Below are 114244 nucleotides of genomic sequence, written 5' to 3' on the forward strand. Positions count from 1 at the left end.
GGGATTGGGGGGTTTTTCGGCGGTTTGTTATGTAGCGCTTCTTGTTTCTTTGGGCGGGGGCGCCCGCCGGGGGGGGGGGGCGCGCGCCGGCACGGCATCAGCGGAAGCGATAGTTCAGGGTGGCGAGGAACGTGCGGCCCAGGCCCGGCACCGCGCGTCCGCCATCGGACGGAATCAGGGCGTCGTAGTACTTCTTGTCCGTCAGGTTCAGCACGTTGAACTGGATATCGTAGCGTTTCTGATGATACGCGGCCATCACGTCCCAGCGCACGTAGCCGCCCACTTCGACGAGATTGTTGTTCGCCGCATAACGCGACGACACATACGAAGGCCCGCCGCCGATCTGCCACACCGGCGTGAAGTCATAGGTCGTCCACAGCGTGAACATGTGATGCGGCGTGTTGGCCGGCGTCTTGCCCTGCGTGCCGTCGAAGGCCTTCAGGATCGTGCCGTCCATGTAGGTATAGCCGCCGAACATCTGCCATTGCTTCGTAATGTGGCCCGCCACGCCCAGCTGATAGCCGCGCACGCGGATGTCGCCGTCGAGCGAATAGGTGCCGTCCGAGGCCAGCGTGCGCGCGTTGGTCTTCTCGATGTTGAATAGCGACTGCGTGACCGACAAGCCGCCGTTCAGCAGATCCCACTTCGAGCCGACTTCGTACGACTTGTTGTGCTCGGGCGGCAGGTTCTGCTGGCCGTTGGTGAGCGTGAGCGCTTCGAGCGACGGATCGAACGACGTGCCGTACGACACGTAGTACGACTGCGTCTCCGTCGGCTGGAACACGAGGCCCGTGCGCACGCTCGTGAAGTAGTTGGTCTGGGTGGCGTAGGAGGGCGCGTTGATCGAGTTGTGAATTGCCGCTTCATAGCGGTCCCAGCGCACGCCGCCAATCCACTTCCAGTGCTCGCCGAGCGAGATCGTGTCGTTCAGGTACAGGCCGAGACCGTTCGCGCTCGACTCTGCCAGATTGGTCGCCACTTCCTTGTAGTTCGCCGGACGCGGCACATACGCCGGATCGACCAGCGGCACGATGGCGAGCGTGTTCGACGGCAGGCCCGGCGTCGTCGCGGTGAAGCTCTGGTTGCTGTAGGTCTCGTGGCTCAGATCGACGCCCACCAGCATGTCGTGCTTCAGGAAGCCCGTGGCGAACTTGCCTTCGAGGTCGGTCGTGTTGTAGACCGAGTGATCGTTGATGTTGCGGTCCTTGCCTTGCAGGCGCACGAACAGCGAACTCAGCGGCAGGGAGGTGTAGTTGCCGTTGGTGAGCGCCGTCGAGTTGCCGAGCGGTCCGGTCAGCACGGCCGCCGCGTTGGTCGCGCGTGCTTCGGTGCTGTAGTGGCTGAACTGCGTCTGGTTGCGCAGCGTGAACATGTCGTTGAAGCGATGCTGGATGCGCGCGCTGACCGTCTGCACGTCCTGGATCGTGCGGTCGTCGGTGAAGCCGTAGAAGGTCTTCGTGTCGACCGGCGCGGGATGGCCGTTCAGCGGCGGAATGCCGTAGTCGGGCTGGTCGCGGTTGTGCTGGATCAGCGCGCTCAACGTCACCTGCGTCGGCGTGCCGATGCCGAACTTCACTTCCGGCGCAATGCCGTAGTCCTTGTTGATCATCTCGTCGCGGCTCGAACCCAGCGACTGGCCGAATGCGTTGACACGGAACGCCGAGGTGTCCGTCAGCGGCTGGTTGATGTCGACCGTCGAGCGGAAGCGGTCGTGCGTGCCCGCCTGCAACGAGACATCGGCGCGCGGCTTCAGGTCCGGCTGCTTGCTGACCTGGTTGATTACGCCGCCGGTGGAGCCGCGTCCGAAGTAAAGCGACGACGGCCCGTACAGCACGTCGATCGATTCGAGGTTGAAGGTATCGCGATAGTACTGGCCGCGGTCGCGGAAGCCGTCGAGGTAGATGTCGGTGCGCGCGGAGAAGCCGCGCAGGTTGATGTTGTTGCCGATCTGGCCGCCTTCGGCCGCGCCGAGCGTGACGCCGGGCACGTTGCGCAGGGCATCGGAGAACGAGCTGATGGCCTGCGATTGCAGCACGGCCTTCGGTACCACAACGACGGCCTGCGGAATGTCGCGCAAAGCGGTGGGCACCTTGGCGCCGACGCTGGATACGTCGGCCTGGAAGTCGGGCGTGTCGGCCTGGCTGGTCACGCGGACGGCGGGCAGCGAAGCGGTATCGGGCGTGTCCGGAGCCGCCGACGCGGCCTGCGCGATGTTCGGCGCTGCGGTGGGCGTGGTTTGCGATGCAGTCTGGGCGTACAGCGGTGCCGCCATGGGCACGGCGGCAATCGTTACCCATGCCGCTGCCAGCGGCGTTTTCCTCAACATGTCGTTGTCCAGGTCGTTGTTGTTCAGGTCCGATGGCAGCGGATCGGGCGTCCTGCCGCCTCGGTTTTTCGAGGTGCGCGATGTCGTCGATCGACAGCTGCGGCGCCGTGCTGTTTGGTACGACTCATTGCGCCGGGCTATCGTGTCGATTGGGTAAATGCGAATCGCTATCATTACATGGTCGGAAATATTTCGAAAATATCCGTAATGACTGGCGGGATTTATTGCCGGTAAATGTGACTTGCGCGCAACACAAAGGCGCATGTCCGATGCAGCTTCAGAGAGGGCGAAAAAGACGCTCACGCCCGCCGGGCGTGGCTTGGAGACCGGAGCAGCATTGGACGCGGCTCGGTATCAGGCGAATACGAGGGAATCGCGGACAAAAAGTGGCGGATGAGATTTTCCGCCAGGTGGCCGCTGCGTAATGCGCTGAAATATTTGTAAGAAATTGGTGCTGGCTTGCATGAGGTATCTTTCGACGCCGCTGCAAGCCGAACCAACGTCAGTTAGACAACGACAGATACGGCGAGCTGAATGCCTGCGGCGGGAACACGGGCTGCACGCCGCCGCGATTCGAGAACGTATAGCGCACGTACACGGCCGCGAGCCACTCGCGATACTGATACGCGTTGCCGAACGATGCCGTCGCGCCAAACGCCAGTTGCGGCGCGAGCTGATATTCGCCCGTTGCGCTGAGCGAGTACGACACGCCCGTCTTGCTCTGACCGGGATAGACGGCATTCGCATCGGGCGTGGCGCCGGAGCCGGCAGCGCGTGCCTGGAACGTGCCGTTCGTCGGGAAATAATCCGACTCGTCCTGCCGGTAATGCTGCACGCCGATCGAGCCCTTCAGGTCGTAGGTGAAGAGCCCCGAACGCCCGGCGTATTCGACCGGGAAGTTGAGAATCACGTACTGCTGCGGGCTGAAGTAGCCGCCCTGACCATACGTGAAGTACGACAGGTTCTTGTCGTAGTGCATCAGCGTGGTGTTCGCGCCGATGGTCAACGTCTGGTCCGCATCCTTGATGAGGCGCGTATAGATGCCGCCGCCGCCCTTCACCGCGGTGTTGGTCGCGACCTGCTTGCCGTCGAGGAACTGGTACGCCGCGTTGGCGTAGACGCCGTTGGTGCCGTCATCCCAGCCGAAGTCGGCGCGGCCGCCCGTCGACGTCACGCCGCCCCATTCGAGGCCCGCGCCCTGGTCGCGGGCGCCGGCGTAGGACAGCAGGCTGTCCGTGACCGCGCGGCGCGCGACGGCCAGCGAGTAGGAGACCTTGTCGGTGATGGCGTTCTGATACTGGACGCCGCCCACCACATTGGTTTCGCGGAAGCCGAGCGGCGTGGTGCCCACGTCGCCCTTCCAGTTGCGGTTCTCATAACCGATCGACAAGCCGACGCCCGTCGCCGTCTGCGAGCCGTAGTTGTTGGTCGGCGGTGTGGCGACCGCGCCCAGTCCGGACCCGAAGCGCGCGAGCGTGTTCGCCTGGCTGCTCGCGGTGCCGGCGTCGAGCGTGACCGGCGTCGCGCGCACGATGACGTGACCGTTGCCCGCCTTGATGCGGCCTTCGATGGGCGCTTCGATGTCGGTCAGGTTGGACAGTCCGTCCTCGCCGTCGCGATTGCGGAAGATGATCCCGCCCGACACCGTGCTGGCCTGCTCGCGGTTGATCTGCGCGAGTTCATCGGCGACGCCCGTCGTCTGCGAATTGGCGACAGGCCCGGGCATGCCGCCGGTGGACATCGTCGCGGCCGCGGCGGCGCGCTGCTGCTGCGTCTGGGCCGGATAGTACGGCTGCGCGTAGCCCGCCGGCGGCTGCGGAATGTACGGCTGCTGCGCGTACTGCTGCGGCGGATAGTAGGGCTGCGGCGCGTACGGCTGCTGCTGTTGCGGATAGGGCTGCTGCTGCAGCGGCGCGCCATAGGCGTACGGATCCGCGGGACGCGCTGTCGCGGTCTTGTGGGTGGAGGTCGTCGCCGGGCGTTTCGTGTGCGTCGTGCTCGAGCGGCTGCTCGCGACAGGCGGCGGCGCGTAGGCATTCGACTGCGCTTCGCGCGCGCCGGGCGACATCGGCCACGGCGATGCATACGGATCCTGTTGCTGCGGATACGGCTGTTGCGCGTACGGTTGCTGTTGCGGATACGGCTGATACGCCGGCTGCTGCTGATACGGCTGCGCCTGATAAGCCGGCTGCGCATAACCGCCCGACGCGCCCCCATCCTGTCCCGGATAAGGCTGAAGCGGACCGCCCGACTGCCCGGAACCGGACATGTCGGGACCATAGCCGCCGCTCGTCACCTGACGCGGCGCGCCTTGCTGCATCGGCGCGGGCGCGGCGGAGGGCGCCAGATACGGCGTGGAATACGTGGCGGGCTGGGGAGGCGGCAGATAGGTCGGCACGGGCTGCGAGTAACTCTGAGGGATGACCTGGCGATACGACGCGCCGGACGCCAGCGCCGGACTCGACGCCGTATCGACCGCGGTCTTGCCTTCGAATGGATTGGTGCCGGGCAGCGGATTCGAGCCGATGCGACTCAGCGCGCTTTCCCAGCCCGGCGGAACATTGCCGCGCGCCTGGGCGGGCGCGGCGGCCTGCATCGGCGGCGTGTTGGCCGCGACGAGCGAGCGTTGCAGGAACTGCGCGGCCAGATCGAGCTTGCCCTGCGCGCGATACATCCGGCCGATCGACGCCAGCACGCCCGGGTCGTTCGGCGCGGCCTGGTACGCTTGGTTCGCGTAGGTCTCGGCCAGCCGGAAGTCGCGCACGTTGCTCGCGGCGGCCATCGCGGCGGTCTGCAGCGCGAGATCGTCGGGACGGCGCGTCAGCGCCTTCTGGAAGCACGCCAGCGCACTGCGGTCGTCGCCCGCCGACGTGTACATGCGGCCCAGCGCAGCCTGCAGATCGGCGTTGTCGGGCATCGCGGCGAGCCACGGCGAAATGACGTCGTAGGCGCTCGCGAGATTGCCCTGCCGGCGCACTTCGTCCGCACGCGCGACGACGATGCCCACATTCAGATTGTTGAAGTCGGTGCGTTGCTGCGTCGTGAGCGACATCGACTGGAGACGGCGCATCACGGAACCCAGTTCGGCGGTCTGCTGCGTCGCCGAGAGAATGCCCGCGTATTGCAGGAGCAGTCCGGTGTCGTTCGGCGCCTGCGCGATCGCGCCGCGCACCAGCGCCAGCGCGCGTGCCGGATCGCCCGCCTTCACATAGGCCGTGGCGATCGCGCCCGTCAGCTCGGCGTTGCCGCTCGCAACCGGCGCGGCGCGGCTCAGGATCGCGAAGGCCTGCTGACGCTGTCCGGCAGCGGCCGCCTGCGTCGCGAGTTCCGCCTGTTGCTGCACCCACAGACGATGCTGGAGCGCCGTCATCGCCGGCGTGCGCTGGGCCGCCGGAATCCGTTCGAGTTGTCCGAGGCCGGTCGCCCAGTCCTGCGTTTCGGCAGACAGCAGCGCGCTCGCATAAAGCGCGTCGGTCATGTCCGGATGCGTGGCGAGCAGCCCGTCCATCATGCTGCGCGCGTTGCCCACCGCGCCCTGACGCACGTAGATGCGCGCCAGGTCGAGACGCAGCCAAGGATCGTCGGGATTGTTGAGCAGCGCGTCTTCGAACAGGCTGCGCGCCGCGCCGAGATCGCCGCGTGCTTCGGCCGCGCGCGCCTGCGCGGCTTGCGCCTCGCCGCGCAGCTTGTTGATGCCGCCGGCCTTCGCTTGCTGTTCGGTGTTGAGGCGATTGGCGAATTCGAGCGCCTCGTCGCCGCGTCCCTGCGCAGCCAGCGCGCCGACGAGTCCGCGGATCGCATCGGGATTGTCGGCCTGACGGCGCAGCGCCATCCGATACGCCTGCTCCGCGCCTCGCGGATCGCTGTTCGCAAGCAGCATCTCGCCGAGCAGGACCTGGGCGGTGACATCGGACGGATTGACGGCGATCGCGCGTTCGAACAACGCCTTCGCCTGCGCGATCTGCCCGTTGCTGCGCGCGCCGATGGCGTCGCTCGTGTAGGACCAGTACGTGGCGCTGGTGAGCGCGTCCTTCCAGCGCGCCGGATTGCCGGCCCGCGACGCGCGTTCGAGATCGTTGCGCGCTTCGGTGAAGTGTTCCTGCTTGAGCGCCGCGATGCCCATGCCGCCGAGCGCGTCGGCGTCGTTCGGGTTGCTCGCGAGCACCGACGCGAAACGTGCACGCGCCGTCACGAGATCGCCGCGATCCAATGCCGCAAAACCTTCCCCGACCGTGCGTCCGCGCGTATCGACGGCCACGCCTGCCTGCGCCCGATCCTGCGCCGCACGGTCCTGCTGCACCATCGAATCGAAGCGCGCCTTCACGGCGGCGTCGTCGGGCGAGGTTTGCAGATAGGCCTGGTACAGCGGCGCATCCGATGCGCGCGCCCCGAGCCACAACAACGCCTGGCGCCAGCTCTTCTTCGCGTCTGCACCGACGGCGCTGTCGCTGGCAAGCTTCGCGAGCCGCGCGATGCCGTCGCGCCGCGTCGAGTCGCGGTAGGTCAGATGCTGCGCGTAGGCGAGCTGGTAACGCGGCTCGTCGGGATTGTCGCGCGCGAGCTGTTCGAGTCCGCGGCGCGCTTCGTCCCAGCCTTGCGGCGTGGCGGCGAGCGCCTGGTAATACTCGAGCTGCAACTGCGGCGTGGCGGGCTTGCCGTCGATCGCGCGCCGGTATTCCTGCACCGCCGACGCGCTTTGTCCGCTCTGTGCGAGACGGCGCGCGTCGTTGACGGTCTGGTCGCGCGAACTGGTTTCACCGAGCCGGCGGCCGAGTTCGTCGATGTTCGGATAGTTCGGCGCGACCTGACGCAATTGCGCGAGATACTGCTGCGCGCCGCTGCCGTCCTTGCGATCGGCGAGCACCATGCCCATGCCGAACAGCGCATCGGGCTGCTTCGGGTTGATGCGCAGCACCTTCTGCCACGCCTGCTCGGCGAGATCGCCGCGCTTGTGCGCCTGCCAGTATTTGCCCTGATCGACCAGCACGGTCAGCGGATCGGCGCTGGCCTGGGCGAGGGCGAACATCGGCGCGCCGGCCGTGATGGCCGCCGCGATGTGCATTGCGAGAGTCCGCTTCATTGCGTGTTTCCTGACCCGGATCAGCATGCGCTTCTCCAGTTCGGCACCAGACGGCCGTTTTCATCGAAGCGATAGCGCCCGTCGACGAAACCGCCGCCGAACAGGCCCAGCACGCGGTCGTAGTACGCAGGTTCGCGTCCTGCGACAGCCGGCGCCGTCAGCGCTTCGAGATGGGCGCGGGCGATGCCCAGGCCGTGCTCGTCGTTCAGTGCCTTGAAGTAGGGCGCCAGCGCGCCCCAGTAAGAGAGCGGGCCTTCGCCGCTCGCCGCGCCGTTCAAGGTCGAGACCTTCTCCGGCGGGAAGCCGTTTTGCGCGACACTCTGGCGCATGCCGCCGAGCGCATCGAGCCACGGGCGCGCGAGCGGATCGCGATTTGCCGTCATGCCGGCCCACAGATACACGCGAATGGCGTCATAGCTGCCGACATCGCCGTTCTTCGGATCGACGGCGAACTGGCCGTTCTGATACGCCGCCCAGTCCGGCGCGTAGCCGCGCGGCGCGGTCACGCGGATCATCGTCGCGGCGTTCTGCGCGAGCCGGGTCCACGGGCCGTCGGGCATTTCATGCGCCAGTGCACGCAGCAGCGGCAGCGGCAGATAGCTCGGATTCAGACGCGTCACGTCGCCGTTGCGAAAACCGTGCGGGCCGGGCAGGAGCATCGGCCCGAGGCCCGGCAGATCGGCGATTTCCTGCTTCACGATCTGCGTCGCCAGCGCGTAGCCGAGTTTCGTGTACGCCGGCTCCTTCCACAGCCGGCCGGCCTGGAACAGGTCGTAGGCGATCCACAGGTCCGAATCGGAGGCCGAGTTCGGGTCCAGCACGCCGAACGAGCCGTCCGGCTTCCTGCCCCATTGCCACGCGGGCAGGCGCAGGTTGGCGGCATCGAACTGGTTGCCCGAGAGATTCGTGCGGGTCCAGCCGAGCAGGCGCTCGAAGGTGGCGCGGTCGTTGGCCACGAGCGCGAAGAACATGCCGTAGGACTGCCCTTCGGAGGTGGTCTGCTGCACTTCGCTCGAGCGGTCGATCACGCGGCCATCGGCCTGCACCGCGCGCTCGACGAATTGCCGGTACGCCGGCCAGTCGCATTGCTGAGCGGCTTGCGGGGCTTGCGCGGACTGGGCGGACTGTGCGCGGGCGGCGCCGGCCGCTCCCGCGCTGGCGGCGGCGACGAACGCGCCGGCCACGACGCTTGCGGTGAATGGCCGCATGTCAGTCCCTCAGGCGCCGCGCGGCGAGCGAACGCAGCGCGCGATAGAACAGGGCGGCGATGATCAGCGCGGCCAGCACGCCGCCGAGCACCAGCAACACCGGATGCGACGAGAGCGCCCAGCGCATGTAATGCATCGGCGACAGATGACCGACGTAATACGCTTCGCCGTTCGACGTCACGGTCACGGTGCGTCCGTGGATGACGGCCATCGCGCCCTGGATGGACGGCAGCAAGTCATTGTCGAGCAAGGCGGCGGAGAGATCGGCATCCGACTGTCCCGCCGCGCTGATCAACGCCACCGCGCTGCGTCCGCTCTTCAGCGGCGATTCGAAACCGGTGAGCAGGGCGTCGCCGTTCGAGCTGACGAGCGAGAGATCCGCGCGCGCCGGCGAACGTTCCGGACCATGCTCGCCATGCCACCAGTCGACCAGCTTGAACGCGACATCGGTGAGCTGGAAGGTGTGCGAGTCGCCGTCGCTGGAGAACGGCATCTGCTTGGCCCAGCGCTGCAACAGCGGCTGGCGTCCCGGCGAGCCGAGGATCAGCAGATCCTTGTCGGCGAAGCGGTCGACGTCGTTCGCGCTGGTCACGGTGACGCCGGTCACCGGATAGCCCGTCGATGTGCCCATGCGGCCCATTTCGAGCAGGTACAGGCTGTAGTCGGCCGAGTTCGGGTCATTGGGCAGCACCACCGCCGTCTGCGACAGGTCGGCCATGCGCGTGAACGGGAAGCCGCCGTTGGCGAACGCGGCCAGATCGGGCAGCGCCATGTAGTGCGGGAAGCCCGACAGGTCGATGGTCGAGTTCGGGTCCACCGCGCCGACCACGTTGTCCAGCACGCGGCCCTGGCATTCGCCGGTCTTCGGGATGTCGTAGTAGAAGTGCAGGCGCAACTGCGCGCGCGGCGTGAGCAGCAGCGGCGGAATATAGACCTCGCGGCGCGCGGACACGGTCTTGTCCGGCAGCACGCGGCTGAAGTAATGCCCGAGGTCGAAGGTCGAGGCGGAGACGGCCGGGATGCGCAGCGACTGCACGAAGCCGTCGTTCACGCTGATGTTCAGCGAGGAACGGTCCGGCGCGGGCCGCACGGTGTAGCGATAGGCCAGATCGATCGGCACGCCCTTGGTCTGCCACATGAAGAGATCGGGCGGCACGCGCAGGTTGACGCGCACGGCATCGGCGTCGTAGCCGCGGGCGGTCAGGTCGCGCGCTTCCGCGAGCTCGCCGAAGCGCACCGGGCGATCCGTCGACAGCCAGTTCGGCGCGTCATAGGGACGGCGCGGCTGCAGGTCGCTGAATTGCGTGATCGTCGCGCTCGTGCCGGACAGCGTGTTCTGACCGATGCCCAGCGCCTTCGCGGCAGTCTTCAGCTCGTTCTCGTCGCGGCCCTGGATCAGCAGGATGCGGCCGCGCGCGTTGGCATCGCGTTCGACGACGGAAATCGTCGGGCCCGACACCGCCGGAATGTCGACGCCCGCCACCTTGGCGTCGCCGACGGCGAACACCACGGCATTGCCTGAGAGCGGCACGTTGTCGGTCTGGGCCGGGAACATCGCGCCGCGATAGCCCGCGAGCGAGCCGAAATACGACGCCACCATGCCGGCCGCTTCGAGCGTCGGCAGGCTCGGCTTGCCGGCGAACACGAACGGCAGTTCGAGACGGCGCACGTCGCGGCGGTCGAAGAACGGATTCGGCAGCGCGGCGAGGTCGGGCTTGTTGGCGATCGACGCGTAGGTGAGGTCCAGCGAACTCGAATTGCTGACGGTGGCCCACAGCGTCGAGTTCGACGGGTCCTCGCACTGCTGCGTGTAATGGCCGATCAGCTGGACGTTCAGATGGTTGAACTCGGTAATGAAGCGCGGATCGATGGCCACGTCGCGCGCCACCAGCACGCCCGCCTGGTCGCGCGGCACGGGCAGCGTCGCGGCCACTTCGCCGTTGATCAGCACCTTCAACTGCGAAATCGACGGCAGCAGCGACGGCGAATAGCTGTAGATCAGATGCAGGATCGCGCCCGTCACGACTTCGTCGCCGCGCACCGAGAAGGCAATGCCGTTCTGGCCATCGGTGCCGCGCAGCTGCAGCGGATCGAGCGCGCCGTAGTCGGCGAAGGTCAGCGTCTGGCGGCGGCCGCCGGGCACCAGCGTGCCGGGATCGGCGGTGGTCGGAAGGCGCGAGGTCAGCGGCTTCTCGGGCTTGCCCGAGAACGCGGGCACGGGCATCGCGAGCGCGGGCTGCTGGATCGAGGCCGGGTTGTAGACGGCCGCCGGGCTCGGCGCGGGCACGGCGCCGGCGCCGGTCGCCTGCGGTGCGGCGGTTGCCGGCGCGACGGCAGCCGAGGCCGGCGCAGCAACAGCGGTCGCGGCCGCCGCGAGGGACGCGAGCGGCCCGGCGAACGCCGTCTGCAAGGCCGCGAAGACGGCCAGCGCGCGCACCAGAGGTCTTTCGCAAAAACGCGGCGTGCGCCCGCCCGTTCCGGATTCAACGTGCAACTTCGACATACCCATGCCCATTATTGGTCTTTGGTTTTCAGCTTCTTCACGTCGACCGGGCGCTTGTTCATCCAGGTACGAAGGTCGCTGTACAAGTGCTCGAACAGTCCGGCGATACCGCGCGTGCCCACCAGCAGCACATGCGACAGGCCGCGCAGCGGCGTATCCGGGCGGCGGCCTTCGGACCAGCCGGTCCAGGCATCCGCGCGCGCGAAAGTGGTCTTCACGAAGTCATATTCCTGCTCGCGCGTGAGCTGCCCGAAACGCAGGCCGACGCGCCCCGGCTCGGTATAGCCGACGCTCGCCGGGAACGCGTATTCCTCATCGCCGCGGAACAGCGAGACGGTCACGCGCTCGTGCATCGGCACTTCGATCTTGCTCGGCAGCGCAACGCCGACGCCGCCTTCCGAGTAGTCGATCGTCTCGCAGGCGAGCGTGCGGCCGGTGGAGAACTTGAGCATCACGGGCATCTTCATGGTCACGCGATGCGTCGCGCGCACTTGCCGCCGCTCGCTCGCCGCCGCCACCGATGCGCCCAGGATCAGCATGTTGTAGACGGTCCAGCAGAGGTTGAGGATGGTCGTGTTGACCTCGCTGCGGATCTGCCAGTACATGACGATATGCACGATGCCCGCGATGAAGCCGAGCAGGTTCAGCAACAGCAGGAACAGATAGGGCCGCGAGATGGACCAGTCGAAGTAATCCTTGGCGATCTGGCCGCCTTTGGCCGTCACGTTGAACTTGCCGAGCTTCGGGTTGATGACGGCGAGCAGCGTGGGCGCGGTGATGTACGACGCCAGCACCGACTCGTACACCTCGGCCCAGAACGAATGGCGGAAGCTGCGCTGCATGCGCGAATTGGTGATGCTCGCGTGCATCATGTGCGGCAGCGCGAAGATCGCGATGGTGCTCGCCGCGGCTTCGATCACGTGCGCGCCGAAGAACAGGTACGACAGCGGCGCGGTGAGGAACACCAGACGCGGCACGCCGTAGAAGAAGTGCAGCATGCCGTTCAGATAGCAGAGCCGCTGGCCGAGCTTCAGACCCTTGCCGGTCAGCGGATTGTCGATCCGGAAGATCTGTGTCATGCCGCGCGCCCAGCGGATCCGCTGCCCGATATGGCCGGACAGGCTTTCCGTCGCGAGACCCGCGGCCTGCGGAATCGCGAGATAGGCGGTGGTGTAGCCGAGACGGTGCAGCTTCAGCGCCGTGTGCGCGTCCTCGGTCACGGTCTCGACCGCGATGCCGCCGATTTCCTCGACCATCGAACGGCGCAGCACCGCGCACGAACCGCAGAAGAACGTGGCGTTCCACAGGTCGTTGCCGTCCTGCACGAGGCCGTAGAACAGCTCGCCTTCGTTCGGCACCTTGCGGAACGTGCCGAGATTGCGTTCGAACGGATCGGGCGAGAAGAAATGGTGCGGCGTCTGCAACATCGACAGCAGCTTGTCGCGCAGGAACCAGCCGAGGCAGATCTGCAGGAAGGAGCGCGTGGGGATGTGGTCGCAGTCGAAGATCGCGAGGAATTCGCCCTTCGTGATCTTCAGCGCCTCGTTGATGTTGCCCGCCTTCGCGTGCCGATTGTGCGTGCGGATCGTCCAGTTGACGCCCACTTCCTCGCAGAAGGCCTTGAACTCGGGACGGCGGCCGTCGTCGAGGACGTGGATCGCGAGCTTGTCGCCCGGATAGTCGAGCGCGAGCGCCGCATAGATGGTCGGCTTCACCACCGAGAGCGGCTCGTTGTACGTGGGGATGAAGACGTCGACGGTCGGCCAGTCGGCGCGGTCGGCGGGCAGCGGCAAGGGCTTGCGCTTGAGCGGCCAGGCCGTCTGGAAGTAGCCGAGCAGCAGCACGAGCGTCGCGTAGACTTCGGCGGCTACGAGCAGCAGGCCCCAGGCTGCGTCGAGCGGACGCTCCCAGTAGGTGGTTTCGGTCAGGCGCCAGAACATGTAGCGGCCCGACGCGATGATCGACAGCATGATCATCACGAGCGTCGCGTACTGGCCTTGCAGACGGCGGAAACCGAGCGCGCAGACGAAGCAGACGCTCGCGAAGGCGAGCTGCTGGCCGAACACGAGCGGCACGGTGACCACGAAATACAGCGCGCACAACGCGAACGCCGTGAGCAGGACCACGAGAATGCGGCTGCCCCAGATGCGCGCATCGACGAAGCGTTCGAGCCGCGACGTCGCCACGCTCACTTCCGTTTCCGGCGACGGGATCTTGGCGGAGCTCATGCAAGTTTCCTCGACGAAGCGGGCAGCGCATCGATTGCGGCGAGCAGCCATTCGCCGCACGCGCGGAGATCGGCGGCGGCCTGCGACAGCGGATCGTAGTGGATCAGCGTGGTGTCGCACGCGAGCGACTCGGAGACGCCTTCGTCCAGATGGATGACGCCCGGGAACAGCTTCGTGCCGAGCATGTTGCGCAGCACCTTCAGCACGTCCTTGCTCAGCTGGCGCGACTGGTCGACCTGATTCACGACATAGCCCTGGCCCGCGAAGTTCTGGCGCGGCGCGGCGTAGGCATCGACCATGCGCTCCATGCCGGGAATCGCGGCGTACGACGCGGCATCCGCCAGCACGACGTTCAGCGCGAAGTGTGCCGCGGTCAGCGCCGTGCGCGTGTAGACGGACGAGCCCGGCGGGGTGTCGACGATCACGATGTCGTTGGCATCGAGCGCCAGTGCATCGAGCGCGTGCGCGAGCCAGGCGGGATCGGCGTCGACGAGCGCTTCGAAGCGCCGGCGGTCGTCCTCGAGCAGCGCGCCGTAGGGCAGCACCGTGACGCCGTCGATGCCGTCGAACATCACGGTCTGCCAGGGTTCGCCGGCGAGCGTGGCGCGCGAGATGCCGTCGATGCTGTCGAGCGGAATGCCGAAGTGCAGGCGCAGTGCGTTTTGCGGATCGAGATCGAGCACGATCACGCGGCGGTTGCGCGCAGCGAGTACCGAAGCGAGATTGGCGGCGAGCGTCGTCTTGCCGACTCCGCCTTTCGCGGAAACTACCGTGATGACTTTCATGACCGTGAGAGGCGGCTCGTGCGATGGGCGGCGGGTTGTGTGTTCGCGGATTCGCCGGTGTGGCGCAGGCGGTCGAACATCGATTGAAGCGAGTTTGCGGGCGCGCTCGGAGCGGGCGGCGTCTGCGGCTTGAACAGCTTGCCGAGAATGGAGGGCGCTTCGGCTTCGGCTTCGGCGGCCGGCTGGACGCGCGGGGGGGCTGCTGGCGTCAGCGCTGCGGCGGCCGGGGCACGGCGCGCGAGGACGCTTGAGCCGAAGGTGGCTGCGGCGGGGCGTGGTTCTGCCGGTGCCGGTGTCGGCGCTGCGGCCGGCGCCATGTCCGGTGCGGTTTCGGTTGCGGTTTCGATCGCAGCGGGATCGGCAAGCGCCGAGAAACGCAGCGCGCTCAGCGATTGAGCAGCGGGCGCATCGACCGGCGGAATCGTGCGGCGATGCGGCCGCGTGAACAACTGCGGCCGGCCGCGATGGATCGGTGTCGGCCGTGCGGCGGGTTCCGCGGCGGGTTCGCTGCCGGCCGTACCGAATGCGCTGGGCTGACTGTCGCGGCGCGGCGCGATTTCAGGAATGGCCGGCTGCGCGAAATCCAGTGTCGCGAGCAGCGGCCAGCGGGTACGGGCGGACTTGGCCTCGTTTTCCCGACCGATCTCCTGATAGTCGCCTGCATTGCCGCCGAAATGATCGAACAGTTTCTCGATGTCGCGCGATGTATTCATGGTGCCGCTTCCTCGTTCGTGCCTGCCCTGCCTGGCCGTTTCAACTTGTGTGCGCCGCCTGATCGACAGGCGGCAGGAGCCGCCGCTTCGAGGCGGCGGTCGATGCTTCCGGGAATCTCGTCAAACTACCGTGCGTGCGAGCCTGAACTCGATGGCAGTGTCGTCGCCGAATTCGCTTGCCTGGCGGACCGCCAGCCCTTGCGCGCCAAGCGCGGCGAGCCACTGCTGATACGCGCCTTCCAGGAACGCCGGCGTCCACGCAAGCGCGCTTTCACCGAAAGCCGGCAGCGGGGCGCAGTAATGAACGATGCTCAGGTGATCGCGCTCGTCGGCGAGTTCGACGAAGCCCCAGTCGGTATCGCGCCATTGCACGTTGAGCGCTTCTGCCAGTTCGGCTGTCGAATTGCAGGACGGCAACGGCCGTGCGTCGGCGAAGCGGCTGCCCACGCGATGCATCAGTTGACGCAGTTCTGTGCGCCCGATTTGAGCTTCGAATTCATCGGCGAGCGCGGACAGAAGACCGCGCCATTGGCGAGACGTGTGGCTGTCCAGCAGGTGTTCAAAGATAGCGGCCATGTGTAGTCGGCTGGGCGCACGCGCGCCACGTGATTAGTGGTGTTTACGTCCTTGGCGGACATCTCTTGACCGAGAGCATTGATCCGGACGGTTGTCCAGGCGCGAGTACACGTCTGAACTTATCTCAATGCTGATTTTTTCGCCAGTAGAGACACTAGCAGGAGATTTTTTTGGCGAATTGAGCAATTAAGAAGCAACTGGCCGTCCAGTTTGGACATTTGACCCGCGTTGACCTGAACGAAAATTCGACAATCATCACGCACTTTTTGACGTGCACCCGCAAAGGCGGCGGCAGTGTACCACTCCGTTAATTCAGCGCCGGAGGGCATTGCAGTGTTTCATACGGATTGACTTTTGCCTGCACCGCCTGGCGCGGAGGTTGGCTGGCTGACGACGGAGATTTCGCCCGATCTTTCCCGTGCCGATCTGCAACAGAATGATTTGTATGAGAAAAATGGAAGACGCTCTGAACGGGGCGCTCGAGTAGGACGCAAAAAAAAAGCGCCCCGACAGGGACGCTTCAGATGGATTTCGTGACGCTTACAGGTTCGCGCGGACGGCGTCCCTGACGGCGTCCATCACAATGCCGTAATTGAGCGGGATGTCCAGGGAGTCGGAGTAGCCGGATTCTTCGGCGGACTCCTTGGGGACGGCGCGAGCAGGGATCGGCTCGTAGCCGGTTTCGCCTGCCGGATTTTCGCGTCCTTCGATGGCACCCTGCAATTGCGGATTCTTCACGATTAACTCCTTCCGGTAATGGAGCGGCGAGGAACTGCAATATAAACCAACGCGATGACAATTTGGCGACTGCCGTATTGGAAACTCGATCTGAAACCGCTGCGTGAAGCGCGCCGGTATCGCCACAAGGCGCATTTCAGACGGAGCACGGGGCTTTCCAGTTTAACGGCGTGGCAGGCCGCAAATGGCGCTCATGCATTATGAAGAACGCGCGGCGGTATCGCTTGAACGGGAGAAATTCGGCCCGGAATTTGCATGAAAACGGCTCGCCATGTAAATGCTGAAAACGTGATACGAATGCGTTGATTCACGTATTTCAGCATCAGGCACAACAAACGCTAACCCGGACGGCTTGGGCGTCATGGTTTATGTCGCCTTATCATGAAGCGAACACTTGTACGTGTTCGGGGCGAATGCCCGCGAAAAAAGGAGTCGATGGCAATGAGCACAATCGCGATCATCGGAGCAACGGGGAACGTGGGCAGCCGTCTGCTCGACGAAACGTTGCGGCGTGGGCACACGGTCACCGCGCTCGCCCGCGATACGTCGGGCGTCGAGGCACGATCCGGCGTGACCGCCCGAAACGTCGACGCGCTCGATGCCGACGCACTCTCCAGCGCAATCGCCGGGCACGATGCGGTCTTCAGCGCGATGCCCTTCAGCGGCGTTCCGGCGGAGGCGATCGTGGAGCCGGTGAAGCGCGCGGGCGTGCGCCGCCTGCTCGTCGTGGGCGGCGCGGGAAGCCTGTATGCCGCGCCCGGTCAACGCGTGCTGGACGGGCCGGATTTTCCCGCCGACTGGAAACCGGAGGCAACAGCCGGCGCCACGTTCCTCGACGCCCTGCGCGGCCAGCGCGACATCGACTGGACCTTCATCTCGCCGTCGGCGGAGTTCGTTCCGGGCGCGCGCACGCAACGCTACCGGCTCGGCGTCGACGAGCTGCTGGTCGACAGCACTGGCCGCAGCTGGATCACGTTCGACGACTACGCCATCGCCTTTCTCGACGAGTTCGAATCGCACGCGCACATCAAGCAGCGCATCACGGTCGGTTACTGAGTCGCACGTCAGGCGGCCACGGCAGGGTCCGCCTAGCCGTGCATGTCGACTTCGACTTCCTCGCTGTTCTTCGGCATCGCGGCCGCGAGGATCATCGCGGCGGCGTTCTGCGGCTTCGGATCGCGCTGCGAAGGCCGATACACCTGATCCCCGCGATGAATCGGCATTCCCGACAGCGAGCACACGCCTTCACTCGTCGCGGTCGTCGCGCGCCAGCCCTGATAGCCGTAGTGGCAGGTGCCGGGATCGGACCAGTAGACGAGCGCTGTCGCGCTGCTCGGGCGTTCGATCACCCGAACGATCGCTTGCGGATACGGCAGACCGTGATCCACGTGCTGCGGATGCGTACGGTTCCAGTCGCGAGTGAGACGCTCGAGAAACGAACTCTCGATGCGTGCGGATTTCTGAGATGGCGCGGTGCGGGCGACGTCTTGGGGCGCCGCCTCGAGCAGGTGAACCGTCTGTGACCACGGGTCCGCTCTTTTCGAAAAAGCTGTCATGGCAATGTTCCAGGCTTTGACTCGACCTAGAACGTACGTCATTAAGCATATTCCGATAAAGGCCGCATCAGTGAATACACTATCCCGTCGATGCGAATAATCGAACGGTAGTGTCAAAAAGCCTTGTGCGACAGGACCTTACGCCATTTTCAAGCGTCCTTCCTCTGCATCAACGATGCCAGGAAAAGCCTTCTGTAAGCTTAAAAAGAGCGAATGTCGGACGAGACAGCGTGCCATGCCTGTGTCAGGCAACGGCCCGTGCCGCAGCACGGCCGCGCAACCATTCCAGCGCGAGCAGCAGACTGGTCGAGAAGACGATCAGGATCGTGGCGAGCGCCGCAATGGTCGGGCTGATGTTCTCGCGGATGCCGGTGAACATCTGTCGCGGCAAGGTGGTCTGGTCGGCGCCGGCGAGAAAGAGCGTGACGACGACTTCATCGAACGAGGTCGCGAAGGCGAACAGCGCGCCGGAGATCACGCCCGGCGCAATGACCGGCAGCGTCACCTTGAAGAAGGTGCGCAGCGGGCTGGCGCCCAGCGACTGACTCGCGCGCACGAGGTTGTGGTTGAAGTTCTGCAGCGTCGCGCCGACGGTCGTCACGACGAACGGCACACCCAGGGCCGCATGCGCGAGGATCAGCCCGAAGTACGTGTTCGCGATGCCGAGCGGCGCGAAGAACAGATACATGCCGACGCCCACGACGATCACCGGCACGATCATCGGCGAGATCAGGACGGCCATCAGCAGGCTCTTGCCGATGAAGTTCGCCTTCGTCAGCCCCACGGCGGCAAGCGTGCCGAGAATGGTCGCCACCAGCGTCGCCGAAGGCGCCACGATGAAGCTGTTCTTCGCCGCCATGCGCCACTCGTCGGACATGACGAGGTTGTGATACCAGCGCATCGACCAGCCGGGAATCGGGTAGACGAGGAAGGTGCTCGACGAGAATGACAGCGGCACGATGGCGAGCACCGGCAGGATCAGATACAGCAGCGTCAGCACGCAGAGGATCCGCAACGCAAAGTACCAGACGCGTTCGATGGCGGACGTGTGCGGCGCGAACATCGGTTTGGCGAGTTTCATGTGGCGTTCCCAGTCAGCCCAGGCTCACGTTCGAGCGCGTGAAGCGGCCGTAGACGACATACAGCAGCAGCGTCGCGGCGAGCAGCAGGGCGCCGAGCGCGCACGCCATGCCCCAGTTGATCGTCACGTTGGTGAAGTAGGCGATGTAGTAGCTGACCATCTGGTCGTTCGGTCCGCCGAGCAGGGCCGGCGTGATGTAGTAGCCGATCGCCAGAATGAACGTGAGCAGCACGCCCGCGCCGATGCCTGGATACGTCTGCGGCACGTACACGCGCCAGAAGGCCGCGAACGGATGACTGCCCAGCGACACCGCCGCGCGCTGGTAGCTCGGGGGCACCGATTTCATCACGCTGTAGAGCGGCAGGATCATGAACGGCAGCAGGATGTGCGTCATCGAGATATAGACGCCGACACGGTTGAACAGCAGCGCGAGCGGCGAGCCGATCAGACCGCTGCCGATCAACGCCTTGTTCACTAGTCCCTCGCTCTGCAACAGCACGATCCACGCGGCCACGCGCACCAGCACGGAGGTCCAGAACGGGATCAGCACGAGCACCATGACGAGGTTCGCGCGGCGCGCGGGGAGCGTCGAGATCCAGTAGGCGAGCGGATAGCCGAGCAACAGCGCGAACACCGTCACGCCCACGCCGATCACGAAGGTCCGCGCGAAGACGTTCAGATAGATGGACTGGTCGGGATCGGCATGGACGAGGTTGCCGAAGCCGTCCTGCTTGTGATCGAGCGATGCGAGCACGTAGAACGGCGAATAGCGCCCGGAGTTCTTCGCGATGGCCTGCCAGTACGCGGGATCGTTCCAGCGCTCGTCGAGCTCGACGATCTTCGCCTTGATCTGCGGCGCGGCGAGCGGCTTGCCGTCGCCGCCGGAGAGCGGCATCGCCCGCGCGGTCTTGGCGACGAGCGAGCGATAGCCGGGAATCTCGGTGTTGAGGCGGCGCGCGAGAGCGCCCATCGAATCGCCTTCCTGGATCGCCGTCAGGTCTTGCGCGAGCGCGGCGTAGGCTTCGTCCGGCGGCGTCGTCTTGCGGTCCCACTTCTTGAGCACGGCGCCCGTGTGCGGCAGCGCATTCGCGACTTCCGGATTCTCGATCGCGCGCGTGAGCAGCGCGGCGATCGGCACCACGAAAATCAGGAACAGGAAGATTGCGAGGGGCGCAATGAGCGCGAGGGCCATCGCGCGCTTCTTCGCGTCGGCGATCTTCAGTTCGCGTTTCAGACGCGCGCTCGATTCATGCGCGTCTTCCGCCGGGATCGTCATGGTATGCACGGGATGTCTCCTTCACGGCCGCGCTTCGTCCCGCCAGCGCGGCCGTCGGTTTCACGGTTGCGCGCTTACTTCGTCGCCCACGCGGTGAAACGCTGCTCGAGTTCGTCGCCATGGTCGGTCCAGAACGCCATGTCCTGCAGCACCGCGTTTTTCGCGTTCTCCGGCGAGTTCGGCATGTCCGCCTTGGTCTTCGCATCGAGCGCGGAGATCGCCGCCTTGTTCACCGGACCGTAGGCAATGTTCTTCGCATACGTTTCCTGCGGCTTCTGCGAGACCGAATACGCGATGAACTGCGTCGCCACGTCCTTGTTCGGCGAGCCTTTCGGAATCGCCCAGTAGTCGAGGTCGTAGATGCTGCCGTTCCACACGACCTTGAGGTTCTTGCCTTCCTTGCGCGCGGCGTCGATGCGGCCGTTATAGGCCGTCGACATCACCACGTCCCCGGCGACCAGGAACTGCGGCGGCTGCGCGCCGGCCTCCCACCACTGGATGCTTGGCTTCAGTTCGTCGAGCTTCTTGAACGCGCGATCCGCGCCGGCCTTCGTGCCCAGCACCTTGTACACGTCCTTTGGCGCGACGCCGTCGGCCATCAGCGCGAACTCGAGGTTGTAGCGCGCGCCCTTGCGCATGGCCCGCTTGCCGGGGAATTTCTTCGTGTCCCAGAAATCGGCCCAGCCGGTGGGCGCGGTCTTGAGCTTGTCGGCGTTATAGGCGAGCGCCGTCGACCACACGAAGAAGCCGACGCCGCAGGTGGCCGGCGACTCGGGTACGAGGTCCGATTTCTTCGCGATCTTCGACCAGTCGAGCTTCTCATACAGGCCTTCGTCGCAGCCGCGTCCGAGGTCGCCCGATTCGACTTCCACCACGTCCCAGTTCACGTGCTTGGCTTCGACCATCGCCTTGACCTTGGCCTGTTCGCCGTTGTACTCGACCGCCGTGACCTTGTTCTTGCTCGACTGCTCGAAGGGCTGGTTGAACGCGACCTTCTGGGCGTCGCCATTGGCGCCGCCGAAGTTGACGACGGTGATTTCCGCCGCGCCCGACGCTGCCGACGCGCACGCGAGCGCGGCCGTCATGGAACACAGTGCGAACTTCTTCATGATGGTTTCCTCTGTCTGCCTGGTTTTATCGATGGACTTGCGGTTGGACGGCACAACGTGTGGCTGGAAAGCTCAGGCGAACACGCGCAGATGCTCGGGCGCGAATTCGAGCGCGACGGGTGCGCCGGGCGTGAATGCGTCGAGCGCGGCGGTGCCGAGCGGCACCTTGACGAAGCATTCGTCCTGCTCGCGCACGCCGCAGCGCATGCGCACGTGGTCGCCGAAATAGATCAGGCTGCGTGCCTCGCCGGACAGCGCGTTGCTGTTGCCGTTCGCGTGGCCATTGCCATTGCCGGTGCCTTTGCCGTGCGTGAGCGTCATGCGCTCGGGCCGGATGCACGCGACGGCCGGCGCGCCCGGCTTGGCGTTCGCGATGTTCAGGCCGGAGAGGCGGGTGCCGTCGGCGAGGCGGATGGCGCAGTAGTCGCCCTGCGCCTGTTCGATGGTGCCGCGCAGCCGGTTGCTGTCGCCGATGAAGTTGGCGACGAACTCGTTGCACGGCGCTTCATAGAGGTGATCGACAGTGTCGAGCTGCTGGACGATGCCTTTGTCGAACACCGCGACGCGGTCCGACATCGTGAGCGCCTCGCCCTGGTCGTGCGTGACATAGACGAAGGTGACGCCGAGCTTCTCGTGCAGCGCCTTCAGTTCGATCTGCATGTGCTCGCGCAATTGCTTGTCGAGCGCGCCGAGCGGCTCGTCCATCAGCACGAGCTTCGGTTCGAACACGAGCGCGCGCGCCAGTGCGATGCGCTGCTGCTGGCCGCCGGACAACTGCGCCGGATAACGCTTCGCGAAGCTCTCCATGCGCACCATCTTCAGTGCATTGTCGACGCGATGCGCGCGCTCTTCGGCGGACATCCTGCGCACCGACAGCGGATAGTCGACGTTCTGCTGGACCGAGAGATGAGGAAACAGCGCGTAGTTCTGAAACACCATGCCGATGTCGCGCTTGTGCGGGGGCACTTTATTGAGCAGCTTGCCGTCGAGCCAGATCTCGCCGCCGGTCGGAAACTCGAAGCCCGCGAGCATCATGAGACAGGTGGTCTTGCCGGAGCCGGACGGACCGAGCAGCGTGAGGAATTCGCCTTGGTAGATGTCGAGATCGAGCGACTTGACGACGAGCGTCTCGCCGTCGTAAGTCTTCCTCACCCCGCGAAAGCTGACGATCACCTGATCGGATTTCATCGTCGTGTCTCCCTTCGGAAATTCTGGTGGCTTCCTTATCCGCCGGGCATACGGACATACCCGGAAATTTTTTCTCTTGCTTCGAATAACTATAGCCCGGCACGGTTCTACAATGGGGAGCCATTTCAATATTCAGAATGGAACCACTTGAGACGGCGTGCGTGTCGGCAGTGAAGCCAAGAAAAAAGAGGAGACAGGCGCATGGACACCATCATCCTGGCCGACTGGCTGAGCGCGCGGCTCGACCGCTCGGCCGCCGAGCCGACGTACCGCCAGATGCTCGAGCTGATGCAGCAGGCCATCCTGACGAGCCAGCTCGCGCCCGGCACCAAGCTGCCGAGTTCGCGCACGCTGGCGATCGATCTCGGCATCGCGCGCAATACCGTGCTGCACGTCTATGACCAGCTGACGGCCGAAGGCTACGTGAGCTCGGCGACCGGCAGCGGCACTTATGTCGCCGACACCGCGCCACGCGACGGCGCCGCCATCCCGCCGCGTCCGGACGAGGCCAAGCCGCCCAGCGCCATCTCGCGTCGTGGCGAGCGGCTGATCGCGCAGGCGGGCGTGTCGCCGAAGCAGTGGGGCGCGTTCATGCCGGGCGTGCCGGATGTCGCGGAGTTTCCGGCGCGCACCTGGAGCCGCCTGCAGGCGAAGCTCTGGAAGCGCCCGAGTCCCGATCTGCTCACCTATGCGCCCGGCGGCGGCTACCGGCCGCTGCGCCGCGCGTTGTCGGATTACTTGCGGGTTGCGCGCTCGGTGAAGTGTCAGCCCGACCAGATCATCATCACGACGGGCATTCATCAGTCGATCGACCTCGCCGTGCGCCTGCTCACCGATTTCGGCGATCGCGCGTGGGTCGAGGAGCCGTGCTACTGGGGCGTGCGCAGCGTGCTGCAGTCGTCGGGGCTGACGCTCGCGCCGGTTCCCGTCGACGCCGAAGGGCTCAATCCGGGCGCGCGCGACATGGCCAATCCGCCGAGGGTCGCGCTGGTGACGCCTTCGCATCAATATCCGCTCGGCATGGTGATGACGCTGGCGCGGCGTCGCGCGCTGCTGGAGTTCGCGCGTCAGCACAAGGTGTGGATCATCGAGGACGACTACGACAGCGAGTTCCGCTACGGCAGCCGGCCGTTGTCCTCGCTACAGGGACTCGACGAGTCCGGCCAGGTGATCTACGTCGGCAGCCTGGGGAAGATGCTGTATCCCGGCTTGCGGATGGGCTATATGGTCGTGCCGGACGATCTCGTCGATTCCTTCCGCACCGGCGTGGCCGAGTTGTATCGCGAAGGGCAGCTGATGCAGCAGGCGGTGCTGACGGAATTCATCCTGGACGGCCATCTCACTTCGCACGTGCGGCGCATGCGCGGGCTGTACGGCGAACGGCGCGAGTTGCTGATCAATGCGATTCGCGCCCGCTTCGGCGATGCACTGCCGGTGCGCGGCGACGAAGCCGGACTGCATTTCGTGCTCGAACTGCCCGGCCATGCCGATGACCGGGTCATCGCCGCCGAGGCGCTTGCCGCCGGCGTGGTGACGCGGCCGCTCGTCAACTACTACCTGAAGCAGGACGAAGCGCTGCGCGGCCTGATGCTGGGCTATGCGTGCGTGCCGAATGACGACATCGCGCCTAACTTCGCGCGTCTCGCCGATGTGATCGAGCGCGCACTGGCGCCGGCGTCGCTTGCTTTTGGTCGCTGAGTGAGTCGGAAGAAATGCATGCTTTCTCGCATGCGACAAGAAAAGACCGATGCAGCCGATCAGGCTGCATAGCTGATCGACAGCGGCTTGATGAAGTTATCCGGCCACAGGCTGCTGTTTTTCACCTGTCCTGCGTAAGACTTATCCTGTAATAGCGATCCATCCTGTTGCGGAATCAAATAGTAGGAAAGATCGGGTAACAAAAATCGATCGGATATTGCATCATTCGTTCCGCGTTTCATGCTTTTGTACTCGTTACTTGGTCATCCGAATCAACCTAGGACGAATCTGGGGCGAGTGGCATTGAAACCGCAACCCCGGGGTTAAGGTGTGGGTAATGATAGATCACCACCTGGTCTATTGGAAAACGACGACACTGGAAACACCAGATGTTAATAATCGATTGGAGTAATAGGAAATGAAGAAGATTGCTGTCTCTGCGCTTGTCGCTGGAATTTTGGGTACGGCCGCCGCGGGCGCATTTGCGGATGCAGGCACGATCCAGTTCAACGGTGAACTGATTGCCGGAACGTGCGACACCGATGTCAACGGCGGCGGTTCGGCCGACGGCACGGTTGCGCTGCCGAAGGTTCAGACGCGCGACTTGACGGGCGCTACCGGCAAGATCACCGCCGGCGACACCAGCTACAAGATCGCACTGAAGAACTGCACGCCGGTATCGGGTCACTCGAAGGCGTCGGTGTTCTATCAGGCAGGCGCCACGGTTGATCCGGTCGACGGTCGCCTGATCGTGCAGCCGGGTGGTGCAGAGAACGTCAAGCTCGAACTGTTGAACCAGGACGGCACGCAGATCAAGGTCGGTTATTCGAGCGACCTGCAGAATTCGAAGCCGGTGGACATTTCCTCGGGTCAGGCCACGCTGTATTACATCGCACGCTACTACGCCACCGGCCAGACCTCGGCAGGCGCGGCTAACTCGTCCGTCGTGTACAGCATCAACTATCAGTAAATCGGTTTTCCTGAAGCCGGACCGGGTTATCTGACGGTTCGCTGAAAGGCGGGCGGGCTTGGTTGCCCGCCTGTTTGTAATCAGCTTGAGGTTAGGTGTTGCATCGTCACCATGAAACTGGCAAAGAAACTGGCAAGAATCGCGACTTCATTTGTCGTGGTGTGGGGATTTTCCGTCTGCGCGCATGCTTCGGTGGTCATCGCCGGTACGCGGGTCGTTTATAACCAGAGCGAACCTGAAGTCACGGTCAAGCTCACGAACAACGGCAAGGTTCCGGGCCTCGTGAAGGTCTGGCTCGACAAGGGCGATCCGGATGCCCGGCCCGATACCATCGAGGTGCCGTTCACCATTACGCCTCCGCTGATGCGGATCGACCCCACCAAGTCGCAGACCCTGCGCATCATGTTTGCCGGTGAGCCATTGCCCGCAAACAAAGAGTCGATCTTTTATTTGAATGTTCTGGAAGTTCCGCCCAAAGCCACCGGCGAGGCAGCCTCCGCGAATCAATTGCAGTTGGCTTTCCGCACGCGTATCAAATTCTTTTACCGTCCATCCAGTCTCCAGAAGCAGCCTGTCGATGCGGCGGGACAGGTCGTGTGGCATCTGAAGCAGGACCACGGAAAGACGCTGATCGAGGCGTCGAATCCCACGGAGTATCACGTTTCGTTCGACAGCGTCTCGTATTCGGACGGCACGCGTACCGCGTCTTTCATTGATGGCGGCATGGTTGCGCCCGGCGAGACGAAGGACTTTCCGCTCAAGGGTGATGTGCCGAGTTCGGGCAAGGTCGCCTGGACAGTCATCAATGATTACGGCGGCCCTCAGCATGGCGAATCACGCCTGGCGCCCTGAGCGTTTTAATCAACGATTTTCTCTAATGACTTCCCGGCACGAGGTTGGGCGCCGGGGTGGTCCTTCACGTCTGAATCCGTAGCAAAGCGTAGCGTGCTGGAACGAAGGCATGCGCGGATTTCCGTACAGCCTTCTGTTCGAAGTACCTATCCATGATGCAATTCGGAAGAACTCAAATGTTCGGTCTGTCCAAAAGACCGATCAGCGTTGTGACGCTACAAGCAATTGCCGCGATGGGTGTCAGTGCCCAGGCGCTGGCGGATGAATCGCTGAAACTTTCGCAGGTCGAGTTCAATGACCAGTTTCTCGATTCGGGCAGCGGCGAGAAAGTCGATATCTCCCGATTCAACAAAGGTCAACAAGTCCTTCCGGGTACCTACCGGGCCGAAACTTTCGTCAATGACATGTGGCGCGGAAAGTTCGAGGTCGATATCCGCGAAGTCACGTCGGGTTCGGGCGAAGTCCGGCCGTGCTTCAACAGCGGTTTGCTGGAGCGGATTGGCGTGGATCTCAGGAAGCTCTCGCCCGAGTCGGCTGCAAAGCTCGCTGCGGCGGAAGGCGGCGCCGAGGGTGCCTCCGGGAAGGGCGCGTGTTTCGCGCTGTCGGACCTGATTCCGAGCGCGTCCGCGTCGTTCGACGGCGGCGAGCAGCGGCTGGACGTCAGCATTCCGCAGATCGTGATGTTCAGCCGCGCACGCGGTTACGTGGACCCGAAGTATTGGGACAATGGCATTCCCGCCGCCACGCTCCAGTACAACGCGAACGCCTATCACAGCACGGCCGGCGGCTTCACGAACGATTCACAGTATCTCGGTGTGACGGGCGGCGTGAACGCGGGGGCGTGGCGGTTCCGCTACCAGGGCAACCTGAACAGCTCCAGCTCGGCGGGCACGCATTATCAGACGGTGCAGACCTACGCGCAGCGCGGCTTCAGCGACATCAAGAGCCAGCTCACGCTCGGCGACACCTTCACGGATGGCGCCCTGTTCGACAGCTATGGCGTGCGCGGTGTCACGCTGGGAACCGACGACCGCATGTACCCCGAATCGCAGCGCGGCTACGCGCCGATCGTGCGCGGCATCGCGAACAGCAATGCGCGCGTGCAGGTGCGGCAGGGCGGCAACATCATTTACGAGACCACGGTCGCGCCCGGAGCATTCGAGCTGACCGATCTGTATCCCACGGGCTACGGCGGCAATCTCGATGTCATCGTGACCGAGGCCGACGGTACGCAGCACACGTCTACCGTGCCGTACGCAGCGGCGGTCAATGCACTGCGGCCGGGGATCACGCGTTACAGCGCCACGATCGGCCAGTATCGCGATGCATCGCTCGACATTCATCCGTTCGTCTCGCAAATGACGGTGCAGCACGGCATCAGCAACCTGCTGACGCTATATGGCGGCTTCACCGGCGCCGACCAATACTTTGCCGGCATGATGGGCGCGGCGATCAATACGCGGATCGGCGCCTTCGGTTTCGATGCGACTCACGCGACCGCGAGTTTCAAGCGCGTCGGCACGCATAACGGCATGAGCTTCCGGTTGAGCTACAGCCAGCTGCTCCAGCCGACCAATACGAATATCGCCATCGCGGCCTATCGCTATTCGACGAACGGCTTCTACAGCCTGTCGGATGCGATGGTCATGCGGCAGCTATACGAGACCGGCAATCCTGACCAGATGACGGCGCGGCAGAAGTCGCGCATGCAGTTCACGGTCAACCAGGCGCTGGGATCCAATGGCCGGTATGGCTCGGCCTATGCCATCGGCTCCATTGCCAACTACTGGAATCGTTCGGGGCAGGATACGCAGCTTCAGATCGGCTATTCGAACAGCTGGAAGCGGATCACGTATGGCGCGTCGTTCGTGCGGCAATTCGTCGTCAACACGAACAAGTGGGACAACCGCGTGATGTTCAACGTGATGATTCCGCTGGGCCTGGGCGCGCGTGCGCCGGTGTCGTCGACCAACTTCCAGTACGACTCGGCGAATCGCGCCTACAGCATGCAGGAGTCGGTCAACGGCACGCTGGGCACCGACGGCGCCTTGTCGTACGGCGTCAATGCCAATTACAGCGATGGCGGCAATGCCGGCTCGAGCGCAACTACCGTCGGCGGCAACCTGGGCTACGTGGCGCCGTTCGCGCAGATGACCTTGAACGGCAGCACGGGGCGCAACTATTCGCAAGTCGGAGCGGGGGTGTCGGGCGGCGTGGTGGCCTGGAAGGGCGGCGTCGCGTTCACGCCGAACATGGCGGAAACCATCGGCATTGTCGAAGCGAAGGACGCGGCCGGCGCGCGTGTCGCGAGCGGTGCGGGGTTGCGGGTCGATCCGTGGGGTCATGCGGTTGTCTCGGGCATGCAGCCGTACTCGAACAACGATATCGAAATCGACCCGAAGGGCCTGCCGATCAACGTCATGCTGAAGTCGACGGTGCAGCGCTCAGCGCCCACCGCGGGCGCGGTGGTGGCGTTGAAGTTCGACACGGAAGACACCGGCCGCGCGGCGGTCATGCACGTCACTCAGCCGGATGGCAAGCCGCTGCCGTTCGGTTCGCAAGTGTTCGACGACAAGGGCGACAACGTTGGTGTGGTAGCTCAGGGAAGTCGAATTATTGCGACTGGTCTGAAGATCGACGAGGGCAGGATGCATGTCAAATGGGGTGACTCGCCGAATCAGACGTGCGCGGTGCGTTATCAATTGCCGCCGATGCAGAAGACCAAGCAGCCGGCTTCACTGGCGATTTCCGATGGCGTCTGCGGATAAGTCTGGCGCGCACCAATTCAACGAAGGACAGAACATGAGAGTGATGGGAAGAGCGGTGCGGGCGTGGATCCGTTGTGTGTTGTATTGCGTTGGTTTATTGGCGATGGCGCCTGGGCAGGTGTGGGCAACTGCGTCGTGCCATTCGAATCCGCCTTCGCTCTATACGCTGAATTTTCCGGCCAGAGTGGCGGTGGCGCGGGATCTGCCGAATGGGTCGCCGTTGACGGGGTGGATGTCCACGCCACTCACCACGAACTACTGGACGTGCAATCAGTCGGGAAACTGGTTTACGGGGACCGACTTCGAAGTGGCGGGAATCATCCCTAGTATGCCGACGTCGTACACACGCTCTTATAACGGCGTCGCTTTTCCTGTCTATGCGACGAATGTACCCGGCGTGGGGATGGCCTTGGGCGGCGTGATCTATACCAATGGCCGAACACGTGGGCCGTTCGGCTTCCCGAGTCTCGGATATCAGTGGAATCAGGACGGCACCGCTGTGAACAATGGCGGTCAACTGATCGGGTCGCTGGTCAAGATCGGGAATGTCACACCCGGGACGGTGAGCGGCCAACTCGCGCAGGCGTTCTCGTGGGAGTCCGCAGTGAAGACGCAGCCCCCCGGAAACCTGGATCTTTCTGCGGGGGTTATCAATTTCGACATGACGCCGGTCATCATCACCGTTCTGACCTGCCAGACGCCTGATGTCAACGTGGATATGGGCACGCAAACACCGGCCGACTTCCCGGGACTTGGCGCTCCATCGAGCAAGTCGAGATCGTTCAACCTGGCCTTCAACAATTGTCCCGCCGGCGTGGCGGACAGCACAGATCCAGCCAGCCTTTCCGGATTGATCCATAGCGTTCAATACAGGATTGATCCCATCTCGCCCGACCGCCTGGTGTCCGGATACAGCAATGTCGTGGCGCTGGACAGCGGAACGTCGCAGGCAGGCGGTGTAGGCATTCAGTTGTACGACAGCACGGGCGCGGTTCTTCCTCTGGCGACCTACATGCCGCTGAATGGTTTCGACGGAACCAAGGCGAACAGTTATAGCCTTTCAATGAAGGCGAGTTATTTCCGTATTGGCGCAATCAGTCCGGGTACGGCAAACGCGACACTGTTGATGACCGTGCAGTATCAGTAACCTGGTCACGCAGTGAACATGGAATGTTCGTCGCGAGAGCGGCGGGCGAGGCTTTTATCGAGGAGGTTTTATCAAGATGCACAAGACAAGATCCATCATCGCAGGCGCGATGATGCTATGTTCGGCGTCCACATGGGCGGCCGACGCTACACTCAACTTCACCGGGAAGATCATTCTTCCCACCTGTACCGTGAATGCGGCGTACGTCAATCAGACGATCGATCTGGGAACAGTGAAGATTACTGACTTTACCGGCACCACTCAGAATCCCACGGCATTCCAGATCAATCTTGAGAGTTGTGTAGCAGGCACCAACGTCGCGATGACGGTCAACGGAACGTCGGATACGGTCACCAGCGTTCTCAAGAACACGGGCGACGCCGGAAAGGTGGGCGTGCAGCTGCTCAAGGCGAGTAAGGTAGGGGACACCACGGGAACCGCTATCACACTGGGCAGTGCAATGACGCTCGGCCTTGTGGATGCCACCAATAAGATGACCATCCCGATGGTTGCACAATTCTACAAGCTGGGGGCGCTAACAGCCGGAACCGTGGCTGCAACTGCAACGGTGAACTTCACCTACAACTGATCGCTCAGCAGATTTAAGAAAATGGAGGATTGATCAGCCTCCTGAGATGTCGTTAGACTCAATTGTCGGGCGAGAAACAAGCACTGACTTTGAGTCCATGATCGGGATCGAGCACGACGCGGCCGTTCTTGACGCACGGACCGAGCGCTCGAACAACTACAGATTTTTTAAAAAGAGTTCGAAAAATGGAAAAGATTAACCGTGAAGATCTGGCTAAGATGAACTTTGCCGGAGGTGCAAGCAGTTCGAGCATCAGTTCATCACTGACCAATATTACGATCAACGCGAGTGTCTCGAAGGGAAATGGCAAGGTTGGCGCTTTCGCCATTTCGGTAACCTGAGAGAGTGTGAATGCGCGCGTCGGGTCAGTTAATCAGGGAGTAGAAAACCCTCCTCGATAGTGCTCTGGACAGATAACCAGGTAACTTGATTTTACAAGGCTGATTTCATGCGTGCATGAAATCAGCCTTTTTCATTGGCGCCAAGGTACTGCACTTCACAATCAGAACGCGGCTTCCTCAAGCTTTGGCGGGACGCCTCGGAATTGGGAGGTCGCCAGCCATGAACGACTATGGGCGCAAGTGTCAAACCGATAAATGCCGCGTAGGCGGATGGAAAAGCTAGTCAAAACATCGTGAGGGGCCGTAAATAAGAGCCGGATTAATTCATAAATCCGTGAGATGGATTATAGGAGTCGGATTAATATTTATCGTCTGATTTAAATTTTAAGGCGACATTTTTGTAACTTTAGATCGATGCATAACCGTTATTCGGCTGGAAACCTATAATTCAATCACCGGCGAAAAGGTTGGTTTGAAGCAGTCAAAACCACAAATGCACGTGCGCCTTTATCTCCGGTGCTTACTTTTTTAATCAGAGGTTTTTAAATGCAGAAGATTGACCGTAACGCACTCATCAAGTCGCAAATCGCAGGCGGCACCGCCAAGAGCAGCAGCGGGGGCTCGACCTCCAGCTCGGCATCGTATTCGACCACGAATGTGAATATCTCGCTGTCGATGTAAGTCAGCAAGGCGCGCCGCAATCCGTTCACGGACCAAGGCGCGCTTCAACTTCAGTCTGTCCATGTAATTCGAAGGAGAAACAAATGCAAAAAATCGCACGCAAAGAGCTCGACCTGTCGAACGTCGCCGGCGGCTGCAAGGCTAGCCAGTCACGCGCTGCCGCAACCAACGTCACGTACGTCACCGTTCGCCTGGGTTAAGTCACGCCCGATACCGCTCGCCGGTGTCAGCTGACTCTGTATCAAGCGCGCACCTGCGCGGTTTGCCGGCGAGCAGGGCGCGCTTTACGAGAAATCGCATCACTGTTCAATCGAGGAAACCAAAATGCAAAAAATCGCACGCAACGAGCTGAATCTGTCGGACGTGGCTGGCGGCTGCAAGGCCAGCCGGTCGCAAGCTGCGGCAACCAACGTCACGTACGTCACGGTCTACCTGAAGAAGTGAGCTGCTGACTGGCGCACGCCGGTCGGTACGGGAAGAAGCTCGACAAGAGAGCGGACCTTCCGGGGTCCGTTCTCTTGCAGATCGTGTTACGGGGCAAATTCAACATGGCTACGGCTAACTTTTTGGTTCGACGCTCTCTGGCGCGCGCAAAGCATTCGTTGCGTCGTGCGGTGGTGGGTCGGATTCCCGCGCCCTGGCTTGAACCTGTGGCCAAAACGGCCTGGACGCTGCACAGCCTGTTCAGTTCCGAGGTCAACGCCAGCGGCAGGATTCGCGCGGAGATCGGAAGGGACGTGCTCGGCTTGCCGCACGCTCAGGCGCAGCGCGCAATCTCTGGCGCCAAGCTGGAAAACTTCGTCGATCAACGTCTGCATTTTGGTCGCCAGCTCAAAAGGCAGGAAGTCTGGCCGGATCTGGACGCCATCGCTCGCGAACTGACGCAACGCGTCGAAACCTTGCGACGCGAAGCGCCCGAGAAGCCCGTGTTCCTCTCGCCGTTTCACTATGTCTCCCAATACGCCAACATCGTGGTGGTCGAGCGCGTAGGGCAACTGCTCGGGCTCGAATCCATGGCGGTGGTGTCGGGCGTCATCCAGAATCAATACGGCGACGATCACGCCCTCATCCCGGGCATCAAGGTGCTGTACACCTACGGAGACGCGCATCGCAACAACCTCGGCGTGCGCGTGGCGCGCGCACTGAAGCGCGATGGCGTCGCGGTCCTGTTCGCCGACGTGCCGCCTTTCACCATGCATCGTTATCCCATGCAGACCGCGCGCGTCACGATGTTCGGCAAGGATGCGCGGGTTCATAACGGCATCTTCCGGCTGGGGGAAACCTTCGGCGCGCGCATGGTGCCCTTCTACCTGCGTTTCGCGCGCGGACGTTTCAGTCTCCGCGCATTCGAGCCGCTGGACCTCTCCGCGTCCACCGCGCCTCAGACGCTTGCGGACTACATCGAGACCGCATTACTCGAAAACTACGAGCAGTGGTTGCCGGCGGGCTATCCGGCCATGTACGCGTTCGCGCCTGCCCACTGACGCAGCCGGCCACTCCAACAATACGTGCGCACGCCAATGGCCGCGCACTCAACACGCGCACAGCAAGCTCAATCCTCCATGCAACCAACCGATATTCCTCACTTCAGGGACGTGCCCTGGCGCTGGATTGCGTATGCGACCTCCGCCTTCACGATCGTCGCGGTGACGTTCTCGTTCCTGCATCAGATTGAACTCAAGCAGGACGTGTCGGGCGAAATCATGTCGCCTTCCGAAGTCAAGATTCAAGGCTTGTCGGGGCTCGTTTCATCCATCTACGTGCGTCCGTCGCAAGAAGTCGTGCCGGGCACGCCGCTGTTCCGCCTGCAACGCGACTTCTCGCTGAGCACGGACGGCCTGCGCCGCCAGGTCTTCGACCAGCAGATGCGCGAGGCGCAGATCGCCGCCATCGACGCCCAGTACAGCGAACGCCGTGCGCAGCTGAACGCGCAGCGTGCGGCATCGCGGACCACGGAAGCGAGCCGCCGTGCCGAGCTGGCCGCGCTCGATGCGCAGATCACCCAGACCAGCCAGCTGGTCGGCGAGTATCAGCAGCGTCTGACGCGGCTGAATTCGGTGGCGGAGTACGTGACCGCCGACAAGGTCGAGCAAGCCCGCGCCGATGTGCATCAGGGCAAGGCGAGTGTGTCGCAGATCGTGGCGCGGCGTCAGCAGCTCAATGGCGAGATCGGCGCCGCGCGCAGTGCGCAGGCCGATCTCGCCGCGCAACTGGGCGAACTCGACGCCCGCCGTGCGCGCGACATCCAGGACGTACAGGCTCGCTACGAGCAGCAGCGCCAGGACGCGACGGTGTCCGCGCCGAAGGGCGGCGTGGTGACGTTCTCGGGACTGGTTGCAGGACGCATGTTGTCGACGACCGATGTCGCGCTGGTCATCGCGACCAAGGAGGGCGGGCCGCTGCGTGTCGCGCTGAGCATTCCGTCGCGGCGTCGCGGCTTCGTGCGCGAAGGTCAGCTCGTGCGGCTCAAGTTCGACGCCTTTCCCTACGCCAAATTCGGCACCTACGAGGCGCGTATCGATTCCATCTCGGGAACCACCGTGCTGCCCGCGAGCCCGCCCAGTAACCAGGGCACGCCGGGCACGCCCGATCCGGAACAGACCGCCGGCTCGAAAGGCTCGGACAGCGAAGGCGACTATCTCGCGTGGGCCACGCTGCGCGGCAATACCTTCGACTTCGAAGGTCAGCATTTCGCGATTCTTCCGGGCATGCGCGCGACCGCGAGCATCGTCGTGGAGCGCAGAAGCATTGCCGAATGGGTGTTGGCGCCACTGTTTCGAATGTTGAGGGGATGAACGTGCGAGTGATCTATCAGAATGAAGTGGCCGAATGCGGCTACGCGTGCCTGGCGATGGTGCTGTCGCATCTCGGCCGCGCGACGGAAGTGCGCGAGCTGTCCGCCTACAAGCCCATCTCCGCCAACGGCCTGAGCTTGATGGACCTGTACGACGTCGCCGTCGACTACGGCCTGGCGGTGCAGGCGTATCGCTTCGACCCGTCGCATCTTTCCGAAGTCAAGAAAGGCTCGATCCTGCATTTTGGCGGCGCGCATTTCGTCGTGTTCGAGAAGGTGAGCCGAGGCTATATCAGCATCCTCGATCCGGCCACCGGCCGCCGGCGCGTGTCGATGGATACGTTCCGTTCCGCCATCTCCGGCTTCCTGCTCGAGTTCTCGCCCACGCCCGAGATGCCGCGCATCCGCGCGAAGTCGCGCGTGCCGGCGGCGCTGAAGCGCGTGCGCGCCTTCAGTCCACAATTGAAGCGGCAGACGGCCAAGGTGCTGTTCGTCGCGCTCGGCAGCCAGTTCGCCATTCTCTCGATGCCGTATTTCGGCAATCTCACGCTGGACTATGTCGTTGCGGCGGACAATCGCAACCTGCTGAACGTGCTCATCATGAGCTTCGCCAGCATCTTCCTGCTGGGCGCGCTGAGCGAGTACGTGCAGAAGTACCTGACCGAACTGCTCTACACCCTCACGCAGATCAACTCGACGGAAGGCGTCGTGCGTCATCTGCTGCGCAATCCGATGTCGTGGTTCGAGAAGCGCCACGTCGGCGACGTCTTCGCCCGCGTGAAGGCGCAGGATGAAGTCAGCGCGTACGCCACGCGTTCGGCCATTACGCTGCATATCGATCTGGCGGTCGGCGTGCTGGCGCTCGTGCTGATGCTGATCCAGAGCGCGCAGCTCACGTTCATCGCGCTGGCGGTGTTCGCGCTGTATGTGCTCATCGCGCTGAGCATGTTCCCGGCGATGCGCGATACCCACGCGCTCGTGCTCGAAACCTCCGCGCGTTGCGACGATTCGCTGATCGAGACCATCCGCGCCGCGTCGCTGCTCAAGCTGGCGCAGGGCGAGACGCGCCGCACGGCCATCCACATGACCCTGTTCAAGGCGTATGCCTCGGCCATGTTGCAGAGCAGCCGCCTGGCCTGCCGGCGCGACGGCTTTCTCAAGCTGGTCAACTATGCGGACACGCTCGTCATCACCTGGATGGCGGCGCGGCTCATGCTGGGCGGCAAGATCTCGGTGGGCGTGTTCTATTCGTTCCTGATCTACAAGTCGCTGATGTCGGAGCGACTCGCGAGCGCCATCGGCGCGATGTTCCAGTACTTCATGCTGAGCGTGCCGACGGCGCGCGTCGACGACATCGTCGAATGCGAGAACGAGCGCTATACGCCGCTGCCCGATACGCAGCGCGCGACGGAAGTGCGTCAGTTCGACTGCATCGACGTGCGCAACGTGACCTTCAAGTACGGCATTTCGGATCAGCCGGTGTTGCGCGATGCGAGTTTCCGGATCAGCAAGGGCGACAAGATCGTCATCACCGGACCGTCGGGCAGCGGCAAGTCCACGCTGTTCAAGCTGTTGTCGGCGGCCGAGCCGTTGCAGGACGGGCAGATCGTGTTGAACGGCATCGCGTGGCCGAATCTCGCCGTCGATGAAATCCGCCGGCATCAGGCGCACATGCGGCAGGGCGACATCATCCTGCATGGCTCCATCGCCGACAACATCACGCTGTTCGCCGGCCAGACGGACGAGGACCGCGTCCACGCGATACTCGACGACGTCGGTCTGCTGCCGGACGTCATGCGGCTGCCGATGCGTACGCGCACGGTCATCAGCGACACCATCGCGAACATCTCGGCGGGGCAGCGTCAGCGCCTCTTGCTGGCGCGGGCGCTGTATCAGCAGCGCGAGGTGCTGTTGCTCGACGAACCCACCTCGAACCTCGATCCGGTATCCGTGCAGCATATCGCCACGCTGCTGCGCAATCTGGATCGCACGGTGGTGGTGATCACGCATGACATGTCGCTCGCATCGTGGTTCGACATCCGCTATCGCTTCGAAGACGGCGCGCTGGTGCGCGAAGACGCCGGCGCCGAGCAGGAGGCTGCCTATGCGTAAGCGCAACCTGGGCGCAGCGGCGCTGGTCGTGCTGCTCGGAACCACCCGTCTGGCGCAGGCCGACGATCTTTCCACCGTCGTGCAGCAAGCGCTCGATTACGACGCGGAGCTGGGCCAGGCCCGCGCTGCCTACGAGGCCGCGAAGCTGTCGGTGCCGATCGCACGCGCGGGCTTGTTGCCGCAGATCACCGGAGGCTGGGGCCGCGCGTACAACCGTATCGACATCGACTCTTATCCGCGGCAGACCTACTGGCAGAGCGGCTGGATGGTCAACATCACGCAGCCGCTGTTCGACTGGAGCAAGTGGACGGCGTATCGGCAGGCGGATTACATCGTTGCGCAAGGGGCCGTGGATCTGGCCGCGGCGCAGCAGAAGTCCATCCTTCGCGCCGTGCGCGCCTACTTCGACGAACTCGCCGCGGAAGACGAAGTGAAGCGCTCGGGCGAGTACCTTAAAGCCATCGAGGCGCAGCGCGATCAGGTGCGCCGCAAGCGTGCGGCGGGCGAGGCTACGCTGATCGACGAACGCGAAATCGACGCCGCGCGTGAACAGGCGCAATTGCAGGCAATGGACGCGCAAGAGGAACTGGGCGTCAAGCGTCGCGCGGTGCAGCAGGCGACGGGACAGCCGTTCGTGGCGCTGACGCCGTTGCCCGCCGGCATGACTCCGCCGGGTCTCACGGAGGGGCAGGAGGCTTGGGCCGAGCAGGCGAAGACGAGCGCGTATGAAGTGCAGTCGAAGGAACTGGGCTGGAAGATCGCACAATTCGATTCCGCGAAGGCGCGTGCGGCCGGCTATCCGGTGGTCAGCGTGACGGGCAGCTATACGCCGGCGGGCGCGGCGGGCGGCTATTCGCGTCCGACCACGACCACCGTCGGCATGTTGCAGGTGCAGGTTCCGCTGTTCTCGGGCGGCGAGATCCAGGCGCGGGTGAAGCAGTCGCTCGCGCAGCAGGACAAGGCGGAGCAGACCTTCAACGCGGCGTCGGTGCAGGCCGAAGCCGCCGCGCGCGACGATCACGCGCGCTATGTGCGTGAACGCATTCGCAGTGAATCGCTGACGCATCTGGTCGCGACGGCAGACGAGTCGCTGCAGGCGACGACGGTCGGCTTCAAGGTGGGCAGCCGTGCGAGCACGGATGTCCTGCGCGCCATCGACACGCTCTATACCGCGAAGCGGGATCTTTTGCGTTCGCGTTATGAAGCGCTGGTTGCGTTCCTGCGGCTCAAGGCGGACGTGGCGACGCTCAGCATGGAAGACATCGATTCGATGAACGCGCTGCTGGGCGGCTCGCCTGAAGTGTCTTCGCGCTAAGACTGCTTTACTCCGCGCTGGCGCCGCGTTTCACCGCGCGCACCAGACGCGCGAGCGCCTTCAACGCATCCGCGGGCGAATCGGCGAACTGCGCGGCGACAATGGCGCCGTCCACGGCGAGGGCGAGCGCCTGCGCGTCGGCTTTGGCGGTGCGCGCGGCCGGCATGAGTGCGCGAATGGCGGATGTCATGTCGCGCTTGTGCCGCCGCGCGATCTCCACCGCTTGCGGCAGCGTGCCGCCGATTTCCACCACCGAGTTGATGAACGCGCAGCCGCGATAGCTTTCGGCGCCGAACCATTCGGCCAGCGCCGGCACCAGCGCCGACAGCGTGCCGCCGTGCCGTTGCAGCGCGTCGTTGAACCAGTTCATCCAGTTGTCGTGCCGGAACTCGAGGAACGCGACAATCAGATCGTCCTTGCTCGGAAAGTAGCGATAGAACGTCTTCTTCGCGACGCCCGATTCGGCGATCACGCGGTCGATGCCCGTGGCGCGAATGCCGTCGCGATAGAACAGGTCATGCGCGGTCTGGAGAATGCGCGCATCGGGCGTGAGTTCCGGAAACTCGATCAGGGTGGCTGCCGTATTCATGCAGGCGATTGTAGACAGGTTCGTCTACCTGCGCTAGAGTGCGTCGGAGTAGACAGACTTGTCTACCAAGGAACGATCGTTCCGGACATCTGCCGTCATTCCGTTCACAGGAGGAATCGTCATGGAAAGCAAGCCGCCGTTCCCGCCGTTCGATGAAGAATCGGCCCGTTTGAAGGTGCGTCTCGCGGAAGATGCATGGAACACGCGTGAACCGGAGCGTGTGTCGCTCGCCTACAGCACGGATACACGATGGCGCAATCGCGCCGAATTCGCGAACGGACGTGAGGAAGTAGTGGCGTTCCTGCGCCGCAAATGGGCGCGCGAACTGGACTATCGCCTGATCAAGGAACTGTGGGCATTCACGGGCAACCGCATTGCGGTGCGCTTCGCGTATGAATGGCACGACGATGCCAACAACTGGTATCGCAGCTACGGCAACGAGAACTGGGAATTCAACGAGCAGGGGCTGATGACGCATCGTCATGCGTCGATCAACGACCTGCCTATCAAGGAAGCGGACCGGAAGTATCACTGGCCGCTGGGCCGCCGTCCCGACGAGCATCCGGGCCTGAGCGACCTGGGCTTCTGACGCACGGCGAAAGGCGCGCGGCGGCGCTCAGCCGTTGCGGCGCCGCCGGAACGCCCACCATCCCGCCAGCGCGGTGAAACTCGCGACGATCACCACGAGCAGCCAGAAGCCGTGGTGATTCTCGGCGAGCGGAATGCCGCCGACATTCATGCCGAAGAAGCCCGCGACGATATTGATCGGCAACGCCAGCACCGTCACGAGCGTCAGCGTGAACAGGGTGCGGTTGCTCTGTTCGTCCATGCGCGTGCCCACTTCTTCCTGCAGCAGCTTGATGCGCTCGACCAGACCCGCGAGATCGTTGAGCACGAGCGAGAATTCTTCCGTGGCGTCGCGCAGGTCCTGAATGTCCTGGGCATGCAGCCAGCGCGGCGGCCGGGCGAGCAACCGGAACACCGAGCCGGGTTCCGGCGCGAGCAGGCGTTGCAGCCGGACCAGCACGCGGCGCAGGCCGCCCAGGTCGGTGCGCATCTCGGTGCCGCGCATCGACAGAAAGCGGTCTTCAAGTCCATCCACCTCGATGCTGGTACGCCGCACTATCTGCACCAGCAAGTCGGCCTGATCGCGCAGCAGGTGCGCCAGCAATTCGGCCGGCGAGCGGAACACCTCGCCGCGCCTGACCGATTCGCGCAACGAGTCGACCGATCGCAACGGCTTGAGGCGCGCGGTCACGATCAGCTTCTGATGCGTATAAACCCACAATGTGGCGATCTCGGAAGGCGTCAGTTCGAAGTTGAACATCACGTCGTTGATGAGCGCGAACAGCGCGCCTTCGTGATGCTCGAGGCGCGTCGAGTGCGAGCCTTCGTGCAGCGTGTCGAAGAACGCGTCCGGCAAGTCGAGCCGGCCGCGCATCCAGCGTTCGCACGCACTGTTCGCCAGATCGAAATGCAGCCAGACGAACTCCTTGGTCGTGTCGTCGCGGGCGAGCCATTCGCTTGCGGCCTCTGCATCGATGGGTTCGCCCGGCTGATCGACGTGGAATCGGAAGCCGCAGACGAGGCCGGAGAAATCGGAGCCGTAAGGCGGTCTTTGCAGGGTAGCGGGATTCATGCGGGATTCGGTTGCGGTTCTGGGGCGATCTGCGTGTCTGCGGCAGGCGCCGCGGCGGACGCGACGCGGTAGTGTGCCATCGGTCGCGCCCCGAATCGTGATCGTAACGCGTGACGGCCGCGAAACGATCATGGCGAGTGCATCGGCGCATGCAAATAATGACTGTCATATTGGCGGCGTATCATCGGCGCACCGGAGACGGGCGCTCATGCGGCGTCCGCATCGGGCCGGCCGCGCACCGGGCGCCGCGCGCCAACTTGGGGAGAAGGTTTTGGAAGACCATGACGATCTGGACGGCGCGACTCAGACCACCGCCGGAGGACTGATCCGGCTGGCGTCGGTCATCGCGACGCTGGCGCGCGAGAGCGCCATCGATACGCGCTTCGGCGCGAAACTCCTTAAGCGTCTGGATAAAGAGGCGCGCCGCGTGACACAGAGCGGCGCCACGATGGACGACGCCGAGCAAGCGGCTTTGCTGGGCGCGCTGGGCGAACTGGATCTCGTGTTGCGCCAGCGCGACGCCGCATCGCTGGTCGAGGCCAATGCCCGCCTGCGCGACACCGAAGCGGCAGCGTCCGGCAAGAAACGCAAGGGCAAGAAGGACGACAAGGCCGCACCGTCCACCAACGACGACACCGCCTGAATACTTCCAGTCTGGGCCGGGCTCGATTCGTGCTGCACTGCGGGCATACGAATCCGTCGACTGGCTCATGTCCGTTTCCCTGCCTTCCCCTCATTGCGCGCTGTGGTCGCGCCGTAATGTCGACGTGGATCGCGACCAGTGGCGCATCCTGGTCGTCGACGACAACGCGTTCAGCGCCGAAGCGCTTTGCGCTGCGCTGATCTCGGACGGTTTCGACACGCGCTTCGCGCTCTCGGGCGTGGACGCGCTGCACGCCGTCGATGACTGGGTGCCGCACGTCGTCATTCTCGACATCACGATGCCCGAGCACGATGGCTACGCGACCGCGCGGGTGCTGCGCCGCATCGCCCATACGCGCGACGCGGTGATCATCGCGTTCACGGCGCTCGGCGAGGAAAGCGTGCGGCCGCAAGGGCTGCCCGCAGGCTTCGACGGCTATTGCCAGAAGGGCAACCCGCCCGGCGCGCTGGTTCATCTGATCGAGCGGCTCGTCGTTCACTGATAACGTCGAAAAACACGCCCGCCGCCATATTTAGCGCACGCTCGTGCGCTAAATATTGTTCCGTCCCCGCCGAATGAAGCGCGTGGTGCCAGGACATCTTTTTCTGCTTCAATCCCTTACCCAGCAAGCCACCGTGCGGTTTCAGCACGATTGTGCGGCCAGCGATTGTTGGCATTCGACGAAAACTGTATTGAAACCAATGGGGATAAAAAAGCGATAGTAGGGGTATACACTGCATTCCATCGACGTAGCAGACAGTTTCTCGCAAGACCGCTGCGGCGCTTTCTGATTGAACGTCAACCGTCTTTGGAGCTCACACCATGAAACGCAATCTTCTCGCTACCCTGCTTATCGCTGTTTCCGCCGCTGTCGCCGCCCCCGCTTTTGCAAGCGGCTACGGTCCGGCTCCGTTCTACCGTCCGGCTGTCGGCGCGCCCGCCTCGCAACAAGGCCCGAGCGCACAAGCCATCGCTGCTCAAGAAAACGCCAACGGCGTGAACGCGACCGCTTTTGGCGGCTCGCGCGAATCGCTGGCTCAATCGGGCAATCGCGCCCAATCGAGCAACAACAACGCGCAATCGGTTTTCTTCGGTCACTGATCGAACCGGTCAAGCCTGACGTATCGGCCAGGCTTGACTGTCTGAATGAATTTCGGCGCCCGGCGGTGCAGACTCACAAGGTCTGCACTACCGGGCGCCGAACGTTTTGGAGAACGCTTTTCAGGCCGGCGTCACGCGGCCCGGGCGAGGGCGCCACGCATCACGCTGGCCAGCTCCGACGCCTCGAATTTCGACACGTAGGCATTCGCGCCGACCTTGCGCACATGCTGTTCGTTCGCCGAACCGGACAGCGACGAATGGATCACCACCGGAATGTGCATCAGGCCGCTCTCGGCCTTGATGCGGCGCGTGAGCGTGAAGCCGTCCATCTCCGGCATTTCGAGATCGGTGAGTACCAAGGCGATCTGATCGGCGACTTCGGTGCCTTCCTTCTGCGCTTTCTTCAGCGCGGCTTCCAGCACGTTCCACGCTTCCTGGCCGGTTTTCGTCATGACGAAGGGCACGCCCATCGCGGTCAGGCTTTGCTCGATCAGCGCGCGCGCCACGCCGGAATCGTCGGCGGCGAGCACGCGTGCGCCCGGCCTCAGTTGCAGGCGGCCGGTGCTGGCCTCGGTGATGTCGGAGGTCTGTCCCGGCAGCACGTCGCGCACGATGCGCTCGACATCGAGCACCTGCGCGAGCCGCGAGCCGTCGACGTTGCCGTCCAGCCGCGCGAAACTCGTCACGGCGGTGCCGCCCGAGTGCGATTCCGCCGACAGCACCTGATTCCATTCGAGCCGCACGATATCGTCGACTTCTTCGACGGCGAAGCCTTGCGTCGTGCGCGCGAATTCGGTGACCAGCAGGATTTTCGGACCGTTCTTCGGACGGCAACCGGTGATGCGTGCGAGATCGATGACCGGAATGATCTGGCCGCGGATATCGGCGACGCCGAGTATCTCTTCGCTCGATCCGGCGACGGCCGTGATCGACGGCATCGCGAGAATCTCGCGGACCTTGAAGACGTTGATGCCGTACAGTTCGCGCTGCTCCGAGCCCGGCGCCTCGCCGAGCCTGAAAAGGAGCAATTCGAACATGTTGCTGCCTGCGAGCCGCACGCGCTGCTCGATATCCTGTTGTGAAGTGCTCACCTGTTCTCCCTGAGCGGCGCGTCGCGCCGCGTTGCCGTTCTGTATGCCGCATCCGGCGATGATTTCCGCCGGGTGTCTGAATAGCGGCAGGCGTCGCGGAAACTGAAGGAAGACGGCGCGCGGCCGTTGCACGATGCAGGCGGCGCGTCACATCGTTGATCTATACTTTTTTCCGAATGGTCGGGTTAATGCCGATGAGGGCGTCGCGTGCGAGGCTTTAGGCTCTTGAAAGGCACGAGCAGAGGCGCAGGACGGACCCGTCGCCCGGGCACAACATCGTTTTCCGCGTACAACAATGCGCACCACGCCGGCACGATGCGCCGGCAGACCGCGCGAAGCCAGTCGGAGGCGCTCGATGGCAACAGTCGCACAGGTACTGAGTTCGAAACCCGACCAGACGGTCTTTACGGTGGCCGCCACGGCATCGGTCTTCGATGCCATCAAGATGATGGCCGACCGGCATATCGGCGCGGTGATCGTCACCGAGGGCGACGAGATCGTCGGCATCATGACCGAGCGCGACTATGCGCGCAAAGTCGTCCTGATGGACCGCGCGTCGAAGCAGACGCCCGTGCGCGACATCATGACGTCGCAGGTGCGCTACGTGCGCCCCGACCAGACCACCGACGACTGCATGGCGCTCATGACCGAAAAGCGCATGCGCCATCTTCCGGTGATCGACGGCGGCAAGCTGGTCGGCATGATTTCGATCGGCGACCTGGTGAAGAACATCATGGCCGAGCAGCAGTACACCATCCAGCAACTCGAGTACTACATTCGCGGCGAACACACGTAAGCTGCCGCCTCCGGACTGTAAGCCATTCGTTATAATCGGCAAGCCGCCGCGCGCTCTTGCACTGAGCGCGCGGCGGCTTGCCGTGTCCATCGTGCACGGGGATCGCAACGAAACCGCGAGGCGCGCTGACGATGACTCCCACTGCCGCATCCCCTGAATCTGTCGAAACGGTTCACACAATCGCCGCTGACGCGCCGTTCTTCATCGTGATGAACGCGGGTTCCGGCCGCAAGCTCGTCGACGAAACACGCGCCGTGCTCGAACGCGAACTCGGCGCGGCGGGGCGCCGCTTCGAACTGCGCGTCGTCGACGATCCGCGCCGGCTGCAAGCCATCGCGCGTGAAACGGCGAGCGTGGCGCGCGCGCAGGACGGCGTGCTCGTCGGCGCGGGCGGCGACGGCACGCTCTGCACCGTCGCGCGCGCGGCGCTGGACGCCGGCTGCCCGTTTGCGGTGCTGCCGCGCGGCACCTTCAACTACTTCAGCCGCGATCACGGCATTCCCGCCGACCTCGAATCCTCCACGAAGCTGCTGCTCGGCGCGCGCGCGTATCCCACGCAGACCGGCTTCGCCAACGGGCGGATGTTCCTCGTCAACGCGAGCCTCGGTCTCTATCCGCGCCTGCTCGAAGACCGCGAAACCTACAAGCAGCAATTCGGCCGCAGCCGGCTGGTGGCGCTGTGGTCGGCGCTGTATACGATGCTCAAGCCGCACCGCCATCTGCGCCTGCATCTCGAGCACGAAGGCCGCACGACCGAGCTGCGCTCATCGACGCTCTTCGTTGGCAACAACCGGCTGCAAATGGAGCAGATCGGCATGCCCGACGCCGCGCGCGCACTGGAACAGGGTTTGCTCGTAGCGCTTGCGCCGCGGCCGGTCGGACGGCTGATGCATCTGTGGCTGTCGCTGCATGGCGCAGCGGGGCGGCTTGCCGATTCGGATCACGTGACGAGCCTGACTTTCGAACGGATCGTGGTGACGCATCCGTCGAAGAAGCGCAAGCTCGTCAAGATCGCCACCGATGGCGAGATCACGCGGCTGCAACTGCCGCTCGAATTCCGGGTGTCCGACCGGTCGCTGCTCCTGCTCAAACCCGAGCCCGAGGTGGCGGAAGCGAATCGTTCATGACCTTGCTGTTGCAGATTTCCGATCCTCATTTCGGCACCGAACGGCCTGCGGTGGTCGCGGCGCTGCTGCATCTGATCAAGACTGTGCCGCCCGATCTCGTGGTCCTGTCGGGCGACATCACGCAGCGCGCGCGCCGCAGCCAGTTCGCGGCCGCGCGTACGTTCGTCGATAGGCTCGGCGCCACGCCCACGCTCGTCGTACCGGGCAATCACGACATTCCGCTGTTCAATCCGCTCGCGCGGCTCTGCACTCCCTACGCCAATCATCAGCGCGCGTTCGGCGCAAACCTCGAACCGAGCTTCGAATCGGCGGCGCTGCTGGTGCTTGGCGTCAACACGACGCGTCCCTGGCGGCACAAGAACGGCGAAGTATCGATGGCGCAGATCCGGCGCGTCTCGGCACGGCTGGAAGCGGCGCAGGTCCAACAGCCGGCGCAGTTGCGCGTGGTGGTCACGCATCAGCCAGTGGCCGTGACGCGCGCGCAGGACGAGAAGAACCTGCTGCACGGACGCGAGCGCGCGGTGACGCGCTGGGCGCGCGCGGGCGCGGACCTGATTCTCGGCGGCCATATCCATCTGCCCTATGTCCTGCCGCTGCACGATACCTTCGCCGGCCTGCCGCGGCGCATGTGGGCGGTGCAGGCGGGCACGGCGCTGTCGAGCCGCACGCGCGGCACCATCGACAATTCGGTGAACCTGATCCGTCATGACGCCGCCGCAAGCGGTGAGCGCCGGACCATCGTGGAACGCTGGGACTATTCGGAGACGCACGGCGCGTTCGAGATGATCGCGCGGCACGATCTGGCGCTCGACGGCGTGCTGCCGCCGGCCGTGATCACCCAGCCCGGATGACCAGTTCCGCGAAGCCGGTGATGGCATCGGCTTCGCGGGTGTAGCGCTCGCCGGGCAGATGCGCGACGACGAGCTCAACCGTCGTCCGCACGATGCAGCCCGGCGCGACGTGCCCGCCAGTGACCCGGCCGTCGGCATCGGAGATGCTCATGTGCAGGTGCGGACCTTGCGCGGAAAGCGAACCGGCCAGCGTCAGGATTTCCAGATCGCCCTGCAACCCGGCGATGTCGTCGCGGCCCGCATAACGGATCTTCGCGACGCTCAGGCTGCCGATGCCCTGCAACACGAACGCCGCTGAAAGCCCGCGCGACTGAAAGGCGTCACCGAGCGCGGCGCGCAGGTCGCAGCCGGGGGAGAGGCGAAGGGTCAATGCGTGCATGACGACGGAAAGAGGTGAGCCGGACCGCATCCAAGGTAACACGCTCGCGGATCGCGATGGCATGATGGCGCGACCGTTCCGGGCATTCATCGATGGAGGCGCCGTGAGTTTCGAACTGACGATGCTGGCATGGACACTCGTGCTCGCGCTGGTGCAAGTCTTGCTCCCTGCACTCGTACGCAGCCGCGAAGTAGGGCTGCGCTACAACGCCGGCCCACGCGACGCTCCCACAAAGCCGCCCGGCAGGCTCTCCGGGCGCCTGCTGCGGGCCCAGACGAACCTCTTCGAAACCCTGCCGATCTTCGCCATCGCGGTGCTGATCGTGCACGTGACCGGGCGCGAGAACGTCCTGACGCATTACGGCGCGCTGGCCTATTTCGTCGCGCGCCTGGTGTACGTGCCGCTATATGTGGCGGGCGTGCCGTTCGTGCGCTCGCTCGTGTGGCTGGTGTCCATCGTGGGGATCGTGCAGATTCTCGTGCCGATCGTCTAGCTGCCGTCTGGCCACCGCGTCCAGCAGCCCGCGTATTCAAGCCATGGAGTGCCGATCAATGACTGACCAACCTGCCACTATCGAAATCGAAACCGCGCCGGATCCGCGCTTCGCCGTGATTTTGATGCACGGCCTCGGCGCCGATGCCAACGACTTCATCCCGCTCGTGCCCGAGCTGCGCCTCGCCGATGCCCCCGCCATCCGCTTCGTGTTTCCGAACGCGCCGGAGATCGCCGTCACCGCGAACAACGGCTATGTGATGCGCGCGTGGTACGACATCCTGTCTTTCGAAGGCGTGAACCGGCGCGTGGACGAGTCGGGGATCGAGGCATCGGTGGCGCGGGTGCGCGAACTGATCGCCGAACAGAACGCGCGCGGCATTCCCACCGAACGCATCTTCCTGGCGGGCTTCTCGCAGGGCGGCGCGATGACCTATCACGCCGGCCTCACGCATCCGGATCGGCTCGCGGGGCTGATCGTGCTGTCGGGCTACATTGCGTCGGAAGGGCTGATCGGCGAAGCCTTGAGCGAGGCGAACCGCACGGTGCCGGTCTTCGCCGCGCACGGCAGCTTCGACGACGTGCTCAAGCCGAGCCTCGGCGAACAGGCCTGCGAGTTCGCGCGCGAGCAGGGCTGCGACGTCGAATGGCATAGCTATCCGATGCCGCACTCGGTCTGCATGGAGGAAGTGGAGGCGCTACGCCAGTGGCTCGGCGCGCGCCTGGCTGCTTAAGGTCGCGGCGAAGAGTTCGAGCACGGCGTCCGCGTCCACGCCGATGCATGCGTCGCAGGCCGGACGCGCGTCCCACTCCGGCGCGGGCGCGTGCATCGAAGCGGGCTTCTGCACGGTGAGTCCGGCGGCGATGCCTTCCGTCAGCACGCGCACCGGGCCGGGCCGCGTTACATAGTGCTCGCGCGCCACGACGAAGGCCGCCGCCGAATAATCGTGCGCGTAGATGCCGCCCGCAACGCCTTCCTGCACATGAAAACGTTCGTAGAAGCGCGACACGTCCCACACGAAACGGCCCGCGTCGCCGGCGCTGTCGCGCAGCGCGGCCAGGAAAGCGGTGGTCATCACGGTTTCATGCGTGACATCGAGTCCGACGATCGACACCTTCCAGGGCGCGCCGAACACGATGTCGGCGGCATCGGGATCGCCGTGCATGTTTGCCTCGGCGGCCGGCGTCACATTGCCGAGCGCGCCGTTGATGCCGAACGCGCCGCCCATCACGACGACCTCCCGCACCCGCGTCGCGATGCCGGGATCCAGTTGCAGCGCCAGCGCGAGATTGGTCAGCGGCCCGACCGCGAGCAGCGTGATCTCGCCGGGATGCGCCCGCACCGTCTCGACCATGAAGCGATGCGCTTCTCTCCCGTCTTCTTGCACGGAAACGCGCTTCCGCTCGATCTCGCCGAGTCCGTCCTTGCCATGAATATGCGGAATCGGCAGGGGCGCGGGCCGCCGCAACGGCGCCGCCGCGCCGCGCACGACCGGCACGCCCGGCGCGAAGCGCTGCGCGAGATAGAGCGCGTTGGCGGTGGTCGTGTCGATATCCGAGTTGCCGAATACGCTCGTGATGCCCACCAGTTCGATGTCCGGATGCAGCGCCTGGAACACGAGCGCGAGGGCGTCGTCGACGCCGGGATCGGTGTCGTAGATGACCTTGTGCAGCGTCATGCAGCGTCCGCCGTCTCGTGGAGCGGCAGCAGTGCGAGCATGCCGCGCCGCAGTTCGGCCGGGCTGACCGGCTTGCTCAGCACGTCCTGGTCGCACGCGAGCGGCACGATGCAGGCCGCCGGCTCGCCGGTCACCACGAGCACCGGGCACGGCCGGCCGAGCTTCGCGGCGCCGAGCATCGCCACCTGACGGGCGGTGCGGGTGTCGCGCAGACGGAAGTCGGTGATGATGAGATCCGGAAAACGCTCGATGTCGCTCAGGATGTCCTCGTATTCCTCGAAGGTCGCCGCCGAATCGAACAGCACGCCCCACTGGGACAACAGCGCTTCCGTGGAGGCGCGCACGAGCCCGTCGTCTTCCACGAGCAGCACGTAGCGCCCCTTCAACTGCGCAGCCTCGGCCGCTTCCGAGCGCGCCGGCGCGCGTGCCGACGGCTTCTCCTGCGACGGCCCGCACAGCGGCATTTCCAGCGAGAAACGCGAGCCGCGCCCCTCGGTGGACTTGAGTTCGATGCGATGCTGGTCGAGCATCGACATGACCGCGTTGACGATCGACAGCCCGAGGCCCAGCCCCTTGTCGCGATCCTGCTCGGGATTGTCGACCTGGAAGAACGGCTGGAAGATGGCGTCGAAGTAATCGGCGGGAATGCCGATGCCGTTGTCCAGCACGTCGATGCGCGCGCGCGTGGCGGAGCGCACCACGCCGACGATCACGGTCGGCCGGGTCGACTTGCTGGCGTCCGCGTACTTGATGCCGTTCGACACCAGATTGGCGACCGCGCGCCCGAGCCAGTGGGCATCGCTGCGCACGCAGACCACTTCTTCCTTCGGCAGCCGCAGGCGTAGCTCGACGCCCCGGCTCGTCGCGAACGGCCGCAACTGCTCGGCGGCCTCCTCGACGATCTGCCGCACGTCGAACACGTGATAGCGCGGCACGACCCGTCCCGATTCGAGCCGCGACAGATCCAGCACCGCGTTCAGCAGCCGCGCGAGGATCACGGAGGAACGGCCGCAATCGTTGATGAGCCGCTCGGCCTGGTCGAACTCGCCGTTGCGGATGGCCTCGGCGGCGGCCTGCAGGAACAGGTTGAGGGCGTGCATCGGCTGCCGCAGGTCATGCGTGGCGGCGGCGAGGAAGTTGGACTTGTCGCGGCTCGCGGTCTGCGCCGCGATCATCTGCTGTTCGCGCAGCGCGAGCAGGGCATTGGTCTTGTTCTCCTGATCCTTCTTCGAAATCTCCAGCTCGCGGTTCTTGCGCCCGAGCGAGCCGTTGGCGGCGCGCAGTTCGTCGTTCAGCGAGGCCAGCGCGCGCTCGGAGCTGTAGCGTTCGCGCGAGACGCGCTCGGCGTGCGTGCAGACGCCGTGTCCGACGATCAGCACGTTGAACATATAGAACAGGCCGGCGAAGAAGTCCTCGGTGTTGAGCAGATGGATCGTGATCTGGCACAGCACGACCGAGGCCATCGTGATGGCGCCGGCCGTCAGCGCGACGCGCGAGCGCAGGTAGAAGAAGCTGAACTGGAAGAACAGCGCCAGATAGAGGCCGATGAAATACTGCGTGTAGTTATAGGGCGCGGGGGTGATCGCGACCATCGTCAGGATCAGGCACAGCAGCCCGTAGATGCCGGTGAGGATGACGCGTTGCGCGTTCGCATGCGAGCGGAACGACGGCCGGAGCACCAGCGCGCCGACGAAGATCAGCAGCGCGACGCCCGCGAAACGCAGTGCGAGGATGTCGGCGAGGCGCACGTTGAGCGCCTTGTTGCCGCGCACGAAGCTGAAGTCCCACCAGAGGAAGCACGTCCAGATGACGAGCGCGAGCAGCGCGGACGCGCGCCGGAACGCGCAGAAGCGCTGACTGTGATCCTCGAGGAACTGGGCCTCGAGAGCGGGATCGGAGAACGGCGCCGGAATCGCGAGATTGCGCACCAGGCTCGCGACGGCTTCACGGGCAGCCGCGGACAGCACTCCTGGGGAACGCACGCCGGCGGCGCGTTGCGGTACGGCCATCTTCATGCTCGCTCTGGAATGGGGGACTCTACTTTAGGACAATGCAGTCATACCAATACGCCTTTTTTTAGGCAACAACCGTTATATCCGGCAAATATTGCGGTTTTATGGGTCTTTTCAGGCGGGGTATCGAGGAATGAGGCAGGAACCGGCGGGGTCGAACAGCGAGCGCCGCGAAGGCCGCGCCCGCCGTGTCGAAGGATAGCCACAGGAAATGCCCCCCGCGCGATGAAGAGGGCGGATCGTGCGATGACCGCTCAGGACTTCGGTTTTGCCTTGGTGGTGCGCTTGGTGACCTGCATCTCTTTCGCGCCAGCGGCCTTGGCGGGCGATGCCTTGGTGCCGGCCGTTTTCTTGCGGCTCGACATTTCGGTTTCGGCGGGTTGCTGAGCTGAAGCCTTGCGTGGGGATGGCATGATGACCTCCTTCAGGACGTGTCCGGATCGACACACTGATAACCATAGGCGGCGCTCCGCCGCTATTCAAGACTTGGCGCGGCTGAAAACGCTTCTGATGACGAAGCATTTCGGTCTCGCTCCCACCGAAGCGACTCAACGAAGCGCTTCAGCGAATCAGCTTGAGCCCTGCCGGCAGCGTCTCGCCGAACACGCGGCCTTCGTCGGCGCGATCCAGTTCTACCGTCTCGCGGACCATCGCGATCCACGACTGCGCCGCGTTCATCGCTTCGAGACGCTGGATGACGGCGGCGCGCGTCTCGTCGGGAAGATCGCGCGAGCGGTCGCCGGTCATGCGGGCGATCTGCACGGCGGCGAACGCGGCGGGATCGACCTTCTTCCAGTCGAGCGCGAGCAGGGCGTCCAGCCAGTGCGTCGCCACATCGGGCGGCACCACGCCGTGCGCGCTGCCGTAGAACGGCTGGCGCGCGCCGATCCGCCCCAGCGCCCACCAGCTCTGGATGTTCTCGGAAGGCTTCTTCAGCCGCGTGAGCAGCCATTCGCCGACCTCGATCTTGCGCTCCACCGGCACGCGTTCCAGCGACGCCGCGAGCCGCACCATGTCCTCGTAGCCCGCGCGCGCCGCGCCCGCCGCACGGCGATAGCGGCTCGTGCCGGGCGGCTGGAGCACGAAGGCCATGTCGTCCAGCAGCCGCAGCTGGGCCGCTTCGGACAGGCCGCCGGCCGCGCGCCGCCACAGCGTCCACCACTCCGACCAGATCTGGCTTTCGTTGCTGTACTGGATGCCCTGGTCGAACAGCGTCCATAGCTGCTCGACGCGCCAGTCGTCGAGCGGATGGCCGAAGCCCGGCCGCATGCAGAAACCCGTCAGGTTGAGCCACAGGCGTTCGTGATCGGCGCTGCGCCGGCGCTTCTTCGCGCGCTCGAACAACGCGCCGAAGAGCTCGCGCAGCAGAGCGATGTCCCAGGTATCGCGCGTGCCGAGCGTCTGTTCGAGCTGCGCGCGCAGGCGCTTCACTTCCTTCGGGCCGACGTCCTGCGAACGCGCGCCAAAGGTGCGGTCGATCAGTTCGACGGCCTTCGGCAGCGCCGGATGCGGGACCGCGCCCGCCGGCTTGGCCGGCGCCGTCTCATGGCGCAGCTGAAATTCGAGCAGCCAGCGCTTCGACGGGTCATCGACGGCGATGCAGTGCATCTCCAGCGTGCCCACTTCGGTTAGCGAGGTCGTCAGCTGCACGGCGGTGTCGCGGGGGCGGGCCGGGTCGCCGGCGTGCCCGTCGATGACGGTGGCGATGGGCGGCAGCCGCACGAAGTCGGCCGATGCGCCGAGGTCCGCGAGTTCGCCCGCCTGCCAGGCCGTCTCCGCCACCGACGACGCCAGGTGAAACCGCACCGGCGCGCCAAGCGTTAGCGCGAAAGTGCGATCGGCGAGATGCACCGGCTGGTCTTCCTCGGTGCCGCGCGGCAGCACGCAGACGCCGCGCGTGCTGTCGGGCGCGTCGTCGAGCAACAGGAAGAAGCTGCGCGCCGAGCCGCCGCCGATTTTCGGCGCATGCCCCGCGCGCGCCAGCGCGTAGGCGACCGCGCCGCGCGCGACGGCCACATCGGGATCGGCGTTTTCGAGCACGTTGACGGACGCGCCGCGCCAGTCCGACAGCGTCCGGGCGATGCGCCGCGACAGCGGCCCGGCGCGGAACACGCCGCCGTTCAGCAGCAGCGTGTCGGGAATGGCGAGGGTATCGGCGGGCAGGTCGAGCGCCTTGCGTGCCTCGCCCGCATGCTGCCCGAGAAAGGCCGCGACGTGCCGCGTGATGGCCGGATCGCTTGCATAGGGCAAGCCGAACTCCACCAGACCGCCGCGCGTGCGGCCCGGGCGGTCACTGGCGGACACTTGCGGAAAGAAGCCATCGACGATGATCTGCCCGATCTCGTCGCGCGTGATCTCGACGGAACGCGCGCCGCCGATCAGCTTCGAGCCCGCGCCCAGCAGCGTGACCGCGACGGACGCGGGCGCGTCCTTGCCGAGCAGTTGTTCCTTGGCGGCCCGGCAGCGTTCGACCAGTTCCGCCATGCGCGCCGCCGAGAGCCGCGCGGTGTCGCCCGTCAGCCGCCTCTCGACGAGATGGGCGAGCGCCAGGTCCATGTTGTCGCCGCCGAGCATCAGATGGTTGCCCACGCCGATGCGCGTCAACACCGGCTCGCCGTCCTGCATCGCGACCTGGATCAGCGTGAGGTCGGTCGTGCCGCCGCCCACGTCGACGATCAGCACGAGGCGGGTCTGTGCAAGTTCATCACCAAGCGTCGCGCGATGATGGAACAGCCAGTCGTAGAACGCGGCCTGCGGTTCCTCCAGCAGACGCAGCGAGGTCAGTCCCGCCATGCGCGCCGCTTCGAGCGTGAGGGCGCGCGCGCCTTCGTCGAACGAGGCGGGCACGGTCAGCACCACGTTCTGGGCGTCGAGCGGCGCGTCCGGAAAGCGCTCGTTCCACGCGGCGTGCACGTGCGCCAGATAGCTCGCGCTGGCGATCACCGGTGAGATCTTCTCGACATCGTCGCCCGCGCCCCACGGCAGAATGGGCGCGAGGCGATCCACGGCGCCGTGCGACAACCAGCTCTTCGCGCTGGACACGAGCCGCCCGGGCGCCTGCGCGCCGAGCTTGCGGGCAAACTGGCCGATGACCGCGGCCGCTTCCATCTCGCCCCACGGCAGGTGCAGGTCTTCGCTGCGAAGCTCGCCCGGCGCGTAGTGATAGCGCAGCGACGGCAGCAGCGGCAGCGCCGCGACCTCGCCCGCAGCGACGAGCTGGTCGATGCCGAACACGCGCACCTCGTCCGAGCCGGCCGCCGCATACGCGACGACCGTATTGCTCGTGCCGAGATCGATGCCGACGCTGAAACGGGACACTTACAGACCCATACCCTGATCGACGCTGGCGTTCGGACCGCCGCGCACGTCGAACTCCACCTTCCAGCGTTCCGACGAACCGCGCGGAATCGCTTCGAGTTCGAGCGTGCCCGCTTCGGTCACGCGCGCGTGCAGCTTGACCGGCACGACTTCGCCGGGTGTGCGGCCTTCGGACGGCAGCGAGGCCTCGATCTCTTCGAGTTCCTGGAGTTCGTCGGGCTGCCAGAAATCGAGCAGCGTGCCGACCTGGTCCTGGCGCCGCACCGATGAGCCGAAGAAGCGGAAATGCACCGGCTCGCCGACGACCAGACCGAATTCCTGCACGGGCAGCGCGGCGTCGGTGCCTTCCTCCATGCCGAACGGCGCGACGCACAGCGCCTGCACCGGCGGTTCGAGGCCGGGCACGGCCGGCATCGCCGATTCGATCGCCACGTAATACGCGCGCGCCGTGCCGCCGCGAATCCGCACGCCGCGGCCATGGCGCACGTAGCCGTAATAAGCCGCGCCGCGCGCGACCGCGAGATCGAGGTCCGCGCCTTCGAGCAGGCGCGCGGCGGGCGCGTTTTCAGCGGCGAGCCACTGATTGAGCGTGGCCATCACGCGATCCACCAGCAGCGGCGACTTGAACACGCCGCCGTTGAACAGGACGACGGTCGGATGCAGCATCGTCGCGCCCTGCGGCGCCTCGCGCCGGAGCCCTTCGACTTCGGCGAGCGCGTTCACCTGACGGCCGAGGAAAGCCGCGAGATGACGCGTGACGGCGGCGTCCTGCGCGTACGGCAGGCCGAGCTGCGTCAGGCCGACACGCGCGCGAGACACGGGACGCGCCGCGGCATCGACTTGCGGGAAGAAGCCTTCGAGCAGGATCTGGGTCAGTTCGGCGCGCGTGAGTTCGGTGCGCAGCGAACCGCCGATCAGCTTCGAGCCGCGGCTCGGCACGACGAGCGGCACGGCTTCGGCGGCGGGATCGGAAAGCAGGGTTTCCTTGGCCGAACGGCAGGCGTAGGTCAGCGCGCGCAACTGCCACGGGTCGGGCTGCGTGCCTTGCGCCGCCAGCTTCCGGGCGACGGTATGCGCGAGCGCGAGGTCCATGTTGTCGCCGCCGAGCAGGATGTGCTCGCCGACCGCGACGCGATGCAGTTCCAGATTGCCTTCACGCTCGACCACGGCGATCAGCGAGAGATCGGTCGTGCCGCCGCCGACATCGACGACGAGGATCACGTCGCCAACCTTCACCTGCTTGCGCCAGCCGCCCGCCGACTTCTGGATCCAGCTGTAGAGCGCGGCCTGCGGCTCTTCGAGCAGCGTCATGCGCGTGTAGCCGGCGGCCGCCGCGGCTTCGGCGGTGAGTTCGCGCGCGGCGGGATCGAAGGACGCGGGGATCGTCACGGTGACGTCCTGCTGGTCGAACGGCGCGTCCGGATGCTGATGGTTCCACGCTTCCCGCAGGTGCGTCAGATATCGCACCGAGCTTTCCAGCGGCGACACGCGCTCGACTTCCTCGGGCGCATCGGCGGGCAGGATGGCCGCGCGGCGATCGACGCCCGGATGGCACAGCCAGCTTTTCGCGCTGGAGACGAGGCGGATGGGCGTGCCCGCGCCCCGGCTGCGCGCCAGTTCGCCGACGATGAAGCGGCGTTCCTGCGTCCACGGCAGCGTCATGTCGCCGGGCGCGAGTTCGTTTTCGTGCGGCAGGTAGAGAAAGGAGGGCAGCAGTTCGCGTTCTTCGGCGGCGCCGGGCGCGGTCAGCTGCGCGACCGGCAGCACGCCTTGCGCGGTCTTTTCGCCGTCGCTGGCGCTCATGTCGACGTAGGAGAGCGCGCAGTGCGTCGTGCCGAGATCGACGCCGATCGAATAGCGGGCGCGCGTTTCGTTGAGATCGCTCACAGTTCCACCTCCGCCGGCGCGACGATGCTCGCATCATGGGACGGCGCGAGCTTCGGCAGGCGCGTGTCCTCGACCTTCCAGCCGCGATGGCTGATGCTGCCGCTGAACGGCGCGCGGCCGACGACATTGCCGGTCAGGCGCACGGCAGCGGCGTCGAAGCCTTCCTGCAGCGTGATGCGGCTGCCTTCGGCTTCGCTGCGCACGGGGTTGATGGTGAAGTGCTCGCGCAACACGGCGCGGCAGCCGTCGTGCACGAGGCGGGCGGCCGCGCCGATATCGGCGTCGCTGTAATTGGCGATGTCTTCCTCGACGAAATCGACGAAGCGCGCGTCGCGTTGCAGCAGCGCCAGCAACTGGAGCGCGGCGACCGGGCTGGCTTCCTTCAGTGCGGACGGCGCGGGCTGCACCGGCGCGGCGGCGGGCTTCGGCGGCTGCGGGGCGGCGGGTGCCGCTTCCGGCGCATGGGGCGCGTCGCGCAGGTGCTGCACGCGGCCGGCGAACGCGGCGTTGCCCAAGACGCCGAAGAAGGCGCCGAAGGCAATGCCGATCCTGCCGAAAAAGCCTGGGTTCATGTCGGTCATGTGATGCTCCTGTAGGCCGCGCGAGGACGACTCCGATCCTCGGGCGGCGCGGGTGGCCGGTGTTGGGTGCCGTTGGGCGAAAGGTGCCGGAATGTTCGCAGGTTCGTGTTCCGTGCGCCTGCGCGAGCAGACGGCATGCCTTCGCTGCGGAGACGACGGGACGAAGCAAGGGACAACGCGGGAAACCTGGCAAACCTGGCAAACCTGGCAAACGCGCGCGCGTGGTGCGTTCACCGAATTCCGCTATTTTCCATGATGTCGCGCCCCGGCTGGAAAAACGCGCCTGAACGCGCAGGCGCCCGAGACGGCCCGGGCTGCGACGGCGGGCCTCATTCTCGCGATTTGCGCGGCCAAGTCAAGGCGCGGCGGGGCTTTCGGAACGCCGGCAGGTCAGAGCTTGTAGCCGATCTGGCGCAGCAGATCCTTGCGCCATTGCACGTCTTGCTCCGCTTCCACGCCGAGCGGCGGCAGGCCGTCCACCACGCCGACGATGCCGCGCCCCTGATCCGTCTGCGCGACCAGCACCTGGGTGGGATTGGCGCTCGCGCAGACGATCCGGCAGACCTCGGGCACCGCCTTGACGGCGTTGAGCACGTTCACCGGAAAGAAACCGTCGCCGAGCATGATGATGAAGCTGTGTCCCGCGCCGATGGTCAGCGCATTGCGCGCAGCCAGATCGACGAGATTCTCGTCCGTCCCCGACGTGCGCACGAGCCGCTTGCCCGATGCCTCGCAGAACGCGAGTCCGAAGCGGATGCCGGGCACCGCGCCGACCAGCGCCTCGTGCAAGTCCTCGACGGTCTTGATGAAATGCGACTGGCCGAGGATGAAATTCGTGTTCTCGGGCTTGTCGATGCCGATCGCGAGCAGTTCCATGGCGTGTCTCCCGTGCGCGCAGGAACTTCCATGGTAGGCGCTCCGGCGCGGGTCACGCGCGGATTTCGAAGCCCGCGAGATACGCCGCGCTCTCGCCGCCGTCCCACACGCGGCCGTCGCAGAAGGTGGCGGCGCGCCGCTCGCCCGGTATCGCGATGCCGGCCGCCTGGGCCGCCTCGCGATACAGCGCGGTCTGGTTGACGGCCGCGGCGAGGGCGGCGTCGTCGGGGGCGCTGTCCACCATGCCCCAGCGCCGGTACTGCGTGATGAACCACTGGCCGTCCGAGAGGCGCGGATAGTTGACCGCGCCGCCATCGAAGAAACGCACCGGTAGCGCGTGCGCGTCGCCGCCATGGGCCACCGAGAGACGCGCCTCGATCAAGCCGCGCGGCGCATCCAGCAGTTGCGACGAGGCCAGCGCCTTCGCGATTTCCGTGCGGTGCGCGGGCGCGTCGAGCCAGGCGCAGGCGTCGAGCATCGTGCGCACCAGCGCGCGCGCCGTGTTCGGATACAGCGCGGCGAAATCGCGCCGGCACGCCAGCACCTTTTCCGGATGGTCCGGCCAGATCTCGCTCGTATAGGCCACCGTGCGCCCCGCGCCGTGCGCCTCGGCCACCGCGTGCCACGGCTCGCCCGCGCAGAAGCCGTCGAGCTCGCCGGCCGCGAGCGCGTCGGCCATGCGCGGCGGCGGAATCACCACGCTGCGCACGTCGCGCAGCGGATGCAGACCGTGCGCCGCGAGCCAGTAGTAGAGCCACATCGCGTGCGTGCCGGTCGGAAAGGTCTGCGCGATGACGGGTGGACGGCCGAGCGCCTTTAGCGCTTGCTTGATGCTTGCGCCGTCTTCGATCGCATCGGCGAGCGCGCGCGACAGCGTGATGGCCTGGCCGTTGCGGTTGAGCACCATCAGCACGGCCATGTCCGCCTGCGGTCCGCCGATGCCCAGCTGCACGCCATAGACGAGGCCATAGAGCGCGTGGGCGGCATCGAGTTCGCCGGAGAGCAGCTTGTCGCGCACGGCGGCCCACGACGGCTGGCGGCACAGTTCGAGCGTGATGCCATGGCGCGCGCCGAGTTCACGCAGCGCGGCGACGGCGAGCGGCGCGGCATCGGAGAGCGCGACGAAGCCGAGTCGCAGATGCGTGCGTTCGGGCGCGGAGAGAAGGGTGTCGGGCGGGTTCATAACGGCTATTGATTGCTTTATCGGTCAGCGCAGCAGGTCGGCCATGGCGAGCAGCTGGCGCGCGATTTCCGCGACCTTCACGCCCTGATCCATGGCGCGCTTGCGCAGCGCGGCGTAGGCGTCGTTCTCGGACATGCCGCGCTTGTCCATCAGCAGGCGCTTGGCGCGGTCGATGACCTTGCGCTGCTCCAGTTCGTTTTCCACTTGCGCGAGCCGCAGGCGCAATTGTTCTTCATGAGCGAAACGCGCGAGCGCGACCTCGATGATCGGCGCAAGACGCGCGCTCGCGAGTCCTTCGACCGAATAGGCCGTGACGCCCGCACCCACGGCCGCGCGGATGAATTGCTGGTCGGCGTCGTTGCTGAACATCAGCACGGGGCGGGGCGCCGCCTTGTTCATCACGGCAAGCTGTTCGAGCGTGTCGCGCGACGGCGATTCGGTATCGATGATGACGACATCGGGTTTCTGACTCTCGACGGCCGCATGCAGCGCCGAGGGCGCGGCGACTTCGGCGAGCATGTCATAGCCCATGCGCGCGAGCTGCTCGCGCAGGTCGCCGATGGGCTTGTCGGTGTCGGTGACGAGGAGAACGCGCAGCATGCGGGAAGCGGGAGACGGGGTCATGCGAGGAACGGGGCAAGCGGCTGCGGAGACTTCGACGACTTTAACGCGCCGCCCGCCGTTTGAGAACCCGCATCAGGCAGCATGCGCGAAGCCTCGGGCGTGAACGGCGAATTCGACCGCCTCGCCGATCGCGCCGCCAACCAGGATCACGGCCGGGCTGCCGAGGCCTGCTGCGGCGGCGTCATCGGCGAGACGGTCGAGCGTGGTCACGAGACGCCGTTCCTGCGCCGAGCCCGCGTGCTGTACGACGGCGGCGGGCGTGCTCGCGGGCAGCGCCTCGCGCAGCGCCGACGCGATGCTCGCGATGCGGCTCATGCCCATGTAGATGGCGAGCGTTGTGCCGGTGGCGGCAAGCGCCTGCCAGTCCGGCTGGCGATGATCCTGCAGATGCGCGGTGACGAAGGTGACGCCCTGGCAATGATCGCGATGTGTGAGCGAGATGCCGAGTCCGGCCGCCGCCGCGAAGCCCGACGACACGCCGTTGACGATCTCCACCTCGATGCCCGCTTCGCGCAGCGCCGCGATCTCTTCGCCGGCGCGTCCGAAGAGCAAGGCATCGCCGCCCTTGACGCGCACGACGTGCAGGCCCTTGCGTGTATGGCGCTGCATCAGCCGCTCGATGAAGGCCTGCGGCGTAGACCGGCAGCCGCCGCGCTTGCCTACGCGGATCACGCGCGCTTGCGGCGCGAGCGAGACGATGTCCGGATTGGCGAGGTCGTCGAGCAGCAGGACGTCGGCGGCGGCGAGCGCGCGGGCGGCGCGCAGCGTCAGCAGGTCGAGATCGCCGGGACCTGCGCTCAGCAAGGTGACTTTCCCCTTCGCGGTGTTCATCGTGATGTCCTCTTTCGGCTCAAGCGCAAAACAAAAACAAAAGGCGTCCGCTCGTGCGGTTGCACGAAGGGACGCCGTTGTCCTTGCTCTGATGGATGTGTGCCGCGAACGTCGTTGCGCGCGGCAATGCGTTAGTCAATGCAAGTAGCACGCCATGCCACTTTCGACAGGATTTTGGCACCCGCGTTGTGCGCGGCGCACTGCACGAGCACCGTTTCGGCGCATGCATGCCTGCTCTGTGTGAACGATGCATGTTCACTGGGTCGTTAAAAAAGATAACCAGACGGTACACGCATTCAAGCAGCACTGCGTGTTGATGCAGCGGCCCGCACGGCATCAGTGCTGCGCCGCACCAGCGCTGTGCCCGCCTGCATCGAAAGCGCGCCGCATCGGGTCTTCGCGAAGGCTCCGGCCATGCCGCGTAGAGCCAGGCCCAGCAAGCCTTTGCGGCTGATTCCACCGCCGATGGCATAGCCCTTGCCTTATGGCTTGCCATCGGATCAACGGCGATCCGTCTCGATTACAGCGCCCGCAGGTGAACCACGTGCGGGCATCGGACAACGGCGTCCCCCGCATCGGCTTACCGGCTGAATGCGCGGGACGCCTTTCTTTTTTTGGCGGTTAGACGATGGACAAAGCCACCCGGATCGATCTCTTCAGCATGCGCAGCGTGCCGATGCGCGCCTTCCATCTCACCTGGATGGCGTTTTTCGTGTGCTTCTTCGCGTGGTTCGCGTGCGCGCCGCTGATGCCGCTCATCAAGCGCGAATACGGTCTCAGCGCCGATCAGGTCGCCAACATCAACATCGCAGCCGTCGCCGTGACGATTCTCGTGCGGCTCGTGATCGGCCCGATGTGCGACCGCTTCGGTCCGCGTCGGGTCTATAGCGTGTTGCTCGTCGCAGGCGCGGCGCCGGTGATCGGCGCGGCGCTCTCCACCGGTTACGACAGCTTCCTCTGGTGCCGTCTCGCCATCGGCGCGGTGGGCGCGAGCTTCGTCATCACGCAGTACCACACGTCGGTGATGTTCGCGCCGAACGTGGTCGGCACCGCGAACGCAACGACCGCGGGCTGGGGCAATGCGGGCGCAGGCGCGGCGCAGGCCGTCGTGCCGCTGCTGGTGGCGGCAGCCATCGCGCTCGGTGCGGGCGCTGCGTCGTCGTGGCGCATCGCGCTGCTGGTGCCGGGCCTCGCGATGCCGGTCATGGCGTTCTTCTACTGGCGCTACACGCAGGACTGCCCGCAAGGCGACTTCGTCGAGTTGCGCCGCGCAGGCATTGCCATCGACGGCGGCAAGAAGGGCGGCTGGCAAAGCTTCCTCGCCGCGTGCTCGAACTATCGCGTGTGGATGCTGTTCGTCACGTATGGCGCGTGCTTCGGCGTCGAAGTGTTCATTCACAACATGGCCGCCGTGTACTACGTCGACCGCTTTCATCTCACGCTCGGCGAAGCCGGTCTGGCGGCGGGCAGCTTCGGCCTGCTCGCGCTGTTCGCCCGCGCGCTCGGCGGCTGGCTCTCGGACAAGGTGGCCGCGCGGCGCGGGCTCGACGTGCGCTCCACGCTGCTGTTCGTGCTGATCGCGGGCGAGGGGATCGGTCTGTTTGCCTTTGCCCATGCACCGGGCGTCGCGCTCGCCGTGATCTCGATGCTCGCATTCGGCCTCTTTACGCACATGGCCTGCGGCGCGACCTACGCGCTGGTGCCGTTCATCGACCGCAAGGCGCTCGGCGGCGTGGCCGGCGTGATCGGCGCGGGCGGCAATGTCGGCGCGGTCGCGGCGGGCTTCCTGATGAAGGGCCTCGGCAGCGCCCAGGCCACGCTTTCGATGCTCGGCGTGATCGTCGCCGGCACGGCGCTGTGCGCGCTGGCCGTGCGCTTCTCGCCCGAACACAAGGCGCGCGAAGCCGCGCTGCGCGAACACGCGCTTGCCGCCAACAACGTCGTCGCGAACTGAGAACAACAAGGTCCCCCGTCATGAAAATCGTCGTCATCGGCCATGGGATGGTCGGCCATAAATTTCTCGAAGCGCTTGCCGAAAGCGGCAACGATGCAATGCAGGTCACCGTGCTGTGCGAAGAGCCGCGCGCCGCGTATGACCGCGTGCATCTCACCGAATTTTTCACGGGCAAGAGCGCGGATGATCTGTCGCTGGTCGAGGACGGCTTCTTCGAGCGTTCGGGTTACGCGCTCAAGCTGAATGCGCGCGCTGTAGCAATCGATCGCGCGGCGCGCACCGTGACTGCCTCGACCGGCGAAGTCCTTCCCTACGACAAGCTCGTGCTCGCAACGGGTTCGTATCCGTTCGTGCCGCCGGTCGAAGGACGCGATCGCGCGGGCTGCTTCGTGTATCGCACCATCGAGGATCTCGAAGCGATGCAGGCCTTCGGCGCGCATTCGAAGACCGGCACGGTAGTCGGCGGCGGCCTGCTCGGACTGGAAGCGGCCAAGGCGCTGCGCGACATGGGCTTGCAGACGCACGTCGTGGAATTCGCGCCGCGCCTGATGGCGGTGCAGGTCGACGAAGGCGGCGGCCGCATGTTGCGCGGCAAGATCGAGGAACTCGGCGTCACCGTGCATACGGGCAAGAACACGCTGGCGATCGTCGACGGCGAAGGCGCGGCGAACCGCATGAACTTCGCCGACGACACGCATCTCGACACCGACATGATCGTGTTCTCGGCGGGCATCCGTCCGCGTGACGACATCGCGCGCGCGGCCGGGCTCGAGATCGGCGCGCGCGGCGGCATCGTGATCGACGACGCCTGCCGCACCAGCGATGCCGACATCTACGCGATCGGCGAATGCGCGCTGTGGAAGGGGCAGTTGTTCGGGCTGGTGGCGCCGGGTTACGACATGGCGCGCATCGTCGCGAAGCAGATCCTGGGCATCGAAGCCGCGTTCTCCGGTGCCGACATGAGCACGAAGCTCAAGCTGATGGGCGTGGACGTGGCGAGCATCGGCGATGCACACGGCAAGACGCCGGGCAGCCGCACGTACCAGTACAGTGACGAGCGCAAGCAGGTCTACAAGAAGATCGTCGTGTCCGATTGCGGCAAGTTCCTGCACGGCGCGGTCATGGTGGGCGATGCCGCGGAATACGGCACGCTGCTGCAGATGATGCTCAACCGGATCGAGTTGCCCGAGGCGCCCGAATTCCTGATCCTGCCTTCGAGCGACGGCCGCGCGAAACCCGCGCTCGGTGTGGAAGCGCTGCCGGACGGCGCGCAGATCTGCTCGTGCAACAACGTGAGCAAGGCCGAGATCTGCGCGGCAGTGTGCGCGGGCGCAACCAGCATCGGCGCGATCAAGTCGTCGTGCAAGGCGGGCGCGACCTGCGGCGGCTGCGTGCCGCTCGTCACGCAGGTGATGAAGTCGGAGATGAAGCGGCAAGGGCTTGCCGTCAACAATCACATCTGCGAGCACTTCCCGTATTCGCGCCAGGAGCTGTATCACATCGCGCGTGTAGAAGGGCATCGTACCTTCGGCGCGCTGCTCGCGAAGCATGGCAAGGGTCGCGGTTGCGATATCTGCAAGCCGGTGGTCGCCAACATTCTCGCGTCCTGCTGGAACGAGTTCGTGCTGAAGAAGGAACACGCGAGCCTGCAGGATTCCAACGACTACTACCTTGCCAACATCCAGCGCGACGGCACGTATAGCGTCGTGCCGCGGATGCCGGGCGGCGAAGTCACACCCGATGGGCTGATCGCGGTCGGGCAGATCGCCAAGCAGTATGGCCTGTACACGAAGATCACCGGCGGCCAGCGGGTCGACATGTTCGGCGCGCGCGTCGAGCAGTTGCCGTTCATCTGGGAAGCATTGATCGCGGCGGGTTTCGAATCGGGGCATGCGTACGGCAAGGCGCTGCGCACGGTCAAGTCGTGTGTCGGCTCGACGTGGTGCCGCTATGGCGTCGGCGATTCGGTTGGCCTCGCGATCGAACTGGAAAACCGCTACAAGGGGCTGCGCACGCCGCACAAGATCAAGTTCGGCGTATCGGGCTGCACGCGCGAATGCGCTGAAGCGCAAGGCAAGGACGTCGGCGTGATCGCGACGGAGAAGGGCTGGAACCTCTACGTGTGCGGCAACGGCGGCATGAAGCCGCGCCATGCCGAACTGCTCGCGTCGGACCTGGACCACGCAACGCTCGTGCGTTATATCGACCGCTTCCTGATGTTCTACGTGCGCACGGCCGACCGCCTGCAACGCACCAGCGTCTGGCGCGACAACCTCGAAGGCGGGCTCGACTATCTCATCGATGTGGTGGTCAACGACAAGCTCGACATTGCAGCGGAGCTGGAAGCGGAGATGCAGCTCGTCGTGGATACCTACGAGGACGAATGGAAGAAGGCCGTGACGGACCCGCAGACGCGCAAGCGCTTCCGCCACTTCGTCAACAGCGACGCCGCCGATGTCAACGTGACCTTCGTCGAGGAACGCGGCCAGATCCGGCCCGCCACGCCGGATGAACGCAAGTCGAAGCTCGCTGACATCCCGGTGGTTGTCGAGACCGCCTGACCCATTGAAACGCAAGGAGATCAACATGAACGACCGCATCGAACAGGACTGGACCGCCGTGTGCGAACTCGACGACATCGTGCCGGACACGGGCGTCTGCGCGCTCGTGAAGGGCGCGCAGGTCGCGGTGTTTCATCTCGCGGGCGACGAGGCGCATGTCTATGCAATCGACAACTACGATCCGCACTCGCAGGCGGCGGTGTTGTCGCGCGGCATCGTGGGCAGCGTCGGCGAACGCATCGTCGTGGCCTCGCCGATCTACAAGCAGCATTTCGACCTGCAGACGGGCGAATGCCTCGAGACGCCCGAGCTTTCGGTCAGCGCGTATCGCGTGAAGGTGGCGGGCGGCAAGGTGTGGGTCGCGGCCTGACGCTTCTGAAGCTCGCTTTCGCTTTCTTTTCATGACACGGCGCCGCCCGGCGCTGTGAAGCTGCGCACAATGCGCACGTCTCCGTGGAAACCCTTGAAAACAGGGCGCTTCCGGCTGCATACCTCCTACAAATGAGCGCTGGGCCACTCAATTTCTCACGATCTGGAAGGACGTGAGGTCGAGTGTTGGCTTTCCCACGCTTACTGCCGTTCATCTTCCTTACAGTCACTCAAAACACAGGCACTCAGTTCAAGACCAAACGCCTGAAAACATCACCAAAAAGGTGATACGGGGATTGCGATGAAGAACGACCAACAACAAGCATCACACGCACAAAAAGCGGACGGCCACCGTCCGCCACTCCTTCAAGAGCGCCGCTATCGCCTGCCGGAAGCGCGCGCCGTGATCTGTTCGTACCCAGTCTGAACCCGCGCTCCGGCGCTTCCTGACCCACCCGCTTGCGACATCGCCCGGATCAGCCGGGCGGAATCGAAGCAAGCTCGTGAAACAGGATGCCTAATTAAATGGATTTGCTGTGCCCGCTACATATCGGCGTCGATGTAGCTGGATAAAACCGTGCGCCAAAACCAGGAGACATCACCATGCAACGCAAACTGATCGCAGCAGCCATCCTGTCGCTCGTGTCCGCTGCTGCCTTCGCCACGGGCACGAGCTCCAGCTCCAGCTCGACGTCGGGCGGCAGCACGGCAGCCGCCGTGCACGGCTTCGGCGCCTTCACGGCCACCAACTCGGGCATCGCCAACGGCAACGCTTCGGCGCTGGCCGGCACGGGCTTCGGCGTGACGGGCAACGCAACCAACGCGACGACCGGCCACATCAACAATTCGTCGGTGGGCGGCGCGGGCTTCGGCGGTTCGTCGGCGAAGGGCGTGTCGGGCGCGGATGCCGCAGCCAACGCCTGGAGCAAGCTCGGCGGCGGCTGGCATTAAGTCACGGCGACGAACGGCGGATGCCGCAACGCGGAACCGCTCTCCCGTCACCGCATGAAGCAAACAGATGCACAGACAACTGATTCCAATTTCATTCCGTCAACAAGGAAGTTCATCATGAAACGCACTCTGATCGCTGCAGCACTGCTCTCGTTTGTCTCCGTCGCCGCCATGGCCACGACGACGAATTCCACCTCGAGCTCGACCTCGGGCGGTTCGACGTCGGCGTCCGTTTCGGGCTTCGGCCGCTTCACCGCCACCGACTACGGCACGGCCAACGGCAACGCCCAATCGATCGCGGGCGGCATGTATGGCGTCACCGGCAACATGACCAACGCGACGACCAGCCACAGCAACACGTCGACGGTCGGCGGCTTCGGCCACGGCACGTCGCAGGCCGGCGGCCTCTCCGGCGCGGACGCAGCCGCGAACGCCTGGAGCAAGCTGGGCGGCGGCTGGCGCTAAGCGGCCCACGGGCCACGGCTTACCCGCCATAGGCAAAGGCCGCGTCGTGACGCGCCACGAGAGCGCAAGACGCGTCCTTTGCCCCACCCGATAACAATAAAACCAGATCGTGTCACGGGACCGCCACGCTTGCGGCGCCCCTTCCTTCCGGAGAACCATGATGAACAAGACCACTGTGCAACTGGCCTGTGCGGTTCTGTTTTGCGCCGCGCAACTCGCCCATGCCGATACCACGGCCAACTCGTCGTCGGGCTCGGTGTCGGGATCCACGTCCACCGGCATCGGCCAGGGCGGCGGATCGAGCCTGAACAACATCGGAACGTCGGCTAATTCGACGGCCAGCACCACCTCGAATTCCTCCTCCGTCGGCGGCCTCGGCGTGGCGACGGCGAACGGCGGCCGTTCGTCGGCCACGGGCGGATCGTCGAACGTGAACATCTCGCTGACCATGCCTTCGCTGACCAACTCCAGCTCGTCATCGACGGGTGCGGCCGGCAGCGGCACGAGCGGCACCAGTGGTTCTGCGAACGGCCTCGATGCGACCGGCAAGGCCTCGACACCGGGTTCCAGCGCCTATGACACGCGCGCCACGGTGGACTACAACCAGAGCTCGTACTCGGTGCGCACGACGCCGTCCATCGCCGCGCCCGCGCTCACCACGACGCTCTCCGACACCTGCATGGGCTCGGCAAGCTTCGGCCTCTCGATCACCGGCTTCGGCGCGACCGGCGGCACGACGATGGTCGATCAGGCGTGCGTGCGCCGCCTCGACGCCCGCGAGTTCCGTGCGATGGGCCTGACCGATGTCGCGCTCGCGCTGCTGTGCCAGAGCGATTCGAACCGCCGCGCTGTCGAAGCCACCGGCCATCTGTGCCCGGGCACGACGAAGCCGCTCGCGAAGTCCGGCGAAGACGCCGTGCTGTCGGATGACGAGAAATACCGCGACCCGCTGGTCCGCGCACGCCTCGGCCTGCCGGTCACCGCCGCGAATCATCCTGAAGTCAGCATGAAGACGCAGGACGCGCCCGAGGTGAAGCAGCCCGCGCCGGCATCGGCGAAGCAGGCTGTGCAGCCGTCGCCGGTGGCGGAGCGGGGTCATGACAAGGCCGATGTCGCCGGCAATGGCGTCGAAGTGGCGAGCTCGCCCATCGGTGAGAAGATCGAAGTCGCGCTGATGCAGTGAGGGTGCAGCCGGTTCGCCGGCAAGGTGGTGCAGTGGAGCAGGAGACGCTTCGCGTTGCATGAGCGTCTCATCCTTTCAAGGGTTGGCTCGTTGTACGGTTCCCGGAGAGCCAACCCTCGTTTTCCCGCTGAGGCATGCGATGAAGAGTCAGAAGATAGCAGCGGCCGTCGCGCTCGCGGCAGGCACGATGCTCGCGACGATGCCGCCCGCGCACGCCCAGACGAGCGCGGGCGTGATCTGGGCCGCGAACCCGGCCGGCGTGCAGGCGATGCCCAATGCGCAGGCGCTCGCGTTGTTGCCGTCGAGCGGTTATGTGCCGTTGCAGACATCGGGTGGCACGTGTTTGCTGGTTGCACGGCGCGGCACGCAGATCGTCGCGCTGGAGCTGTCGCCGCTCGCGATCGGCGCGAAGGTGATCGGCTGGAAGCCGCAGGTGATCGACATGAGCACGCTCACGTCGAAGTGGGGCTACAAGATGCCGGATGCTTCGATGGATACGCAGTCGTTCGGCAATCCGGTGACGGCGCAGATCTCGGCGCAGAGCAGCATGGACATGTCGAACCAGGCAAGCTCGTGGAGCAGCAGCAAGGTGGAAGCGCACAGCAGCGCGATTACGGCGGCATCCGGCGCGAGCGCGGGCGAGATGGAGTCGGCGGAATCCGTGACGGTGAACGGCAAGACTTATCGGCGCTACAGCCACTTCAAGCCGGCGACGGCGGATGCGCCGGTCGCGGCATCGGACGAATATTTCTGCCAGTGAGGTTCATGTTGCGGTCGATTTGCTTGCGGCCACCGGCGGCGCCGGCATTGCCATGTCGTGCGTGGTGCGCGGCTCGCTGCCGAAGCGCGCGACCGAGAACGAGAACGTATTGATGCCGCCCGCGCTCGTGGCCGCCACCGTGCCGCGATGCATTTCGGCCACCGCCTTCACGATGGCGAGCCCCAGGCCGTGGTTCTCACGGCTGTTGGTGCGCGAACTCTCCGCGCGATAAAAACGGTCGAACAGATGTTCCATCACGTGCGGCGCAATCGGGTCCCCGGGATTGGCCACTGCAATGCGAATCCGCCCGTGTTCGCGCACGACGGATACGGCAATCGTCGCGCCCGGCGCGCAATGCTGGATCGCGTTCATCACGAGATTCGACAACGCGCGTCCGAACAGCGATGTATTGACGAACGCGCGCGCGTCGCCGCTTGCCACTGCGTTGACGTGCGCTTCTTCGAGCGGAATTTCCAGGAATTCAAGCGTGCGATTGATTTCGTTCGCGAGCGATACTTCCACGAGCCCGGTGGCGCGTTCGCCCTGGTCGGCGCGGGCGAGGAACAGCATGTCGTTGATGATCGCGCGTACGCGCTCGAATTCTTCCAGATTGGATTGCAGCGTGTGACGCAGTTCATCGATTGAACGATCACGCGTCAATGCCACTTCCGTCTGTCCGATCAGAATGGTCACCGGCGTGCGCAGTTCATGCGCGACATCAGCATTGAAGGATTCGAGCCGGCCGTAGGCATGATCCAGACGTTCGAGCGCGCCGTTGAAGGATTTCGCGAGATCGTCGAGCTCCATGGGCAATGCGCGCGTGTTGAGGCGCTGCGAGCGGTTGTTCGGGCTCAGCGTCTGCGCATCGCGCGACAGGCGTGTGAGCGGCGCAAGCCCCAGGCGCGCCACCGAATAGCTCAGCAGCAGGACCGCGACCGTGGCGAGCGCCATCAGCGCGGCGAGCGCCAGACCGAAGGCGCGCATGGTGTGGACGTTCGGAGAACAGTCGATGGCGACGAACAGCTGCAGCGGCGGCCGGTCCACATTGGGCGGAATGGTCAGCGTGGTCATCAGCATGTCGTAGGCGCGGTCGGCCGGACGGAAGTGCACGTAGCCGCCCATCACCTGCTTGATGACGCGGCCCGCAGGCGGCGCACCGTATTCGAAGCGCGGGTCGTTGCTGGTGACGGCGAACAGCGTGGAGCCGTCGCGCGGCGTGATGTCCGCGAGCTTTTCGCGGGCGATCTTCCACTTGTCCGGATTCGACACGTGCGCGACGATGAGCCGCGCCACTTCCGCGCGATTGTCGAGCGAGTCGCGCAGATGCTGCTCCAGCTGCACGCGCAGCACGAGGAACAGCCCCGACCCGACGAGCGCGAACACGAACAGCGCGACGAGCGCGAACATCACGGCCAGCCGCCGCGAGATGGAGCGCTGCGCGCGTGGTTCAGACGGCGACGACGCCCACGGCATGTTCATGATGGTCTCGCATCTTCCCGGGTTTCACGCAGGTCGCGGGCTTCGCGCACTTCGAGCACATAGCCCATGCCGCGCACGGTGTGCAGGAGTTTGGTGCGGAACGGGCCGTCGAGTTTGGCGCGCAGGCGCTTGATGGCCGTTTCCACGACGTTCGTATGACTTTCGAAATCGACTTCCCAGACGAGTTCGGTGATTGCGGTCTTCGACAGGATGTCACCATGGCGGCGCGCCAGCACCGACAGCAACTGGAACTCCTTGGCGGTGAGATCGAGGCGCACGCCGTCGCGGGTGGCGCGGCGGCCGATCAGGTCCACGTACAGATCGCCGACGGAAATGAGCGTCGATTCCTGCGCGCGCGTGCGGCGCGCCAGCGCATGCAGCCGCTCGACGAGTTCCAGGAACGAGAACGGCTTGGTCAGGTAATCATCCGCGCCTTCGCGCAGACCGCGCACGCGGTCGTTGATGTGATCCCGCGCAGTCAGCATGATGACGGGCGTCGACTTCTGCAAGCGCAGCGCCTTCAGCACCGCGAAGCCGTCGCGGCGCGGCAGCATGACGTCGAGCACGACCACGTCGTAGTCGTATTCGATGGCGAGATGAGTGCCTTCCTCGCCATCCATGGCGACGTCGACGACCCAGCCCTGCTCGGTCAGGCCCGAGCGCAGGTAATCCACCACCTTGTGTTCGTCTTCGACTATCAGGACTTTCATGCCGGGCACCTGTGAGGGTTCTGTTTGATGTTCATATCTTGTTCAAGTACTGACTCGCTTACTATACGAGCCTCGCGATCATCCTGCTTACGTCATCTTTCAAGTCACTGCGCAGGCGCGTTGCCGTGCGTTGCTGCCATGGCTTCGTCGTCGGGTGCGGCGCGTGTGTCCCATCCGCCGCCCAATGCCTTGACCAGCGCCACCGACGTCGTACGCTGCTGGCCTTGAATCTGCACGTCCTGGCGTTCGCTCGTGAGCAATTGCTGCTGTGCGGTGATGACGTCGAGATACGCGACCAGGCCGCCTGAATAGCGGTCGTTCGCCAGCGAGAGCAGACGCTGCGCATCGTTGACCGCCGCGTGCGACTGCTTCGCCGCGCCATCCAGCACCGACAGTCCGACGATGCCGTCCTGCACCTGCTGGAACGCGCCCAATACCGTCTGCCGATAATTCGCGACCGCCGCGACATAGCCTTCTTTGGCGAAATCGACGGCGGCGGAACGGCGCCCGCCGTCGAAGACGACCTGGCTCGCCATCGTGCCGATGGTCCACAGCAGGCTCGGCGCGGAGACGAGGCTCGCGAGCGCGGTGCTTTCCCAGCCGACCGTGCCGTTCAGCGTCAGGCTCGGGAAGAACGCCGCGCGCGCGACGCCGATCTGCGCGTTGGCCGCAGCCATCGCGCGTTCGGCGGAAGCGACGTCGGGCCTGCGTTGCAGGACGTCGCTCGGCAGGCCGAGCGGAATGGCCGGCAGCGGATGCATGGCGAGATCGGGCGCGATGGAGAACTGCGGCGCGGGCGTGCCGACGAGCGCCGCAATCGCGTGTTCGTATTGCGCCCGCTGGGTCAACAGCAATTGCGCCTGCACGCGTGTCTGGTCGAGCAGCGCCTGTTGCTGTAGCACGTCGAGACCCGACACCGCGCCCAGATCGTGTTGCGCCTGCACATAATCGAGCGCCTTCTTTTGCAGCGCGACGGAGCGGTTCAGCACGTCGAGCTCGGCATCGAGTTCGCGCAGCGAGAAGTAGCTGCTGGCGAGATCGGTGGTGAGCACGAGACGCGCGTTCGCCAGATCGTCGCCCGACTGATCCGCCGAGGCCCGCGCACTTTCCACTTCACGGCGGATGCGCCCGAACAGATCGACGTCGTAATTGACCGTCGGCGCGAGCTTCAGGTCGTTCTGCACCGTGGTGGCGTTCGGCGTGTTGTAGTTGTTGACCGGACGATTCTTCGAGATGCGCAGCCGTGAAGCGTTCGCGCCGAGATCGACCTCGGGCAGCCCGAGCGCGCCCGTTTGCGCGAGCGTCGCGCGTGCCTGCGCGTAGTGCGCGCTGGCGGCGGCGAGCGTCTGGTTCTGCGCGAGCGCCTGGGTTTCGAGCGCGTTCAGCGTGGCATCGTCGAAGCCTTGCCACCAGTCGGGCGCGAGCGGCGCATGCGACGGTTCGCCCACGCGCCAGTACGAATCGGTCTTCCAGGTGGGCGGCGTGTCGGCGGCGGCGCGCCGGTAGTCCGGACCGACCGTGCAGGCCGCGAGCAGGGAAACAAGCGTGAGGCCGAGCAGCGCTTTCATGATGCGGCCTTCGTTCCCGACGCGGCCTGCTGATCCTGCTGCTTCTGCTGCGGCGCGATCACCACGTGATCGCCGTCCGCGATGGAGTCGCTCGGGTTGATGATGATCTTGTCGCTCGGCTCGATCCCGCTTTCGATCTCCAGCGACTGCCCGAGATCCTGCGCGATCACGATCTTGCGCAACTGCACGTGCCCGTTCGCATCGACTACAGCAACGCGCGGCCCTTCGGAACGGAACAGGAGCGCGTTGCCCGGCACCAGCAGGCGCGCATGCGCGGCCGCCGGCAGCGCGACCTGCACATAGGCGCCGGGCCGCAAGCGGCCATCGGGATTCGGCAGCGTCACTTCGATCTGCAGCGAACGCGTGGGCACGTCGATGGCGCCCGACACATGCGTGATCTTGCCGTGGAATTTCTCGCCCGGCAGTTCCGCCTGCGTGACGGTGGCGTCCTGTCCGACCGAGACGTTCTGCGCATAGGCCTGCGGCAACTGCACGAACACGCGCAACGGATCGGACTGCGCGAGCGCGAAGAGCGCCCGGCTCGTGCCGCTGCCGGCATCGATGAGATCGCCGACATCCACGTTGCGCTGCGTGACCACGCCCGCGAACGGCGCGACGATCCGCTTGAACGATTCGAGCTGGCGCAGGCGCTTCACGTTGGCGTCGGCGGCGGCGAGATTCGCGACGTCCTGGTTGTAGGTGCTTTGACGTTCATCGAGTTCCTGTTGCGAGACCGCATCGCGCTGACGCAACTGCTGCCAGCGATCCAGCGAACTCTTCGCAAGACCCAGGCTCGATGAAGTCTGGTCGCGCTGCGCAACGGCCTGCGCGAGTTCCTGGTCGATCTCGGGCGTATCGAGATCGGCAAGCAGCTGGCCTTGCTTCACGCGTGCGCCGATATCGACATACCAGTGCAGCAGATAACCGGTGGCGCGTGCATAGATCGGCGATTCGACGAAGCCGCGCAGCGTGCCTGGCAGGGTGGTTTCGGCGCCGCTGTCGGTGTGCGAGGGCTGCACCACGTTCACGTACTGCTGCGCGTTCTGCTGCGTGCGCGTGGCGATGGAGCGGTTGTGCACCATGTCCGTGACGACGGTGCGCGCGGCGCCGATCGCCAGCAGCGCGAGCACGATGACGAGCGCAAGCTTGGCGCGCTTCCATTCGGCATGGCGCGGCGGCAGCGCGGGCCCTTCGTCGGAGTCGCGCGCGGGAATCGCAAGCGAGGCGTGGTTCTTTTCGGTCATGTTCGTGATCGGGTCTATAGCTATATCAATGTTGTCCGTTCGCGGCGTCGCGCTGCGAAGGCGTCTTGCGCGCGGCGCGGCGCGCGAGCCTTGCATGGATGCCCGCGAAAATGAGCGGCACGAAGAAGAGCGTGGAAACGGTCGCGAACAGCAGCCCGCCGATCACCGCGCGGCCGAGCGGCGCGTTCTGCTCGGCGCCTTCGCCGAGGCCGAGCGCCATCGGGATCATGCCGATGATCATCGCGAAGGCGGTCATCAGCACCGGGCGAATACGGCTTGCGCCTGCTTCGAGCGCGGCGGTCAGCGGCGGCATGCCGGCGTTCAGCCGTTGCCGCGCGAAGGAAACCATCAGGATGCTGTTTGCGGTGGCGACGCCCATCGTCATGATCGCGCCGGTGAGCGCAGGTACGGAGAGATGCGTGCCGGTGAGGAAGAGCATCCAGACGATGCCCGCGAGCGCGGCGGGCAGCGCGCTCACGATGATGAGCGGGTCGATCCACGACTGGAAGTTCACGACGATCAGCAGATACACGAGCACGATGGCCATCGCGACGCCGATGCCCAGCCCGAAGAACGACGTGCGCATCGTCTCGACCTGACCGCGCACGACGATCTGGCTGCCGCGCGGAAGCGTCTTGCGGGCTTCGTCGACGAGATGATTCACCTGGCGCGCAACGCCGCCGAGATCGCGGCCCTCGACGCTCACGAACAGGTCGATGACGGGCCGGATGTTGTAGTGCGTGACCACCGCGAACTGGCTTTGCGGCGCGATGCGCACGAGATTGCCGAGCAGCTGCGTGGGGCCGTTGAGCGAGGCCGAGACGGGCGTGCGCAGCAGTTCGTCGATCGACGAGACCTGATACTGCGGCGTCTGCACCGCGAGGTTGTACTCGACGCCGTTGCGCGGATTGAACCAGAAACCCGGCGCGGTCTGCGAACTGCCCGACAGCGACACGAGCACGTTCTGCGCGACGTTGTTCGCATTGAGATTGAGCTGTTGCAGACGCGTGCGGTCCATTTGCAGATCGATGACGGGCTCGTCCAGCTTCTGCTGGATATGCGTATCGACGTTGCCGGGAATCATGCGGATCTGCTTCATCAGCTTGCTCGCGGCTTCGAAATTCGCCTGGCCGTTTTGCCCCTGGATCTGCACGTCGATGGCGGCGGGCAGGCCGAAGTTCAGGATCTGCGTGACGATGTCGGCGGGCTGGAAGAAGAATTCGACGCCCGGGAACAGGCGCGGCAGCCGCGCGCGCAGTTCGTCGATGTAGGTCTGCGTGGGCGCGTGATCGGCCGTGAGCGCGACCTGGATCTCGCCATCCAGCGTGCCGATGGTGCCCGCATTGCTGTAGGACAGGTTGATGCCGCTGTAGGGCAGGCCGAGGTTGTCGAGGATCGTCGAGAGTTCATGCTGCGGCACCACTTGACGCACGACGTTTTCGACCTGATCGGCGAGACGCGCGGTTTCCTCGATGCGTGTGCCGGTCGGCGCGCGCATGTGCATGCGGATGTCGCCGGCATCGACGCTCGGGAAGAAATCTTCGCCCAGGATGAACACGAGGCCCGTGGAGAGCACGCAAAAGCCGAGGAACAGCGAGCCGAACAGGCGCCGGCGCACCAGCAGCGTCGAAAGAATCACGATGTACGCGGCGCGCATGCGCTCGAAGCCGCGGTCGAAACGCCGATGCAGGCGTATGAAGACATTCGGCCGGGCGTGTGCATCCGGCGCGTGGGCGTGGCCCATCAGCAGCATGGCGAGCGTCGGGACGAGTGTGCGCGAGAGAATGTACGACGCGATCATCGCGAACACGACCGCTTCCGCCAGCGGCACGAACAGGAACTTCGCGACGCCGGTCAGGAAGAACATCGGCACGAACACGATGCAGATGCAGAGTGTCGAGACGAGCGCGGGCACGGCGATCTCGCCGGCGCCTTCGAGAATGGCTTCGTGCAGGTCGGTGCCCATGTGCAGATGGCGCTCGATGTTCTCGATGGTCACCGTGGCGTCGTCCACCAGGATGCCGACCGCCAGCGCAAGGCCGCCGAGCGTCATGATGTTGATGGTCTGCCCGAGCGCGTGCAGCACGATCAGCGAGGAGAGGATGGACAGCGGAATCGAGATTGCGATGATGCAGGTGCTGCGCCAGTTGCCGAGGAACAGCAGGATCATCGCGGCCGTGAGCGCGGCGGCGATCAGCGCTTCACGCACCACGCCCTGCACGGCCGCCTTGACGAAGACCGACTGGTCGAACAGCGCGCTGATCTTGAGATCGGGCGGCAGCGAGGCGCGTGCTTGCGGCAACAGGTCCTTCAGCGTGTTGACGATGGACAGCGTCGACGAGTTGCCGTTCTTCAGCACCGAGATCAACACGCCGCGATGGCCGTCCTGGCGGAGGGGGGGGGTCGGCGGGGTGGCGCCGGCCCGCACGTGCGCGACTTCGCGCAGATAGGTGGTCGCGCCGTTGATGGTGCGCACGGGAATGTCGTTCAGGCCCGCGACGGTGGCGGGCGAGCCGTTCATGTTGATCGTGTATTCCTTCGGGCCGATCTTTGCGGTGCCGGTCGGCAGGATCAGGTTCTGGGCGTTCACGGCCTGCACGACGTCGGTGGGCGTAAGGCCCTTGGCGAGCAGCGCGCGCGTGTCGAGATCGACGGAGATCACGCGGCTCTTGCCGCCGTACGGATAAGGCACGGCGGCGCCGGGAATCGTCACGAGTTGCGGACGCAGGAAGTTGAGCGCGGTGTCGTTCAGGTCCTGTTCCGATTGCTTCGGACTGGAGAGACCGAGCTGGATCACCGGGATGCTCGACGCCGAATAGCTGATGACGAGCGGCGGCGTGGCGCCGGGCGGCATCTGCTTCAACTGCGCCTGTTCGACCGCGACGGTCTGTGCAATCGCGGTCTGGATGTTCGCCATGGGTTGCAGGAAGAGCTTGATGATCGCGATGCCTTGCAGCGACTGCGATTCGATGTGCTCGATGTTGTTCACGGTGGTCGTCAGACTGCGTTCGTTGACTGACGTGATGCGGTTGGCCATGTCCTGCGCGGAAAGGCCGGTGTAGTTCCAGATGATGCTGACGACGGGTATGTCGATCTCAGGGAGTACGTCTACTGGCGTCGTCAAGAGGACGAAGGGCGTCGCCAGCAGGATCATGATGGCCATCACGATGAACGTGTAGGGCCGCTTCAGCGCAACGTTGACTATCCACATTGAGTCGTTCGGAAGAGCTTGGAAAGGGCGCGGCGGCGAGCTTGCATGCGGCGCGCGGGACGCAATGACGGACTAGGCGGGCGAAGATTTGCCGTGACGCTATGGTAGTGGCCGCGCGCCAACGACAATGTGGCGTGAATATGGCGCGTATGTCAGATTAGGCGATTTGAAAGCAAGCGTTTGAAAGGGCGCGTTCATCGCTTGCGAATCGGGAATACGACGGCGTGTGCGCCGGTCATCTCCGGCAGCGGACGAGCGGCGAGACGGCGCGGGAACGCTCGCGGAGGGAGGGAACCGCGCGGGGTCTCGACGGGATGAAGCGTGGGCTTGCTGGTTACTGGGCGGGTTGCTGCATGGCGGGTTGTCCGGCTGCGGAGGAACCATCGGTCGATGCACCGTAGGCGCTCGACGACTGCACCTTGGCTTCGGCGGCCTGGATGTTATCGGGGTAGAAGGCATCGCGTTCGGACGGGTTGTAGCCTGCCTGCTCGACGCGTTGCAGGTCCTGCTTGACCTGGGCGCGCGTCAGTCCATCGGTTTGGGCCAGCGCGGCGAGTGGAGTGGCGGCGAGTGCGACGATCGCGAAGCGGGTAATCAGTTTCATGGGGGACTCCTCGAGCGTGGTGACGATGAATGCGGCGCATGCGTGCAAGTCATGCACGGCCACGGGCCCATTCTATGTTTGGGGTGGTGACGACATGCTGGCGTTCAAATGACGCTTTCGTCAGTTTGGAACACGTACTGAATCGTGGGTGAAGGGGCGTCGAAGGTGCGTTGAAGGCAGCGGGGAGGTGGTCTGTAAAGGTCGAAGGCCGGTGATAGACTCGCCGGCTTGGGCGAACGTGCTGTTCGCGCCGGGTTCAATCAAGCATCGCAGTGGGGATCGATAAATTGCCGTTCAATCTGCCGACTACGGCCACCGCGCCGTTCTGTCCTTCCGAAGTCAAAGGCTCCGTGGCCGTTACGTCCGGCGCGCCACTCTGGAAGAAGCTGCTGCAATTCGCGGGGCCCGGCTTGCTCATTTCCATCGGCTACATGGATCCGGGGAACTGGGCGACGGATATCGAAGCCGGATCGCGTTATGGCTATGGGCTGTTGTTCGTCGTCGTGCTGTCCAGTCTCGCGGCGATGGTGCTGCAATGTCTTGCCATGCGGCTCGGCATCGTCACGGGGAAGGATCTTGCGCAGTTGTCACGCGAACGCTATGCGAAGCCGGTGGCGAATGCGCAGTGGGTGCTGGCCGAGCTGTCGATCATTGCGTGTGATCTGGCCGAAGTGCTGGGCGGTGCGCTCGCGTTTCATTTGCTCTTCGGCGTGTCGCTGATCTGGGGCGTCGTGCTGACGGCGTTCGATACGCTCATCGTGCTCGGACTCAAGGGCAAGAACTTTCGCGATCTCGAAGCGATCATGCTCGGGCTGATTGCGACGATCGGGATCGGATATGTGGTGGAGCTCGTGCTCGTGAAGCCGCATTGGCCTTCGGTGGCGGCCGGGCTCGTGCCTTCGATCCATGCATTGAGCCAGCGGGAGCCGCTTTATCTCGCCATCGGTATTCTCGGCGCGACTGTGATGCCGCATAACCTTTATCTGCATTCGTCCATCGTGCAGACGCGGGTAGTCGAGCGGGACCGATCGAGTCTGCGCTCCGCGATTTCGCTGTCGCGGCTGGATACCATCGTGTCGCTGATTCTCGCGTTGATGATCAATGCAGCGATCCTGATCCTGGCGGCGTCGGCGTTTCATGCGACCGGGCATACGCAGGTGACCGAGATCGAGGACGCTTATAAGCTGCTGGCGCCGATCGTGGGGACAGGGTTGGCGGCGGTCTTGTTCGCGGTGACGCTGTTCGCGTCCGGGCAGAGTTCGACGTTCACCGGGACGATTGCGGGGCAGGTCATCATGGAAGGGTTCTTGAGGTTCAAGATTCCTTGTTATCAGAGACGGTTCATTACCCGGGCGCTGGCGTTGATTCCTGCGCTGATCGGGGTTTATTGGCTCGGGAATGGGGCGGTGGGGAAGCTGCTGGTGGGGAGTCAGGTTGTGTTGAGTTTGCAACTGCCGTTTGCGTTGTATCCGCTTATCCGGATGACCAGCGATCAAAGGCTCATGGGGGAGTTCGTCAACGCGTGCTGGATGAAGGTGGTCGCGTGGGGGTTGTTCGTGGTGATCAGTGCCGCGAATGTTTGGCTTGTCGTGCAGACGGTGGGGGAGTGGGTGGGGTGAACTCACGTCGGGTCAAGAGCCCGCGAAGCGAAACACGATCCAAATTCGTGTTTCATTCGCGGGCCCAGTTGGCCGCAGCTCTACTTCACCACATTCACCGCCCCATTCGACTTCGCCGCCACCGCGGCCGGAATCGCGGCCTCAACCGTCTGCCCCTGATCGACCGTCGTCCTTCCGCCGTCCTTGAAGAACGCCTGCTCCGCGGCCTTATTAAGAACGAGAATACTGATCCGCCGATTAGTCGGCTCATCGACCACATCCTTGTTCAGCGGCAGCACGTCAGCCAGCCCGCGCACCTGCAGCACCTTGCTTTCCTTCATCCCGCCGGCCACCAGCGCGCGCCGCGCCGCATTCGCGCGTTCGCTCGACAGCTCCCAGTTCGAATACCCGGCCTGACCGCCGGAGTAGGGCACCGCATCCGTATGTCCCGCGATCGACACGCGGTTGTCCACGTCGTTCAGCGAAGCCCCGATGTTGGTCAAGATCGTCGTCACATAACCTTCAAGCTTGAAACTGCCGGAAGCGAACATCGGCCGATTGAGCGAATCCACGATCTCGATCCGCAAGCCTTCGCTCGTGATCGCAATCCGGATCTGATCCTTGAATGCGCGCAATGCCGGGGTCTGCTCGATCAGCGCCGTCAGCTTCTGCTTCAGTTGCTGAAGCTTCTGCAAATCCTCCATGGCGACAGCCGCCCGCGCGATCGTCTGCGGCACCGGCTGCGTCTGGCTCTTCTTGCCTTCGCCAGGACGCGTGCTCGACAGATCCTGACCGCCGCCGGTAATCACGCTGGTATGCGTGGATGCACCGCCATCGTTGCCGAACAGCGCAGACAACGGCGTATTGAAATACTGCTCGATGCCTTCCTTGTCGTACTTCGATGTCGACCCAAGCAGCCACATCAGCAGGAAGAACGCCATCATCGCGGTGACGAAGTCGGCGTAGGCGATCTTCCACGCGCCGCCATGATGCCCATGTCCGTGCGCCTTCTTCTTGCGCTTCACGACCACGGTAGGTGCAAGCACGGACTGCAACGGATCGCGTGACGGTTTCTCAGCCATGAGAGTGAATTCCTTCTTGCGTGCGCGATAGAGTTACGAAGCCGACTTAGGCATCTTGGTCGCGCGCACCGCGTCGTCCAGTTCCTTGAAGCTCGGACGGTCCGCTGTGAACAGCACCTTGCGGCCGAATTCCACCGCGATAGTCGGCGCGTAACCGTTCATCGAAGCAAGCAGCACCGACTTCACGCACTGGAACGGTTTCGCTTCGGCAGCGCCCTTTGCATTGAGCAGATCGGCGAGCGGGCCGATGAAGCCGTACGCCAGCAGAATGCCGAGGAACGTGCCGACCAGCGCGCCCGCGATCATCTCGCCGAGAATGGCGGGCGCCGCGCCCACCGAACCCATCGTGTGCACCACGCCCATCACGGCGGCGACGATACCGAACGCGGGCAGGCCATCGGCCATCTTCTGAATCGCGTTGGCCGCAACCGAACTTTCGGTGTGATGCGTCTCGAGTTCCTCGTCCATCAGGTCCTGCATCTCGAGCGCGTTGACATTGCCCGCCGACATCATGCGCAGATAGTCGACGATGAAGTCGAGCAGATGATGATCGGCCATCACGTGCTCGTACTTCTGGAACAGCGGGCTGGATTCGGGCGCGTCGACATCGGCTTCGAGGGCCATCATGCCTTCCTTGCGCGCCTTCTGAAGCAGTTCGTACAGCAGGGCGATCAGCGCGACGTACTTCTCCTTCGTATAGCCGCCGCCCTTGAACGCCTTCGGGATGGATTGCAGGGTCTTCTTGAGCGTCGCGGTCGGATTCGACACGACGAATGCGCCGATCGCCGCCCCGAAAATACACAGCAGCTCGAACGGCTGCACGAGCGCGGCCAGGTGGCCGCCGACGCCGATGAAGCTCCCGATCACCGAGCCAATGACCACCACCCATCCGATGATGACAAACATGATTTCTCCGCAGTTTTCCGCGCGCCGCGGGCCGTGCGTGCTTGCTTAAAGAAAAGACGCGCACGGCTCGCGACGCATTGTTCGCTTGTTCAGGCTCTTAACGGCCGGTAAGAACGGGAAATGAAGGGTCTTCGGAGCAAGTTTTTCTGCGCAAATGTTTGCGTCGTAAATGTTACGTTCCGGGCAATCCGTGCCCCGGGCGGGAGGCCGTCGAGCCTGGATGACCCGGCAGGTAATGGAACGTGCGCATCCGGTTCGACTAAGATCGTCCGCATGAACTCGACCCTCGCACAGGCTTTCGACGACCCTGCACGTTCCGGCCCGAACGCCACCGTCGGCGCGCTGCTGCGCGAATGGCGTCAGCGAAGACGCATGAGCCAGCTCGACCTGGCCGGCGAGGCCGATGTCTCCACGCGGCATCTGAGCTTCGTCGAATCGGGGCGTGCGCTGCCGAGCCGGGAAATGGTGATGCGGCTTGCCGAACAGCTCGATGTGCCGCTGCGCGAGCGCAATACGCTGCTGATGGCGGCGGGCTACGCGCCGCTGTATCGGGAGCGGGCCCTGGCCGATCCGCAGATGGCCAATGCGCGCCGCGCCGTGGAACTGGTGCTGAAAGGCCACGAGCCGTTTCCTGCGCTTGCCATCGACCGCCACTGGAACATCGTCGCGGCCAACGCGGCGCTGCCGCCGCTGATCGCATCCGCCGATGCCGCCTTGCTGGCGCTGCCCGTCAACGCGCTGCGCCTCTCGATGCACCCGCGCGGCCTCGCCGGCGTCATCGACAACTGGCACGAGTGGCGCGCGCATCTGCTCGCGCGGCTGCATCGGCAGGTGGAGGTGTCGGGCGATCCGGTGCTGCTGGCGCTGCACGCCGAGCTGGAGGCGTATCCCGCGCCCGCGCACGTCCATGCACCGCAATCCAGGCGTCACGAACCCGATCCGGTGGTCGTGCCGCTGCGTCTGCGCACGCCGCATGGCATGCTTTCGTTCTTCAGCACGACCACGGTGTTCGGCACGCCGGTCGACATCACCTTGTCCGAGCTGGCAATCGAAGCCCTGTTTCCCGCCGACGACGCAACCGCCGCTGTTCTCGGCCGGCTCGCCGAAGCACGACGCTGAGCTTGCGCCGGCGCGCAGGGGCTTACAGAATGGAACCTAGTGGGGGCAGACGGATCGATGAGAGAAAGGCAGGCCGTGCAGTTCGAGCCTGGTGAGCTTTTGTCCAACCAACGCGGAAGATAGCGATGATTCAAACATTCGAGCAAGTGATCGGCGGGCAAAGCATGCAGTTCTGCGCAAGCATCGCCGACGGCGGCGGCCCGCCGCGCGTCATCATCAGCCGCGCGGATTCGGCGGAGTCACTGGTGATCGTCCAGGCCGAAGGCATCATCGGCACGATCAAGGCGGAAGTGGAAGCGCCCGCGTCGCTCGTGGCCGATGCCGTTCGCAAGGCCCAGCAGGAAGCGCTCATCGAGCGCGCACTGGAAACCGGCGCCGTGCAGACCACGAGCCTCTAGGCTTTAAAACAGTCGGTTACACACACATGCCCGCGCGGTTCATCGAGCCGCGCGGGCATTGTTCATCAGCCTGGCGCTACAGGCGCGGTTCGCCGTTCTTCGGATCGGCGGGCACCATCGGCGTGGCGGAATCCGGGCCGTCGGGCATGTCCGGGTCGTCGGGGTTCGGCGCCGCATCGGGATCGAACAATTCGTCGGGATCCGGCTCGTACGGCTCTTCGGGGGAACGGGGCAGCGTCGACATCAGCTTCTCCTTGAGGTTGGATGGCTTCAGGCTCCGAGGCAGCTGACTTCTGTTCAGGACTGCGCCGGGCGTCTCGCTTGATCGTTGCAACAGGCGTACCCGCTGACAGGCACGTCTCGATTGCCGTGTTTATTCAAGATTCTTGGAGAGCGCATTGCGCGCACGGTCCCTGTCCGTCTCCGCCGGATTGCTCACCTGACGCGCAACCAGTGCCGTCCCCAGCAGGATCGCGACGGAAATTCCGGCCGACCAGCGCACGGCATCGACGATATGCGCCGCGCCCGCCGCGCCGTCCCCGTGACCCGCGAGCGCGCCGAACGCCGCGACTCCGATCGCCCCCGCCGCCTGACGCGCCGTGTTGAGCACCGCCGACGCCGTCCCTGCGCGCTGCTGACCGACGGTGCCGAGCAAGGCGGTCGTCATCGCGGGCACCGCGAGCCCCATGCCGGTCGGAATCAGCAGGAACGGCACGAGCAGGGCGGCCGTGGGCGTGTGCGCATCGACGAAACAGAGCGCAATGAAACCGGCGGCATCGAGCAGCGCACCCGCGATCATCGGACCGCGCGAGCCGAAACGCACCACCACCGGTCCGCTCGCCAGGTTCGAGATGAGGAACCCGCCCGTCAGCGGCAGGAACGCCAGGCCCGTTTGCAGCGGCGTATGGCCGAGCACGCGTTGCAGGTACAAGCTCAGAATGAACACCGTTCCATAGTAGGTGAGATTCACCCCGATACCGAACAACACCGCCGCGCTGAAGGTGCGCTCGGCGAACAGCGAGAGCGGCAGCATCGGCGACGCGCTCCGACGTTCGATCGCCACGAAACCGCTACCCGCCGCCAGCGCGAGCAGAAGCCCGCCCCACACGAGCGGATGAGCGATCCCGAGCGGCCGCCATTCGATCACTGCGCCCACCAGCGCCGCCAGCGCGACGATAGCGAGCGCCTGCCCCGGCAGGTCGAGACTGCGCGCGTCATGTGCATTCTTTGGCTGCGCGGCCCGCACCCACAGCAACGTCGCCACGATGCCCGCCGCGCAGACCGGCAGATTGACCCAGAAAATGCTGCGCCAGCCGAAGGCCGCGATCAGCACGCCGCCGACGATCGGCCCCGACGCAATCGATACCGCGCCCGCCGCCGTCCAGAGCCCGACGGCGCGAGCGCGCAACCGCTGATCGTGGCCGCATGCCGCGTTGAGCAGGGCGAGCGAGTTCGGCAGCATCGCGGCAGCACCGACACCCTGCGCCGCGCGGGCGGCGATCAGTTGCGGCGCGTCAACCGAAAAGGCGCACGCCAGCGACGCCAGCCCGAACAGCAGCAATCCGCCGAGGAACATGCGCCGCGCGCCGAAGCGGTCGCCGAGGGAACCGGCCGAGAGCATCAGCGCGGAAAACGCGAGCGCATAACTGTCGACGGTCCATTGCAGGCTCGCGACGCTCGCGCCCAGATCGCGGCCGATGCTCGCCAGCGCGACATTGACGATGGACACATCCAGCTGGGACACGACAAAGCCGACGCTGGTCGCGGTCACGACGAGCTTCTGCCGCCCGGACAGATGCGCAGAGGAGGAGGAAAGGTTCGAGTTCATGCCGACCATCGTAGGCGCGTCGCGCGTTCGATGTTTCGGGCTGGCTTGAAACGTGAAAACCGGACACGCAGACGAAAAAATGGCGCACTGCATCAGCAAGTGCGCCATTTTTCCGCGTAAAACCCGAACTTAACGGGCGTTCTTGATGAACAGCGTCGTCAGCGCGCCCACGACGCACAGCGTGGCGACATACCACACGGGCGCGAGCGGGCTCGACTTCATGAACAGCGAAACGACGATCGGCGTCAGTCCGCCGAACACCGCATACGCGACGTTGTACGAGAACGAGATGCCCGAGAAACGCACGGCGGCGGGGAACGACTTGACCATCACGAACGGAATCGCGCCGATCACGCCGACGAAAAAGCCCGCGACCGAATACCACGGCAGGAGCGCGGAGGCATCGACGGCGACTTCGCGGAACAGCATCCAGTACGACACCGCCAGCGCCAGGCCGCCGATGAAAATGGTCTTGCCCGCGCCGATCCGGCCCGCGATCGCGCCGGCCAGCACGCAGCCGATCGTCAGGAACAGCGTCGCCGCGCAGTTTGCCACCAGGACAGTCGCCGGGGCGAGGTGGAACTGCTTCTGGAGCAGCGTCGGCGTCATCAGGATCACGACGACGATCGCCGCCGACAGCATCCACGTGAGCAGCATCGAGACGATCACGGCGCGGCCGTGGTCGCGCAGCACGGCCTTGAGCGGCAACTCCGCCGCGAGCGACTTGCGCAGCTTGAGTTCGGCGAAGACCGGCGTCTCGTGCAACCAGCGGCGCAAATAGACCGAGCACAGCCCGAACAGGCCGCCCAGCAGGAACGGCAGGCGCCAGCCGAAGGCGGCGACATCGGCGGGCGTGAACGCGTTGTTGATGCCGGTCGCGATCAGCGAGCCGAGCAGGATGCCCGCCGTCAGGCCGGCCGTCAGCGTGCCGCATGCATAGCCGATATGCCGCGCCGGCACGTGTTCCGACACGAACACCCACGCGCCCGGCACTTCGCCGCCGACCGCCGCGCCCTGCATCACGCGGAACAGGAGCAGCAGCACGGGCGCCATCAGGCCGATCGACGCATACGTGGGCAGCAGGCCCATCAGCAGCGTCGGCACCGACATGAGCAGCACGGAAAGCGTGAACATGCGCTTGCGGCCGAGCAGGTCGCCGAAGTGCGCCATGATGATCCCGCCCAGCGGACGCGCCAGATAACCCGCCGCGAAGATGCCGAAAGTCTGCAATTGGCGCAGCCAGTCAGGAATGGCCGGCGGAAAGAACAGCTGGCCGATGACCGGTGCGAAGAACACGAAAATGATGAAGTCGTAGAACTCGAGCGCGCCGCCGAGCGCGGCGAGCGTGAGCGTCTTGTAGTCGCCGCGCGTGAGGGCGCGGCTGGCCGCGCGCGGGGCGTCGGACAGAGGTGTTGCCTGCATCGAAAGAAAACCCGTGAGTGAAAAGACCACGCGTGACGCGCGGGCAGGACGAGGCTGTGCCCGATGCGGGAAGGGTCGGGTGCGCCGGATGGGCGCGCGGCGGATCCGGGTGTGGAAGACGCCGATGACCGGACAGGCGCGGAGTCGAGAGCCGCCGCCCGTCCATCCGCGCTGCGGGAAGCGGCGGAGAGCCGCGGCGCAGCTTGCTACGCGACGTCTCGGTAAAACGGCGGAAGCGGGGACTGAAAAGCCAGACGCGCGATGTTACCGGATGTAAGCGGCCGAAAAAACGAAATGCCGTTCTATTTTTGCATCGGTTGCGCGCATAAGACGGCACGAGATTGTCCTTATGCCCGGACACATGCATTGACAATTCAGACGAGTCCGATGGGAAAGCGGCGCGTGCTTGCCCAGAATGCCGAGTTCGAAGCGCCCGTCTCATCCCTTCGACGAGACGCCCGGCGGATGCCTTTACCCGCGCATCCGCTCCATGTCCCTTGGACTCATCAGGTAAGACACCATGCGCGTCGCCGTTCTGCAAACCGATCCGAGTTATCGAAATCTCGTCAGCGACGTCGTCAAGCGACTCGGCCATACCTGCGTGACTTTTGGCGACGGCCTCGTGCTGTCGAAAGCCCTGTCGCGCTCCACGGTCGATCTGCTGATCCTCGACTGGAATTCCACCGGCCTGTGCGGACTGGATCTCCTCAAATCCGTGCGCTCCAGCTTCGGCGAGCGCGTACCCGTGCTGTTCGCCACGCCGGACGGCGCCGAGCACAACGTCGTGTGCGCGCTCACCGCCGGCGCGGACGATTACGTCGTCTATCCCATCCGTCCCGGCGAACTCGGCGCGCGCATCGAGGCGCTGCTGCGGCGCGCCTATCCGACCACGTCGAATGCCTGCCTCGAAATCGGCCCGTATCGTTTCGACGCCCGCCAGCAGATCGTCACGGTGCGCGGCAAGCCGGTACAGCTGAGCGGTACGCAATTCCGGCTGGCGCAGCTGTTCTTCTCGAACATCGGCCGGGTGCTGTCGCGCGATCACATCTTCGCGATGGTCTGGGGACGCGAGTTCCGCGAAACCACGCGGACCATTGATAGCCACGTGTCGCGCCTGCGGCTCGCGCTCGAAATCGAGCCGGTCAACAACTTCCGGCTGCAGCCAGTCTACAAGAGCGGGTATCGGCTGCTTCATCTCTACGACGACGGCAAGGGACGGGGCGACGAGCGCGTCGAGTCCGCCGCCGCGCAGATCGCCGCCTGACGGCCGGGGCAGCAGTGAGCGTGGGTCGTATCGCGATGCAGCATGGGGGCGGCACGCATTTTTTTCAGGGCGGGGCGCTTTTATAATCGGGCGCCAGAATCCCGCGCTTCCGGCGCGCCGCATTCGACCTCACCCTGACCGCACCCCGACACCACGACGCATGACGAGCACGGCAGCCCCATCGAGCGGGACCTTCATCGCGCGCCCTCCGGCATCCACGCTTGCCGACATGCTCGGGCATTTCGCCCAGCTCGCGCCGGTGTTCGACGCCATGCCGGACATCGTGTTCTTCGTGAAGGATCGCGAAGCGCGCTATGCGATGGTCAACCGCACGCTCGCGCGGCGTTGCGGCTACAAGGACAACAAGACGGCGCTGCTCGGCAAGACCGCCGAAGAAGTGTTTCCCCGCCGCTTCGGCCGCATCTACACCGCGCAGGACCAGGCGATCATCGCGCAGGGACATCAGCTCATCGACCAGCTCGAACTGCATCTCTACCCGGGCCGCGAGCCGGGGTGGTGCATGACCTGCAAGCAGCCGCTGCTGGACGGTCAAGGCGCGATCGTCGGGCTGGCGGGCATATCGCGCGACCTGCAGGCCGCCGAGGGCACGCATCCCGCGTACAGCCGGCTTGCCGCCGTGGTCCGGCACATCCAGGAGAACTACGTCCAGCCGCTCAACATGCGGCAGCTCGCGCAAATGGCCAACATGTCGATTGCGCAACTGGAGCGCTATTTCCACAAGGTGTTTCACCTGACGCCGCGGCAAGTGCTGCTGAAGACGCGGCTCGACGCCGCCACCGCGCTGCTGGTCTCGCAGGACGACAAGGTCACGGACGTCGCGGCGTTGTGCGGCTATACCGATCACAGCGCGTTCACGCGCCAGTTCAAGGCAACCGTCGGCATCACGCCGTCCGAATACCGCGCGTTGCTGCAATCAGGCACAATGCGCCCCGATTCGCCGCAGGACACAAAAGTCTGACGGGAAATCGGGGTACGGCTGGTCCCTGAATTACATGGTCGTGCGGTTACGATGCGAATCTGGCTGCGGGGAATCGGCGCTGAGGCCCGCCAGAAGGGCGGTTGCGGCTTGTTTCGAGAAAACCGGTCCGCTTCTTGCTCAAACAGGCACGCCACAGCCGGGGATGTTTCGCCGGACGTGGCCAGAAACCGCGAGGCGTTCCGCACCGGCGCACGCGCGGCTCAAATAGCGGTGCGTTCGGAATTCCCGCCGCGTTTTCGTGTCAACAAGGCGCACCGCTTGATTGCGGAGCGTCCGATGCGGCGAGTCAAGGAGACCGTCGCGAGAATTCCGTTTTTGGCAGTTGAAAAGAACATCATGAACGAAGTGGCAAGACTGGGGCATATGCGGATCGTGCTCATCGAGGACGATCCGGAAAGCAGGGCATCGCTGCAGATGTTGTTGCAAGAGGAGGGGGCCGAAGTCATCGCCGTAGCCGACGCCGAAGATGGCGCGCAGGCGGCGATCGAGCATCTTCCCGACGCGGTGATCTGCGATCTCGACCTTCCTGAAATGGATGGTTTCTACCTGATCCAACGTTTGCGGGACCATGAGATACGCGGCAACCTGCCGCCGTCCGTCGCCATCGCGCTGACGGGACACGATGGCGAAGAATATCGCCTGCGCAGTATCGGCGAAGGTTTCCAGCATTTCATGACCAAACCCGTGCATCCCGATGAACTCGTCACCTTGATCCAGGATGCGGCCGGGGCGCGCGTCGTGATGTAGCGCGCCATAGGGCTGGAAACACGCGGCGCGCGGCGCCGCGTGCGGCTATGCGCTCAGGACCGGTCGCGGTTGCGTGCCCGCGTCGCGCCCGTGATGATCGCAATGCCGAGCATGATGACGGCGACGATCATGATCGTGTGCTGCGAGACATGCATCGCGACGAGCGCCCACGACACGCCGCCGATCAGCACGAGCCATCCGACGAGATAAATGATCAACGTCATCGTTTTCTCCTTCTCTGTTTCTAGTTGTCGATAGATAGAGGCATTCTGCCTGCAAGATGCGTACCGGCGCCATGGGCCGGTGCCTGCGGGATGTTGATAGAATCTGCGCCACTCTTTCTTCGACACGGCAGACCGAGACTATGTCGCATGCTCACGAAGTGGTTCGAGACGCGGATCAGCACGTACCGTTTATCTGCAACATTTGCGGGCAGGCCAACAGCGTCGAGAAAGCGAGACTGACGCGCGAGGAGCCCAGTTGCGCATCGTGCGGCTCGACCGTGAGAATGAGGTCGATCGTGCAGGTTCTGACGCGCGAACTGTTCGGGCAAAGCATGACGATCGCGCAGATCGATCCGCCGCGGCCGGATATCGTCGGCATCGGGATGAGCTGCTGGCATGGCTACGCCGGTCCCATCGCGCACCGGATTGCGTACCGCAACACTTTCTATCACCAGGAGCCGCGCCTCGACATCACGCAGATCGATCCTGCGATGGAAGGCACGCTCGACTTCGTGGTCTCGACGGATGTTTTCGAGCATGTCGCCGCGCCGGTGCATCGGGCTTTCGACAATACGCGCAGGCTCCTCAAGCCAGGCGGCGTGTTCGTGTTCACGGTGCCGTACTTCCACCAGGGCGAGGAGCACGTTCTCACGACGGAGCATTTCTCCGATCTCCACGATTACCGGATCGTCGAAGACGAATACCTCGGGCCGATGCTGAAGAATACGAAGCCGAACGGCGACGTGCAGTATTTCTACAATCTCGTGTTCCATGGCGGCCCGGGCGAGACGCTGGAGATGCGGCGCTTCTCGGAATGGTCGGTGCTGGAGGAATTGAAGCAAGCGGGCTTCAACGACCTGACGATCTATCGAAACGACGATCTGCCGTTTGGCATTTCCTGGCCAACTGGCCATTCGGCGCCGATCGCCGCGCGGGTGGATCCGGATGCGTCCGGGGTTACGGTGCGGGTGCGGTGAGCGACCGGGCTTTTGCTCTGCATGTAGGCCGAGTCGATCGATGCAATTTTTGATTTACAAGGTATCGAATACGTGCCGCGTCGCCTCGGTAAATCGTCAAAAAACCCGCTACACAACCATACGATGTTCAAGGGCAGCAGGCTTTTCGCGACCACAACTTGATGCGGCTGCTCGAAGGGAGGTTCGGCAATGAAATCAGAGAAATCTTCGGCATTGAGCCGAATGCACTCACGGCCGACGAAGCGAGCTACCTCGTTGGGTTCCGTAACGCTGACGAGATCCGAGGTCGGAGCGCTAAGGCGCGAGAAGAAACAGATCTCCGCCTCCGCGCAAAAGGCGTTTTCGCAATTGAAGAACAAAAAGCTCGGGTAGTGACTCAGCGCCGCATGCAAATGGCGCGTGCGGACGACGCGCGCCGGCGTCGGCGCCGGGGACGCAAATCAGTCTAGGCCACCTTTCGGTGGCTTTTTCATTTGTTGCGGCTCGCTCTGATTCCGCGCCGGGCAGAGTGCTTCCGCGTCCAGGCCCATCGAGTGCCGGAGCCATTGCTCCGCACGCTCGATCCAGTCGGACTGCTCGTACTCTTTGTCGTACTTGTTGACCGGGCATCACAGTTGCAACAGCTCCCACCGATTCTGCACGACGCTGCCGTCCGGTTGGAACTCGTCGCACTCAAGCCGTGCAAGCACCAGGAGCGGGCGCGCTTCGACTTGGGCGAGAGCTGTCGCAATGTATGCGAAACTCCCGCCGGTAAAGGCTTTAGGCCCCAAAATCACAATCAACCATGCTGACAGTTCACCACCTCAACAACTCCCGTTCGCAACGCGTTCTGTGGATGCTGGAAGAACTGGGCGTCGAATACGAGCTGAAGCGCTACCAGCGCGACCCGCGCACGATGCTCGCGCCGCCTGAACTGCGCGCCGTGCATCCGCTCGGCAAGTCGCCGGTCGTGACGGACGGCGACCTGACGCTCGCGGAGTCGGGCGCGATCATCGACTATCTGGTCGAGCGTTACGGCGAAGGGCGCTTCTCGCCGCCGCCGGGCGTCTCGCCCGAGCGCGTGCGCTACACCTACTGGATGCACTACGCCGAAGGCTCGGCCATGCCGCCGCTGCTGCTCAAGCTGGTCGCGCGGCGTCTCGAAAGCGCAAAGATGCCGTTTTTCGTGCGGCCGATTGCGCGGCGCATCGCGCAGACGATGCAGAGCAGGTTCATCGATCCGCAATTGCGGCTGCACTTCGGCTATATCGACGCCGAACTCGCGAAATCGCCCTGGTTCGCCGGCGATAGCTTCAGCGCCGCCGATGTGCAGATGAGCTTCCCGCTCGAAGCGGGCAGCCAGCGCGCCGGGGCAAAGCAGTTGCCGCACATCCGGGCGTTCCTCGAACGCATTCATGCGCGGCCCGCGTATCAACGCGCGCTGGAACGCGGCGGGCGTTACGACTACGCGAGCTAGCCAAAACTAGCCATTCGGCCAGGTTCGGAACGCCCGGCCTCTTGCGTACAATGAGCCGCACAAAGTCAATCGCTGGACGCAACCCCAAAGGCAAGCATGGCTCGAATCGTTCCTGACGACTGGAAGAATCTCGAAGCAACCGGCGCGGCCGCGCGCGAGCTCGAAACCCTGACGCGGCTCGAAAAGCTGCCGGACGACTACACGGTGTATCACGGCGTGCACTGGACGCGCGTCAACGAAGGTTTCTCGGTATTCGGCGAGGCGGATTTCGTCGTCGTGGCGCCGTCCGGTCGCGTGCTGATGATCGAGCAGAAGGCTGGCTTCCTGCGCGAAACCAATGCCGGCCTCGTGAAGGTTTATCTGCAGAAGGAACGCAACGTCGCCATCCAGCTGGCGCGCACGCTGGAAAACCTGCATCGGCGCTTCACGGCGGCGTTCGGCGCGGGCACCTACCGGATCGAGGAACTGCTGTACTGCCCGGACTACACGATCAAGGACGCCGCCATCGCGGGCGTCGCGCCGGCGCGGATCGTCGATGCCAGCCGCAAGGACAAACTCGCGCGCGTCGTGCTGGAGATCCTCCCGCCCGACGAACCGCGCTTCGAGGCGGCGGCCCGTATCCATCACTTTCTCGCCGACGAGCTTTCCCTCACGCCCGACACCAACGCGCTGGTCGGCGCGGCCAATACGCTCGTCACGCGGCTCTCGGGCGGACTGGCCACCTGGGCACGGCGGCTCGAGTTCGAACCGTTCCGCTTGCGAGTCATTGCGACCGCCGGCGCGGGCAAGACGCAGCTCGCGGTGCGCGTGATGCGCGAGGCGCTCGCGCAGGGCAAGAGCGTGCTCTATGTCTGCTTCAACCGGCCGCTTGCCGATCACATCCGCGCCATCGCGCCGAAAGAGGCGAAGGTCGCCAATTACCATCAACTGAGCGCGGCCGTGGCGCGCGATGCAGGCAGCCCGCCCGACTTCAGCCAGCCCGATATCTTCGCCACGCTCGAAGAACGCTTCGCCGCCGTGCCGGTGCCGGAGCACTGGAAGACCGACGTGCTGATCGTCGACGAAGGCCAGGACTTCCAGGCGGCCTGGGTCGAGGCGCTGGAACGCCTGCTGAACCCGGCCGGCGCATGGTGGTGGCTCGAAGACCCGATGCAGAACCTGTATCTGCGCGAGCCGGTGCCCTTGCCGGGCTGGACCATCCTGCGCGAATCGACCAACTATCGCAGTCCGCGCGATCTCCTGGGCTTCATTCGCAAGATCGTCGGCCCCGAGGTGAGGCTCGACGCAGGCAGTCCGTTCGACGGCTCGGACGTCAGCATCGCCACCTACGAGAACGGTCACACCGAGGAGATCGTCGAGGCCACGAAGCGTGCGATCACGCAGGCGCTCTCGCTCGGTTTCCGCAAGCAGGACATCGCGGTGCTGTCGTTCCGCGGCCGCGAAGGCTCGGCGCTCACGGCGGTCGAGCAGCTTGGCCCGCACAGGCTGCGTGCGTTCACCGGCACCTACGACCTGTTCGGCAACCCGGAGTATCGCGAAGGCGACGTGCTGCTCGAATCCATCTATCGCTTCAAGGGCCAGTCCGCGCCGTGCGTGATCCTCACCGAGGTGGACTTCGAACCGCTCGACGAGCAGGCGGCGCGCAAGATCTTCGTCGGCGCCACGCGCGCGACCATGAAGCTGATCGTCGTGGCCTCCGAACGCGCCGCACGCGCCATCGAGGCGCTGTAGCGCCGGCTGCCCGTGACGAGTTCCGCCTCTTCCGTGCGCGGCCCGGCCGTCCGTCCATGGTTCCGCCGCCTGTGGTACGCGGCGCTGGTCGCGCTCGCCATCGCGCCGCCCATCGGCGCGGTCGGCTACATGCTCTATTCGGGGCTGCTCGCGCGCGAAACCCATACGCTCGTCGCTCCGTACGACGTGTATTGGGACGCCGCACAGTTCCAGATCGCCTACGAACGCTTCGAGAATCACGTGCTGCTGTACCGCAATGGCATCGACGAAGATGCCGACGCCGTGCGCACGAGTTATCGGCTGCTGCGCGCGCGGCTCCTGCAGGTCTCGTCGTCGCCGGGGTTAGCGGCCGGTCATGAAGCCCTGTTCAACCGGCAGCGCGAAATCCTGCGGCAATTGCAGACCGCGTTCGACTCCATCCAGGCCGACGTCGATGCAATCGATGCCGAGCGAAAACATAGCCTGCGCATCGTCGGCGTGCTGCGCCAGAATGCGCCGGTCGTGGCGGAGCTGGCGAGCGGGCGGCGCCTGATGGACGTCGCCGAGCGCGAAAACATCGTGCGCGATTTCGACGCCAAGCGCCGCTATCTGATTCTTGGCGGCATTCTGCTCGGCATTTTGTCGGCGGCGGCCACCATGCTGTTGCTGTTCAACGGTTACCGGCGCACGCGCCTGATCGAGCAGCAACGCACGGCGCTCGCAGCCGAGCACCAGGCGACGCGCGCGGCCCGCGAAGCCGGCGTCGCCAAGGACACGTTCCTCGGCATGCTGAGCCACGAACTGCGCACGCCGCTGCATGCCATCGTGTCGTCGGTGGAACTGCTCGGGCTGAACGCGCGCGGCGACGCGGATCGCAAGATCATGCACCGGCTGGAATCCGGCGCGCGTCATCTGGAAGCGCAAATGCGCGACCTGACCGACTACGCGCGGCTCGGCGCGGGCAAGCTGGAACTGCGCACCATGGCGTTCGATCCGGTCGAGCTGCTCGAATCGATCGTCGATGCCAACGCATCCTCCGCAACCGCCAAGGGGCTGGCGCTGCGCGGCGATTTCGCGGGCGAGCGCGGCCCGCTCGAATCCGACGCGCATCGCGTGCGGCAGATCGTCACGAATCTCGTCACCAATGCCATCAAGTACACCGATACCGGCTCGGTCGAAGTGCATTTCAAGCGCACCGAGAAGCGCCTCGACATTTCCGTCATCGACACGGGTCCGGGCATTCCGCGCGAACAACTGCCGCTGATCTTCCAGGAATTCACGCAGCTCGACTCATCGAGCACGCGGCGTTTCGACGGCGCCGGCATGGGCCTCGCCATCGTGCGCGGACTGGTGGAGCTGCTCGGCGGCAAGATCACGGTGTCGAGCGAAGTGGGTCAGGGCGCGGCGTTCCGCGTGAGCCTGCCGGTCGTGTCGGTGGATCATCTGCCCGCGCGCGCCGAGCTCGACGCGGCGACGCCGGCGCAGCGCAAGTCGCGCGTGCTGGTCATCGACGACCACGAGTCGATCCGGGAATCGCTGAGCGAAATGCTCACGCATCTGGGATATTCCGCGGTCGCCATGCCGGAGGTGGACAGCGCGCTCGCCTGGCTGCGGGCCAACGACGCCGACGTGATCCTGGCCGACCTGCACATGCCCGGCAAGGACGGTTACTCGTTCGCCAACGAATACCGCGCGCGCATCGCACCCGGCGCCAGCGTGCCGATCATCGCGGTGAGCGCGTACGCGCCCGAGCTGGTGGATCCGAGCGCGGCCATCCTGTTCTTCGACTATTTGCTGAAGCCGGTGCGCTACGAAGTGTTGAAAGGCGCCGTCCACCGCGCGGTGATGGCGCGGCGGCGCGTTAGCTGACTGGCTGACTGATGGCGCGCAAGGCCGGCAGCGCAGCCTAGCTGCGCATCAGGCGTTTGGAGAGATCGGCCACCAGAATGCCGAGCCGGGCAGGCTTTTCGAAACACGTGGCGTTGTAGTCGCGGATCAGCTGGCTGATCTCCGATTCGCTCGCCTTGCCCGTGGTCAGTTCGCCGGTGAGCACGAAGATCGGCGCATCCGGATTGTCCGATTCACGCACCGCGCGAATCGCGCCCGCCGAGGTATGCACGCCGAACAGCCAGTCGATCACCACGGCGTCGAAAACCTGCGTCTGCAAGGCTTCGAGGAAGGCGTCGAGACCATAGAAGGCCATCGCCGTGAAGCCGGTGGCTTCGAGATAGTCGTGCAGGTTGTCGGCGGAGGCGTGGTCGTCATCGACCACGGCGATCACCGGCTTGTCCGTGTCCGGGCGGCGCGGCTGGATCTCGATCTTGTGGACATCGCTCGCTTCGTGCAGCAACACGCCTTCGTGCTTGCTGACGATCCAGCGGCCATTGAGTTTCTGCGCGATGAAATCCGGCCGGCTGCCCGGGTCGAGCGCATTGCCGACCCACGCCATGCAAGGAATTTCCACCGAACCGAGCTTGAAGACGGCGTCGTGCGCGGTGCCTTCGGTTTCGTCGGGGCGAGTGTTGATCGAATCGAACAGCTTGAGGGCCGGTTCGTCGAAAGCGTCGGCGACCCGGCGGATTTGTGCGAGCGTCCACGGACTGTTGCCGCGCAGCTTGCGGTGACCTTGCGAAAAACTCAGATCGAGAATGCGGCACAACTCAGCGGTCTGTTGCCGCTTGCCGATGCCATGACGGCCCATGAGCTCGCGCACGCGTTCAGCGACGGCGAGTGATTCCGAAGAAGACGTTTCAGTGACCATACCGCCAGCGGAGTGAAAAGTGGGACTGCGGGAGGGGAAAAATCTGGCGCGGCGATCGGCCAGGCGCAGTCGAACGGACATTGTAAAGGGCGCGGCCCGACGCACTCAAAAGGTGCCGGCAGAGGCCTCGTACTGCATTGATTGAATTGAAGAAAAGAATTCTTCCGACAAAGCGCGCAGTCTGGCGCCGGCAGCATGCTCCCGGCGCCGCGCTGGCGCTGATCGTGCGTTACTGCGGCTGAATCTCGGCGGCCTGCAGGCCCTTCGGTCCCTGACGCACTTCGAACATCACGCGCTGGTTTTCTTGCAGCGACTTGAAACCGTCCGCACGGATTTCCGAGAAATGCGCGAACACGTCGGGCGTGCCGTCGTCCGGCTTGATGAAGCCAAAGCCCTTTGCGTCGTTGAACCACTTCACAGTACCAGTTGCCATTGCTTCCTCTTCTTGCAGCGTTGAGCGAGGGACGAGCCCCGCATGGGTTGATCGATACGGTTTTGCAGCAGTGCCGGCATCAGGCCAGCGCCGCCACGCGCGAACGAGCGGGCGCGTGCGGAGCCGGAATCTCGTCGAGCAGGGACGACAGTTCGTGGTCGCCTTTACCACCGCTGAATTCACGCAGCGTCGCGAGCAGCGTGCGCCACGGCGCAGGCCAGCGCGTTTCGCGCACGCAGCGGCCGTTGGCGTCGGTGATGCGCAGCAGGGTGGTGTCGGGGTAGTAGGTGAGCGTGACGGGCATCCCGTCGAGAACGCAGGTGGCGGTACAGGCTTTCGGTGTGAACATGCTTTCTTGTAGATGAGTGATCGTCGTGCGCGCGGCATGCGCGATTCAAGCGACGGCCGCTGGCTTGAGCAACGCGCGTGCCTGAGGCTCTGGCGCACAGATTCAGAAGCTGACCGCCGGGACCTTTTAGCCGCAGCATTCGCGCAGATTGAACGGAGTATTGTCCAATTTCACGACAATTGAGGTCACAAGACGATTTAAACTTCAACCAGGTCAGACTGGAGTCGAAATCGTGTTGCTTGCCGTCATGTTGATCAGCCCCGTGGGCGTCGCCGCGCTTTTTGCATTCGCGCGTTTCGCGGACAGAACTTTCAGGGACAGCGCCTCCCTCGCGGAAAATCGCTTCATGCAGGTCGCAAGGCGTTCACGGCCACGCGAAAAACACCGCCACGCGGGCTGAATTCCCAAGAATTTCAATGCCACACTGTTCGATTCACTTTTGCTATCGAACGATCGCCCTTTCGAATTGTTCCGCTATTGGAGCCGGACTATAGTGCTCTCCACGGCATGAACCGCCTATAAGTCCAACGAGACAACGAAAGGAGACAACGCATGAACCGTATCGATCTGGCTGAACGCACGGTGATCATCACGGGCGGCGCGCGGGGCATCGGCCTCGCGGTTGCGGAACGGGCGCTGGACTCGGGCGCCGACGTCGCCCTCTGGGATGCGGACGGCGAACGCCTCCAACGCACCAGCGCCGACCTCACGGCGCAACACCCCGGACGCCGCGTGAGCGACGCGGTCGTCGAACTCACCGACGAAGCCTCCGTCGATGCCGCCGTCAAGAAAACGCTCGCCGCGCACGGCCGGATCGACGTGCTGGTCAACAATGCGGGCATCACCGGCGGCAACGGCAGCACCTGGGAACTCGCGCCGGACGTATGGCGCCGCGTGATCGATGTCAATCTGATCGGCCCGTATCTGACCTGCCGCGCGGTCGTGCCGCACATGCTGAAAAGCGGCTATGGACGCATCGTCAACATTGCGTCGATTGCCGGCAAGGAAGGCAATCCGAACGCGTCGCACTACAGCGCGTCGAAGGCGGGACTGATCGGGCTGACCAAGTCGCTCGGCAAGGAACTCGCCGGCAAGAACATCCTCGTCAACGCGGTCACGCCAGCGGCCGCCAAGACCGAAATCTTTGATTCGATGTCGCAGCAGCACATCGACTACATGCTCTCCAAAATCCCGATGAACCGCTTCCTGCTGCCGCACGAGGCCGCCTCGCTGATCCTGTGGCTGGCATCGGAAGACTGCGCGTTCAGCACGGGTGCGGTGTTCGACCTGTCGGGCGGACGCGCCACCTACTGAAGCGGATGGCCGCCGCGCTCCCCGCGCGGCGCTTCTGGAGAGAGACATGGATGACTCCGCACGCGCGGAAGGCGCCGTCACGTCGCGCGTGATGCGCCGGCTGCTGCCGTTCCTGCTGCTGATGTACGTGCTGGCGTTTCTCGACCGCGCCAACATCGGCTTTGCCCAGAAGGCGTTGCAGCAGGACACCGGGCTGTCGAATGCGGCGTTTGCCTTCGGCGCGGGCGTGTTCTTCATCGGCTACGCGATCTTCGAGGTGCCGAGCAACCTGCTGCTGCATCGCGTCGGCGCGAAGCTGTGGATGTGCCGCATCATGGTCACGTGGGGTCTCGTCTCGGCGTCGATGGCCTTCGTGCACAACGCGACGACCTTCTATACGCTGCGCTTCCTGCTCGGCGTGGCGGAGGCGGGCTTCTTTCCGGGCATCGTCTATTACCTGACGCGCTGGTTTCCCCAGTCGGCGCGGGCGCGTGCGCTCGGCGTGTTTTATTTCGGCGCGCCGCTCGCGTTCATCTTCGGCGCGCCGTTGTCCGGCCTGTTGCTCGACCTGCACGGCGCGGCCGGGCTGAACGGCTGGCAATGGCTGTTTCTCGTCGAAGGGCTGCTTGCGTCGATCGTCGGCGTGTGGGCCTTCTGGTATCTCGACGACGACCCCGCCCGCGCCCGCTGGCTCACGCCGGAGCAACGCGCCACGCTGGTCGCGCGACTCGCCGACGATGCCCGCTTCGCGTCCTCGCACGGCCCGCGCAGCGTGCTGGCCTCGCTCGTCGATGCCCGCGTGCTGGTGCTGTGCTGCGTCTACTTCCTGATTCAGGCGGCCGTGTATGGCGTCGTGTTCTATCTGCCGCAGCAAGTGGCGGCGCTGCTCGGCACGAAGGTGGGATTGCGCGTCGGACTGGTGACGGCGCTGCCGTGGCTTGCCGCCGTGGTCGTCACGTGGATCGTGCCGCGCTACGCCGACCGCACCGGGCGGCATCGCCTGTGCGCCGTCGCGTTGCTGCTGATGTCGGGCGTCGCGATCGCCGTGTCGGGACTGGCGGGGCATCCGGCCATCTCGCTGCTTGCGCTGTGCTGCGCCGCGAGCGGCTTCATCGCCGCGCAGCCGCTCTTCTGGACTTTTCCGACGCGTTATCTGACCGGCGCGGCCGCCGCCGCCGGCATCGCGCTGATCAATTCGCTCGGCGGACTCGGCGGCTTCTTCGCGCCGATGGCCCGCACCGCCGCCGACGCCGCCCTGCATTCGACCGGCGCCGGCCTCATGGTGCTCGGCGGCGCGAGCGTGCTGGCGGCGCTGATCATCGTCGTGATGGTGCGCCCGCCCCGCGACATTCCGCTTGCCGATGCGCGCGCCAGCAACGCCCGCGCATCCTGAACCTCCCGAAACACCCAGCCCAACACGGAGCAGACCATGTCCATGCCTACGATTCGCCAGGTGCGCGCCTTCACGGTTCGCGGCGGCGGCGCCGACTATCACGATCAGGGCGCCGATCACTGGATCGACGATCACATTGCCACGCCGATGGCGCGTTATCCCGAGTACCGCAAGAGCCGCCAGTCGTTTGGCCTGAACGTGCTCGGCTCGCTGGTGGTGGAGATCGAGGCGAGCGACGGCACCGTCGGCTTCGCGGTGACGACGGGCGGCGAGATCGGCGCGTTCATCGTCGAGAAGCATCTGGCGCGTTTTCTGGAAGGACAGCGCGTGACCGACATCGAGAAGATGTGGGATCAGATGTTCAACGCGACGCTCTACTACGGACGCAAGGGCATCGTGCTGAACGCGATTTCGGGCGTCGATCTCGCGCTGTGGGACCTGCTCGCCAAGGTGCGCAAGGAGCCGGTGTTCCAGCTGCTCGGCGGCCCGGTGCGCGACGAACTTCAGTTCTACGCCACCGGCGCGCGGCCCGATCTGGCGAAGCAAATGGGCTTCATCGGCGGCAAGATGCCCTTGCAGCATGGTCCGGCGGAGGGCGAGGAAGGGCTCGCGAAGAATATCGCCAAGCTGGCCGACATGCGCTCGAAAGTGGGCGACGACTTCTGGCTGATGTTCGACTGCTGGATGAGCCTCGATGTGAACTATGCGAAGCGGCTGGCGCATGCAGCGCGGGAATACGGCCTCAAGTGGATCGAGGAAGCGCTGCCGCCGGACGACTACTGGGGCTATGCCGAACTGCGCCGTAGCGTGCCGGGCGGCATGATGGTGTCGACCGGCGAGCACGAGGCGACTCGCTGGGGCTTCCGCATGCTGTTCGAGATGGGTTGCGCGGACCTGGTGCAGCCGGATGTGGGCTGGTGCGGCGGCATCACGGAGCTCATCAAGATTTCGGCGCTCGCGGATGCGCACAACGTGCTGGTCGTGCCGCATGGTTCGTCGGTGTACAGCTATCACTTCGTCGTCACGCGCCACAACTCGCCGTTCGCCGAGTTCCTGATGATGGCGCCCAAGGCCGACCAGGTGGTGCCGATGTTCACGCCGCTGCTGCTCGACGAACCCGTGCCGGTGAACGGCCGCATGAAGGTGCCCGAGACGCCGGGCTTCGGCGTGCGGCTCAATCCCGAGTGCAAGCTCGAACGGCCTTATACCCACTGAAGAGAACGAGGACGTCATGCTGCTTGAGAACAAGGTCGTCGTGGTGACGGGCGGATCGCGCGGCATCGGCCGGGCGATTGCGCTGGCCAGCGCCCGCGAAGGCGCGGACGTCGCCATCAACTACTGGGGCGACAACGATCGTTCCTATGGCCGGGAGTCGGCGGTGGAATCGATCGTCGGCGAGATCGAGGCGCTGGGACGACGCGCGATTGCCGTCGAGGGCAACGTCGCCGAGCACGATACCGGCGTCGAACTGGTCCGGCGCACGGTGGAGGCGTTCGGGCGCATCGATGTGTTGTCGAGCAATGCCGGCATCTGCCCGTTCCATGCGTTCCTCGACATGCCGCCCGCCGTTTATGAAACCACAATCGCCGTGAACCTCAACGGCGCGTTCTATGTGACACAGGCGGTGGCGAACCAGATGAAGGCGCAAGGCATGGGCGGCGCGATTGTCGCGACGAGTTCGATCAGCGCGCTCGTCGGCGGCGGCATGCAGACGCATTACACGCCGACCAAGGCGGGCGTGCATTCGCTGATGCAGTCATGCGCGATCGCGCTCGGGCCGTATGGCATCCGCTGCAATTCGGTGATGCCGGGCACCATCGTGACGGATCTCAACGCCGAGGATCTCGCCGATCCGGACAAGCGCGCCTACATGGAGAAGCGCATTCCGCTTGGCCGCCTGGGCGAACCCGACGACGTCGCGCAATGCGTGGTGTTCCTCGGTTCGGAGCGCGCGCGCTATGTGACGGGCGCGTCCTTGCTGGTCGATGGCGGGCTGTTCGTGAACCTGCAATAACGCGCTTCCGTGCTTCCGTGCTTCAGTGCTGCGCCGACGCCGAGTACTTGCGCAGCAGCGCGATGAAATACTCGGCGGGTTCGCTCAAGGTTTCGAAACGGCGGCGCAGCAGGCCGAAGCCCGACAGGCTCTTGCCGACCTCGATCGGCAGTTCCACCAGCAACTGCGCGCGCAGATAGTCGCGCACGACGGACTCGGGCAGCATCGCGACGGCCTCGCCGTTTTGCAGCAATTGAAGCGTCGCGAAGATCGACGCGCATTCCACGATGTCCGCCGGCGAGCTGAGCCGCGCACGCGCGAGCTCGTCTTCGAAGAGCGCACGCGCGGGGCTCGTGATCGGTTGCAGGATCCATGGCCAGCCCACCAGTTGTTCGAGCGTGAGCGCGGTCTTGCCGGCCAGTGGATGGCTCGCGCGCACCACGAGCCGCATGGCCTCGCGGGCGAGCGGCTCGAAGTCGAAGTCATTGTGTTGCAGCGGCGTGGTCAGCCGTCCGAGCGCGAGATCCACTTCGCGGCGATGCAGCAACTGCACGACCTGATCGCTGGTTTCGCCGAGGATGCGCACGTTCAGCAAGGGCCGCTCGGTTTTCAGTTCGGTGACGGCCATGGCCAGCACGTCGGGCGCGGCGCCCATGATCGCGCCCACCGTCAACTGGCCGTGACCGCCGCGGCGCTTGGCGTCGAGGTCTTCGGCGAAGCGCGTGAGGTCCGCAAGCGAGCGGCGCGCGTAAGCCAGCGCCGCCAAGCCGAGCGGCGTGGGCTGCATGCCGCGCGCATTGCGCTCGAACAGCAGGAAGCCGAACGCCTCCTCGATGTCGCCCAGCATGCGGCTAGCGCTCGGCTGCGCCACGTTGATGGCTTCGGCCGCCTGATGCAGGTTGCGGGCATCGTCGAGAGCGACGAGCAGCGCGAGATGCTTGAACTTCAGGCGGTTGACCAGAGCGCTCGGCGAAATGCTGGGCGAGGGGCTCGGCGACACAGTGTGGGACGCAATCTCGTTCATTCGACAGTCCGCGTGAAAGCGCGCGATGATACGGCGCAGCGATACGGTTTTGCGATCGGCCAATCCTGCATTCGGATTGTCGTGTTATCGGTCGGCGAATTATAGTCGCAGCACAACGAGTCCCGGACACAGGGAAACACTCAATCAGAACAAGGCGGTCCGCCATGGAGACAGTGGCATTTCGCATGACCCTGAAACCAGGCATGCGCGACGAATACACAAGGCGTCACCGCGAGATCTGGCCGGAACTGGCCGATGCGCTGCACGCCGCGGGCATCCGCGATTACCGCATCTTTCTCGACGAATCGACCGGACATCTCTTCGCCCTCTACGCGCGCACGGCGGACCACACCGTCGATGCGCTGCCGATGCTCCCCATCATGCGCACGTGGTGGGACAGCATGGCCGAACTGATGGAGACGCACGCCGATAACGCGCCGGTCAGCGTGCCGCTGACGCCGGTCTTCCATCTACCCTGAAACCCTGGCCGCTTTCGCGAGGAGCGCAACCATGCAGGTCGTCGATCCGCATATCCATCTGTGGGATCTGTCCACGCATCATTACCCCTGGCTCGCGAATCCGCAGACCTCCTTCGTCGGCGACGCCCGCAAGCTGAAGCACGACTATCTGCTCGGCGATCTGCTGCGCGATGCCGATGACATCCAGGTGCTGAAGATCGTGCATGTGGACGCCAATCACGATCCCGCCGATCCGGTGGAGGAAACGCGCTGGCTTCAGGGCATCGCGGATGGCGCAGGGCGCGGCATGCCGAACGGCATCGTGGCGGGCGCGGATCTTTCGGCGGACGATGCGCCGGCCGTGCTCGAAGCCCATGCCGCGTTTGCCAACACGCGCGGCATCCGCCAGATCCTCAACGTGCATGACGATCCGCTGTACGACTACGTCGGCCGCCATTACATGCGCGAGCCGCAATGGCGCGAGCACTTCGGCTTGCTGCGACGCTACGGCATGTCGTTCGACCTGCAACTGTATCCGTCGCAGATGGCGGAGGCGGCAGAGCTTGCACGCGAGCACGCCGATACGCAATTCATCGTCAATCACGCGGGCATGTTCGTCGATCGCAACGCGACGCGCGGCTATCGCGAATGGCGCGACGGCATGCGCCTGCTGGCCGCGTGTCCGAACGTCGCGGTCAAGCTGAGCGGCTTCGCGATGTTCGATCACGACTGGACTATCGAAAGCCTGCGGCCCTACGTGCATGAATGCATCGACACGTTCGGCTGCGAGCGCGCGATGTTCGCGTCTAACTTTCCGGTGGACCGGCTGTTCGGCACTTATACCGGCTTGTGGAACGCGTATGCGCGGATCGTCGGCGGGGCGAGCGACAGCGAGAAGGACGCGCTGTTCGTGCGCAACGCCGAGCGCATCTACCGGATCTAGAGAGGGCATCGCGATGACCATGACACCACGTCTCGAACTGCTGCACGCGAGCAAGTCGTTCGGCCGCGTGCGGGCGCTGGGCGACGGCAGCCTGCAACTCTTTCCCGGCGAAGTGCATGCGCTGCTGGGCGAGAACGGCGCGGGCAAGTCGACGCTCGTCAAGCTGCTCGCGGGCGTCTATCAGCCCGATGCGGGCGAACTGCGTATCGAAGGCGTCGCGCGCCGCTTCGCCAATCCGGCCGAGGCGCGCGATGCCGGCATCGCCGTGATCTATCAGGAGCCGACGCTGTTCGCCGATCTCTCGATCGCGGAGAACATCTACATGGGCCGGCAGCCGCGCGACCGGCTGGGCCGCATCCGCTACGACGAGATGCATCGCGAAGTGGATGCGCTGCTCGCGTCGCTCGGCGTGAGCCTGCGGGCGCAGCGGCTGGTGCGCGGGCTGTCGATTGCGGATCAGCAGGTGGTGGAGATCGCCAAGGCGCTTTCGCTGGATGCGAACGTGCTCATCATGGACGAGCCGACCGCCGCGCTGTCGCTGCCGGAAGTGGAGCGGCTGTTTGCGATCGTGCGCGCGCTGCGCGAACGCGACGTGGCCATCCTTTTCATCACGCATCGTCTGGACGAAGTGTTCGCGCTGACGCAGCGCATGACGATCATGCGCGACGGCATGAAGGTCTGCGACGCGCTCACGCCGGACATGAGCATCGACGCGATCGTCAGCCGGATGGTGGGCCGCGATCTCGACACCTTCTATCCCAAAGCCGATGTCACGCCCGGCGACGTGCGGCTCTCGGTGCGCAACCTGACGCGCCAGGGCGTGTTCCGGAACATCTCCTTCGATGTGCGCGCGGGCGAGATCGTCGCGCTGGCCGGACTGGTCGGCGCGGGACGCAGTGAAGTGGCGCGGGCGATCTTCGGTGTCGATCCGGTGGATGGCGGCGAAGTGAAGATCGCGGGCAAGAAGCTCGCGCTCGGCAAGCCCGCCGCCGCGGTGCGCGCGGGCCTAGCGCTGGTGCCGGAAGACCGTCGCGCGCAAGGGCTCGCGCTGGAACTGAGCATTGCGCGTAATGCGTCGCTGACGGTGCTCGGACGCCTGATGCGGCATGGGCTGATTACGGCGCGCAGCGAGTCGTCGCTGGCGGCCGACTGGGGCAAGCGCCTGCGTCTGAAAGCAGGCGATCTCGATGCGCCCGTCGGCACGCTGTCGGGCGGCAATCAGCAGAAGGTCGTGCTCGGCAAATGGCTGGCCACGCATCCGAAGGTGCTGATCATCGATGAACCGACGCGCGGCATCGACGTCGGCGCGAAGGCCGAGGTGTATCGCACGCTGGCGGAACTGGTGAAGGAGGGCATGGCCGTGCTGATGATATCGAGCGAATTGCCGGAAGTGCTCGGCATGGCGGACCGCGTGCTCGTGATGCACGAAGGGCGCATCAGTGCGGACATCGCCCGCGCGGATGCCAACGAAGAACGGGTGATGAGCGCCGCACTGGGCGCGTCGCCGCAGAATCTGGGGCGCGCCGCATGATGACCCGACACTCTCCGACGCTCCCCGCGATGCCGCCCGCCGAAACCAAGCGCGACAGTATCGCGGTTTCCATCGCGAAGAGCCGCGAACTGACGCTCTTCATCGTGCTGCTGGTGCTGATCGGCGCGACGGCTGCAGCCAAGCCCGACTTCCTGAACCTGCAGAACCTGCGCGACGTGCTGTTGAACGTCTCGATCATCGGCCTGCTGACGGCGGGCATGACGATCGTCATGCTGATGCGGCATATCGATCTCTCGGTGGCGTCGATCGTCGGTGTCAGCGCGTATGCGGTCGGCAGCCTGTTCGTGATGTTCCCGCATTTGCCGGTGATCGTCGCGCTGCTGGCGGGCATCGGCATCGGCGGCTTGATCGGCGCGGTGAACGGCGTGCTCGTCACGTTCGGTCGCGTGCCCTCGCTGGTCGCGACGCTCTCGACGCTGTATATCGTGCGCGGCGCCGATTACGCATGGGTCCACGGCGGCCAGATCAACGCGACCAGCCTGCCGGATGCGTTCGCGGCGATCGCCACCGGCTCGCTGCTCGGCGTGCCGAACCTCGTGCTGATCGCGCTCGTGGTGCTGATCGCGTTGTCGGTGTATCTGAAGCAGTATCGCGGCGGGCGCGAGCACTATGCGATCGGCTCGAATCCCGAAGCGGCGCGGCTTGCCGGCATCCGCGTGGACCGGCGTGTGATGATCGGCTTCCTGCTGTCCGGCGCGATTGCGGGCCTGGCCGGCGTGCTGTGGCTGGCGCGCTTCGGCACCGTCGATGCCAGCACCGCCAAGGGCATCGAGCTTCAGGTGGTGGCGGCGGCGGTGGTCGGCAGCGTGGCGATCACGGGCGGCGTGGGCACCATCGCGGGGGCGACGCTCGGCGCGCTGGTGCTCGGCGTCATCAACATCGCGCTGGTGGTGCTGCGCGTGTCGCCGTTCTGGCAGCAGGCCATCCAGGGTGCGCTGATCGTCGCGGCGATCGCGCTCGATACCTTGCTCGCGCGTTCAGTGGCGCGCCGCATGATGAGGAAACGCGATCATGGCTAAACCGGATTCCGCACTCTCGACGAGCCGTCGCCGGCACCTGCAATGGGAAGCGATGCTCGCCATCGTGCTGGTGGTGTCGCTGGCAGCGGGGCGCGTGCTGTCGCCGCTGTTTCTTTCTGCGGCCAACGTGTCGAATATGCTCGCCGACTTCACCGAGATCGCGCTGATCGCGCTGCCGATGACGCTCATCATCGTCGCGGCGGAGATCGATCTTTCGGTGGCGTCGGTGCTCGGCGCCTCCAGCGCGCTGATGGGCGTGCTCTGGCACATGGGCCTGCCGATGCCGCTGGTCATCGTGCTCGTGCTGCTGTTCGGCACGCTGGCGGGGCTCCTGAACGGTCTGGTGATCGTGCGCTTCAACCTGCCTTCGCTGGCGGTGACGATCGGCACGCTCGCGCTGTTCCGCGGCCTGGCGTACGTGCTGCTCGGCGACCAGGCGATCGCGGATTTTCCGGCGGCGTACACGGCATTCGGCATCAATACGCTGGGCGACACCTTCCTGCCAATGCCCTTCATTCTCGTAATCGCGGGCGCGGTGATCTTCACCGTGCTGTTGCAGGCGACGCCGTTCGGCCGCAGCCTGTTCGCGATCGGCGCGAATCCTACGGCCGCGCAGTTCTCGGGCATCGACGTGGCGAAGACGAAGCTCAAGCTCTTCATGATGTCGGGGGCGATGGCGGCGCTCGCGGGCATTGTCTATACGCTGCGCTTCACGAGCGCACGCGGCGACAACGGCGAGGGCTTCGAGCTCTCGGTGATCGCGGCGGTGCTGTTCGGCGGCGTGAGCATTTTCGGCGGACGCGGCTCGATGGTGGGCGTGCTGCTGTCGCTCGTGATCATCGGCGTGCTGCGCAATGCGCTGACGCTCGCGGATGTGTCGAGCGAGACGCTGACCATCGTGACGGGGGCGTTGCTGCTTTCGTCGGTGCTGATTCCGAATCTCGTGGCGCGCTGGCGGGCCGTGCGCGAGAAACGCCTGATGATCCGGGGCGTGACTGAATGACTGGCGGTGCTCGTCGATAACCAGCGCAAGGATTGGCTTCGCCGCTGTCCGCGCGCAATGACAGGAGACTTTACGACATGAAGAAGCCCATTCGATTCCCGCGCGGCCCGGCCGTGGCGGCGGCTGTTCTTGCGGTGACCGTCGCGCTGACGGCCGCTGCCGCCGAGGTCAAGAGCGGCCTGAAGATCGCCTTCCTGCCGAAGCAGATCAACAATCCGTACGAGGTCATCGCCGATGATGGCGGCATGGCGGCCATCAAGGAAATGAAGGGCGATGGCAAGGTCGTGGGGCCGTCGGATGCGGGGGCGTCGTCGCAGGTGAGTTATATCAACACGCTGATCACGCAGCGGCAGAACGCGATCGTCATTGCGGCCAACGATGCGAATGCCGTTGTGCCTTATCTGAAGAAGGCGATGTCGCAAGGAATCAAGGTTGTCACGTTCGATTCGGACACCGCGCCGGATGGAAGACAGATCTTCGTCAATCAGGCGGATTCGGAGGCGATCGGGCGCGGGCAGATTCAGTTGTTGTCCAAATTGATTGGCGGCGAGGGCGAGTTCGCCATTTTGTCGGCGACGCCGAATGCCACGAATCAGAATACGTGGATCAAGTGGATGCAGGAAGAGTTAAAGAAGCCCGAGTACGCGAAGATGAAGCTCGTGAAGATTGCGTACGGCAATGACGACGATCAGAAGTCGTTCGTCGAGACGCAGGGTTTGTTGCAGGCTTATCCGAATCTGAAGGGCATTGTGGCGCCGACGTCGGTGGGGATTGCGGCTGCGGCGCGCTATATCTCGAGTTCGCCGGCAAAGGGCAAGGTGGTCGTGACCGGACTCGGCACGCCGAATCAGATGCGTGCTTTTGTCAAGAACGGGACGGTTAAGGCTTTCCAGTTGTGGGATCCGGGTCAACTCGGTTATCTCGCGGCGTTCGCGGCGGCGAATCTGGCGTCAGGGACGATTACCGGAAAGGAAGGGGATTCGTTTGAAGCGGGGAAGCTGGGCAAGCGGACGGTGGGGAAGAGCGGGGAAGTGATTCTGGGACCGCCGACGACGTTCGATGCGGCGAATATCGATAATTTTAATTTTTGAGGGGGTAGGGAGAGAGGGGAGTTGGACCTGGGAGATGACGGGACGCTTGCGGGCGTCCCGTTTTTTTGTGGTGGATTTGGCGCCAAGGTTGTCTGGTCAACGCGCCGATGTCTGAGCGCGTGCAGGCTATGCAGCCGTTCGATCGTTCGATAACGGATGATTCGGAAATTTCGTATTCTGTTCGATCGGATTTGATTTCACACTCAAGCAGTGAGATGTTCCTTTCCCCATGCGCTATGGACCCTCGGAAAGGTGCCGTGCCAACAGCTACGCAAACGAACCATGAGGCTTGAAGTCAAGCGTATTGACTGGTTGACGATAGGAATTGCCGTGACGATCCTTCTCTCGTTCGGACAATTCAGCTTATCGAACATTCGATTTTTCCTGCACTCCACAGTGACGTCAGGCGTAGTGGTCAAGCTCAATCATGGCGAGTATCACCCCCAAGTGACATTCATGACTGACAAGGGTGAACACATATCTTTTCCTGGCAGCAGTTCGTGTCCCGTGGAAATTGGGGATCGGATCGGCGTCCGTTACGAGCGCAGTCAACCTCTCAAAACGGCCACCCTTGATCAGAAGACGCAAATCTTTGGTGGCGACGTAGTGATGCTCGTCATCGTATGTACGTTCACAATCCTGGGGCTTCGAGGGAAATCGCTGTTTGACCGATGGGTAAAGACCGAGAATGAGTGAGTACCGAAAGAGCACTTGGAGGTATGAGACCGGCGCATTGCAATCCATGTCAATCGGGCCTTTTTCAGCCGTCCGCGGCGTGGTCGTGCTCTCTTCGCCTGATGGAAGGAAGCATAAATACAACGAGGTCAGCTTCGGCTTCAATGTAGGAAAGCGCATTCCAGTCAAATTCCAGCTTCCTGACATTCCCCTGCCGCATGCGGCTTTCAAAGGTAACGGGGTTACCGGAAGCGGTTCAACTATCGACTTCGATGGCGGTGGTGTCGTCTTTATGACGCCAACTTTCCAAGGTGACGAACTAAGCACGGATGATTTCTCAGGTGCGGCGAATTCTATTGAAGGCGGCGGAGGGTTACTCGTAGCCTACGGCTATACCTTTCTCTTTACGGGCATGCCGCAAGCCGTCTTGCTTGCCGGATTGAGCAATCCGGCTTTCTTGGGCATTGCCTTGAGGACCGCAAAAGGCTTGATCATCATTCGCGGGATCAGCGAAGGCTTGATCGATGGTCTCGGCGTGACTTCATCATTCGGAGCGCTTTCCTATGGTGGGGAATATGTGGAGTAATGCGAGGTTGCGGTAGCTCTCAGAAGGAACAGAGAATTGCGTACAGCGAATCGCACCAATAAGCTGGCTGCCCGTCGGCTCCCGAGGTGAAGTGGACTGGTAACCACATTTAATACGTGAGGGGCGTCTGATCAGCATCCACATACACTCTGCACTCATGCGCGGTGGCGACCACTCTTAGGGCAGGCACTCCGGCGATGTCAGCCGAGCCTCGGCAAGGATGTGGCATCCGACGCCTTGCGTGTAGTTGGTGATGTGGTTGCTGATCGCGAAGCCCTAAATTCTTGCAGGATACTGGCGATAAGGGCGGAAGCATGGTTTGGAAGGAGGTATAGGAGTGGTGACTCAATCCCCCATCCCACACGCCGCCTCTCACCGCCGCGACTTCGACAACGCATGCCCCAACTTCAGATTGGTCGCGATCTGCCACACATACACGCGTGAATAGCGCACCCCGTAGCGTCGCTCGATCAGCTCGCGCAACCTCGCATTGGTCCACGCGTCGCTCTCGAAGCCGTGCGCGCGCGCCGGTCCTTGCAACGCCTCCGCTATCCAGTCGAGTGCCGCGCGATCCAGCACCGACGCCCTCCCGCCCACGCCCATTTTTCCAAGCGCGTCGAGACCGCCTTCTTCAACGAGTGCCTTGTAGCGCCGCACCGTCTGAACCGACAGATGCAATGCATCCGCCACCGCTTCCACCGACGCGCCTCCCACCAGCATCCGTCCCGCTTCCATGCGCCGTGCGACGCTCGGCAGGGTATCGGGTTGGGGACGGGGAAGCATGGCGCGCCGTTCGATCAGGCTGACCGGATCGCTGCCAGACCAGAGGCCACGAGGCAGCAGGCAATGCGCATCGCACCGCAAGCGACCTTGCGGTGTTCGTGTGCGTTCATGGTTGCCCCCTTGTCGAGTGAGGCTCGTTGGGTAACGGCGGCAGGACGGGATCGGGCGATATGAGATCGGTGTACGGCTGTCGTGCGCCGCCTTTCCGAGATGTACCAATAAACGTTTTCAGCGACGATGGACAAGCATCGCCGAAAATTTTTCGGCTTGATTATTCCCGATGGATTTCCTATGACGCCCGCGCAAGGCAGGTACACAGGGTCACGCGTCTGAACCCGGCGGAAGTCAACCGACACACAAAGGCGAACCTGGCGTTCCCACGACAAACCGCCTCAAACGCGATAGAACTCGATGTCCTGTCCCGCATGAACCGCGCGCTTGAGCCACTCGGGCATGTCGCCGAGGCCGTCCCACGTGTCGCCGGATGCATTGCGGAAGATGGGCATGGCGCTGCCCGCCGCATGCGGCATGGAAGGCAGTTGCGGCATCGGCCGCTTCACCTTGGGCGCGCCATTAGGTCCGGTGGTCTTGGTGAAGGAGGGCGGCGGCGGATTCTCCGCAGGCACTTCGGCCAATGATTCAGCCAACGCTCTTTCCGAAATGCCGAACTCGACCATTCGGCTGCGCAAATACGCAATGATGCTGTCTCGCTTTCTTTCGTCCACGGCTTTCCTGATTCAGCTTTTTGATTATCAGAAGACGAACCGATATCCCGCGCGGACCGGCAGGCGGCTCGATGACTTGATTGGATGTGTTTCTTGAAGCGTGGCGCAGTGCGTGCCTCGCGTCAATTAGTGTATTACCGCAATATCAATTAATGCGCCCGGGCACCTTGCCATTATTGCCGGCATTTGCCCCGAATGCGAACATTCATCCACCCGGGCATCGCAATGACGGACGCGCGCCTCGATGCGCACGGTACGCCACGTTGAGGAGCCACGATCTGCCAGAAGCAAGGTGGTCGCAGCCACTACCCGCATGACGGACGACCGATTACCTCGCGTATGTCTATTGTATGCTGCCAATCGTCACTGTTAAATCGCTTTTAACGATTGTGTTGTTCTCCCGGTAATTCCGCGCCATGCGCCCGTATGGCGGCAATCAATTCCGCTGGCGTTATCTCATAACGCACTTCGCGATGAATGCCGGGTTTGCGCTCGTCGATTTCGATCAACAGCACAGCCTTGCCGTCCGCTGCCGGTTCGAGTCGGAGCGAACGCACTTCCTGGCCGCCTGCGTCGTCATATTCCGTCATGAGCGTGATGGCGCCCGTGACGGCGCTTCTCGGCATCGACATTCTTCCTCCCATCTTGCTGCGTCATTGTTGTTGCGCCGCGCCCCAAACCCGCGTGCACCCTTGAGGGCGCGCGCGAAGCGGGTCAGGCCGGGCGGATGAAGCGGACGCGGAGGGCGCCGAGGTGCTCGCCGCCTTCCGGTTCCTCATTATTGCCTGTCAAAAGCAGCGGCGTCCAGCACGCAACAATCGATGACAACCCGCGGCGCGCGCCTTTCAGGCCGTCTGGCCGATGGCGTCGCGCGCCTGGGCGGTGATTTCGAACGAGCGCAGGCGCTTCGCGTGATCGAAAATCTGTGCCGTCACAATCAGTTCATCAGCCTGGGTCTGCTCGATGACCGAGCGCAGACCCGCTTCGACGTCGGCCGGACCGCCCACCACCGAGCACGCCAGCGAACGCTCGACACCCGCGCGTTCCGCATCGCTCCAGGCCACCGCTTCGACCGGCGGCGGCAATTGTCCGGGCGTGCCGCGGCGCAGGTTGATGAACTGCTGCTCCAGCGACGTGAAGAGGAAACGCGCTTCCTCGGCGGTATCGGCGGCGAAGACGTTCACGCCGACCATCGCGTGCGGCTTTTTCAGCGTCGCCGACGGGCGGAACTGCGTGCGATACACCTCCAGCGCGGTCAGCAGGTAATCCGGCGCGAAGTGCGACGCGAACGCGAACGGCAATCCGAGCGCCGCCGCCAGTTGCGCGGAAAACAGCGAAGAACCGAGCAGCCAGATCGGCACATGCAGGCCGGCGCCAGGCACGGCGCGCACCCGCTGCCCTTCGACGGGATCGGCGAAATAGCGCTGCAACTCGACGACGTCATCGGGAAACGACTCCGCGCTGCCGATCAGATCGCGACGCAGCGCCCGTGCGGTCGTCTGGTCGGTGCCGGGCGCGCGGCCGAGTCCCAGGTCGATGCGTCCCGGGAACAGCGAGGCGAGCGTGCCGAACTGCTCGGCGATCACGAGCGGCGCATGATTCGGCAGCATGATGCCGCCGGAGCCGACCCGGATCGTCTTCGTGCCCGCCGCAATATGGCCGATCACGACGGCCGTCGCCGCGCTCGCGATGCCGGACATGTTGTGGTGTTCCGCGAGCCAGTAGCGCACGTAACCCCAGCGCTCGGCGTGCCGGGCGAGATCGAGTGAATGGGCGAACGCATCGACGGGCGTCGAGCCCTGCGGGACGGGGGAAAGGTCGAGCAGCGAAAAGGGGATCATTGCGGCATTCCGTAAGCGTGGCGGCGCGGGCGCGGCTTCGCGGGGCGCTTGGGCACGATCCGCGGCGCTGTTGCGCGCCAGGCGCTGAAAGACTCGATTGTGCCGAAACTCCGCGAATCATGCCGGGACGGTCCGTCACGCTGCGCCGTGGTCTGGCCCAGGCTTAGTCGAGTTGCGGATAGCCGCGCGCCAGCGCGTCGCGTTCGTAGTCGAGGATCGACGCGTAATCGGCGAGCGTGCGCCGGACGATGCCGTTGAGCCGAAGCCGCCGGGACAGCGCCGGGTCGGCACGCGAGGCGTCGGCGAGCGCCTGGAAGACGCGTTCCCGCGCGTCCGCCGGCAGCCGTGGCGATGCAATGAACGGCAGCGCGCCCGCGCTCGCCGTCGTGCCGATCACGCGGACGCCGTCGGTCAGCTCCGGCGCATGCGCTTGCGCGAAGGCGAAGGTCACGCAATCGATGGCCGCGACATCGGCACGGCGCTCGATCGCCAGCGCGCGCAGCGACGCGAGATGCGCGCCGGTCCACAGCACCGACGAGAAAAAGCGGCCGTCCCGCGCGAGCGGCGCGACGGCGTGTCGCAGCAGGTTCATGCCGCTGTTGGAATCGGCGGCGTTGCTGGCGGCGCGCAAGCCACGGCACGCCTCGAGCGAATTCGCGCCGACATTCGCACCCACCACCAGGACGCTGTGATAGCGGCCGTCGTCGCAGCTGGGCAGGTCGAACGACGGTGCGCCGAGCAACTCCACCCGCGAGGCGAGCGCATGCACCAGCGGATAGCCGCAGGTTTGCGACAGCAGCAGGTCGTCGCGGAGCCAAAAGGCGGTCAGATCGGCGTCGGCATCGACGATGTCGAGCGTATCGCCGCGCGCTTGCAGCCAGTCCGCGAGATTCGCGCGGACGTGATGCAGCAGTTCACGCCAGTCTGCCGCGAGCGCGGGGCTGACGTTGTACATCGGCAGGGCAGCGATCCAGCGCATCGGGGGAATCCGGAAAGTCGGCGTTGCCGCATGGTACAGCGGCGCCGGTCAGCCCGCGAGACCGCGCCGGGACGTCGCGAGACGGCCGGAAGCCACGTCCGGCCGCAGCGACGCGGCGTCCGGATGCACCGCATCCTCCGCTTGGGCGAACGCGTGACGGGTCATCCATTCGCCATACCCGCGCACGACGAAGCCGCCATTGCGGGCGCGATAGGCGTCGCGGCGGCGCGCGTAGATTTCGCCGAGCGCGAACCACGGCGCGCCGGGCAGGTCGTGATGGACGGCGTGATAGTTATTGTTGAGAAAGAGCAGGCGCCACGCCCAGGCGGCTTCGTTGATGACCGTGCGCTCGTCAACCTGCGCCGACGCGCGATGCTCCTGGAACGATCGCACCGAGGCCAGCGCAAGCGACGCATAGCCGACGCCGAAGACGAACGCGCGCCACGGAATGCCGCAGCGGACCTCGAGCCACCACGCGAGCGCCGCCAGCGCGCCACCGTGGAACACCCAGCTCGCGACGATCTCCCAGCGCCGCTCGGCCACGGCGCGGAACGCCTCGCGCAAGCTGGCGGCGATCGAGAACCAGGGTCCGAGCAGCAGCCGTCCGGCGAAAGTATTGCGCGCGGCGAGCGCGCCGCGCAGCACGACGCCGGCGCCCGCCCATTGTTCCGCCGTCACGTAATAGCTTTCCGGGTCGCGGCCGGGCTCGGTCAGATGATCGTCGTCGTGATGGCGCAGATGCGAGTCGCGATACACCGCGTAGGGAAACCACACGGCGAGCGGCGCCAGGCCGAAGAGCATGTTGACGAGCGGCCAGCGCGTCGGATGCCCGTGCATGAGTTCATGCTGCAAGGACATGTACCAGCACGACAGCAGTGCGAGCAGCCCGAGCGCCGGCACGAGTCCGAGCGCACGTGCGTTCAGCGCGACCCCGAACCAGCCGCCGTACACCGCGACGATCACCGCCCACGTCGGCCATTCGCTGCGCCAGCGCCAGCTGGCGCGCCGGGCTTGCAGTTCGATGCGCTGGACGTCGTCGAGATAGCGGGGCATGGCGGAATTCACGCGGAGTCAGAATGGGCGAGGGGCCATCGTAACGGCGCGTCCCGCGCGCTCAAACCAAGCATTCCGTCTAAGTTTTCCTGACGCGGCGCTATAAGCTTCGGGGCGTCGCGATTATTGGCCGGGCGATCCGGCACGGTATCCTTGACGCCTTTAGC

103 protein-coding genes are annotated in these 114244 nt (G+C 64.7%); 52 read left to right on the forward strand and 51 right to left on the reverse strand.

Features of this window, described 5'->3' with window-relative positions:
• Positions 1–97: 97 nt before the first annotated feature.
• From QCE83_RS29950 to QCE83_RS29990, 9 genes are all read right to left on the reverse strand, one after another.
• Positions 98–2326: a TonB-dependent siderophore receptor gene (locus tag QCE83_RS29950; protein WP_309819717.1), complete on the reverse strand. Its 2229-nt coding sequence runs from the start codon at positions 2324–2326 to the stop codon at positions 98–100.
• Between the two features lie 502 nt (positions 2327–2828).
• Positions 2829–7433 carry a cellulose synthase subunit BcsC-related outer membrane protein gene (locus QCE83_RS29955; RefSeq protein WP_404985876.1) on the reverse strand — a complete coding sequence of 1535 codons (4605 nt, stop codon included), beginning with the start codon at positions 7431–7433 and terminating at the stop codon, positions 2829–2831.
• Positions 7427–8614 carry a cellulose synthase complex periplasmic endoglucanase BcsZ gene (gene bcsZ / locus QCE83_RS29960; RefSeq protein WP_309819722.1) on the reverse strand — a complete coding sequence of 396 codons (1188 nt, stop codon included), beginning with the start codon at positions 8612–8614 and terminating at the stop codon, positions 7427–7429. The genes QCE83_RS29955 and bcsZ overlap by 7 nt, the downstream gene beginning before the upstream one ends.
• A 1-nt stretch (position 8615) precedes the next feature.
• Positions 8616–11129 carry a cellulose biosynthesis cyclic di-GMP-binding regulatory protein BcsB gene (gene bcsB, locus QCE83_RS29965; protein WP_309819724.1) on the reverse strand — a complete coding sequence of 838 codons (2514 nt, stop codon included), beginning with the start codon at positions 11127–11129 and terminating at the stop codon, positions 8616–8618.
• Positions 11129–13345, reverse strand: a complete 2217-nt coding sequence (gene bcsA, locus QCE83_RS29970; RefSeq protein ID WP_309819727.1) for a UDP-forming cellulose synthase catalytic subunit — start codon at positions 13343–13345, stop codon at positions 11129–11131. The genes bcsB and bcsA overlap by 1 nt, the downstream gene beginning before the upstream one ends.
• Positions 13342–14130, reverse strand: coding sequence for a cellulose biosynthesis protein BcsQ (bcsQ, locus tag QCE83_RS29975; RefSeq protein ID WP_309819729.1), 789 nt, complete (start codon positions 14128–14130; stop codon positions 13342–13344). The genes bcsA and bcsQ overlap by 4 nt, the downstream gene beginning before the upstream one ends.
• Positions 14127–14843: a cellulose biosynthesis protein BcsP gene (bcsP, locus tag QCE83_RS29980; RefSeq protein ID WP_309819733.1), complete on the reverse strand. Its 717-nt coding sequence runs from the start codon at positions 14841–14843 to the stop codon at positions 14127–14129. Before bcsP ends, bcsQ begins: the two co-directional genes overlap by 4 nt.
• A gap of 120 nt (positions 14844–14963) precedes the next feature.
• The gene (gene bcsD, locus QCE83_RS29985) at positions 14964–15419 is read right to left on the reverse strand and encodes a cellulose biosynthesis protein BcsD (protein ID WP_309819735.1); all 456 of its coding nucleotides are present in this window, start codon (positions 15417–15419) and stop codon (positions 14964–14966) included.
• Between the two features lie 540 nt (positions 15420–15959).
• Positions 15960–16157, reverse strand: coding sequence for a hypothetical protein (locus QCE83_RS29990; RefSeq protein WP_309819737.1), 198 nt, complete (start codon positions 16155–16157; stop codon positions 15960–15962).
• A 441-nt stretch (positions 16158–16598) separates the two neighbouring features.
• On the opposite strand from QCE83_RS29990, the gene QCE83_RS29995 reads away from it, so the two are divergent.
• Positions 16599–17213 (forward strand): NAD(P)-dependent oxidoreductase, encoded by a 615-nt coding sequence (locus tag QCE83_RS29995; protein WP_309819739.1) that lies wholly within the window; start codon positions 16599–16601, stop codon positions 17211–17213.
• A gap of 32 nt (positions 17214–17245) precedes the next feature.
• Here QCE83_RS29995 and QCE83_RS30000 read toward each other — a convergent pair whose 3' ends face one another.
• The 5 genes from QCE83_RS30000 to QCE83_RS30020 all read right to left on the reverse strand — a co-directional run bounded on the left by QCE83_RS30000 (position 17246) and on the right by QCE83_RS30020 (position 22367).
• A complete protein-coding gene (locus QCE83_RS30000) occupies positions 17246–17713 on the reverse strand; it encodes a DUF3331 domain-containing protein (RefSeq protein WP_309819741.1) in 468 nt (155 codons plus the stop codon).
• Between the two features lie 244 nt (positions 17714–17957).
• Positions 17958–18794, reverse strand: a complete 837-nt coding sequence (locus QCE83_RS30005; protein WP_309819743.1) for an ABC transporter permease — start codon at positions 18792–18794, stop codon at positions 17958–17960.
• 13 nt (positions 18795–18807) lie between these two features.
• Positions 18808–20079 (reverse strand): ABC transporter permease, encoded by a 1272-nt coding sequence (locus QCE83_RS30010; RefSeq protein ID WP_309819745.1) that lies wholly within the window; start codon positions 20077–20079, stop codon positions 18808–18810.
• Between the two features lie 65 nt (positions 20080–20144).
• The gene (locus QCE83_RS30015) at positions 20145–21179 is read right to left on the reverse strand and encodes an ABC transporter substrate-binding protein (protein ID WP_309819747.1); all 1035 of its coding nucleotides are present in this window, start codon (positions 21177–21179) and stop codon (positions 20145–20147) included.
• A 72-nt stretch (positions 21180–21251) separates the two neighbouring features.
• The gene (locus tag QCE83_RS30020) at positions 21252–22367 is read right to left on the reverse strand and encodes an ABC transporter ATP-binding protein (RefSeq protein WP_309819749.1); all 1116 of its coding nucleotides are present in this window, start codon (positions 22365–22367) and stop codon (positions 21252–21254) included.
• 201 nt (positions 22368–22568) lie between these two features.
• On the opposite strand from QCE83_RS30020, the gene QCE83_RS30025 reads away from it, so the two are divergent.
• Positions 22569–24065 (forward strand): PLP-dependent aminotransferase family protein, encoded by a 1497-nt coding sequence (locus QCE83_RS30025; RefSeq protein WP_309819751.1) that lies wholly within the window; start codon positions 22569–22571, stop codon positions 24063–24065.
• A gap of 59 nt (positions 24066–24124) precedes the next feature.
• On the opposite strand, the gene QCE83_RS30030 is transcribed toward QCE83_RS30025, so the two are convergent.
• Positions 24125–24307 carry a hypothetical protein gene (locus QCE83_RS30030; RefSeq protein WP_309819752.1) on the reverse strand — a complete coding sequence of 61 codons (183 nt, stop codon included), beginning with the start codon at positions 24305–24307 and terminating at the stop codon, positions 24125–24127.
• Between the two features lie 176 nt (positions 24308–24483).
• Between QCE83_RS30030 and QCE83_RS30035 the strand changes: the two genes are divergently transcribed.
• From QCE83_RS30035 to QCE83_RS30085, 11 genes are all read left to right on the forward strand, one after another.
• Complete coding sequence (locus QCE83_RS30035; protein WP_309819754.1) at positions 24484–25035, forward strand: fimbrial protein; 552 nt, start codon at positions 24484–24486, stop codon at positions 25033–25035.
• A 111-nt stretch (positions 25036–25146) separates the two neighbouring features.
• Positions 25147–25887 carry a fimbria/pilus periplasmic chaperone gene (locus QCE83_RS30040; protein ID WP_309819756.1) on the forward strand — a complete coding sequence of 247 codons (741 nt, stop codon included), beginning with the start codon at positions 25147–25149 and terminating at the stop codon, positions 25885–25887.
• A gap of 209 nt (positions 25888–26096) precedes the next feature.
• Positions 26097–28655, forward strand: coding sequence for a fimbria/pilus outer membrane usher protein (locus tag QCE83_RS30045; protein ID WP_309819758.1), 2559 nt, complete (start codon positions 26097–26099; stop codon positions 28653–28655).
• Positions 28656–28689: 34 nt separating this feature from the next.
• A complete protein-coding gene (locus tag QCE83_RS30050) occupies positions 28690–29802 on the forward strand; it encodes a fimbrial protein (RefSeq protein WP_309819759.1) in 1113 nt (370 codons plus the stop codon).
• A 76-nt stretch (positions 29803–29878) separates the two neighbouring features.
• Positions 29879–30391, forward strand: coding sequence for a fimbrial protein (locus tag QCE83_RS30055; protein WP_309819762.1), 513 nt, complete (start codon positions 29879–29881; stop codon positions 30389–30391).
• 185 nt (positions 30392–30576) lie between these two features.
• Entirely contained in the window at positions 30577–30732 is a 156-nt protein-coding gene (locus tag QCE83_RS30060; protein ID WP_309819764.1) for a hypothetical protein, read from the forward strand.
• A gap of 546 nt (positions 30733–31278) precedes the next feature.
• Positions 31279–31413: a hypothetical protein gene (locus tag QCE83_RS30065; protein WP_309819766.1), complete on the forward strand. Its 135-nt coding sequence runs from the start codon at positions 31279–31281 to the stop codon at positions 31411–31413.
• A gap of 650 nt (positions 31414–32063) precedes the next feature.
• Entirely contained in the window at positions 32064–32897 is an 834-nt protein-coding gene (locus QCE83_RS30070; RefSeq protein WP_309819768.1) for a hypothetical protein, read from the forward strand.
• A gap of 78 nt (positions 32898–32975) precedes the next feature.
• Positions 32976–34208 (forward strand): HlyD family efflux transporter periplasmic adaptor subunit, encoded by a 1233-nt coding sequence (locus QCE83_RS30075; RefSeq protein ID WP_309819772.1) that lies wholly within the window; start codon positions 32976–32978, stop codon positions 34206–34208.
• Between the two features lie 2 nt (positions 34209–34210).
• Positions 34211–36319: a peptidase domain-containing ABC transporter gene (locus tag QCE83_RS30080; protein ID WP_309819774.1), complete on the forward strand. Its 2109-nt coding sequence runs from the start codon at positions 34211–34213 to the stop codon at positions 36317–36319.
• A complete protein-coding gene (locus QCE83_RS30085) occupies positions 36312–37634 on the forward strand; it encodes a TolC family protein (RefSeq protein WP_309819775.1) in 1323 nt (440 codons plus the stop codon). The genes QCE83_RS30080 and QCE83_RS30085 overlap by 8 nt, the downstream gene beginning before the upstream one ends.
• Before the next feature lie 7 nt (positions 37635–37641).
• Here QCE83_RS30085 and QCE83_RS30090 read toward each other — a convergent pair whose 3' ends face one another.
• Entirely contained in the window at positions 37642–38223 is a 582-nt protein-coding gene (locus tag QCE83_RS30090) for a TetR/AcrR family transcriptional regulator (protein ID WP_309819777.1), read from the reverse strand.
• 121 nt (positions 38224–38344) lie between these two features.
• Here QCE83_RS30090 and QCE83_RS30095 point away from each other — a divergent pair, with 121 nt between their 5' ends.
• Complete coding sequence (locus QCE83_RS30095; RefSeq protein ID WP_309819779.1) at positions 38345–38812, forward strand: nuclear transport factor 2 family protein; 468 nt, start codon at positions 38345–38347, stop codon at positions 38810–38812.
• Between the two features lie 27 nt (positions 38813–38839).
• On the opposite strand, the gene QCE83_RS30100 is transcribed toward QCE83_RS30095, so the two are convergent.
• Positions 38840–39862: a transporter gene (locus tag QCE83_RS30100; RefSeq protein ID WP_309819781.1), complete on the reverse strand. Its 1023-nt coding sequence runs from the start codon at positions 39860–39862 to the stop codon at positions 38840–38842.
• Positions 39863–40070: 208 nt separating this feature from the next.
• Here QCE83_RS30100 and QCE83_RS30105 point away from each other — a divergent pair, with 208 nt between their 5' ends.
• The 3 genes from QCE83_RS30105 (at position 40071) to QCE83_RS30115 (ending at position 41606) form a co-directional block, all read left to right on the forward strand.
• A complete protein-coding gene (locus tag QCE83_RS30105; RefSeq protein WP_309819782.1) occupies positions 40071–40505 on the forward strand; it encodes a hypothetical protein in 435 nt (144 codons plus the stop codon).
• Between the two features lie 67 nt (positions 40506–40572).
• Positions 40573–41007 carry a response regulator gene (locus QCE83_RS30110; protein ID WP_309819783.1) on the forward strand — a complete coding sequence of 145 codons (435 nt, stop codon included), beginning with the start codon at positions 40573–40575 and terminating at the stop codon, positions 41005–41007.
• Positions 41008–41327: 320 nt separating this feature from the next.
• Positions 41328–41606, forward strand: a complete 279-nt coding sequence (locus QCE83_RS30115; RefSeq protein WP_309819784.1) for a hypothetical protein — start codon at positions 41328–41330, stop codon at positions 41604–41606.
• Positions 41607–41737: 131 nt separating this feature from the next.
• Here the strand turns inward: QCE83_RS30115 and QCE83_RS30120 are convergent, their stop codons facing one another.
• Positions 41738–42697, reverse strand: coding sequence for a chemotaxis protein (locus tag QCE83_RS30120; protein WP_309819785.1), 960 nt, complete (start codon positions 42695–42697; stop codon positions 41738–41740).
• A 355-nt stretch (positions 42698–43052) separates the two neighbouring features.
• Between QCE83_RS30120 and QCE83_RS30125 the strand changes: the two genes are divergently transcribed.
• The 3 genes from QCE83_RS30125 (at position 43053) to QCE83_RS30135 (ending at position 45471) form a co-directional block, all read left to right on the forward strand.
• Positions 43053–43493 (forward strand): CBS domain-containing protein, encoded by a 441-nt coding sequence (locus QCE83_RS30125; RefSeq protein WP_309819786.1) that lies wholly within the window; start codon positions 43053–43055, stop codon positions 43491–43493.
• A gap of 131 nt (positions 43494–43624) precedes the next feature.
• Complete coding sequence (locus QCE83_RS30130; protein WP_309819787.1) at positions 43625–44620, forward strand: diacylglycerol kinase family protein; 996 nt, start codon at positions 43625–43627, stop codon at positions 44618–44620.
• A complete protein-coding gene (locus QCE83_RS30135) occupies positions 44617–45471 on the forward strand; it encodes a metallophosphoesterase family protein (protein ID WP_309819788.1) in 855 nt (284 codons plus the stop codon). The genes QCE83_RS30130 and QCE83_RS30135 overlap by 4 nt, the downstream gene beginning before the upstream one ends.
• On the opposite strand, the gene QCE83_RS30140 is transcribed toward QCE83_RS30135, so the two are convergent.
• Positions 45455–45850, reverse strand: a complete 396-nt coding sequence (locus tag QCE83_RS30140) for a DNA-binding protein (protein WP_309821178.1) — start codon at positions 45848–45850, stop codon at positions 45455–45457. The genes QCE83_RS30135 and QCE83_RS30140 overlap by 17 nt on opposite strands.
• Positions 45851–45953: 103 nt before the next feature.
• Between QCE83_RS30140 and QCE83_RS30145 the strand changes: the two genes are divergently transcribed.
• Both QCE83_RS30145 and QCE83_RS30150 read left to right on the forward strand, forming a co-directional pair.
• Positions 45954–46343, forward strand: coding sequence for an MAPEG family protein (locus QCE83_RS30145; RefSeq protein WP_309819790.1), 390 nt, complete (start codon positions 45954–45956; stop codon positions 46341–46343).
• A 58-nt stretch (positions 46344–46401) separates the two neighbouring features.
• On the forward strand, positions 46402–47076 hold the full coding sequence (locus QCE83_RS30150) for an alpha/beta hydrolase (protein ID WP_309819792.1): 675 nt from the start codon (positions 46402–46404) through the stop codon (positions 47074–47076).
• On the opposite strand, the gene QCE83_RS30155 is transcribed toward QCE83_RS30150, so the two are convergent.
• The 10 genes from QCE83_RS30155 to cobA all read right to left on the reverse strand — a co-directional run bounded on the left by QCE83_RS30155 (position 47041) and on the right by cobA (position 59333).
• Positions 47041–48021 carry a nucleoside hydrolase gene (locus tag QCE83_RS30155; RefSeq protein ID WP_309819794.1) on the reverse strand — a complete coding sequence of 327 codons (981 nt, stop codon included), beginning with the start codon at positions 48019–48021 and terminating at the stop codon, positions 47041–47043. The genes QCE83_RS30150 and QCE83_RS30155 overlap by 36 nt on opposite strands.
• Positions 48018–50036 (reverse strand): hybrid sensor histidine kinase/response regulator, encoded by a 2019-nt coding sequence (locus QCE83_RS30160; protein ID WP_309819797.1) that lies wholly within the window; start codon positions 50034–50036, stop codon positions 48018–48020. Before QCE83_RS30160 ends, QCE83_RS30155 begins: the two co-directional genes overlap by 4 nt.
• A 251-nt stretch (positions 50037–50287) precedes the next feature.
• On the reverse strand, positions 50288–50446 hold the full coding sequence (locus QCE83_RS30165) for a hypothetical protein (protein WP_309819798.1): 159 nt from the start codon (positions 50444–50446) through the stop codon (positions 50288–50290).
• A 148-nt stretch (positions 50447–50594) separates the two neighbouring features.
• Positions 50595–53351, reverse strand: a complete 2757-nt coding sequence (locus tag QCE83_RS30170) for an Hsp70 family protein (protein ID WP_309819800.1) — start codon at positions 53349–53351, stop codon at positions 50595–50597.
• A complete protein-coding gene (locus QCE83_RS30175) occupies positions 53352–55238 on the reverse strand; it encodes an Hsp70 family protein (protein ID WP_309819802.1) in 1887 nt (628 codons plus the stop codon).
• Positions 55235–55819 carry a DUF2760 domain-containing protein gene (locus QCE83_RS30180; protein ID WP_309819804.1) on the reverse strand — a complete coding sequence of 195 codons (585 nt, stop codon included), beginning with the start codon at positions 55817–55819 and terminating at the stop codon, positions 55235–55237. Before QCE83_RS30180 ends, QCE83_RS30175 begins: the two co-directional genes overlap by 4 nt.
• 390 nt (positions 55820–56209) lie before the next feature.
• Complete coding sequence (locus QCE83_RS30185) at positions 56210–56695, reverse strand: adenosine-specific kinase (protein ID WP_309819806.1); 486 nt, start codon at positions 56693–56695, stop codon at positions 56210–56212.
• 52 nt (positions 56696–56747) lie between these two features.
• Positions 56748–57878 (reverse strand): CmpA/NrtA family ABC transporter substrate-binding protein, encoded by a 1131-nt coding sequence (locus QCE83_RS30190; RefSeq protein ID WP_309819808.1) that lies wholly within the window; start codon positions 57876–57878, stop codon positions 56748–56750.
• Between the two features lie 24 nt (positions 57879–57902).
• A complete protein-coding gene (locus QCE83_RS30195; protein WP_309819810.1) occupies positions 57903–58478 on the reverse strand; it encodes an ANTAR domain-containing protein in 576 nt (191 codons plus the stop codon).
• Between the two features lie 96 nt (positions 58479–58574).
• Entirely contained in the window at positions 58575–59333 is a 759-nt protein-coding gene (cobA, locus tag QCE83_RS30200; protein ID WP_309819812.1) for a uroporphyrinogen-III C-methyltransferase, read from the reverse strand.
• Between the two features lie 628 nt (positions 59334–59961).
• On the opposite strand from cobA, the gene QCE83_RS30205 reads away from it, so the two are divergent.
• From QCE83_RS30205 to QCE83_RS30235, 7 genes are all read left to right on the forward strand, one after another.
• Positions 59962–61287: an MFS transporter gene (locus tag QCE83_RS30205; RefSeq protein WP_309819814.1), complete on the forward strand. Its 1326-nt coding sequence runs from the start codon at positions 59962–59964 to the stop codon at positions 61285–61287.
• 20 nt (positions 61288–61307) lie between these two features.
• Positions 61308–63848 (forward strand): nitrite reductase large subunit NirB, encoded by a 2541-nt coding sequence (nirB, locus tag QCE83_RS30210; protein WP_309819815.1) that lies wholly within the window; start codon positions 61308–61310, stop codon positions 63846–63848.
• Positions 63849–63873: 25 nt separating this feature from the next.
• Positions 63874–64218: a nitrite reductase small subunit NirD gene (nirD, locus tag QCE83_RS30215; RefSeq protein ID WP_309819817.1), complete on the forward strand. Its 345-nt coding sequence runs from the start codon at positions 63874–63876 to the stop codon at positions 64216–64218.
• Between the two features lie 602 nt (positions 64219–64820).
• Entirely contained in the window at positions 64821–65168 is a 348-nt protein-coding gene (locus QCE83_RS30220) for a hypothetical protein (RefSeq protein ID WP_309819819.1), read from the forward strand.
• 117 nt (positions 65169–65285) lie between these two features.
• Positions 65286–65633, forward strand: coding sequence for a hypothetical protein (locus QCE83_RS30225; protein WP_309819822.1), 348 nt, complete (start codon positions 65286–65288; stop codon positions 65631–65633).
• A 160-nt stretch (positions 65634–65793) separates the two neighbouring features.
• Positions 65794–66816, forward strand: coding sequence for a hypothetical protein (locus QCE83_RS30230; protein WP_309819823.1), 1023 nt, complete (start codon positions 65794–65796; stop codon positions 66814–66816).
• 139 nt (positions 66817–66955) lie between these two features.
• The gene (locus QCE83_RS30235) at positions 66956–67576 is read left to right on the forward strand and encodes a hypothetical protein (protein WP_309819825.1); all 621 of its coding nucleotides are present in this window, start codon (positions 66956–66958) and stop codon (positions 67574–67576) included.
• A 3-nt stretch (positions 67577–67579) separates the two neighbouring features.
• Here QCE83_RS30235 and QCE83_RS30240 read toward each other — a convergent pair whose 3' ends face one another.
• From QCE83_RS30240 to QCE83_RS30265, 6 genes are all read right to left on the reverse strand, one after another.
• Complete coding sequence (locus tag QCE83_RS30240) at positions 67580–69055, reverse strand: heavy metal sensor histidine kinase (protein ID WP_309819827.1); 1476 nt, start codon at positions 69053–69055, stop codon at positions 67580–67582.
• Entirely contained in the window at positions 69052–69765 is a 714-nt protein-coding gene (locus tag QCE83_RS30245; RefSeq protein ID WP_309819829.1) for a heavy metal response regulator transcription factor, read from the reverse strand. The genes QCE83_RS30240 and QCE83_RS30245 overlap by 4 nt, the downstream gene beginning before the upstream one ends.
• Before the next feature lie 104 nt (positions 69766–69869).
• Positions 69870–71333 (reverse strand): efflux transporter outer membrane subunit, encoded by a 1464-nt coding sequence (locus QCE83_RS30250; RefSeq protein WP_309819831.1) that lies wholly within the window; start codon positions 71331–71333, stop codon positions 69870–69872.
• A complete protein-coding gene (locus QCE83_RS30255) occupies positions 71330–72577 on the reverse strand; it encodes an efflux RND transporter periplasmic adaptor subunit (RefSeq protein ID WP_309819833.1) in 1248 nt (415 codons plus the stop codon). Before QCE83_RS30255 ends, QCE83_RS30250 begins: the two co-directional genes overlap by 4 nt.
• Before the next feature lie 25 nt (positions 72578–72602).
• Entirely contained in the window at positions 72603–75788 is a 3186-nt protein-coding gene (locus tag QCE83_RS30260; protein ID WP_309819835.1) for an efflux RND transporter permease subunit, read from the reverse strand.
• A 334-nt stretch (positions 75789–76122) separates the two neighbouring features.
• Positions 76123–76392 carry a DUF4148 domain-containing protein gene (locus QCE83_RS30265; protein WP_309819837.1) on the reverse strand — a complete coding sequence of 90 codons (270 nt, stop codon included), beginning with the start codon at positions 76390–76392 and terminating at the stop codon, positions 76123–76125.
• 287 nt (positions 76393–76679) lie between these two features.
• Here QCE83_RS30265 and QCE83_RS30270 point away from each other — a divergent pair, with 287 nt between their 5' ends.
• A complete protein-coding gene (locus QCE83_RS30270) occupies positions 76680–78011 on the forward strand; it encodes an Nramp family divalent metal transporter (RefSeq protein WP_309821179.1) in 1332 nt (443 codons plus the stop codon).
• Between the two features lie 80 nt (positions 78012–78091).
• On the opposite strand, the gene motB is transcribed toward QCE83_RS30270, so the two are convergent.
• Positions 78092–79072 (reverse strand): flagellar motor protein MotB, encoded by a 981-nt coding sequence (motB, locus tag QCE83_RS30275; protein ID WP_309819839.1) that lies wholly within the window; start codon positions 79070–79072, stop codon positions 78092–78094.
• A gap of 33 nt (positions 79073–79105) precedes the next feature.
• A complete protein-coding gene (gene motA / locus QCE83_RS30280) occupies positions 79106–79978 on the reverse strand; it encodes a flagellar motor stator protein MotA (RefSeq protein WP_309819841.1) in 873 nt (290 codons plus the stop codon).
• A 273-nt stretch (positions 79979–80251) separates the two neighbouring features.
• Between motA and QCE83_RS30285 the strand changes: the two genes are divergently transcribed.
• Both QCE83_RS30285 and QCE83_RS30290 read left to right on the forward strand, forming a co-directional pair.
• Positions 80252–81097 carry a helix-turn-helix transcriptional regulator gene (locus QCE83_RS30285; RefSeq protein ID WP_309819843.1) on the forward strand — a complete coding sequence of 282 codons (846 nt, stop codon included), beginning with the start codon at positions 80252–80254 and terminating at the stop codon, positions 81095–81097.
• A 125-nt stretch (positions 81098–81222) separates the two neighbouring features.
• Positions 81223–81495, forward strand: coding sequence for a hypothetical protein (locus QCE83_RS30290; RefSeq protein ID WP_309819845.1), 273 nt, complete (start codon positions 81223–81225; stop codon positions 81493–81495).
• Positions 81496–81571: 76 nt separating this feature from the next.
• On the opposite strand, the gene QCE83_RS30295 is transcribed toward QCE83_RS30290, so the two are convergent.
• The 3 genes from QCE83_RS30295 to QCE83_RS30305 form a co-directional block, all read right to left on the reverse strand.
• On the reverse strand, positions 81572–81739 hold the full coding sequence (locus QCE83_RS30295; RefSeq protein WP_309819848.1) for a hypothetical protein: 168 nt from the start codon (positions 81737–81739) through the stop codon (positions 81572–81574).
• Between the two features lie 129 nt (positions 81740–81868).
• Entirely contained in the window at positions 81869–83323 is a 1455-nt protein-coding gene (locus QCE83_RS30300) for an MFS transporter (RefSeq protein ID WP_404985895.1), read from the reverse strand.
• 129 nt (positions 83324–83452) lie between these two features.
• The gene (locus QCE83_RS30305; RefSeq protein ID WP_309819851.1) at positions 83453–84745 is read right to left on the reverse strand and encodes an MFS transporter; all 1293 of its coding nucleotides are present in this window, start codon (positions 84743–84745) and stop codon (positions 83453–83455) included.
• Positions 84746–85265: 520 nt separating this feature from the next.
• Between QCE83_RS30305 and QCE83_RS30310 the strand changes: the two genes are divergently transcribed.
• The 3 genes from QCE83_RS30310 to QCE83_RS30320 all read left to right on the forward strand — a co-directional run bounded on the left by QCE83_RS30310 (position 85266) and on the right by QCE83_RS30320 (position 87756).
• Positions 85266–86009: a response regulator transcription factor gene (locus QCE83_RS30310; RefSeq protein WP_309819853.1), complete on the forward strand. Its 744-nt coding sequence runs from the start codon at positions 85266–85268 to the stop codon at positions 86007–86009.
• 229 nt (positions 86010–86238) lie between these two features.
• Entirely contained in the window at positions 86239–86988 is a 750-nt protein-coding gene (locus tag QCE83_RS30315; RefSeq protein WP_309821180.1) for an AraC family transcriptional regulator, read from the forward strand.
• Between the two features lie 297 nt (positions 86989–87285).
• On the forward strand, positions 87286–87756 hold the full coding sequence (locus QCE83_RS30320) for a response regulator (protein ID WP_404986150.1): 471 nt from the start codon (positions 87286–87288) through the stop codon (positions 87754–87756).
• Between the two features lie 53 nt (positions 87757–87809).
• Here the strand turns inward: QCE83_RS30320 and QCE83_RS30325 are convergent, their stop codons facing one another.
• Positions 87810–87980, reverse strand: coding sequence for a hypothetical protein (locus tag QCE83_RS30325; RefSeq protein ID WP_309819855.1), 171 nt, complete (start codon positions 87978–87980; stop codon positions 87810–87812).
• Between the two features lie 296 nt (positions 87981–88276).
• On the opposite strand from QCE83_RS30325, the gene QCE83_RS30330 reads away from it, so the two are divergent.
• The 4 genes from QCE83_RS30330 to QCE83_RS30345 all read left to right on the forward strand — a co-directional run bounded on the left by QCE83_RS30330 (position 88277) and on the right by QCE83_RS30345 (position 93992).
• The gene (locus tag QCE83_RS30330) at positions 88277–88957 is read left to right on the forward strand and encodes a methyltransferase domain-containing protein (RefSeq protein WP_309819857.1); all 681 of its coding nucleotides are present in this window, start codon (positions 88277–88279) and stop codon (positions 88955–88957) included.
• A 784-nt stretch (positions 88958–89741) separates the two neighbouring features.
• Positions 89742–90413 carry a glutathione S-transferase gene (locus tag QCE83_RS30335; RefSeq protein WP_309819859.1) on the forward strand — a complete coding sequence of 224 codons (672 nt, stop codon included), beginning with the start codon at positions 89742–89744 and terminating at the stop codon, positions 90411–90413.
• 96 nt (positions 90414–90509) lie between these two features.
• Complete coding sequence (locus tag QCE83_RS30340) at positions 90510–92144, forward strand: ATP-binding domain-containing protein (protein ID WP_309819861.1); 1635 nt, start codon at positions 90510–90512, stop codon at positions 92142–92144.
• Positions 92145–92156: 12 nt separating this feature from the next.
• On the forward strand, positions 92157–93992 hold the full coding sequence (locus QCE83_RS30345) for an ATP-binding protein (RefSeq protein WP_309819864.1): 1836 nt from the start codon (positions 92157–92159) through the stop codon (positions 93990–93992).
• A gap of 37 nt (positions 93993–94029) precedes the next feature.
• On the opposite strand, the gene QCE83_RS30350 is transcribed toward QCE83_RS30345, so the two are convergent.
• The 3 genes from QCE83_RS30350 to QCE83_RS30360 form a co-directional block, all read right to left on the reverse strand.
• The gene (locus QCE83_RS30350) at positions 94030–94884 is read right to left on the reverse strand and encodes a helix-turn-helix domain-containing protein (protein ID WP_309819866.1); all 855 of its coding nucleotides are present in this window, start codon (positions 94882–94884) and stop codon (positions 94030–94032) included.
• A 229-nt stretch (positions 94885–95113) separates the two neighbouring features.
• The gene (locus QCE83_RS30355; protein WP_309819868.1) at positions 95114–95317 is read right to left on the reverse strand and encodes a cold-shock protein; all 204 of its coding nucleotides are present in this window, start codon (positions 95315–95317) and stop codon (positions 95114–95116) included.
• Between the two features lie 79 nt (positions 95318–95396).
• Positions 95397–95666 carry a hypothetical protein gene (locus QCE83_RS30360; protein WP_309819870.1) on the reverse strand — a complete coding sequence of 90 codons (270 nt, stop codon included), beginning with the start codon at positions 95664–95666 and terminating at the stop codon, positions 95397–95399.
• A gap of 552 nt (positions 95667–96218) precedes the next feature.
• On the opposite strand from QCE83_RS30360, the gene QCE83_RS30365 reads away from it, so the two are divergent.
• Genes QCE83_RS30365 through QCE83_RS30380 form a run of 4 tightly spaced genes read left to right on the forward strand, consistent with a single transcriptional unit; the run spans position 96219 to position 100366 of the window.
• The gene (locus QCE83_RS30365) at positions 96219–96980 is read left to right on the forward strand and encodes an SDR family NAD(P)-dependent oxidoreductase (RefSeq protein ID WP_309819871.1); all 762 of its coding nucleotides are present in this window, start codon (positions 96219–96221) and stop codon (positions 96978–96980) included.
• Between the two features lie 46 nt (positions 96981–97026).
• Positions 97027–98352, forward strand: coding sequence for an MFS transporter (locus QCE83_RS30370; protein ID WP_309819873.1), 1326 nt, complete (start codon positions 97027–97029; stop codon positions 98350–98352).
• Positions 98353–98388: 36 nt separating this feature from the next.
• Positions 98389–99567 (forward strand): L-rhamnonate dehydratase, encoded by a 1179-nt coding sequence (gene rhmD, locus QCE83_RS30375; protein ID WP_309819875.1) that lies wholly within the window; start codon positions 98389–98391, stop codon positions 99565–99567.
• 16 nt (positions 99568–99583) lie between these two features.
• Complete coding sequence (locus tag QCE83_RS30380; protein ID WP_309819877.1) at positions 99584–100366, forward strand: SDR family NAD(P)-dependent oxidoreductase; 783 nt, start codon at positions 99584–99586, stop codon at positions 100364–100366.
• A gap of 22 nt (positions 100367–100388) precedes the next feature.
• Here the strand turns inward: QCE83_RS30380 and QCE83_RS30385 are convergent, their stop codons facing one another.
• A complete protein-coding gene (locus QCE83_RS30385; RefSeq protein ID WP_309819880.1) occupies positions 100389–101369 on the reverse strand; it encodes a LysR family transcriptional regulator in 981 nt (326 codons plus the stop codon).
• Positions 101370–101533: 164 nt separating this feature from the next.
• On the opposite strand from QCE83_RS30385, the gene QCE83_RS30390 reads away from it, so the two are divergent.
• The 8 genes from QCE83_RS30390 to QCE83_RS30425 all read left to right on the forward strand — a co-directional run bounded on the left by QCE83_RS30390 (position 101534) and on the right by QCE83_RS30425 (position 108696).
• Complete coding sequence (locus QCE83_RS30390; RefSeq protein ID WP_309819883.1) at positions 101534–101848, forward strand: L-rhamnose mutarotase; 315 nt, start codon at positions 101534–101536, stop codon at positions 101846–101848.
• A gap of 31 nt (positions 101849–101879) precedes the next feature.
• A complete protein-coding gene (locus tag QCE83_RS30395) occupies positions 101880–102770 on the forward strand; it encodes an amidohydrolase family protein (protein ID WP_309819884.1) in 891 nt (296 codons plus the stop codon).
• A gap of 13 nt (positions 102771–102783) precedes the next feature.
• Entirely contained in the window at positions 102784–104301 is a 1518-nt protein-coding gene (locus tag QCE83_RS30400; protein WP_309819886.1) for a sugar ABC transporter ATP-binding protein, read from the forward strand.
• Positions 104301–105341: an ABC transporter permease gene (locus QCE83_RS30405; protein WP_404986152.1), complete on the forward strand. Its 1041-nt coding sequence runs from the start codon at positions 104301–104303 to the stop codon at positions 105339–105341. Before QCE83_RS30400 ends, QCE83_RS30405 begins: the two co-directional genes overlap by 1 nt.
• Positions 105334–106344, forward strand: coding sequence for an ABC transporter permease (locus QCE83_RS30410; RefSeq protein WP_309819888.1), 1011 nt, complete (start codon positions 105334–105336; stop codon positions 106342–106344). The genes QCE83_RS30405 and QCE83_RS30410 overlap by 8 nt, the downstream gene beginning before the upstream one ends.
• A 77-nt stretch (positions 106345–106421) precedes the next feature.
• On the forward strand, positions 106422–107435 hold the full coding sequence (gene rhaS, locus QCE83_RS30415; RefSeq protein ID WP_309819890.1) for a rhamnose ABC transporter substrate-binding protein: 1014 nt from the start codon (positions 106422–106424) through the stop codon (positions 107433–107435).
• A gap of 282 nt (positions 107436–107717) precedes the next feature.
• Positions 107718–108131 (forward strand): DUF3592 domain-containing protein, encoded by a 414-nt coding sequence (locus QCE83_RS30420; protein ID WP_309819892.1) that lies wholly within the window; start codon positions 107718–107720, stop codon positions 108129–108131.
• Entirely contained in the window at positions 108124–108696 is a 573-nt protein-coding gene (locus QCE83_RS30425) for a hypothetical protein (protein WP_309819895.1), read from the forward strand. The genes QCE83_RS30420 and QCE83_RS30425 overlap by 8 nt, the downstream gene beginning before the upstream one ends.
• 372 nt (positions 108697–109068) lie before the next feature.
• Here QCE83_RS30425 and QCE83_RS30430 read toward each other — a convergent pair whose 3' ends face one another.
• Both QCE83_RS30430 and QCE83_RS35190 read right to left on the reverse strand, forming a co-directional pair.
• Positions 109069–109479, reverse strand: a complete 411-nt coding sequence (locus QCE83_RS30430) for a helix-turn-helix domain-containing protein (RefSeq protein ID WP_309819898.1) — start codon at positions 109477–109479, stop codon at positions 109069–109071.
• A gap of 392 nt (positions 109480–109871) precedes the next feature.
• Positions 109872–109985 carry an H-NS family nucleoid-associated regulatory protein gene (locus tag QCE83_RS35190; RefSeq protein ID WP_404985904.1) on the reverse strand — a complete coding sequence of 38 codons (114 nt, stop codon included), beginning with the start codon at positions 109983–109985 and terminating at the stop codon, positions 109872–109874.
• Between QCE83_RS35190 and QCE83_RS35195 the strand changes: the two genes are divergently transcribed.
• Positions 109984–110301: a hypothetical protein gene (locus QCE83_RS35195; protein WP_404985906.1), complete on the forward strand. Its 318-nt coding sequence runs from the start codon at positions 109984–109986 to the stop codon at positions 110299–110301. The two genes, QCE83_RS35190 and QCE83_RS35195, sit on opposite strands and share 2 nt — an antisense overlap.
• A gap of 283 nt (positions 110302–110584) precedes the next feature.
• On the opposite strand, the gene QCE83_RS30440 is transcribed toward QCE83_RS35195, so the two are convergent.
• From QCE83_RS30440 to QCE83_RS30455, 4 genes are all read right to left on the reverse strand, one after another.
• Positions 110585–110830, reverse strand: a complete 246-nt coding sequence (locus QCE83_RS30440; protein WP_309819900.1) for a hypothetical protein — start codon at positions 110828–110830, stop codon at positions 110585–110587.
• Positions 110831–111049: 219 nt separating this feature from the next.
• Positions 111050–112045, reverse strand: a complete 996-nt coding sequence (locus QCE83_RS30445; RefSeq protein ID WP_309819901.1) for an LLM class flavin-dependent oxidoreductase — start codon at positions 112043–112045, stop codon at positions 111050–111052.
• Positions 112046–112208: 163 nt separating this feature from the next.
• Positions 112209–113024 (reverse strand): PhnD/SsuA/transferrin family substrate-binding protein, encoded by an 816-nt coding sequence (locus QCE83_RS30450; RefSeq protein WP_309819903.1) that lies wholly within the window; start codon positions 113022–113024, stop codon positions 112209–112211.
• Positions 113025–113072: 48 nt separating this feature from the next.
• Positions 113073–114077: a fatty acid desaturase gene (locus QCE83_RS30455; RefSeq protein ID WP_309819904.1), complete on the reverse strand. Its 1005-nt coding sequence runs from the start codon at positions 114075–114077 to the stop codon at positions 113073–113075.
• Positions 114078–114244 lie beyond the last annotated feature (167 nt).

This window comes from Caballeronia sp. LZ034LL (genome assembly GCF_031451215.1).
Taxonomy (GTDB): domain Bacteria; phylum Pseudomonadota; class Gammaproteobacteria; order Burkholderiales; family Burkholderiaceae; genus Caballeronia.

Bases quoted from the DNA above. Each gene is read 5' to 3' on its own strand.
- QCE83_RS29950 (WP_309819717.1), bottom strand. From the start codon at position 2,326: ATGTTGAGGAAAACGCCGCTGGCAGCGGCATGGGTAACGATTGCCGCC.
- QCE83_RS29955 (WP_404985876.1), bottom strand. From the start codon at position 7,433: ATGCTGATCCGGGTCAGGAAACACGCAATGAAGCGGACTCTCGCAATG.
- bcsZ (WP_309819722.1), bottom strand. From the start codon at position 8,614: ATGCGGCCATTCACCGCAAGCGTCGTGGCCGGCGCGTTCGTCGCCGCC.
- bcsB (WP_309819724.1), bottom strand. From the start codon at position 11,129: ATGGGCATGGGTATGTCGAAGTTGCACGTTGAATCCGGAACGGGCGGG.
- bcsA (WP_309819727.1), bottom strand. From the start codon at position 13,345: ATGAGCTCCGCCAAGATCCCGTCGCCGGAAACGGAAGTGAGCGTGGCG.
- bcsQ (WP_309819729.1), bottom strand. From the start codon at position 14,130: ATGAAAGTCATCACGGTAGTTTCCGCGAAAGGCGGAGTCGGCAAGACG.
- bcsP (WP_309819733.1), bottom strand. From the start codon at position 14,843: ATGAATACATCGCGCGACATCGAGAAACTGTTCGATCATTTCGGCGGC.
- bcsD (WP_309819735.1), bottom strand. From the start codon at position 15,419: ATGGCCGCTATCTTTGAACACCTGCTGGACAGCCACACGTCTCGCCAA.
- QCE83_RS29995 (WP_309819739.1), top strand. From the start codon at position 16,599: ATGAGCACAATCGCGATCATCGGAGCAACGGGGAACGTGGGCAGCCGT.
- QCE83_RS30000 (WP_309819741.1), bottom strand. From the start codon at position 17,713: ATGACAGCTTTTTCGAAAAGAGCGGACCCGTGGTCACAGACGGTTCAC.
- QCE83_RS30005 (WP_309819743.1), bottom strand. From the start codon at position 18,794: ATGAAACTCGCCAAACCGATGTTCGCGCCGCACACGTCCGCCATCGAA.
- QCE83_RS30015 (WP_309819747.1), bottom strand. From the start codon at position 21,179: ATGAAGAAGTTCGCACTGTGTTCCATGACGGCCGCGCTCGCGTGCGCG.
- QCE83_RS30020 (WP_309819749.1), bottom strand. From the start codon at position 22,367: ATGAAATCCGATCAGGTGATCGTCAGCTTTCGCGGGGTGAGGAAGACT.
- QCE83_RS30025 (WP_309819751.1), top strand. From the start codon at position 22,569: ATGGACACCATCATCCTGGCCGACTGGCTGAGCGCGCGGCTCGACCGC.
- QCE83_RS30030 (WP_309819752.1), bottom strand. From the start codon at position 24,307: ATGAAACGCGGAACGAATGATGCAATATCCGATCGATTTTTGTTACCC.
- QCE83_RS30035 (WP_309819754.1), top strand. From the start codon at position 24,484: ATGAAGAAGATTGCTGTCTCTGCGCTTGTCGCTGGAATTTTGGGTACG.
- QCE83_RS30040 (WP_309819756.1), top strand. From the start codon at position 25,147: ATGAAACTGGCAAAGAAACTGGCAAGAATCGCGACTTCATTTGTCGTG.
- QCE83_RS30050 (WP_309819759.1), top strand. From the start codon at position 28,690: ATGAGAGTGATGGGAAGAGCGGTGCGGGCGTGGATCCGTTGTGTGTTG.
- QCE83_RS30055 (WP_309819762.1), top strand. From the start codon at position 29,879: ATGCACAAGACAAGATCCATCATCGCAGGCGCGATGATGCTATGTTCG.
- QCE83_RS30060 (WP_309819764.1), top strand. From the start codon at position 30,577: ATGGAAAAGATTAACCGTGAAGATCTGGCTAAGATGAACTTTGCCGGA.
- QCE83_RS30065 (WP_309819766.1), top strand. From the start codon at position 31,279: ATGCAGAAGATTGACCGTAACGCACTCATCAAGTCGCAAATCGCAGGC.
- QCE83_RS30075 (WP_309819772.1), top strand. From the start codon at position 32,976: ATGCAACCAACCGATATTCCTCACTTCAGGGACGTGCCCTGGCGCTGG.
- QCE83_RS30085 (WP_309819775.1), top strand. From the start codon at position 36,312: ATGCGTAAGCGCAACCTGGGCGCAGCGGCGCTGGTCGTGCTGCTCGGA.
- QCE83_RS30090 (WP_309819777.1), bottom strand. From the start codon at position 38,223: ATGAATACGGCAGCCACCCTGATCGAGTTTCCGGAACTCACGCCCGAT.
- QCE83_RS30095 (WP_309819779.1), top strand. From the start codon at position 38,345: ATGGAAAGCAAGCCGCCGTTCCCGCCGTTCGATGAAGAATCGGCCCGT.
- QCE83_RS30100 (WP_309819781.1), bottom strand. From the start codon at position 39,862: ATGAATCCCGCTACCCTGCAAAGACCGCCTTACGGCTCCGATTTCTCC.
- QCE83_RS30105 (WP_309819782.1), top strand. From the start codon at position 40,071: ATGCGGCGTCCGCATCGGGCCGGCCGCGCACCGGGCGCCGCGCGCCAA.
- QCE83_RS30110 (WP_309819783.1), top strand. From the start codon at position 40,573: ATGTCCGTTTCCCTGCCTTCCCCTCATTGCGCGCTGTGGTCGCGCCGT.
- QCE83_RS30115 (WP_309819784.1), top strand. From the start codon at position 41,328: ATGAAACGCAATCTTCTCGCTACCCTGCTTATCGCTGTTTCCGCCGCT.
- QCE83_RS30125 (WP_309819786.1), top strand. From the start codon at position 43,053: ATGGCAACAGTCGCACAGGTACTGAGTTCGAAACCCGACCAGACGGTC.
- QCE83_RS30130 (WP_309819787.1), top strand. From the start codon at position 43,625: ATGACTCCCACTGCCGCATCCCCTGAATCTGTCGAAACGGTTCACACA.
- QCE83_RS30135 (WP_309819788.1), top strand. From the start codon at position 44,617: ATGACCTTGCTGTTGCAGATTTCCGATCCTCATTTCGGCACCGAACGG.
- QCE83_RS30140 (WP_309821178.1), bottom strand. From the start codon at position 45,850: ATGCACGCATTGACCCTTCGCCTCTCCCCCGGCTGCGACCTGCGCGCC.
- QCE83_RS30150 (WP_309819792.1), top strand. From the start codon at position 46,402: ATGACTGACCAACCTGCCACTATCGAAATCGAAACCGCGCCGGATCCG.
- QCE83_RS30155 (WP_309819794.1), bottom strand. From the start codon at position 48,021: ATGACGCTGCACAAGGTCATCTACGACACCGATCCCGGCGTCGACGAC.
- QCE83_RS30160 (WP_309819797.1), bottom strand. From the start codon at position 50,036: ATGAAGATGGCCGTACCGCAACGCGCCGCCGGCGTGCGTTCCCCAGGA.
- QCE83_RS30165 (WP_309819798.1), bottom strand. From the start codon at position 50,446: ATGCCATCCCCACGCAAGGCTTCAGCTCAGCAACCCGCCGAAACCGAA.
- QCE83_RS30180 (WP_309819804.1), bottom strand. From the start codon at position 55,819: ATGACCGACATGAACCCAGGCTTTTTCGGCAGGATCGGCATTGCCTTC.
- QCE83_RS30185 (WP_309819806.1), bottom strand. From the start codon at position 56,695: ATGGAACTGCTCGCGATCGGCATCGACAAGCCCGAGAACACGAATTTC.
- QCE83_RS30190 (WP_309819808.1), bottom strand. From the start codon at position 57,878: ATGAACCCGCCCGACACCCTTCTCTCCGCGCCCGAACGCACGCATCTG.
- QCE83_RS30195 (WP_309819810.1), bottom strand. From the start codon at position 58,478: ATGCTGCGCGTTCTCCTCGTCACCGACACCGACAAGCCCATCGGCGAC.
- cobA (WP_309819812.1), bottom strand. From the start codon at position 59,333: ATGAACACCGCGAAGGGGAAAGTCACCTTGCTGAGCGCAGGTCCCGGC.
- QCE83_RS30205 (WP_309819814.1), top strand. From the start codon at position 59,962: ATGGACAAAGCCACCCGGATCGATCTCTTCAGCATGCGCAGCGTGCCG.
- nirB (WP_309819815.1), top strand. From the start codon at position 61,308: ATGAAAATCGTCGTCATCGGCCATGGGATGGTCGGCCATAAATTTCTC.
- nirD (WP_309819817.1), top strand. From the start codon at position 63,874: ATGAACGACCGCATCGAACAGGACTGGACCGCCGTGTGCGAACTCGAC.
- QCE83_RS30220 (WP_309819819.1), top strand. From the start codon at position 64,821: ATGCAACGCAAACTGATCGCAGCAGCCATCCTGTCGCTCGTGTCCGCT.
- QCE83_RS30225 (WP_309819822.1), top strand. From the start codon at position 65,286: ATGAAACGCACTCTGATCGCTGCAGCACTGCTCTCGTTTGTCTCCGTC.
- QCE83_RS30230 (WP_309819823.1), top strand. From the start codon at position 65,794: ATGAACAAGACCACTGTGCAACTGGCCTGTGCGGTTCTGTTTTGCGCC.
- QCE83_RS30235 (WP_309819825.1), top strand. From the start codon at position 66,956: ATGAAGAGTCAGAAGATAGCAGCGGCCGTCGCGCTCGCGGCAGGCACG.
- QCE83_RS30240 (WP_309819827.1), bottom strand. From the start codon at position 69,055: ATGAACATGCCGTGGGCGTCGTCGCCGTCTGAACCACGCGCGCAGCGC.
- QCE83_RS30245 (WP_309819829.1), bottom strand. From the start codon at position 69,765: ATGAAAGTCCTGATAGTCGAAGACGAACACAAGGTGGTGGATTACCTG.
- QCE83_RS30250 (WP_309819831.1), bottom strand. From the start codon at position 71,333: ATGAAAGCGCTGCTCGGCCTCACGCTTGTTTCCCTGCTCGCGGCCTGC.
- QCE83_RS30255 (WP_309819833.1), bottom strand. From the start codon at position 72,577: ATGACCGAAAAGAACCACGCCTCGCTTGCGATTCCCGCGCGCGACTCC.
- QCE83_RS30260 (WP_309819835.1), bottom strand. From the start codon at position 75,788: ATGTGGATAGTCAACGTTGCGCTGAAGCGGCCCTACACGTTCATCGTG.
- QCE83_RS30265 (WP_309819837.1), bottom strand. From the start codon at position 76,392: ATGAAACTGATTACCCGCTTCGCGATCGTCGCACTCGCCGCCACTCCA.
- motB (WP_309819839.1), bottom strand. From the start codon at position 79,072: ATGGCTGAGAAACCGTCACGCGATCCGTTGCAGTCCGTGCTTGCACCT.
- motA (WP_309819841.1), bottom strand. From the start codon at position 79,978: ATGTTTGTCATCATCGGATGGGTGGTGGTCATTGGCTCGGTGATCGGG.
- QCE83_RS30285 (WP_309819843.1), top strand. From the start codon at position 80,252: ATGAACTCGACCCTCGCACAGGCTTTCGACGACCCTGCACGTTCCGGC.
- QCE83_RS30290 (WP_309819845.1), top strand. From the start codon at position 81,223: ATGATTCAAACATTCGAGCAAGTGATCGGCGGGCAAAGCATGCAGTTC.
- QCE83_RS30295 (WP_309819848.1), bottom strand. From the start codon at position 81,739: ATGTCGACGCTGCCCCGTTCCCCCGAAGAGCCGTACGAGCCGGATCCC.
- QCE83_RS30300 (WP_404985895.1), bottom strand. From the start codon at position 83,323: ATGAACTCGAACCTTTCCTCCTCCTCTGCGCATCTGTCCGGGCGGCAG.
- QCE83_RS30305 (WP_309819851.1), bottom strand. From the start codon at position 84,745: ATGCAGGCAACACCTCTGTCCGACGCCCCGCGCGCGGCCAGCCGCGCC.
- QCE83_RS30310 (WP_309819853.1), top strand. From the start codon at position 85,266: ATGCGCGTCGCCGTTCTGCAAACCGATCCGAGTTATCGAAATCTCGTC.
- QCE83_RS30315 (WP_309821180.1), top strand. From the start codon at position 86,239: ATGCTCGGGCATTTCGCCCAGCTCGCGCCGGTGTTCGACGCCATGCCG.
- QCE83_RS30320 (WP_404986150.1), top strand. From the start codon at position 87,286: ATGCGGCGAGTCAAGGAGACCGTCGCGAGAATTCCGTTTTTGGCAGTT.
- QCE83_RS30325 (WP_309819855.1), bottom strand. From the start codon at position 87,980: ATGACGTTGATCATTTATCTCGTCGGATGGCTCGTGCTGATCGGCGGC.
- QCE83_RS30335 (WP_309819859.1), top strand. From the start codon at position 89,742: ATGCTGACAGTTCACCACCTCAACAACTCCCGTTCGCAACGCGTTCTG.
- QCE83_RS30340 (WP_309819861.1), top strand. From the start codon at position 90,510: ATGGCTCGAATCGTTCCTGACGACTGGAAGAATCTCGAAGCAACCGGC.
- QCE83_RS30350 (WP_309819866.1), bottom strand. From the start codon at position 94,884: ATGGTCACTGAAACGTCTTCTTCGGAATCACTCGCCGTCGCTGAACGC.
- QCE83_RS30355 (WP_309819868.1), bottom strand. From the start codon at position 95,317: ATGGCAACTGGTACTGTGAAGTGGTTCAACGACGCAAAGGGCTTTGGC.
- QCE83_RS30360 (WP_309819870.1), bottom strand. From the start codon at position 95,666: ATGTTCACACCGAAAGCCTGTACCGCCACCTGCGTTCTCGACGGGATG.
- QCE83_RS30365 (WP_309819871.1), top strand. From the start codon at position 96,219: ATGAACCGTATCGATCTGGCTGAACGCACGGTGATCATCACGGGCGGC.
- QCE83_RS30370 (WP_309819873.1), top strand. From the start codon at position 97,027: ATGGATGACTCCGCACGCGCGGAAGGCGCCGTCACGTCGCGCGTGATG.
- rhmD (WP_309819875.1), top strand. From the start codon at position 98,389: ATGTCCATGCCTACGATTCGCCAGGTGCGCGCCTTCACGGTTCGCGGC.
- QCE83_RS30380 (WP_309819877.1), top strand. From the start codon at position 99,584: ATGCTGCTTGAGAACAAGGTCGTCGTGGTGACGGGCGGATCGCGCGGC.
- QCE83_RS30385 (WP_309819880.1), bottom strand. From the start codon at position 101,369: ATGAACGAGATTGCGTCCCACACTGTGTCGCCGAGCCCCTCGCCCAGC.
- QCE83_RS30390 (WP_309819883.1), top strand. From the start codon at position 101,534: ATGGAGACAGTGGCATTTCGCATGACCCTGAAACCAGGCATGCGCGAC.
- QCE83_RS30395 (WP_309819884.1), top strand. From the start codon at position 101,880: ATGCAGGTCGTCGATCCGCATATCCATCTGTGGGATCTGTCCACGCAT.
- QCE83_RS30400 (WP_309819886.1), top strand. From the start codon at position 102,784: ATGACCATGACACCACGTCTCGAACTGCTGCACGCGAGCAAGTCGTTC.
- QCE83_RS30405 (WP_404986152.1), top strand. From the start codon at position 104,301: ATGACCCGACACTCTCCGACGCTCCCCGCGATGCCGCCCGCCGAAACC.
- QCE83_RS30410 (WP_309819888.1), top strand. From the start codon at position 105,334: ATGGCTAAACCGGATTCCGCACTCTCGACGAGCCGTCGCCGGCACCTG.
- rhaS (WP_309819890.1), top strand. From the start codon at position 106,422: ATGAAGAAGCCCATTCGATTCCCGCGCGGCCCGGCCGTGGCGGCGGCT.
- QCE83_RS30420 (WP_309819892.1), top strand. From the start codon at position 107,718: ATGAGGCTTGAAGTCAAGCGTATTGACTGGTTGACGATAGGAATTGCC.
- QCE83_RS30425 (WP_309819895.1), top strand. From the start codon at position 108,124: ATGAGTGAGTACCGAAAGAGCACTTGGAGGTATGAGACCGGCGCATTG.
- QCE83_RS30430 (WP_309819898.1), bottom strand. From the start codon at position 109,479: ATGCTTCCCCGTCCCCAACCCGATACCCTGCCGAGCGTCGCACGGCGC.
- QCE83_RS35195 (WP_404985906.1), top strand. From the start codon at position 109,984: ATGGCGCTGCCCGCCGCATGCGGCATGGAAGGCAGTTGCGGCATCGGC.
- QCE83_RS35190 (WP_404985904.1), bottom strand. From the start codon at position 109,985: ATGCCCATCTTCCGCAATGCATCCGGCGACACGTGGGACGGCCTCGGC.
- QCE83_RS30440 (WP_309819900.1), bottom strand. From the start codon at position 110,830: ATGCCGAGAAGCGCCGTCACGGGCGCCATCACGCTCATGACGGAATAT.
- QCE83_RS30445 (WP_309819901.1), bottom strand. From the start codon at position 112,045: ATGATCCCCTTTTCGCTGCTCGACCTTTCCCCCGTCCCGCAGGGCTCG.
- QCE83_RS30450 (WP_309819903.1), bottom strand. From the start codon at position 113,024: ATGCGCTGGATCGCTGCCCTGCCGATGTACAACGTCAGCCCCGCGCTC.
- QCE83_RS30455 (WP_309819904.1), bottom strand. From the start codon at position 114,077: ATGCCCCGCTATCTCGACGACGTCCAGCGCATCGAACTGCAAGCCCGG.